This window comes from Phaeodactylibacter sp., from assembly GCF_040219495.1.
Lineage (GTDB): Bacteria > Bacteroidota > Bacteroidia > Chitinophagales > Saprospiraceae > Phaeodactylibacter.
Map to the genome: position 1 here is coordinate 1 of NZ_JAVJSK010000080.1, position 115,343 is coordinate 115,343.

Annotated in this window: 90 protein-coding genes (1 of these 90 running past the window's edge); 51 read left to right on the plus strand and 39 right to left on the minus strand. The window is 52.3% G+C overall.

Going from position 1 to position 115,343, the window contains the following annotated elements:
- Positions 1-349 precede the first annotated feature (349 nt).
- Positions 350-1,255: a hypothetical protein gene (locus tag RIC19_RS12440; protein WP_350178649.1), complete on the plus strand. Its 906-nt coding sequence runs from the start codon at positions 350-352 to the stop codon at positions 1,253-1,255.
- Between the two features lie 255 nt (positions 1,256-1,510).
- On the opposite strand, the gene RIC19_RS12445 is transcribed toward RIC19_RS12440, so the two are convergent.
- A complete protein-coding gene (locus RIC19_RS12445; RefSeq protein WP_350178650.1) occupies positions 1,511-2,701 on the minus strand; it encodes a C1 family peptidase in 1,191 nt (396 codons plus the stop codon).
- A 70-nt stretch (positions 2,702-2,771) separates the two neighbouring features.
- Positions 2,772-3,590, minus strand: coding sequence for a hypothetical protein (locus RIC19_RS12450; RefSeq protein ID WP_350178651.1), 819 nt, complete (start codon positions 3,588-3,590; stop codon positions 2,772-2,774).
- Positions 3,591-3,816: 226 nt separating this feature from the next.
- On the opposite strand from RIC19_RS12450, the gene RIC19_RS12455 reads away from it, so the two are divergent.
- Positions 3,817-5,319 (plus strand): vWA domain-containing protein, encoded by a 1,503-nt coding sequence (locus RIC19_RS12455; RefSeq protein ID WP_350178652.1) that lies wholly within the window; start codon positions 3,817-3,819, stop codon positions 5,317-5,319.
- Here RIC19_RS12455 and RIC19_RS12460 read toward each other — a convergent pair.
- Positions 5,316-7,283 carry a PAS domain S-box protein gene (locus tag RIC19_RS12460; RefSeq protein ID WP_350178653.1) on the minus strand — a complete coding sequence of 656 codons (1,968 nt, stop codon included), beginning with the start codon at positions 7,281-7,283 and terminating at the stop codon, positions 5,316-5,318. The genes RIC19_RS12455 and RIC19_RS12460 overlap by 4 nt on opposite strands.
- Before the next feature lie 216 nt (positions 7,284-7,499).
- Between RIC19_RS12460 and RIC19_RS12465 the strand changes: the two genes are divergently transcribed.
- Both RIC19_RS12465 and RIC19_RS12470 read left to right on the plus strand, forming a co-directional pair.
- Positions 7,500-7,757 carry a thioredoxin family protein gene (locus RIC19_RS12465; RefSeq protein WP_350178654.1) on the plus strand — a complete coding sequence of 86 codons (258 nt, stop codon included), beginning with the start codon at positions 7,500-7,502 and terminating at the stop codon, positions 7,755-7,757.
- Positions 7,758-7,810: 53 nt separating this feature from the next.
- Positions 7,811-8,167: a response regulator gene (locus RIC19_RS12470; protein WP_350178655.1), complete on the plus strand. Its 357-nt coding sequence runs from the start codon at positions 7,811-7,813 to the stop codon at positions 8,165-8,167.
- On the opposite strand, the gene RIC19_RS12475 is transcribed toward RIC19_RS12470, so the two are convergent.
- Positions 8,164-8,634, minus strand: coding sequence for a pyrophosphohydrolase domain-containing protein (locus RIC19_RS12475; RefSeq protein ID WP_350178656.1), 471 nt, complete (start codon positions 8,632-8,634; stop codon positions 8,164-8,166). The genes RIC19_RS12470 and RIC19_RS12475 overlap by 4 nt on opposite strands.
- Before the next feature lie 176 nt (positions 8,635-8,810).
- Here RIC19_RS12475 and RIC19_RS12480 point away from each other — a divergent pair, with 176 nt between their 5' ends.
- Entirely contained in the window at positions 8,811-10,214 is a 1,404-nt protein-coding gene (locus RIC19_RS12480; protein WP_350178657.1) for a type III PLP-dependent enzyme domain-containing protein, read from the plus strand.
- Here the strand turns inward: RIC19_RS12480 and RIC19_RS12485 are convergent.
- From RIC19_RS12485 to uxuA, 8 genes are all read right to left on the minus strand, one after another.
- The gene (locus RIC19_RS12485) at positions 10,211-11,863 is read right to left on the minus strand and encodes a UxaA family hydrolase (RefSeq protein WP_350178658.1); all 1,653 of its coding nucleotides are present in this window, start codon (positions 11,861-11,863) and stop codon (positions 10,211-10,213) included. The two genes, RIC19_RS12480 and RIC19_RS12485, sit on opposite strands and share 4 nt — an antisense overlap.
- A gap of 10 nt (positions 11,864-11,873) precedes the next feature.
- Complete coding sequence (locus RIC19_RS12490; protein WP_350178659.1) at positions 11,874-13,160, minus strand: TRAP transporter large permease; 1,287 nt, start codon at positions 13,158-13,160, stop codon at positions 11,874-11,876.
- 9 nt (positions 13,161-13,169) lie between these two features.
- A complete protein-coding gene (locus tag RIC19_RS12495; RefSeq protein WP_350178660.1) occupies positions 13,170-13,637 on the minus strand; it encodes a TRAP transporter small permease in 468 nt (155 codons plus the stop codon).
- Positions 13,637-14,620: a TRAP transporter substrate-binding protein gene (locus RIC19_RS12500; protein ID WP_350178661.1), complete on the minus strand. Its 984-nt coding sequence runs from the start codon at positions 14,618-14,620 to the stop codon at positions 13,637-13,639. Before RIC19_RS12500 ends, RIC19_RS12495 begins: the two co-directional genes overlap by 1 nt.
- Before the next feature lie 8 nt (positions 14,621-14,628).
- Complete coding sequence (locus RIC19_RS12505) at positions 14,629-15,294, minus strand: bifunctional 4-hydroxy-2-oxoglutarate aldolase/2-dehydro-3-deoxy-phosphogluconate aldolase (RefSeq protein ID WP_350178662.1); 666 nt, start codon at positions 15,292-15,294, stop codon at positions 14,629-14,631.
- 78 nt (positions 15,295-15,372) lie between these two features.
- Positions 15,373-16,410 carry a PfkB family carbohydrate kinase gene (locus RIC19_RS12510; RefSeq protein WP_350178663.1) on the minus strand — a complete coding sequence of 346 codons (1,038 nt, stop codon included), beginning with the start codon at positions 16,408-16,410 and terminating at the stop codon, positions 15,373-15,375.
- Positions 16,411-16,419: 9 nt separating this feature from the next.
- A complete protein-coding gene (gene uxaC, locus RIC19_RS12515; protein ID WP_350178664.1) occupies positions 16,420-17,844 on the minus strand; it encodes a glucuronate isomerase in 1,425 nt (474 codons plus the stop codon).
- 5 nt (positions 17,845-17,849) lie between these two features.
- Positions 17,850-19,028 carry a mannonate dehydratase gene (gene uxuA, locus RIC19_RS12520; RefSeq protein ID WP_350178665.1) on the minus strand — a complete coding sequence of 393 codons (1,179 nt, stop codon included), beginning with the start codon at positions 19,026-19,028 and terminating at the stop codon, positions 17,850-17,852.
- A gap of 531 nt (positions 19,029-19,559) precedes the next feature.
- Here uxuA and RIC19_RS12525 point away from each other — a divergent pair.
- Together RIC19_RS12525 and RIC19_RS12530 are read left to right on the plus strand one after the other, a co-directional pair.
- Entirely contained in the window at positions 19,560-21,236 is a 1,677-nt protein-coding gene (locus tag RIC19_RS12525) for a methyltransferase domain-containing protein (RefSeq protein WP_350178666.1), read from the plus strand.
- Between the two features lie 5 nt (positions 21,237-21,241).
- Positions 21,242-22,189: a hydrogen peroxide-inducible genes activator gene (locus tag RIC19_RS12530; RefSeq protein WP_350178667.1), complete on the plus strand. Its 948-nt coding sequence runs from the start codon at positions 21,242-21,244 to the stop codon at positions 22,187-22,189.
- A 106-nt stretch (positions 22,190-22,295) separates the two neighbouring features.
- Here the strand turns inward: RIC19_RS12530 and RIC19_RS12535 are convergent, their stop codons facing one another.
- Positions 22,296-23,354 carry an NAD(P)/FAD-dependent oxidoreductase gene (locus RIC19_RS12535; protein WP_350178668.1) on the minus strand — a complete coding sequence of 353 codons (1,059 nt, stop codon included), beginning with the start codon at positions 23,352-23,354 and terminating at the stop codon, positions 22,296-22,298.
- 129 nt (positions 23,355-23,483) lie between these two features.
- Here RIC19_RS12535 and RIC19_RS12540 point away from each other — a divergent pair, with 129 nt between their 5' ends.
- The gene (locus RIC19_RS12540) at positions 23,484-25,832 is read left to right on the plus strand and encodes a TonB-dependent receptor (protein WP_350178669.1); all 2,349 of its coding nucleotides are present in this window, start codon (positions 23,484-23,486) and stop codon (positions 25,830-25,832) included.
- A gap of 154 nt (positions 25,833-25,986) precedes the next feature.
- Positions 25,987-26,460: a pantetheine-phosphate adenylyltransferase gene (coaD, locus tag RIC19_RS12545; protein ID WP_350178670.1), complete on the plus strand. Its 474-nt coding sequence runs from the start codon at positions 25,987-25,989 to the stop codon at positions 26,458-26,460.
- An 8-nt stretch (positions 26,461-26,468) separates the two neighbouring features.
- Here coaD and RIC19_RS12550 read toward each other — a convergent pair whose 3' ends face one another.
- Positions 26,469-27,221: a 3'-5' exonuclease gene (locus RIC19_RS12550; protein ID WP_350178671.1), complete on the minus strand. Its 753-nt coding sequence runs from the start codon at positions 27,219-27,221 to the stop codon at positions 26,469-26,471.
- Between the two features lie 260 nt (positions 27,222-27,481).
- Here RIC19_RS12550 and RIC19_RS25765 point away from each other — a divergent pair, with 260 nt between their 5' ends.
- From RIC19_RS25765 to RIC19_RS12560, 3 genes are all read left to right on the plus strand, one after another.
- On the plus strand, positions 27,482-27,955 hold the full coding sequence (locus RIC19_RS25765) for a 3-oxoacyl-ACP synthase III family protein (protein WP_502930836.1): 474 nt from the start codon (positions 27,482-27,484) through the stop codon (positions 27,953-27,955).
- A complete protein-coding gene (locus RIC19_RS25770) occupies positions 27,906-28,550 on the plus strand; it encodes a 3-oxoacyl-ACP synthase III family protein (RefSeq protein WP_502930837.1) in 645 nt (214 codons plus the stop codon). The genes RIC19_RS25765 and RIC19_RS25770 overlap by 50 nt, the downstream gene beginning before the upstream one ends.
- 365 nt (positions 28,551-28,915) lie before the next feature.
- Positions 28,916-29,467 carry a DUF6794 domain-containing protein gene (locus RIC19_RS12560; RefSeq protein ID WP_350178672.1) on the plus strand — a complete coding sequence of 184 codons (552 nt, stop codon included), beginning with the start codon at positions 28,916-28,918 and terminating at the stop codon, positions 29,465-29,467.
- 57 nt (positions 29,468-29,524) lie between these two features.
- Here RIC19_RS12560 and RIC19_RS12565 read toward each other — a convergent pair whose 3' ends face one another.
- Both RIC19_RS12565 and RIC19_RS12570 read right to left on the minus strand, forming a co-directional pair.
- Positions 29,525-30,382, minus strand: a complete 858-nt coding sequence (locus RIC19_RS12565) for an alpha/beta fold hydrolase (protein ID WP_350178673.1) — start codon at positions 30,380-30,382, stop codon at positions 29,525-29,527.
- A 6-nt stretch (positions 30,383-30,388) separates the two neighbouring features.
- Positions 30,389-31,963, minus strand: coding sequence for a sodium/pantothenate symporter (locus tag RIC19_RS12570; RefSeq protein ID WP_350178674.1), 1,575 nt, complete (start codon positions 31,961-31,963; stop codon positions 30,389-30,391).
- A gap of 304 nt (positions 31,964-32,267) precedes the next feature.
- Here RIC19_RS12570 and phbB point away from each other — a divergent pair, with 304 nt between their 5' ends.
- On the plus strand, positions 32,268-33,014 hold the full coding sequence (phbB, locus tag RIC19_RS12575) for an acetoacetyl-CoA reductase (protein ID WP_350178675.1): 747 nt from the start codon (positions 32,268-32,270) through the stop codon (positions 33,012-33,014).
- A gap of 128 nt (positions 33,015-33,142) precedes the next feature.
- Here phbB and RIC19_RS12580 read toward each other — a convergent pair whose 3' ends face one another.
- Positions 33,143-36,268, minus strand: a complete 3,126-nt coding sequence (locus tag RIC19_RS12580) for a ligand-binding sensor domain-containing protein (RefSeq protein ID WP_350178676.1) — start codon at positions 36,266-36,268, stop codon at positions 33,143-33,145.
- 477 nt (positions 36,269-36,745) lie between these two features.
- Positions 36,746-37,387 carry a response regulator gene (locus RIC19_RS12585; protein WP_350178677.1) on the minus strand — a complete coding sequence of 214 codons (642 nt, stop codon included), beginning with the start codon at positions 37,385-37,387 and terminating at the stop codon, positions 36,746-36,748.
- Positions 37,388-37,594: 207 nt separating this feature from the next.
- Between RIC19_RS12585 and RIC19_RS12590 the strand changes: the two genes are divergently transcribed.
- Together RIC19_RS12590 and RIC19_RS12595 are read left to right on the plus strand one after the other, a co-directional pair.
- On the plus strand, positions 37,595-38,323 hold the full coding sequence (locus RIC19_RS12590) for a DUF2490 domain-containing protein (protein ID WP_350178678.1): 729 nt from the start codon (positions 37,595-37,597) through the stop codon (positions 38,321-38,323).
- Positions 38,324-38,406: 83 nt separating this feature from the next.
- Entirely contained in the window at positions 38,407-38,559 is a 153-nt protein-coding gene (locus RIC19_RS12595; RefSeq protein ID WP_350178679.1) for a group II intron maturase-specific domain-containing protein, read from the plus strand.
- A 363-nt stretch (positions 38,560-38,922) separates the two neighbouring features.
- Here the strand turns inward: RIC19_RS12595 and RIC19_RS12600 are convergent, their stop codons facing one another.
- The 4 genes from RIC19_RS12600 to RIC19_RS12615 form a co-directional block, all read right to left on the minus strand.
- Complete coding sequence (locus RIC19_RS12600; protein ID WP_350178680.1) at positions 38,923-39,285, minus strand: hypothetical protein; 363 nt, start codon at positions 39,283-39,285, stop codon at positions 38,923-38,925.
- Positions 39,285-40,028, minus strand: coding sequence for a hypothetical protein (locus RIC19_RS12605; RefSeq protein ID WP_350178681.1), 744 nt, complete (start codon positions 40,026-40,028; stop codon positions 39,285-39,287). The genes RIC19_RS12600 and RIC19_RS12605 overlap by 1 nt, the downstream gene beginning before the upstream one ends.
- Positions 40,029-40,466: 438 nt before the next feature.
- A complete protein-coding gene (locus RIC19_RS12610; protein ID WP_350178682.1) occupies positions 40,467-42,560 on the minus strand; it encodes a ComEA family DNA-binding protein in 2,094 nt (697 codons plus the stop codon).
- A 218-nt stretch (positions 42,561-42,778) separates the two neighbouring features.
- Positions 42,779-44,317 (minus strand): hypothetical protein, encoded by a 1,539-nt coding sequence (locus RIC19_RS12615; RefSeq protein ID WP_350178683.1) that lies wholly within the window; start codon positions 44,315-44,317, stop codon positions 42,779-42,781.
- Positions 44,318-44,528: 211 nt separating this feature from the next.
- Here RIC19_RS12615 and RIC19_RS12620 point away from each other — a divergent pair, with 211 nt between their 5' ends.
- The 23 genes from RIC19_RS12620 to RIC19_RS12730 all read left to right on the plus strand — a co-directional run bounded on the left by RIC19_RS12620 (position 44,529) and on the right by RIC19_RS12730 (position 71,823).
- Entirely contained in the window at positions 44,529-44,867 is a 339-nt protein-coding gene (locus tag RIC19_RS12620) for a P-II family nitrogen regulator (protein WP_350178684.1), read from the plus strand.
- 280 nt (positions 44,868-45,147) lie between these two features.
- The gene (locus RIC19_RS12625; RefSeq protein WP_350178685.1) at positions 45,148-46,401 is read left to right on the plus strand and encodes an ammonium transporter; all 1,254 of its coding nucleotides are present in this window, start codon (positions 45,148-45,150) and stop codon (positions 46,399-46,401) included.
- A 119-nt stretch (positions 46,402-46,520) separates the two neighbouring features.
- Positions 46,521-47,552 carry a glutamine synthetase beta-grasp domain-containing protein gene (locus tag RIC19_RS12630; RefSeq protein WP_350178686.1) on the plus strand — a complete coding sequence of 344 codons (1,032 nt, stop codon included), beginning with the start codon at positions 46,521-46,523 and terminating at the stop codon, positions 47,550-47,552.
- 311 nt (positions 47,553-47,863) lie between these two features.
- Positions 47,864-50,056 (plus strand): glutamine synthetase III family protein, encoded by a 2,193-nt coding sequence (locus RIC19_RS12635; protein ID WP_350178687.1) that lies wholly within the window; start codon positions 47,864-47,866, stop codon positions 50,054-50,056.
- Positions 50,057-50,305: 249 nt separating this feature from the next.
- Positions 50,306-51,121, plus strand: coding sequence for a M48 family metalloprotease (locus RIC19_RS12640; protein WP_350178688.1), 816 nt, complete (start codon positions 50,306-50,308; stop codon positions 51,119-51,121).
- Between the two features lie 479 nt (positions 51,122-51,600).
- A complete protein-coding gene (pepT, locus tag RIC19_RS12645; protein ID WP_350178689.1) occupies positions 51,601-52,848 on the plus strand; it encodes a peptidase T in 1,248 nt (415 codons plus the stop codon).
- A gap of 126 nt (positions 52,849-52,974) precedes the next feature.
- A complete protein-coding gene (locus tag RIC19_RS12650) occupies positions 52,975-54,165 on the plus strand; it encodes a hypothetical protein (RefSeq protein ID WP_350178690.1) in 1,191 nt (396 codons plus the stop codon).
- A gap of 45 nt (positions 54,166-54,210) precedes the next feature.
- The gene (locus tag RIC19_RS12655; RefSeq protein WP_350178691.1) at positions 54,211-54,738 is read left to right on the plus strand and encodes a PH domain-containing protein; all 528 of its coding nucleotides are present in this window, start codon (positions 54,211-54,213) and stop codon (positions 54,736-54,738) included.
- The gene (locus RIC19_RS12660; protein ID WP_350178692.1) at positions 54,725-56,236 is read left to right on the plus strand and encodes a PH domain-containing protein; all 1,512 of its coding nucleotides are present in this window, start codon (positions 54,725-54,727) and stop codon (positions 56,234-56,236) included. The genes RIC19_RS12655 and RIC19_RS12660 overlap by 14 nt, the downstream gene beginning before the upstream one ends.
- A 47-nt stretch (positions 56,237-56,283) precedes the next feature.
- Positions 56,284-56,961, plus strand: coding sequence for a response regulator transcription factor (locus RIC19_RS12665; protein ID WP_350178693.1), 678 nt, complete (start codon positions 56,284-56,286; stop codon positions 56,959-56,961).
- On the plus strand, positions 56,958-58,229 hold the full coding sequence (locus RIC19_RS12670; protein ID WP_350178694.1) for a sensor histidine kinase: 1,272 nt from the start codon (positions 56,958-56,960) through the stop codon (positions 58,227-58,229). The genes RIC19_RS12665 and RIC19_RS12670 overlap by 4 nt, the downstream gene beginning before the upstream one ends.
- Before the next feature lie 79 nt (positions 58,230-58,308).
- Entirely contained in the window at positions 58,309-60,783 is a 2,475-nt protein-coding gene (locus RIC19_RS12675) for a TonB-dependent receptor (RefSeq protein ID WP_350178695.1), read from the plus strand.
- Between the two features lie 247 nt (positions 60,784-61,030).
- Entirely contained in the window at positions 61,031-61,720 is a 690-nt protein-coding gene (locus RIC19_RS12680; RefSeq protein WP_350178696.1) for a TIGR04282 family arsenosugar biosynthesis glycosyltransferase, read from the plus strand.
- Positions 61,721-61,851: 131 nt separating this feature from the next.
- Positions 61,852-64,944 carry a TonB-dependent receptor gene (locus RIC19_RS12685; protein WP_350178697.1) on the plus strand — a complete coding sequence of 1,031 codons (3,093 nt, stop codon included), beginning with the start codon at positions 61,852-61,854 and terminating at the stop codon, positions 64,942-64,944.
- A gap of 145 nt (positions 64,945-65,089) precedes the next feature.
- Entirely contained in the window at positions 65,090-65,743 is a 654-nt protein-coding gene (locus RIC19_RS12690; protein WP_350178698.1) for a hypothetical protein, read from the plus strand.
- Positions 65,740-66,387, plus strand: coding sequence for a hypothetical protein (locus RIC19_RS12695; RefSeq protein WP_350178699.1), 648 nt, complete (start codon positions 65,740-65,742; stop codon positions 66,385-66,387). The genes RIC19_RS12690 and RIC19_RS12695 overlap by 4 nt, the downstream gene beginning before the upstream one ends.
- Before the next feature lie 19 nt (positions 66,388-66,406).
- Complete coding sequence (locus tag RIC19_RS12700; protein WP_350178700.1) at positions 66,407-67,630, plus strand: ABC transporter substrate-binding protein; 1,224 nt, start codon at positions 66,407-66,409, stop codon at positions 67,628-67,630.
- Positions 67,630-68,487, plus strand: a complete 858-nt coding sequence (locus tag RIC19_RS12705) for an ABC transporter permease subunit (protein ID WP_350178701.1) — start codon at positions 67,630-67,632, stop codon at positions 68,485-68,487. Before RIC19_RS12700 ends, RIC19_RS12705 begins: the two co-directional genes overlap by 1 nt.
- Positions 68,484-69,248: an ABC transporter permease gene (locus tag RIC19_RS12710; protein WP_350178702.1), complete on the plus strand. Its 765-nt coding sequence runs from the start codon at positions 68,484-68,486 to the stop codon at positions 69,246-69,248. The genes RIC19_RS12705 and RIC19_RS12710 overlap by 4 nt, the downstream gene beginning before the upstream one ends.
- A gap of 29 nt (positions 69,249-69,277) precedes the next feature.
- Positions 69,278-70,012 carry an ABC transporter ATP-binding protein gene (locus tag RIC19_RS12715; protein WP_350178703.1) on the plus strand — a complete coding sequence of 245 codons (735 nt, stop codon included), beginning with the start codon at positions 69,278-69,280 and terminating at the stop codon, positions 70,010-70,012.
- Positions 70,009-70,962, plus strand: coding sequence for a radical SAM protein (locus tag RIC19_RS12720; RefSeq protein WP_350178704.1), 954 nt, complete (start codon positions 70,009-70,011; stop codon positions 70,960-70,962). The genes RIC19_RS12715 and RIC19_RS12720 overlap by 4 nt, the downstream gene beginning before the upstream one ends.
- 44 nt (positions 70,963-71,006) lie before the next feature.
- Positions 71,007-71,648, plus strand: a complete 642-nt coding sequence (locus RIC19_RS12725; protein ID WP_350178705.1) for an SDR family oxidoreductase — start codon at positions 71,007-71,009, stop codon at positions 71,646-71,648.
- Positions 71,649-71,658: 10 nt separating this feature from the next.
- Positions 71,659-71,823 carry a hypothetical protein gene (locus RIC19_RS12730; protein ID WP_350178706.1) on the plus strand — a complete coding sequence of 55 codons (165 nt, stop codon included), beginning with the start codon at positions 71,659-71,661 and terminating at the stop codon, positions 71,821-71,823.
- Between the two features lie 74 nt (positions 71,824-71,897).
- Here RIC19_RS12730 and RIC19_RS12735 read toward each other — a convergent pair whose 3' ends face one another.
- Genes RIC19_RS12735 through RIC19_RS12745 form a run of 3 tightly spaced genes read right to left on the minus strand, consistent with a single transcriptional unit; the run spans position 71,898 to position 79,175 of the window.
- The gene (locus tag RIC19_RS12735) at positions 71,898-75,509 is read right to left on the minus strand and encodes a T9SS type A sorting domain-containing protein (protein WP_350178707.1); all 3,612 of its coding nucleotides are present in this window, start codon (positions 75,507-75,509) and stop codon (positions 71,898-71,900) included.
- Between the two features lie 4 nt (positions 75,510-75,513).
- Positions 75,514-77,538 carry a DUF1501 domain-containing protein gene (locus tag RIC19_RS12740; protein WP_350178708.1) on the minus strand — a complete coding sequence of 675 codons (2,025 nt, stop codon included), beginning with the start codon at positions 77,536-77,538 and terminating at the stop codon, positions 75,514-75,516.
- Positions 77,539-77,561: 23 nt separating this feature from the next.
- Positions 77,562-79,175, minus strand: a complete 1,614-nt coding sequence (locus tag RIC19_RS12745) for a DUF1800 family protein (RefSeq protein ID WP_350178709.1) — start codon at positions 79,173-79,175, stop codon at positions 77,562-77,564.
- A 302-nt stretch (positions 79,176-79,477) separates the two neighbouring features.
- Between RIC19_RS12745 and RIC19_RS12750 the strand changes: the two genes are divergently transcribed.
- The 3 genes from RIC19_RS12750 (at position 79,478) to RIC19_RS12760 (ending at position 84,180) form a co-directional block, all read left to right on the plus strand.
- Complete coding sequence (locus RIC19_RS12750; RefSeq protein WP_350178710.1) at positions 79,478-81,040, plus strand: tetratricopeptide repeat protein; 1,563 nt, start codon at positions 79,478-79,480, stop codon at positions 81,038-81,040.
- 245 nt (positions 81,041-81,285) lie between these two features.
- Positions 81,286-82,650: a Na+/H+ antiporter NhaA gene (gene nhaA / locus RIC19_RS12755; RefSeq protein ID WP_350178711.1), complete on the plus strand. Its 1,365-nt coding sequence runs from the start codon at positions 81,286-81,288 to the stop codon at positions 82,648-82,650.
- A 144-nt stretch (positions 82,651-82,794) separates the two neighbouring features.
- On the plus strand, positions 82,795-84,180 hold the full coding sequence (locus RIC19_RS12760; protein WP_350178712.1) for a dipeptidase: 1,386 nt from the start codon (positions 82,795-82,797) through the stop codon (positions 84,178-84,180).
- A gap of 58 nt (positions 84,181-84,238) precedes the next feature.
- Here RIC19_RS12760 and RIC19_RS12765 read toward each other — a convergent pair whose 3' ends face one another.
- The gene (locus tag RIC19_RS12765; protein WP_350178713.1) at positions 84,239-85,114 is read right to left on the minus strand and encodes a hypothetical protein; all 876 of its coding nucleotides are present in this window, start codon (positions 85,112-85,114) and stop codon (positions 84,239-84,241) included.
- 289 nt (positions 85,115-85,403) lie between these two features.
- Here RIC19_RS12765 and RIC19_RS12770 point away from each other — a divergent pair, with 289 nt between their 5' ends.
- On the plus strand, positions 85,404-88,166 hold the full coding sequence (locus RIC19_RS12770) for a phosphoenolpyruvate carboxylase (RefSeq protein ID WP_350178714.1): 2,763 nt from the start codon (positions 85,404-85,406) through the stop codon (positions 88,164-88,166).
- A 70-nt stretch (positions 88,167-88,236) separates the two neighbouring features.
- On the opposite strand, the gene porT is transcribed toward RIC19_RS12770, so the two are convergent.
- A complete protein-coding gene (gene porT / locus RIC19_RS12775; protein WP_350178715.1) occupies positions 88,237-88,953 on the minus strand; it encodes a type IX secretion/gliding motility protein PorT/SprT in 717 nt (238 codons plus the stop codon).
- Positions 88,923-89,654, minus strand: coding sequence for a bifunctional demethylmenaquinone methyltransferase/2-methoxy-6-polyprenyl-1,4-benzoquinol methylase UbiE (gene ubiE / locus RIC19_RS12780; RefSeq protein ID WP_350178716.1), 732 nt, complete (start codon positions 89,652-89,654; stop codon positions 88,923-88,925). The genes porT and ubiE overlap by 31 nt, the downstream gene beginning before the upstream one ends.
- Positions 89,655-89,784: 130 nt before the next feature.
- Here ubiE and gyrA point away from each other — a divergent pair, with 130 nt between their 5' ends.
- A complete protein-coding gene (gene gyrA, locus RIC19_RS12785; RefSeq protein ID WP_350178717.1) occupies positions 89,785-92,373 on the plus strand; it encodes a DNA gyrase subunit A in 2,589 nt (862 codons plus the stop codon).
- A gap of 150 nt (positions 92,374-92,523) precedes the next feature.
- Complete coding sequence (locus tag RIC19_RS12790) at positions 92,524-93,861, plus strand: tetratricopeptide repeat protein (RefSeq protein WP_350178718.1); 1,338 nt, start codon at positions 92,524-92,526, stop codon at positions 93,859-93,861.
- Between the two features lie 94 nt (positions 93,862-93,955).
- Here RIC19_RS12790 and RIC19_RS12795 read toward each other — a convergent pair whose 3' ends face one another.
- Positions 93,956-94,522, minus strand: coding sequence for a sugar O-acetyltransferase (locus tag RIC19_RS12795; protein ID WP_350178736.1), 567 nt, complete (start codon positions 94,520-94,522; stop codon positions 93,956-93,958).
- Between the two features lie 112 nt (positions 94,523-94,634).
- Here RIC19_RS12795 and RIC19_RS12800 point away from each other — a divergent pair, with 112 nt between their 5' ends.
- The 3 genes from RIC19_RS12800 to tilS all read left to right on the plus strand — a co-directional run bounded on the left by RIC19_RS12800 (position 94,635) and on the right by tilS (position 98,456).
- The gene (locus tag RIC19_RS12800; protein WP_350178719.1) at positions 94,635-95,948 is read left to right on the plus strand and encodes an aspartate kinase; all 1,314 of its coding nucleotides are present in this window, start codon (positions 94,635-94,637) and stop codon (positions 95,946-95,948) included.
- Positions 95,949-96,102: 154 nt separating this feature from the next.
- On the plus strand, positions 96,103-97,107 hold the full coding sequence (locus tag RIC19_RS12805; RefSeq protein WP_350178720.1) for a carbohydrate kinase family protein: 1,005 nt from the start codon (positions 96,103-96,105) through the stop codon (positions 97,105-97,107).
- Positions 97,104-98,456: a tRNA lysidine(34) synthetase TilS gene (gene tilS / locus RIC19_RS12810; protein ID WP_350178721.1), complete on the plus strand. Its 1,353-nt coding sequence runs from the start codon at positions 97,104-97,106 to the stop codon at positions 98,454-98,456. Before RIC19_RS12805 ends, tilS begins: the two co-directional genes overlap by 4 nt.
- A gap of 74 nt (positions 98,457-98,530) precedes the next feature.
- Here the strand turns inward: tilS and RIC19_RS12815 are convergent, their stop codons facing one another.
- From RIC19_RS12815 to RIC19_RS12855, 9 genes are all read right to left on the minus strand, one after another.
- Positions 98,531-98,923, minus strand: coding sequence for an RNA-binding S4 domain-containing protein (locus RIC19_RS12815; protein ID WP_350178722.1), 393 nt, complete (start codon positions 98,921-98,923; stop codon positions 98,531-98,533).
- 13 nt (positions 98,924-98,936) lie between these two features.
- Entirely contained in the window at positions 98,937-99,674 is a 738-nt protein-coding gene (locus RIC19_RS12820) for a PPK2 family polyphosphate kinase (RefSeq protein ID WP_350178723.1), read from the minus strand.
- Between the two features lie 12 nt (positions 99,675-99,686).
- Entirely contained in the window at positions 99,687-99,878 is a 192-nt protein-coding gene (locus tag RIC19_RS12825) for a PspC domain-containing protein (RefSeq protein WP_350178724.1), read from the minus strand.
- Positions 99,879-99,962: 84 nt separating this feature from the next.
- Positions 99,963-100,274 (minus strand): hypothetical protein, encoded by a 312-nt coding sequence (locus RIC19_RS12830; protein WP_350178725.1) that lies wholly within the window; start codon positions 100,272-100,274, stop codon positions 99,963-99,965.
- 87 nt (positions 100,275-100,361) lie between these two features.
- On the minus strand, positions 100,362-100,874 hold the full coding sequence (locus RIC19_RS12835; RefSeq protein ID WP_350178726.1) for a dihydrofolate reductase: 513 nt from the start codon (positions 100,872-100,874) through the stop codon (positions 100,362-100,364).
- A 171-nt stretch (positions 100,875-101,045) separates the two neighbouring features.
- Positions 101,046-102,641, minus strand: coding sequence for a cadherin repeat domain-containing protein (locus RIC19_RS12840; RefSeq protein ID WP_350178727.1), 1,596 nt, complete (start codon positions 102,639-102,641; stop codon positions 101,046-101,048).
- Between the two features lie 78 nt (positions 102,642-102,719).
- Entirely contained in the window at positions 102,720-104,297 is a 1,578-nt protein-coding gene (locus RIC19_RS12845; protein ID WP_350178728.1) for a RagB/SusD family nutrient uptake outer membrane protein, read from the minus strand.
- 27 nt (positions 104,298-104,324) lie between these two features.
- Positions 104,325-107,336 carry a SusC/RagA family TonB-linked outer membrane protein gene (locus RIC19_RS12850; protein WP_350178729.1) on the minus strand — a complete coding sequence of 1,004 codons (3,012 nt, stop codon included), beginning with the start codon at positions 107,334-107,336 and terminating at the stop codon, positions 104,325-104,327.
- A 724-nt stretch (positions 107,337-108,060) separates the two neighbouring features.
- Positions 108,061-108,675 carry a 3'-5' exonuclease gene (locus RIC19_RS12855; protein WP_350178730.1) on the minus strand — a complete coding sequence of 205 codons (615 nt, stop codon included), beginning with the start codon at positions 108,673-108,675 and terminating at the stop codon, positions 108,061-108,063.
- A 193-nt stretch (positions 108,676-108,868) separates the two neighbouring features.
- Between RIC19_RS12855 and RIC19_RS12860 the strand changes: the two genes are divergently transcribed.
- The 3 genes from RIC19_RS12860 to RIC19_RS12870 all read left to right on the plus strand — a co-directional run bounded on the left by RIC19_RS12860 (position 108,869) and on the right by RIC19_RS12870 (position 112,467).
- On the plus strand, positions 108,869-109,582 hold the full coding sequence (locus tag RIC19_RS12860; protein WP_350178731.1) for a YebC/PmpR family DNA-binding transcriptional regulator: 714 nt from the start codon (positions 108,869-108,871) through the stop codon (positions 109,580-109,582).
- Positions 109,582-109,917 carry a hypothetical protein gene (locus tag RIC19_RS12865; protein WP_350178732.1) on the plus strand — a complete coding sequence of 112 codons (336 nt, stop codon included), beginning with the start codon at positions 109,582-109,584 and terminating at the stop codon, positions 109,915-109,917. The genes RIC19_RS12860 and RIC19_RS12865 overlap by 1 nt, the downstream gene beginning before the upstream one ends.
- Before the next feature lie 264 nt (positions 109,918-110,181).
- On the plus strand, positions 110,182-112,467 hold the full coding sequence (locus tag RIC19_RS12870; protein ID WP_350178733.1) for a DUF5916 domain-containing protein: 2,286 nt from the start codon (positions 110,182-110,184) through the stop codon (positions 112,465-112,467).
- On the opposite strand, the gene RIC19_RS12875 is transcribed toward RIC19_RS12870, so the two are convergent.
- A complete protein-coding gene (locus RIC19_RS12875; protein WP_350178734.1) occupies positions 112,457-113,350 on the minus strand; it encodes a lysophospholipid acyltransferase family protein in 894 nt (297 codons plus the stop codon). The two genes, RIC19_RS12870 and RIC19_RS12875, sit on opposite strands and share 11 nt — an antisense overlap.
- A gap of 135 nt (positions 113,351-113,485) precedes the next feature.
- On the opposite strand from RIC19_RS12875, the gene RIC19_RS12880 reads away from it, so the two are divergent.
- Positions 113,486-115,343: the 5' end (the start) of an OmpA family protein gene (locus tag RIC19_RS12880; RefSeq protein WP_350178735.1), read on the plus strand. It continues 3,089 nt past the right edge of the window; the window shows 1,858 of its 4,947 coding nt (coding positions 1-1,858); it begins with the start codon at positions 113,486-113,488; the stop codon falls past the right edge of the window.

Here is a 115,343-nt window from a genome sequence, read left to right on the forward strand (position 1 = left end):
CTTCGTCCCGAAAATCCTTCCCGCAAACTGCGGGACAGGCTATTTAGCTAAGGCTAAACTCCAGTTTTCGTGCCTCGTCTAACCAAAAAATTGTTAGTTTTCGACTAGAAGACAAAAGTCCCAACACGCTCTAAAAACGAACGGCCCTGCCTGTTTGAAGGCTGGGACAAGTTAGGAATACGATTACGCCCGGTGGAGTCTGCTCTGCCGGGCGTTTTCTTTTGGCGATTGATCTGGAGGATTTCAAAAAAAAATCGAAAAAAATATTCCCGGAATGAGTACAGCGGGAAGAGGTGCTGCCTTATTGGGGTGTAAGACATAAAGAATATATCACCAAACACGAAATCTTATGACATCCCGAATTTTGAAAATCACCACCCTGCTCTTTTTCGCTGCGGCCCTTTTTGTGGCCTGCGACAAAGAAGCCACAACCGACAGCTTCGGCGAAATTGAAACGCAGGAAGCCTTCATGCAGATGGAAGAAGCAGGCGACCTTGGCTGCAACGGCTGTTTCCAGCTGGTCTTCCCCGTCACCCTAGTTTTTGAAGATGGCACCACTGCTGCTGTCGATAGCCGCATCGCCATCCGTCAGGCGATCCGGGCATGGATTCAGGATAATGGCCGGCCCAACCAACGTCCGCAGTTTGAGTACCCCTTTGATGTGACCCTCGAAGATGGTACAGTACAGGCCATCACTTCTGGTGAGGAGTTCCGCGCATTGATACAGGACTGCCGCCCTAATGGCCCGCACGACCGTACCCCTTGCTACGATTTGGTATTCCCGGTTACGCTGGTGTACCCGGATGGCGCGGAGGCAGAAGCCGCAGGCCCGCTGGCACTCCGTCAGCTACTGCACCAATGGAAGCAGGACAACCCGGACAGCGACGAGCGCCCTACCCTTGGCTTCCCGATTCAGGTGACCCTGTCTGCTAACGACTCCCTCGTCACGGTAAACAGTCAGGAAGAACTGATGGCCCTGCGTGAGGACTGTGCAGCTGGCAACTTCGGCCCTTGCTTCACCATCAACTATCCGGTAACGATTGCGCTGCCGGACGGTACAACGGCTGAAGCGGATAGCCCTCAGGCGGCTCGTCAGATTTTCCAGGACTGGCGCGAGAACAACCCTGGCCCACCAACCGCGGGTGAACGCCCCGGCTTCGTCTTCCCAATCGAAGTGACCCTGACCGAAGATGACTCGGTAGTAAGTGTCGAAAGCCCGGAGGAACTGCGCGCGCTTTGGAATGACTGCCACTAAGAGCTTGTTGGGATTTCACCCTTTGGGCTGCTCTTGCCAAATTTCGTCCTGCTCTTCGTTGCTCTTCAGTCACTTAGCTAAGGCTATGCTCCCTCATCACGCCTTGATCAGAACAAAATTTGGCTACGTTCGTTCCAAAAGCAAAATCCCAACAAGCTCTAAGTCTAAAGCATTGGCAACAGCCCTAAAAAAACATAGTCTTAGCTGCGTCGACGAGCTAAGACTATGTTTTCAGTATTTGTATAGGAGGCGTTGCTACAAGCTCATTTTTTTGCGCAGCGCGGCAGGTATTGCCTTCTTGTGGAGCAGGAAGGAAAGCGTCTTATAACGAACATAGTTTTTGCTCACATAAAGGTAACCCTCATAATCGTTGCCGGTACCCCAGGAATTCTTGACCAGGTACCACTCCTTTCCATTCTGGTCTTTGGAAATGCCAACGATCTGCATGCCATGATCATCGGTGGTGGAGTAGTTGTCGTATGCTTCCTGTCGCATTTCAGGGGTGATATCTGCTTCCGGCTTAGGGCCATTGAACATCTGCTCTCGCTCCTCGGTGCTCATATCTGCGTAGTCCTTACCAGGTACAAAAGCAATGCCGTTCCTCCAGGAAAAGTACTTCTCGCTTACATCGGTGGCCCAGGAAATGGAGTACCCATTCTCCAGAGCGTGATCGATAATGGTAATCATATCTTCCATACCTACGTTGTAGGATGTCCCGTTGGTCCAGTTATCAGGTACGAGGATAACGCACTTTTCGTACATCGGGTGGTGTGTCCAGCTCGTGACCTGAATGTAATCTTCAGCTTTGACACCTACGACTTCATCAGCAAAGGACTTTGGGGTGTAGGTTTTGCCCATGTATTCGAAAGAGGCCGGATGCTCACCGAGGTAAACATCAAGGACTTTGTTGTAAGCTTCTTTCCAAATGGGTGAAAGACGCTTGTTTTTATTGGCGATTACAGCATCCAGCATCCCTTTTAGTACGGACTCCATCTCCCCGTGGCGATTGTAATCATAGCCGTAGTTGAGCCCAGCGTATACCGACTGCGGGACGGCGCCGTATTTGCCATACATATCGATTACATCCGGAAGCGCACCGCCCTGTCCAAAGTTCAGGTTGCCATGCATGCGCACGTAGCGGTCGGCTTTTTCTTCATAGGTGTTGCGTACGGTGAACATTTCCGCCAGGTCTACCGGCTCTTTGCCCATACGGATCATTTCGGATTCGAGGAACGAGTTTGAGCTGTAGCTCCAGCAAGTTCCGGACGCCCCCTGATTCTTCACGGAGGTGCGCTCGAGGTCTACCACCGGCGTCCATTGGAAGCCAGCTTTGGCATCTTCGCTTTGATTGTCTTTTACTTTATTGATTAGATCTACCTGTGCGCCCAGCGGCAAAACCAGCAAAAAGGCGAGCAGGACAGTCAGAATAGGATTGAGCTTCTTCATTGTGCTTTTATGATTTTGCCGGAAAATAAGAAAATCTAAACGCTATTAAAAATACTTACCCTGTTGCCACTTACACAGCAGTACCAACTGGTTCAGGCTGGGAATCTGTAGCGGTGCCCAAATCGCTCTCTTCGTGCATGACGATAGTGGCGGCTACTGCTGCAATTAGTGGCGCAATTAAAGGCCCCAGTACGGGCACCCAGAAAAGTACCCGGACGACAGTACCGATTGCAAGGTTGATGCCCAGGTTCTTTTTAGCTTGGTTAAAGCTCTTGGTGATGGTCATACCATATTGTTCCTGGTAGTTGTCTACCACCGTAAAGCCAAGGAAGAAGGCTTCGATCACAAAAAGAAATGCAGATTTCAGGAAGTCCAGGAATTCAAAAATTCCGAAGAAAATCTTGACAGGTATGGCCACCAGCAGTGTCATCAGCCAGGCAAATCCACTGACGATCAGCATACGGATCTGGGCATTCAGAAAATCTCCAAATGCGGCTTTGCTGTCCCTGCCTGCAATAATGCGGAGGGTCTGACGGGAGGCATGGAAAATGATGACTTCCAGTAATACCAGCATCAGGAAACGACTGCCACTGTCCGTTAGAAAGCCGATACTGTTGTCGTAAAGATTTTGGGCAAAAGAGGTCACTCCGGAAAAAGACAGCGCTATGGCATTCTCGTTGAAGCCTTCGAAGAATTCCAGGGCATCGCCAATCATATTGAGCCCTACAAGGATGGCCACAAAAGTAAGGATACGGGAAAACCAGCCATAAGTCCAGAATCCTTCCCACACCCGCTCTTTGAGAATAAACCGCACGGCGGCGGGAAAACTCACTACCGTATACCGGAATTGCTCTGCCTCTTCTTTATAGTCGATGTCTTTCCACTTCATGGTGCCGGGTTTGAAAGAAGCGTAAATTACAGAACAATCGGTCAATAGAAAAAGGTTTTCGCTGAACAGGGCATGCTTTTGGACCAATAACCCAACCCTTTGCGGCCGGATACACGACTATTATCATATACCTGCAATTGGCAGCTTTTCTGTAGTGCCGTAAAGGGGCATTTGCATACTCCGCCTGCAGGGACAATTATCAACAGCAAACTAAACCGAAACCATTATGCATAAGTATCTTGTATTATTTTTGGCTACCGCCCTGCTTTGGGGATGTTCTTTAGACGAAAGCGATGAGCCCGGGCGGTATAGCGACAGTATCCTCACAAACGGTGTTAACGGAGGGGGGCCTTACATCAACTATGATGTTACGGGTGAGCAGTACGCCGAAATCATCGAAAACCCGTTCATCGCCACGGCCGAAGAGCCCACTTCCACCTTTTCCATCGATGCAGACGGCGCTTCCTACAGCAATGCCCGCCGGTTTCTGAACGATGGCATTATGCCGCCCCCGGATGCCCTGCGCACCGAGGAGCTCATCAATTACTTCGACTACGACTACCCTCAGCCTGAGGGCCCGGACCCGATTGGCCTAAACGGAGAAGTCAGCCGTTGCCCCTGGGCGCCGGCCCATAAGCTGATCCGTATTGGCATCAAGGGGCAGACTATTGAGGAAGAAGATATCCCACCTTCCAACCTGGTTTTTCTGATTGACGTTTCGGGCTCTATGGGCAGCGCAAGAAAACTGCCACTTTTGCAGGAAGCTTTCAAGCTGCTGGCACAGGAACTTACTGCCGAAGACCGGGTCGCTATCGTTACCTATGCCGGACAGGCAGGGGTGGCTTTGCCTTCCACGGCAGGGGATCAGACCGAGACGATTATCAACGCCATCGAGGGGCTGACCTCCGGTGGCAGCACTGCGGGCGCTGATGGCATCAATACGGCTTATGAAATTGCCCTCGAAAACTACATTGAAGAAGGCAATAACCGGGTAATACTGGCTACCGATGGCGATTTCAACGTCGGGGCATCGAGTACAGAGGAATTGGTGCAACTCATTGAAGAGAAGCGGGAGCAGGGCGTTTTCCTGACCGTCCTGGGTTTTGGTACCGGCAATTTGAACGATCAGCTCATGGAGCAAATCGCCAACAACGGCAATGGCACTTACGAATACATCGACAATCAGCAACAGGCGGAGAAGGTCCTGGTGGAAGAACTCGGCAAGCTCTACACCGTGGCTAAAGATGTAAAAGTACAGGTCACCTTCAACACGAATTTGGTGGAAGCCTATCGTTTGATCGGCTACGAAAACCGTTTGCTCGATAACGAAGATTTTGAGAACGACGAAGCAGACGGAGGGGAGATCGGTTCCGGGCAGGCCATTACGGCACTTTACGAAATCAAGCCGGCCAGTGGCGGTGGGAGCAGCTTTGGCGTGCCTACATTTACCATCGAATTCCGGTACAAAGACCCCACTTCGGATGTTAGCCAGCTGATCTCTTTAGACATCCCTGATCAAAATGCATCCTTTGACCAGGCATCTGAGCATATGCGGTTTGCGGCTGGGGTAGCCAGTTTTGGGCTGCTCATGCGAGACTCTGAGTACAAAGGGCAAACCAGTTACGATCAGATTCATGATTGGTGTTCAACGGCCTTGAGCTATGACCCCGGTGGTTACCGGCAGGAATTACTGGAGCTGGTACAGAAGGCCGCAGCGCTGAGCGATTAATGGCCTACGGGCACCTCGAATGAAAAAGTGGTGCCTTCTCCTTCTATACTTTTAAAATGAATTTCGCCTTCCAGGAGTTCCAGGTAGCGGTGTACGATATTCAACCCTAGCCCCGTACCTTGTATATTGACGGCATTATCGGCCCGGAAGAAGCGGCTGAAAAGGTGTTTTTGGTCGCTCTCCGGGATACCGATACCCTCGTCCCGGATACTTATCCGGAGTAAGTTTTCCTCAACTGCGGCTTTCAGCCAAACGGTAGATCCTGCATCGGAGTACTTAATCGCATTGGAAAGCAGGTTGAGCATGATGTTCTTGAGAATCTTTTTATCGATCAAGACTTCCTGATCTATATTGGTAAACGTCCGCTCCACTGTTTGATTGGGTTTTAGCAAAACGTGTACGTCATCTATGGACTCTTCCAGCAGGTTTTTCAGGTTTACCGCTTCCGGGACATTACTGATTTTGCCTTCCTCCAGCTTGCTCAGAGACAGGAAGTCTCCCAGGATACCGGTCAGGTTGGTCACGGCAGACTGAATACGGCGCAGGTGTTTTTCGCGCTTAGGCTGCTGCTCTGTACGGGTATAAAGCTTAACCAGCTCAGAGGAAGAGGCGATGGTCGTCAGCGGAGTACGGAACTCATGGGAGGCCATAGAAACAAAGCGTGATTTGAGCTGGCTCAGTTCCTTCTCCCGCTCCAATGCTTTGCGCAGCTCTTCCTCATTGCGTTTCAGAGCCTCTTCGGCCGCTCGTCTTTCCTTGATTTGTTCTTCCAGCTTTAGATTGGACTGTAGGAGTTTATTGACCACTTCAGTGAGCTTTTCGGTCCGCTCTTCTACTTTTTGTTCCAGCTCCCGGTTGAGGTTGATGATTTCTGCTTTGGCTTTGTGTTCTTCGGTAAGGTCGTGTATGACCCCGGTAAACAGCAGGCCAACCTCCGTCTCGATCCGGCTGACCCCAAGCCTGAAAGGGAAAAGCGTCCCGTTTTTGCGCTGTCCCTGTACTTCCCTGCCTACGCCGATAATCTGGCCCTCACCGGTAGCCATATAGTTGCGCAGATAGCTATCGTGGTCACCACGGTGCGGCTGCGGCATCAGCATTTTGATGTTCTGCCCCAGCATTTCTTCATCAGTGTACCCAAAGAGCTTCGTGGTGGCTTCATTGGTCATCTGTATCCTGCCCCGATGGTCAATGATGATAATACCGTCTACAGCGTTGCCGATGATGGCTTCGAGGGTGTTTCGGCTTTCCTTGAGTGCGCGGGCATTGAGGTTTTGCTGCGTTATGTCTTCAAGGAGGATCAAAATGATGTTCTCATTCAGTGCCGGGATCAGGCTTGTGGTCGCTTGCAGGCAGATCGGGTTCTGCCCGGGAGTAGTCAGTTTTATCTGGAAGAAAGACTCCTGTTCATATTCCACCCGGTTAAGCTGTGCTTTGATTTCCAAACTGATGGCGCTATCAGCCCGCAACGCTTGTTTTTCGGTTTCAAGCTGCAGGAAGTCAAGGAGGCGTTGGTTGCAGGTCAGAGGTTGTTGCTGGTCAAGATGATAAACCATGAGCCCGGTAGGTATCCATTCAAACATATCCCGGTAGCGCTCAATACTGTCGGCGAAACTATCCTGCAGGTGAAGGACCAGAAAGTACAGGTCCTGTTTTTCTTCCCGGCCTGCGCGCAGTGAATAAGTAATGGTTTGAGGTTGCTTGTCAGGGGTAATCGTTGCCGTGCCATGCGTTTCTTTTTCCGAAAAAGAAGTCGGCAGGTCAAGTAGGGGTATGAAATCGTGAATACTTTTCCCTTTTGCAGAGTACGCATCGACGCCCAGGATTTTTGCGGCTGAAATATCAATGCTAAGGATGTCCCCACCGTGGTTGAGGGTAAGTATTCCACTGATCTGCTGACTCATAAAACGCTCCGGGCGAAGCGGTGGCAAAGAGGGTGGATTATTATGATCTGGCGTATCGGTCATTATATAGGTTAGCGTTGCGGGTGTAAATATAAACGCCTGTACGAATAATGCCAATATCGTAATGCTTTATATCAAGAATCTTTTGAATCAGGCTGTCCGGAAGTCCGCACCTTGCGAGCATGGCTACTGATATAATTCAAAGCTCCACCTGATAAATATCATAAGTACGGAAGCCTATTTTGGTGCACCTTGTTGTCAGATAAAAAGAAAAGGAGCATGAATAAGATAACAGTACTAGGCTTAGGCAACAGTCGGCACCGGCAGCTTTTCCGGCAGTTGGAGGACGTTGTTCGGGAACTGGACCTGACTGCTCCGGTAGAACAGGTGATGGACGTGGAGACAATCCTGGGTTCAGGCGTCAGTTCTATTCCTGCTATTATCGTAGACGGGAAGGTCTTTTTTGATGGTAAAACCAATCCTACACGGGCAGAACTCCGCCGACTCTTTATGAGTGCTTTAGCCCTCACGGAGTAATCGCCGCAGCACTTTGCTGCCGGTCATTGACCAATTCGTAACAAAGGATTCTAATGAAAAAAGTACTGCTCGTAGAAGACACTCCCTCTATCCGGGAGAATGTTGCAGAGTACCTGGAGTTGAGTGGGCACGATGTGCTGATAGCCGAAAATGGCCAGGAAGGGTGGGAGTTGCTACAGGCCGAAAAGCCTGATCTGGTCATTTGTGATGTCAAAATGCCAAAACTGAGCGGATTCGAAATTAAAGAACGCGCCAATCAGGAAGACGAACTGAAGACAACCCCGTTTATCTTTCTCTCTGCCGCTGCCCAGAAAGCAGACATCGCCAAAGGGCACAGTGTGGGCGCTGTAGCCTATCTCACTAAACCCTTTGACATGAATGAGCTGCTTTCCTGGGTGGAAAAAGTCTAATCTTTGAGGATCACTTCTAAGTTTGCTGGGGAGTAGGCCACAGACTTCAGCGTCTTGTCGTCTTCTTTCCGGTACACTAAAAAACGCCCGTCTTCCTCTATCACATAGCTATCAAACCCCCGCTCGTTTTTGTAGTAAGCCATCGTTTGCTCGGCCTCTTCCCGCGTGCTGCAGGCTTTGCTCATATTGGAGCGCTGCACTTCCTCAAACAAGGCCTTGAACTTGTCGGCCATACCAAACTCTAAAATAGCACCGGATAGTACGTACTGAATATCACACAGCGCATCCGCGATTTCGGTGAGGTCGCGGTCGGCAATAGCCTGCTCGAGTTCTTTTACTTCTTCAGCCAGCAAACTGACCCGCAGCTTGCAGCGGGCCTCATCGGGGATGGTCGGCGCCGGCTCTATAGGGTGCTTAAACGTACGGTGGAAAGCGGCAACCTGCCGCAGTGCGTCTGGATGGTCCATATCATCTCAATTTTGCCCAAAAGTATTATTTTTTGGGCAACTTTGGCTCCAAAGCGGAGTCCTGGACAAAATATGTAGGGTGGCTAGAACATTTATCTTCCTGTTATGCTTCCATATTCGTGCAAGGTGACTAATTTTGCGCTGTTTTTTGTCCAATTACATTTAAACCAAAAGCATTGGCTGCAACCAACCGATACTTTGACCTCATCGACCAGACCTTCTACTTTCCACAGGAAGGGTTTGATTTGGAAGATGGCTACCTCTTATTCAATGGTGTCCCACTCCACTACCTCATTAAAAAGTATGGGACGCCTCTGAAATTAACCTACATACCCAAGATTGGTTCGCAAATCAAGAAAGCCCGGAATATGTTTACCCGGGCTATGAAATCAATGGGGTATCGCGGGAAGTACCACTACTGTTACTGTACGAAGAGCAGCCATTTCAGTCATGTGCTCAATGAAGTGCTGCGGCACGGGGTACAGATTGAGACCTCCTCGGCTTTTGATATCGAACTGATCCGCCGTCTGCACAAACAGGGGCACCTGCACAAGGAAACCATCATCGTTTGCAACGGCTTTAAAACCCAGGGCTACCTGGAACGCATCGCCGCTCTCATGAATGATGGTTTCGAAAATGTCATTCCGGTTTGCGATAACATGGCAGAACTGGACTATTACGAGCAGCAGGTGAAGGGCAAGTGTAAAATTGGCCTGCGTGTAGCAACGGAGGAAGAGCCCAACTTCGAGTTTTATACCTCACGTTTGGGGATCCGGCACGCGGATGTGTTGCGCTTTTTTGAGGAGCGCATCAAAGGCAATGATAAGTTCCAGCTGAAGATGCTTCACTTTTTCGTGGATACAGGCATTAAAGATTCCCTTTACTACTGGGGCGAGTTGAAAAAAGCCATCAAGCTTTACTGTGAGCTCAAGCGCAACAGCGAAGACCTAAGAGCCATCAACATCGGCGGTGGCATGCCCATCCGGAACTCTCTGGGCTTTGAATTTGACTACAAGTATATGGTCAAGGAAATTGTGGGGCTTATCTCGCAGGCCTGCGAAGAAGAGGAAATTCCGGAACCGGATATCTTTACTGAATTTGGTAAATATACTGTGGGGGAAAGCGGGGCTACCATCTTTTCGGTCCTTGGGCAAAAGCTCCAAAACGATTCTGAGATGTGGTACATGATCGACAACTCCCTGATGACCACCCTTCCGGATACCTGGGGCATCAGTGAGCGGTTCATCCTGCTGCCCATCAACAAATGGTACAACGACTACCGGCGGGTCAATATCGGGGGCCTGAGCTGTGACAACTCTGACTACTACAACTCGGAGGTGCATGAAAGTCAGGTATACCTCCCGGCCTACACCGCTAATGATGAAGAGCCGCTTTATCTGGGCTTTTTTCATACGGGTGCCTATCAGGACTCCATCAGCGGGTACGGGGGCATCAAGCATTGCCTGATCCCTTCCCCTAAGCATATTTTGGTGTACAAGGATGCGCAGGGCAACCTGATAGATGAGCTCTATCAGCCGGAGCAAACCCCGGAAGCTATGCTGAAAATACTGGGGTATTAGAGCGATACCCCCCGCTTCCAGGGTATGAAGTCGTCCTGTTGCAACTGCATGGCTTTGGGGTCTTCCGATCCATTCGCCACCTCAATGATAAGCTCCAGGAGTTCTTCGCCCTTAGAGACCAAATCATCTGTTCCGGTGATTATCGTGCCCGCGTCAATATCAATCAGGTCGGGCATACGTTCGGCAAGCACCGTATTGGTGGACATCTTCAGCGTAGGGGTGATCGGGTTACCGGTCGGGGTGCCCAGCCCGGTGGTGAACACGATAACGTTTGCTCCGGAACCGGCCAGCCCGGTAGTGCTTTCCACATCGTTGCCCGGTGTGCAAAGCAGGTTAAGCCCGGGTGTCATGGCCTGCTCGGTATAATCAAGCACAGCAGCCACCGGTGAAGCCCCACCTTTCTTAGCCGCCCCGGCAGATTTGATGGCATCCGTGATGAGGCCATCCCGAATATTGCCAGGGGAGGGGTTCATATCAAAGCCGGAGCCCACTTCTGCTGCCCGTTTGGCATAAGCCTGCATCAGGTTGTAAAATTTTCTGGCTGTCGCTTCATCCTTGCAACGGTTGAGTAATTCCTGTTCCACACCATTGAGTTCGGGGAATTCAGCCAGGATAGCCGTGCCGCCCAGAGCAACCAAAATATCAGAAGCATGCCCCAGCGCAGGGTTAGCGGAAATACCGGAAAACCCGTCTGAGCCCCCGCACTCCAGCCCCAGCGTAAGTTTGCTAAGTGGCGCTTCGGTACGCTCTGTTTTGTTCGCCTCTATCAAGCCCACGAAAGTTTTCTTGACTGCTTCCGCAATAAACTGCCGCTCCGACCGGCTCTGCTGCTGCTCCAAAATGTACAGGGGGCGGTCAAAATTTGGCGCGATTTGTTGCAGGGCATCCTGCAGGAGTGTGACTTGCGCGTGCTGACAGCCCAGGCTCAACACGGTAGCTCCTGCCACATTAGGATGAGCAATATAGCCCGCCAGCAACTGGCACAGTGCCATCGCATCTTCCCGGGTGCCTCCGCAGCCCGCCTGATGGGTGAGGAACTTGATGCCATCAACCTGTGGGAAAACCCGGTCCTGCTTCAAAGCTGCACCTTCAAGGATGATCTCTTCTTCCAGCAAAGCCGCTGCATCAGCTCCCGAGCGGTAAGCCTCAACGAGCCGGCGGGTATTGACCGCAAACTGACGCTCCGTCAGGTAGCCGAGCTCCGCCGTCATCGCTTCCCGGATCACCTGTATATTTCGGTTCTCACAAAAAACCAGGGGTACCACCAGCCAGAAGTTGCGGGTGCCCACTCGTCCGTCTTCCCGGTGAAAACCCCTGAAGGTGCGCCCTTCGAACCGCGACACATCGGGCTTCACCCAATCCGTGGAACGGGAGCCCATGTTGAAATCCCCGGCGGCGTGCACCAGATTGCGGGTCGTGAGGAGCCCACCTGCGGGAACAGGCTGGGTGGTTTTGCCGACTAATACGCCATACATGTAGATGGCTGCCCCCGCCTCCATAGCGTGCAGGGTGAATTTGTGCTTGGCAGGAATAGCCTCCTCCAGATTGACAGCGCCAGCTGGCGTATCCAGTATTTGGCCAGCCGACAGGTCTCGCAGGGCAACCCCGACGTTGTCGTTGTGGTGAATAATCAGGAAAGGAGCGTGCATATCACTTTTTTTAGTAGCCAAATACTTCCGGCAGCCATAGGCTTAGTCCGGGGAAATAAGTGACGATCAATAGTGCAACAATCATGGCAATAAAGAGCGGTAGCAGGGGCTTGATGACCTTTTGGATGCTGGTACCAGCTACGCCCACTCCGACAAATAATACCGATCCGACCGGAGGTGTACACAGGCCGATGGACAGATTGAGGACCATGATGATGCCAAAGTGCACCGGGTCCATCCCCATTTCCTGTACCACTGGCAAAAAGATAGGGGTGAAAATGAGTACGGCCGGCGTCATATCCATAAATACCCCCACAAACAGAAGGATCAGGTTGATGATCAATAGAATCACCACGGGGCTGTCGCTCACCGAAAGGAGTAGTGAGGTAATTTGCTGCGGAATATTCTCAAAAGCCATAATCCAGGACATACTCATAGAGGTACCGATGAGCAGCATCACAATAGCGGTAGTGCTTACCGAATCCAGTAAGACCTGCGGCATATCGCTGAGCTTGAATTCCCGGTACCAGAACCCCAGTAAAAGACAGTATAGTACCGCTACGGCGGAAGCTTCCGTTGCCGTGAAAATACCTACCACGATACCGCCAATTACGATGATGAGGAGCAGTAAGCTGGGCAAAGCATCCAGAAATGTTTTGATGACTTCCTTTAGCTCACTGCGTTTGCCTACGGGATAACCCTTTCGTTTGGCCCAGACCCCCGCCACAATCATCAGGAACAACCCGGTAAGAATGCCCGGCAGGTAGCCTGCCAGGAACAGGGCGGCAATGGAGGCGCCCCCGCTGGCCAGGGAATAAACGATCAGGATATTGCTCGGTGGGATGGTCATGCCGGTGGTCGCCGACGTAATATTAACGGCCGCCCCAAATGCCTTGTCGTAGCCTTCATCTTCCATCCGCTTGCCCATGAAACCGCCAATAGCAGAAGCAGCGGCCACTGCCGAACCGGAAATGGCCCCGAAGAGCATCGCAGCGATGATGTTGACGTGGGCCAGCCCACCGGGCAAAGCACCCACCAGGCTTTTGGCAAAATCAATAAGCCTTCGGGCAATACCGCCCCGGTTCATCAGTTGCCCGGCAAGGATGAAGAACGGGATCGCCAGCAAGGCAAAACTGTCGAGTCCGGTGGCCATCCGCTGCGCTACAGTCGTGAATGCAGGCATAGCCGGAATGCTGACCAGCATAGTGAACAGGCTGGAAATACCAATGCTCCAGGCAATGGGCACCCCAATACTCAGCAAAATCAGAAATGAAAAGACCAGGACGAGGACTTCCATAGGGTTTATTTAGGCCTGAGCCGGTTGTTTTTCGCCGGGCTCAGCAAGTTTGTAAAAAATAATGAGCAGCCCGCTTGCCGGTACGATGCTGTACACGAAGTACAAGGGCACTTGCAATGCCGCCGAATACTGCCCAAGCTTGTAGGTGATGTAGACCAGCCTTGCGCCGCCCGCTACGAGAACGGAGGCCGCAAACCCAACGATCAGCAGCCGGATGGCCCACTGCAACCGCTTTTTAGGTGCACCTTCCAGACGCTCCGGTAAGATATCAATAGCCAGGTGTTGGTTCTGCCCGGCTACGTAGGCCGCACCGAGCAGCCCGATCCAGATCAGCAGAAAACGGGCCAGCTCTTCGGTCCAGGGGCTTTGAGAACCCACAACGTAACGGGTGAAAACGCCCCACAAGACATCAAGGGTCATGACGGCCATCAGGAAAGCCAGGAAAAAGCCCACATATTTATTCAGGATGCTTCGCATTACTTTACGGCTTGGATTTGCTGAATGAGTTCGTAAATTTCCGGTTCGTCTTGATAGCGCTCAAAGATGTCGCTCACCTTGTCCGCAAAAGGCGATTTGTCTGGGTAGTTGATTTCCACACCGGCGGCTTGTACTGCTTGCAGGGCTTCGGTTTCGGCTGCTGCCCAGACTTTGCGCTGGTAAGTTACCGAAGCATCAGCTGCGGCCTGAAGCCAGTCTCGCTCCTGTTCGGTCAGGCGGTCCCAGGTATTGGTGCCGATCAGCATCACATCCGGTACGGTGGCGTGCTCATCAATAGAGTAGTATTTGCAGACCTCATAGTGGTGAGAAGTGTAAAAACTCGGAGCGTTGTTTTCTGCTCCATCTACCACACCTTGCTGCAGCGCTGTGTACAGTTCCCCGAAGGAAATCGGGGTAGGGGCGCCGCCCAGGGCTTTGACCATCTGCATGGCCGTTTGGCTGTTCATGACCCGTATTTTGAGGCCTTTCAGGTCTTCGGGGGTGTTGATAGGGCGGTCCTTAGTATAAAAACTCCGGCTGCCTGCATCGTAGAAACATACCCCACGCAGCCAGTAATTCTGGGCTTCCAAAAGCAGCGCTTTCCCAATCGGCCCGTTCAGGACTTTCCAGGCGTGCTCATCATCCCGGAATATGTAGGGCAAGCCAAGGACTTTCATCCGGGGAGCGAAGTTTTCCAGCACGGCTGCTGATACCTTGGTCATGCCCAGGCTGCCAATTTGCAGTAATTCGAGGCACTGCCGCTCAGAACCCAGCTGCCCGCTGGGGTAGATATCCACCCGCAATTGCCCGTTAGAGCGCTCGGCTACCTGTTCGGCAAAGTGAACCATGCCTTTATGGACAGGGTGGGTGATGTCCAGCCCGTGCGCCAGCTTGATGGCTGTGACGTTGTCTTGAGGGCTGCAGCTACTGAGCAAGAGTAGCGGGAGGACCAGGGGCAATACCAACCGGAAAAAGTATTTCATGCTTTGGTTTACTTTATGGCTTGAATGGTTTCGAGAGTTGTGGCGACATCGGCAGTCAGCTGTTCGAAGTTGCCGGTAGTCAACAGGGACTTGGAGATGAGTTTGGAGCCCATGCCTACGCAGGTTACCCCGGCGTCAAACCAGCTTTTGAGGTTGTCGTGGTCGGGAGAGACCCCACCCGTAGGCATAATGCTCGTCCAGGGGCAAGGCCCTTTGATGGCTTTGACAAAACCAGGGCCGAAGGTGCTGCCCGGAAAGACTTTTACAATCTCTGCGCCCAGTTCTTCTGCCCTTGCAATTTCCGTCAGGCTGCCACAGCCCGGTGACCACAGGACCTTTCGGCGATTGCAGACCAGCGCGATATCTTCCCGCAGTACAGGGGTGACTACAAAATTGGCACCTAGCTGCAGGTAAAGACTGGCGGTGCCGGCATCCGTTAAGGAGCCTACACCCAGGATCATGCCTGGCAGCTCCCTGAGGGCATACTTGTTGAGCGCTTCAAAAACCTCATGGGCGAAGTCGCCCCGGTTGGTAAATTCCAGTATGCGGGCACCACCGTCGTAGCAGGCTTTGAGCACCTGTTTGCACAGGTCGATATCCTTGTGGTAGAACAGCGGTACCAGCCCGGTTTGTGCCATCGTTACCGCTACTTCAATTCTTGAATATTTTGCCATGGAAGATTTGCTTTAGAAAAAGCGTTTGGCTGCGCAGATGGCGCAACCAAACGATCAAAATAGTGTATGAAACAATTCTTAACGGCTTACGCGCCCGGAGGCATCTCCACTCATAAGTTTCTCCACTTCGGCTACCGTAACCAAATTGGCATCTCCGTAAATCGTATGCTTGAGGCAGGAGGCGGCTACTGCAAAGTCCAATGCCTGCTGATCGTTATCAGGAAAGGTGAGCAGGCCGTATACCAGACCGCCCATAAAGCTGTCGCCTCCGCCTACCCGGTCTACGATATCGGTAATCTGATAGGTTGGGGCTTCGTACAGCTGCTGCCCGTTGTAAAGCACCCCCGACCAGGTGTTGTGAGAGGCACTGATGGAGCCCCGCAGGGTGATGATGGCTTTTTTACAGCGCGGGAAGCGTTCCATCAATTGTTGGCAGACCGAAATATAAGCCTGCGCATCAATGGTGTCGCCTTTGGTCACATCCACACCTTCGGGCTCTATGCCGAAGTGTTTTTCTGCATCTTCCTCGTTGCCCAGGATAATATCGCAGCCAGCAACCAGGTCGGGCATGACTTCCGCAGGCTGTTTGCCATACTTCCAGAGGTTCTTCCGGTAGTTGAGGTCAGTGGATACGGTGATGCCCATACGGTTGGCGGTTTGTACTGCTTCCAGGCAGGCATCTGCTGCGCCCTGTGAGATGGCAGGGGTAATGCCCGTCCAGTGGAACCATTGGGCATCCCGGAAGACCTCCTCCCAGTCAATCATACCCTTTTCTATGGTTGCCATACCTGAATGGGCACGGTCGTAGACGACTTTGCTGCCGCGGGCCACGGCACCGATTTCCAGAAAGTAGATTCCCAGGCGTTCGCCCCCGCGCACAACGTGCTGTGTGCCCACACTCCGCTTGCGCATCTCCATAAGGGCACATTCGCCCAGGTCATTGCCGGGCACACGGGTCACAAATTCTGTAGGTAGTCCGTAGTTGGCGAGGGAAACCGCTACGTTGGACTCTCCCCCGCCATAAATGACTTCAAAAGAGTTGGCCTGAGATAAACGCCGGTGGCCGGGAGGTGTCAGGCGCAACATGATTTCACCGAAGGTGACGATCTTTTTCATAGGTAGGCTTTAAAAATTAAAGTAGTTTTTCGCATTATGGTAGCAAATATCTGCCACGATTTTGCCCAGCCATTTGGTGTCGTTGGGCAGTTCGCCATTGTGCACATCTTTGCCGATGAGGTTGCATAGCGTGCGCCGGAAGTACTCGTGCCGGGGGAAGGATAGAAAGCTCCGGCTATCCGTTAGCATGCCAATAAAGCAACTGAGCAGGCCAAGATTAGACAGGGCATTCATTTGTTTTTCCATGCCGTCTTTTTGGTCGAGGAACCACCACCCGGAGCCGTATTGCATCTTGCCCCGGACATTGCCGCCGTTGAAGTTGCCCGCCATCGTGGCTAAGATTTCATTGTCGGCCGGATTGAGGTTGTACAGTATGGTTTTGGGCAGTTGGTCATTACGGTCGAGGGTATCAAAAAGGCGGGAAAGCCCCTGTGCCTGTTTCCAGTCGCCCATACTGTCGAAGCCCGTATCCGGGCCTAGTTGTTTCAGCATACGGGAGCTGTTGTTGCGCAGGGCGCCCAGGTGGAGCTGCCACACCCATCCTTGCTGATGGTAGAGTTTACCGAGCTCTGTCAGGATAGCTGTACGGTATTTGGCGCAAGCCTCAGGCGATAAAGTCTTGCCTGCGCGTTTGTCTTTAAAGGCTTGCCGGGCTTCTGCCAGGGTCCATTCGACAGGGTCCACGCACTCCAGCCCGTGGTCCGCAAGGCGGCAGCCGTTTTCGTGGAAATACTGAATCCGTTTTTCCAGTACTGACATCAGGTTATCGAGGGTATCGATCTTTTCGTCAGCTACCTTTTCCAATGTTTGGATGTAATCGTTGAAGGTGGCTTTCTCAATAAGGATGGCCTTGTCGGGGCGGAAAGCCGGGAGCATGCGCAGGCCAGCTTCAGATTGCGCCATTTGCTGGTGGTAGCGCAGGTCATCTGTGGGGTCGTCAGTGGTACAAACGAGTTCCACATTCTGCTGCTGGAGCAGCCCGCGGGCACTGTGAGCAGGCTGCTGTAGCTGAGCATTGGTTTCATCGTAGATCTCATCAGCACTATCGGGCTTGAGCAGGCGGGTGATGCCGAAGTAGCGCCGGAGTTCGAGGTGGGTCCAATGAAAGAGAGGGTTGCGCATGGTGTAGGGCACTGTTTTTGCCCATGCCCGGAATTTTTCCCGGGCGGGAGCTGCTCCGGTGATCAAGTCTTCATTGATGCCCAGGGTGCGCATGGCTCTCCACTTGTAATGGTCGCCGTCCAGCCATACGTTGGTGATGTTGCCAAACTTTGTGTCCTCCGCGATGTCGTTGGGCGGAAGATGGTTGTGGTAATCAATAATAGGCTGGGATTTGGCAAAATCGTGGTAGAGCTCACAGGCTACAGGCGTTTCCAGTAGGAAATCCTCATCTATGAAAGGTTTGATGTTGGTAGTTGCTAATGTTGAGGACATAGGCGCTAGTCTTTTAGTTGTTGCAGTAATCCATATTCGAGTCCGCGCAGTTCGGCCAAACCTCTGAGCCTGCCGATTGCAGAATAACCAGGGTTAACGGTTTTGGTGAGGTCATCCAGCATTTGATGCCCGTGGTCCGGGCGCATGGGGATGGAGTGGTCTCTGGTTTGCTGTAGTTTGACAATCTTTTTCATGACTGTATACATATTTGTGCTACCGGAAAGGTGGTCATCTTCGTAGAAACTGCCGTCCGGCTCTCTCTGCACATTACGCAGGTGGAAGAAATGAATGCGGCTGCCAAATTGGGTAACCATAGCCGGGAGGTCATTGTCGGCTCTTGCGCCGAAGGAGCCGGTACAAAAGCAGAGCCCGTTATTGGGGTGGTCGACACCGTTCAGGATGGCTTCCATATCGGTTGCTGTACTTACAATACGGGGCAGCCCGAGGATCGAAAAGGGCGGGTCATCAGGATGAATGGCCAGCCGTACATCAGCAGCCTCAGCGGCAGGGACGATGGCCGCCAGGAAGTCCAGCAAATTTTGGCGGTACGCCTCGGGAGTGAGCTTTTGGTAAAGCGCTACTTTCTCCCGCATAGTATTTAGGTCATAGCCTTCATCGGTACCGGGCAGGCCCGCGATCAGCGTCTTGATCAACGCTTCTTTAGCCGGCGCGCCCATTTGTGCAAAATAAGCTCTTGCTCGCTGCAACTGACTGCTGTCGTAATCTTGTACGGCTTTCGGGCGTTCGAGCAGAAAAAGATCGAATGCAGCCAATGCGGTCGCATCGTACCGCAGTGCCAGCGACCCGTCCGCCACCGGGTATCGGAGGTCTGTGCGGGTCCAGTCAAGTACGGGCATGAAGTTATAGGTCACGACCGGTATTCGACAAGCCCCGAGGTTTGACAAGGTTTGCCGGTAATTTTCGGTATAGCGTTCCCAGTCGCCGGTTTTCCTTTTGATCTCGTCGTGAACCGGCACGCTCTCTACGACGGACCAGGTCAGTCCGGCGGCTTCGATTTTGGCCTGATGGGCGCGTATAGATGCTACCGGCCAGACTTCACCGATAGGGATATTATGCAGCGCGCTCACAATACCAGTGGCGCCGGCTTGCCGGATATCTGATAAACTTACCGGGTCCTGGTCCCCAAACCATCGCCAGGTCTGTTCAAGTTGTTTAAGGGGCATACAAAGTTCACTTTAATAAACGCTTTTAAAGACTACGCATTCAGGGGTCGTCCTCTTCCGGGCTGTAACCTTGAGCCAGTGGAAATTTGGATTAGAGTACCATTTCCTATTGCACTTTTCTACCCGGAAGGTGAATCCCAACCAGCTCTCTAAGCGCTAAATTTACGACTTACGCCCCCGGAGCTGAACTTTGAAAGCGATTTCTTATTAAATAGCATATTAGAGTTTATGAGTGTAAGTTTTTGTATAGGCCAGGAATCAAGGTTTTTTGTCAAATCAAGACCTGTCCCGCCAAATAGCGGTAGAGCGCCCGTAACCTAAACTTCAGAAAGGGGCCCTTGAATTCCCCTTCTTCGTGTAGTTACTAATGTGAGGATTTACCTGCGTATCGATACTTCGGTCTCCGGTGGCCAGAGCCCACCGGCAACGAGACACAAACAGGCGTGATATAGAGCTGGCAGAAAAGTGGATTCAGGAGCATGCAAAATTTACGTTCATAAACTCTGTTGTGTCACTATAAAAACAAGCTTCATGTCAGTAGTGCGTTTTAGAGTTGGAGGCGTGCCCGAACATTTTAATTATCCCTGGTACATGGCAGATGAAGGCCACACCTGGTTTGAATGGGAAGCCTACCCGGGTGGCACCGGCGCTATGTGCGAAGCCTTACGGGAGGGGCAATTGGACGTGGCGCTGATGTTAACCGAAGGCGCTGTTGCCGATTTGCACCAAGGCAATCCGAGCCGCATCATTGGCACTTACGTGGAAAGCCCGCTGACCTGGGGCATTCACGTAGCTGCTGACAGCCCGTACCAGTCGGTGGAAGACCTGGAAGGCAGGGTTTTTGGCATCAGCCGCTATACCTCCGGCTCCCACCTGATGGCCTACGTCAATGCCCGGCAGCAGGGCTGGGATACGAGTCAGCTGAAGTTTGAAGTGGTGGGCAATTTCGAAGGTGCCCGGGAAGCTATGCAGGAAGGGCGCATTGATGCCTTCATGTGGGAGAAATATACCACCAAGCCCACGGTAGACCGCGGGGAATGGCGCCGGGCAGGGGTTTGTGTTACGCCCTGGCCTTGCTTTGTACTGGTAGCCCGGGAGGCGGTTATTGATCAGTATCAGCCCGAATTGCTGGAGTTGATGTACGAAATACGGCAGCGTCTGCAACAAACTGATCGGGAGGAAAAGCTAGCGTTTATCAGCGATCAGTTCCGGTTGGAGCCCGAAGATGTGGCCGACTGGTACGAGCAGACCACCTGGAGCTGTGCACCGGCTATTGCTGCTTCTGAGCTGGAAAAAGTGCAGCAGGACCTGCATGCACTCGGTATCATCGGACGCCCGATCGCGCCCCGGGCACTCTGTGCGCCCTTTGTGGTATTTACGGAAGATAACCTCTCCTCAGTAATGTACAACTGGCGCGTGGACAGCGTCTACAAAAAACTGGAGCAGGAAGGGTGGTCCTCTGGCCCGCTGGCCTTGAGCGACTTACTGTCCCTGGGGCATCTGGACCAGTACCATTATCTGGGGGCTGATGCTTGTTATGAAGTGGCAAGTTCGCTGGACCTCAATGCGGAAGACTACGTTTACGATGTAGGTAGTGGGGTAGGAGGTACAGCCCGGGTGCTGGCCGACTGCAGTGGCTGCCGGGTATTGGGCGTAGAATTGCAGTCTGAGCTTTGCCGGTTATCTACGGAGCTGACCCAACGTGCCGGGCTTGCTGAGCAAGTCGCTTTTCGGGCAGGAGATTTACTGAATTACGACTGGGAAGGCACCTTTGACCATTTTATCGCGCTTCTGGTATTTCTGCATGTGCCCGACCGGCAGGGTGTGCTGGCGCATTGCCACAAGGCGCTCAAGGCAGGCGGGCAGTTCTTTATCGAAGATTTTGTGCTTCGCAATCCACTTAAGGCAGAGGAACAACAACTGCTCCGGGAAAGGGTAAGTGCTCAGACTGTAACAAGTTCGGAAGCCTACCTGGAAGCCCTCTCCGAAGCTGGGTTTACGGATTTGTCGGTCGTCGATATGGATCAGCCCTGGCGCGAATGGACCCGGGACCGCTACAGGGCTTTCAAGGCTGATGCTGTGCAAAACCGGGCTTTCTTCGGTGCAGAATTGTTCGAAAGCCGATTGTCGTTTTACGAAACTGTCGCTGATTTATTTGCGGGGGGCAATATTGGGGGCGTCCGCATAACCGGAAGGAAAAAGAGCTAAGCACTATGACACTTACGCAGTTGGAATATGTCATTGCCGTTGACAATGAGAAGTCTTTTGCAAGGGCTGCAAAGTCCTGCCATGTGACCCAGCCTACACTCAGTATGCAGGTGAAAAAGCTGGAAGAAGATCTGGGTGTCTTACTTTTTGACCGCTCCAAAAAACCGATCCTGACCACAGATATTGGGCAGCGGATTGTCAATCAGGCCCGGACCATCATTCGGGAGTCCGGCCGTGTTCATGAGCTGATCCGCGATGAGCAGGAGCTGGTCAAGGGCGAATTACGGGTGGGGATTATCCCTACGTTGGGGCCCTATTTGTTGCCGATGTTCCTGCCACATTTTATGCAGGCTTATCCCGATGTACAACTCAATATTCAGGAGTTACTGTCTCATGAGATTATGAGCCGACTGAAAGCCGATCAGTTGGACGTAGGCCTTTTGGTGACGCCTATCCGTTCGGAAGGGTTTACTGAAATTCCGCTGTTTTATGAGACCTTCGTAGTCTACATGTCTACTTCTCACCCTTTGACCGACAAAGATATGATTGACTTCGAGGACCTCAATCTGGAGGACATGTGGTTGTTGCGGGAAGGGCATTGCTTCCGTTCACAGGCCGTCAATATCTGTAGTGATCAACAGGAGCAAAATACGCAGCGGGGCCTGCGGTTTGAGAGCGGCAGCCTGGAGACTCTCCGGCGGATTGTGGAGCGGCAGTATGGCTATACCCTGTTGCCGGAGCTGGCTACCCTGGAGCTGAGTGAAGAATTGTACAACAAACATGTCCGTACTTTCCGCAACCCACAGCCGGTCCGTGAGGTCAGTATTGTACTGCGCCGAAGCTTCATGAAGCGCCGCCTGGTGGATTTACTTCAGGAGGCTATCCTGGAGGCGGTCCCGGATATCCTCAAAAATAGTAAGCGTGGCAGGAAGGTGGAATGGGAGGGGTATTAGCGGATTGTTCCGGAAGGGGCTAAACGTAAACGTTCAGCAAGTCCAGGGCCTCCAAGCGTGACATACACCGCGCTATTTCAGACTAGTCGCGCTAGTGCGGAGTGGGTTAGTTTTCAAACCGCTTGATATCTACTTCTTGATCGAGCGGGTGCCCTTGGGTAAAGTAGGTGGCGAGGTGGCTGGCCCAGTAAGGCCCCAGGGAAGCGCCTTTTGTGCCTAGCCCATTGAAAATCGCGAGGGCGGGAAGTTGGGGGTGTTGCCCAAGAAACGGGCGGCGGTCCTTAACGGTAGGGCGGATAGCTGACCGGTGTTCGACTACCTCAAAGGGCAGGTTGAGCACATCCCGCAGGCGCTGTTCCAGAAAACTACGGCCTTTCGCCGTGGGTGCAGCATCTTCAAACTGCCAGTCGTAGGTAGAGCCTACCCAGTACAGGTCTCGCCCGGCCAGTGGGACGATAAAGATCCGGTGTTTTAGGATTTTCTCAAAGCCGGCGCCCGGTGCCCGGACAATGAGCACTTCACCCTTGGCTCCACCGAAGGGTAAATAACTGAAATAAGGATTTTGGCTGCCGCGATACCCCTCTGCGAATATCAGTTTTGGCGCAGTAACACGGCCCGCATAAGTCACTTGGTCCGGTTCGACGGCCAGCTGATCATAGTCAGCAGTACCTTCCAGGAGCGCCCCCTTCGCGTTCAGGTAGGCCCGATAGGACCGGGTCAGCAGCGCAAGATCGGTCTGCCCGGACTGTGTTACCTCTCCGTAGTTGTAAGCCAAAACGGTTTTGGTCGCGTAATGGTCCAGCACGGCTTGATTCAACATGTACGGCGTATACGCGGGGTCGCCACTGCGCGCCAGCCAGTCATTCTCTTCGCCCTGATTGAAAAGGGTACGGATGATATTGCGCTCGTGGAAAATGGAAATCTCCAGCTTTGCTTCCAATTGGCGGTAGGTCTCTAATGCGAATGGGATCAGTTCATCAACCCGCCAGGATTTGACGTAGCGCCGGCCCGTAATCGGATTGATGATGCCAGCAGCTACCTGAGAAGCAGCATGAGGGCTGTGCTGATCAATTACAACAACGGATTTACCCTGTTTTTCCAGAAAGTACGCAAGCAGCGTACCCGCGATACCTTGCCCGACAATAATGAAGTCTGCATATTTCATACCTATGCTAACAAAAAAGCGGTAGCGGGGTTGCATGAAAAAGAACCGTGCAGCAGCGGGTACAATGGAGTAAGCTTCCCTAAACTTTTGCCCCGGCCTTAGGTTCCTATCATGGACAAAAAATGAATTATGAGCACTGCCGTGCAATTACGCCACCTACTCGCCTTTCTACTTCTGATCCTCACCTTTGCGCTACAGGCGCAGGAAAAATATGTTCTGAGTGGATACGTAAAAGATGCTGCAACCGGAGAGACGCTCATCGGAGCCGGGGTGGCTGTTGTGGATACGGCAGGGCTGGGCACCGTGACCAACGCCTACGGCTTTTATTCGCTGGAGTTGCCAGCCGGGAAACATACCCTCCGGTATTCTTATGTGGGCTATGCCGGTGAGGAACAAACCTTGGTCCTGAACGCTCCCAAACGCCTCAACATATCCCTGGAGGAAGCCAGTGTCCAACTGCGGGAAGTGGTCGTCAAAGCCCGCCCCGATGACGCTAATGTCAAAAGTACAGAGATGGGCACCGTGGGGCTGCAGATGGCTAAGGTGAAAAAATTGCCGGCGCTCATGGGTGAGGTGGATGTCCTGAAAACTATTCAGCTCTTGCCGGGCGTGCTTTCGGCTGGAGAGGGGAATGCAGGGTTTTATGTGCGCGGTGGCGGCCCCGATCAAAATCTGGTTCTGCTCGATGAAGCCGTGGTGTACAACCCGGGCCACCTGCTGGGGTTTTTCTCGATTTTTAATGCGGATGCCATCAAAAATACGACCCTCATCAAAGGTGGTATGCCAGCGCAGTACGGCGGGCGCCTATCTTCGGTAGTGGATATACAGATGAAGGAAGGCAATGACCGCACCTACGCTATGGAAGGCGGCATCGGGCTCGTTGCCTCCCGGGTCACTTTCGAGGGGCCTATCGTGGAGGAGCGGAGCAGCTTCATCGTCTCTGCCCGCCGGACCTACGCTCTGGATCTGGCTCAGCCCTTCATCGACGGGACTTCCTTTGCGGGGACGAACTACTACTTTTATGACCTCAATGCCAAGGCCAACTACCGTTTTAGCGATGAAGACCGGCTCTATTTCAGTACCTACTTTGGGCGGGATGTGTTGCAGTTTCGGAGCAACGCCCGTGATTTCAACTTTGATATGCCCTACGGTAATGCTACGGCTACTTTGCGCTGGAACCATTTATTCAGTGACAAACTGTTTATGAATGTGTCGGGGGTGTACAATGACTATGACTTTGGCTTCCGGGGTGGGCAGGGCGATTTTCGCATCAGCCTGGATTCCGGGGTGCGCGACTGGAATGGCAAGGTGGATTTTGAGTTTTTCCCCAACCCGAATCACCATCTTCGGTTCGGGGCCAATTATACCTACCATCAACTGACGCCCAGCCTGGCTTCAGCCACCAATGGAGAAGAGGTTTTTGCCAATGAGGCGGAAATCCGCTACGCGCACGAAGCGGCCCTTTACCTGGGGGATGAAATCAAACTCGGGCCCGGTGTCCGCCTTAATGCCGGGCTTAGGGTCTCTGCTTTTACGCAACTGGGCCCCTATACTTCCAAGCTGGACAGTACCGTGTATGGGACGGGCGAACCCGTTAAGACTTACATCGGATGGGAGCCCCGGCTGGCAGCTACGGTCTACCTCAATGCGGTCTCTTCCCTGAAAGCCGGGTTTACGGTTGCCAATCAGTATTTGCACCTGGTCAGTAATTCGACCAGTACGTTGCCGACCGATATCTGGATGCCCAGCTCGGAGATTATCAAGCCGCAGGTGGGGCTACAGTATGCACTGGGCTACTTCCGCAACTTCAAGGACAACGTATACGAAGCGTCCGTGGAGGTCTACTACCGTGATCTGTACAACCAAATTGACTTCCGGGAAAACTACGTGGATAATGTGGCGAATGACCTGGAGGAAGAGTTTGTCTTTGGCAAAGGGCGGGCGTATGGGCTGGAGCTATTCCTGCAGAAGCAAAAAGGGCGGTTCACCGGCTGGATCGGCTATACGCTCTCCCGTACCGAACGCATCTTTCCGGAAATCAATGACGGCAACCCTTATCCTGCCATCTACGACCGGCGGCATGACCTCTCGGTTGTCGCCAATTACAGCCTCAACAAGAAGTGGGAGTTCGGGGGCGCCTTTATTTTTGGTACGGGCAACGCCTACACGCCGGTGCAGCGCCTGTATTTTATCGATCAGTTTCCGGTGCAGGAGTATGGCCCGCGTAACAGCGCCCGCTTGCAGGACTACCACCGCCTGGATTTGTCGGCTACCTACACGCCCAAACCGGATTCTAAAGCGCGCTTCCGGTCCAGCTGGAATTTCTCGGTGTACAATGCCTACAGCCGTCAAAACCCGTTTTTTATCTACTATGACTTCGAGTCTGACCCCAATGCCGGTACGGCTTCCGCCGGGGCCTACCGGGTGTCTTTGTTCCCGGTTATCCCTTCAGTGACCTGGAATTTCTCCTGGAAATAAAAGGCAATTGGGCTGAAGTGGTCAAGAAGCCGCTCAGTCCGGCTGGATAAAGATTTTTGCAAAGCTGCCGGTTTGGGGCCGGGCTGCCCCGGGCTGGTCTGCTTGTTTTTTATATTTTTGTGGCAACCCCTGAAAGTCTTTCAATCACAAGCACATGTCTAATATCGCCATTTTTCCAGGTTCTTTTGATCCCATCACTACCGGGCACGTCGATTTAGTGAAGCGGGCGCTGCCACTGTTTGATAAAATCATCGTGGCGATCGGGGTCAACAGCCAAAAAAAATACCTGTTTTCACTGGAGGAGCGCCTGGAATGGCTACGGCAGGTTTTTGCCGACGAACCCAAGGTGGAAGTCGGTCAGTTCTCGGGGCTCACCGCTCATTATGCCGGGCAGATCGGCGCCCGCTATCTGTTGCGGGGGCTGCGCAATGCCTCTGATTTTGACTACGAGAAGACCATTTCCCAGCTCAATAACATCGTCGGGGAGGGGATAGAAACGATCTTTCTAATCAGTCAGCCGGCCTACTCCCATATCAGTTCTACCATCGTTCGGGAGATCATTATCGGCGGGGGAGATGCAACCCCGTTTGTGCCTGAGGCACTGCGGGAAGGCTTCAAATCCAGGTAAACAGGTGCTCAATCCTGTCCATCAACGTGTACCACCTGCTCTTCTTCCAGCAGGGGCATAAGCTTGTACCGCAGGTAGAGCTGCGTAGTTGCCAAAACATCTTTTTCGCAGTAAAAAGAAATCCGCTTAAGGTCTTTGTCTTCCCAATAGACCCGGCCGACCTGAGAGCCGTCGATATCATCTTTAGGAGAGGGGAAGCCCAGAACAGCCGCTAATAATTTCAATGAGGTGAAATTCTTCCGGTCGCCGAAGGACCACATGTCCATGGTGTCGATGACGTGCTTGGTCTCCCAGGGTTTCTTGCCTGACAAGTCAAAGGGGGCAGGCAGTGGCAGCCGGTTGATGATGAGGCGGCGGCAGATGTAGGGGATATCAAATTCTTTGGCGTTGTGGCCGCAGAATCCGAATTTATTGGAATCGTTGTAGTACTTGAAAATCATTTGGGAAAACCCCTGCAGGAGTTCTGCTTCATTTTCGCTGGCAAAAGATTTCAACCGGATTTTAAGCTGTTTTTCCGCTTTGTCCCGGTGCACAACGCCCACCGAGATACAAACAATCTTGCCAAACTCCGCGAAGATGCCCGCTTTTTCGGTGTAGGCTTCGGCCACCTCCTCCTCGGTGAGGGGCTCCGTCTGTCCACGGGCAAGCTGATTGGCTTTGATGGTCCACAGAGCCTGGAGGTCTTCGTTGAGGCTTTCATAATCCGGTTTGCCGGAGACCGTTTCGATATCGAGAAAGAGAATATTGGCAATATCAGGCATGGGGTGCGGTTTTATGCAAATTTATAAATATTTGGCGCTATGAACGACAGTAAGGCGCATTTCATAGCCGGTGAACCTCCGGAAAAGACCTGACTGGGCAGACAAGGTGGATATCCGTTTGGCGATTTGTAATAAAATTTCGAATTTAACGACCTGTTCTGAATTTAGTGTTTACGTTCAGCAACAAATTGTCTACAAAATTATGAAGTAGGGAAGGCACCGCCCAAGAGTGGGTACCTGACCTTTTAAAACCAAAACTTATGCTTCGTTCAAAAATTGGGGGCATTGGTTCCTACGTGCCCGATAAAGTGGTGACGAATAATGACCTGACTAAAGTCATGGATACCAGTGACGAGTGGATTCAGGAACGCACTGGAATTAAGGAGCGGCGATACGGCACCAAGCACGAGGAAACCACTACCACTATGGCCGCCCGGGCCGCAGCAATCGCTATCGAGCGTGCGGGCATCACCAAAGAAGAGGTGGATTTCATTATTTTTGCCACCCTTAGCCCCGATTATTATTTCCCCGGTTGCGGTGTGCTTCTGCAGCGCGAACTAGGCATCACCAATACCGAAATAGGCGCTCTTGATATCCGGAATCAATGCAGTGGTTTTGTGTACGGCCTTTCCGTAGCCGATCAGTTTGTGCGCACGGGTATGTACAAAAACATTTTGCTGGTGGGTGCAGAGATGCACTCTATGGGGCTGGATTTTACCACTGAAGGCCCGTAATGTCACCGTTATTTTCGGTGATGGTGCCGGGGCGGTTGTACTGCAGCCGGCCGATAAGGAAGGGCAGGGCGTATTGGAAACCTGCATGCACTCCGACGGCACTTACGCGGAGAAACTGGCTTTTATCAATCCGGGATCGCACGGGGGCTACCACCAAAAATATACCGGAGAAGAAGTCGACTATGGGTATTCCGATGCGGAATTCGGGGAGATTTTCCTGAATCAGCACATGCTGGACAACGATCAGATTTACCCCAATATGGAAGGGCAGTTTGTTTTCAAAATGGCCGTACAGAAGTTCCCGCAGGTGATCATAGAAGCGTTGGATAAAGCGGGCCTGAAAAAAGAAGATATCAATATGCTGATACCGCATCAGGCTAATTTGCGGATCAGCCAGTTTGTGCAAAAGCGCCTGGGCCTTAAAGACGAGCAGGTCTGGAATAATATTCAAAAATATGGCAATACTACAGCCGGGTCTGTGCCGATTGCCCTTTGCGAAGCCTGGGAATCAGGCGCAGTGAAGAACGGTGATTTGGTTTGCCTGGCTGCATTTGGCAGTGGATTCACCTGGGCTTCGGCCCTTATCCGCTGGTAAAAGAGTGCAGAGTTATGGGTCTGAAAGGTGCTAAAACGCCCTTAGCGACTGATTTTCAGCTTGAAACTCTGGGGTATGCCTTTCAATTTTTGTAAGTTCGCATACCCTCTTTATCTAAGGAAGTTGTATTAACTTTTTCATAGCACATTAATTTCTGATCCCCGTTGTTCACAGCGGGGATTTTTTTGTGGTGCCTTTTGTACTCCTGGCCCGGAAGGGTTTGGAGGTGGTCGGTGGCGTAAAGGTTGCTCCAGGCACTCTGAAGGAGGGTTGATTTTCTGCATGTAGTGAGCAGGCAAACAATACCAACCGGCTAAAAGTAGTTTTAAACCAGTTCTTTACCACTAAACTGACAAACTAAACACATGAAGGAAAAGGTGTTGATACTCGTCGCTGGCCTTTTTGCAGCCAACCTGTCACTCTTGTCTGCGCAAGAACCGGTGGCGACAGAGTCAGAATACGACAAAGCCTATGAGCGGCGCATTCAGCAGGAGTACCTGTATGGCGTTTATATCCCAAAGGACCTCAGCGATGCCATCGTTCAGCTCAATAAGCTGACCGAGCGGGAATCGCTACAGAAATTCCGCCTGGCAGACGAGGAGGAAGCAGTGCGCAAGCTCCACTTTAGCCTTGGGCGGTGGATCATCCATAATTGGGGGTTCTACGGTGGCTCCCGCTTATCTCTCGCCCTAAAGGGTATGGGGTTGCACCATCCGGACGATATGGCGCGGCTGATCATCCGCTCTCTGCACCGCAGCCTCAACAAGAAGCCGATCGAGGTCAAAGCGCAGATCGAAGCCTTTCAGTCAGTCCGGGAAGCCGAACGCCAGAAACGCCTGGAGTCCGCTGAAGTCATTTACCTTAAGAAGCAGGGGGTGAATGCAGACTCGGTGGAAGCCGGCAAACAGCGGAAATGACCATTGGGTAGCCTTTTTGCTAAAGCCGCGGGCTAGCTTCCGATGAATAGGGAAGGGTTATACAAAAGACCGGATGTGCGTTGCTGCTTCATCCGCACATTCCCACTGCACGAAATGACCGCAGCCTGGCAGGAAATGAAGCCGGGCGTCAGGCAGTTGTGCTGTGCCTTCACGGGCTACCTGCTCCGTGGTAAGGCCGGGGTTGATCATGCTGTTGGGTATGAGGGCATCGTTATTGCCATATAGCACAAGAGTGGGGAGGAGGAGGTCCGGCAGCCGATCGAAAACCGGATAGTCAAGCATCCCCAAGACACATTTGGGGATCATCTTGCAATAGTGAGCGTAGGCAGCCGTATTGGCCCGCAGCGCCATTCTGTCCGCAATCATAAACTGTGCATCTGCAGGGAATTGGTAAAAGTTGGCGTGGAAGTTCCGTTCAATTTGGTGGACGGGGGTGGCACGGATCAGGGCAGGTTTGTAAAAAGCACGGAGCCACTCCCGCGCTGCAGCATTGAAGCGCTCAAACCCCGCCGGAGCTAGCAAGACCAGCTTCGAGAACCGGCTCTGCTCCTGGAGGGCTGCGAATATACTGGCCTGCCCGCCCATAGAGTGGCCGAGCAGTGTGGGCCGATTCAAGCCAGTGGCCTGTATAAACTGCAGGACTGTTTTGGCAAAAAAAGGAATATCAAAAGCGTGATCGCCTTTATCTGATAACCCATAACCGGGCAGGTCGAGCGCGACGCAACGGTAGTGGGGCAACAGTAAGGGCGTTATCTTACCCCAGGCTTTGAGGTTGCTGCCTAAACCATGCACCATAAGCAGGACAGGGCCCTGCCCACGGTCCGTGAAGTGTACCTTGGTGCCATTGGGCAATTCTACAAAGCGGTGCCATTTGGAAGCTTGCGCTGAAGCCATATGCTGTTAAGTTGCCGGTTGATCAGGGGAGGGCGAAGCTACGCTTTGTGGCGGACTTTTGGGAGGTACTGCTTCTGCTTTTCCACTTTGATTGCGGAGCAACAGGTAGACTACCCCACCAACCAGGAGCGAAGCCAGTATCGCAAAAGTCACCGCTACCGCCGGATTGCGGACCTCCGCCTGCATATACCAGCCAATCCGCCCGTAGTAGATCCCAAAGTGCACCAACACGGCAGTCAGGCTGGCGGCAACAGGAGCCATACGCGGGACTTCCTTCAGGAAAATACCCATAAGCACCGGTACGAATGCGGCGGAAAAGTAGGCATAAACGCCGTTCTGTGCGAAAATACCCACGCTGAGGCTGGGGTTGATCAGCTGCTGATAAGAAAGGGCAATGGAGACCATCGCCAGCAGGATGATCACCACCTTGTTGATTGCAATAAGGCGGTGTGCCCTGGCTTCCCCATCCCCTAAAGTGCGGCCCAGTACCGGATCAATAATATCAGATGTAATGGTAGAAGAGAGCGATTGGATGAGCCCTTCGAGTGTAGACAAGCCTGCAGAAATCAGGCCCAAGATGACTACCAGCCCGGCGATGACCGGAAATTCCGTGACCACATAAGTTGGTATAATACCATCCATGGTGATGGGCTCCCCGTCGGCAGTGAGGTCCGGGAAGCGCAGGCGGGCGTAGAGGCCGGTAAGAACCACTGAGAAAAACAGGGTTTCTACCAAGATGCCGGTGATCAGGTAGCGGTTGACGTCCTGATCGTCTTTCAGGAGCAGCGACTTGGTGATGATATGCGGCTGGCACACGATGGCGATCCCTACGATTAACGAACAGAAAACGATCTCAAAATAGTCCCGGAACAGAAAGCTCTCCGGGTTTACCGGAGCGGCCAGCAGGGGGTCTACTGCGGCAAGCTTGTCCAGGAAGCCTTTCACTCCTTCGCTAAAGTGCTCATAACCTGAGCTCAGCAGGACCACCGCAACGATGGTCATCAGTACGGCTTGTATGGTATTGGTGTACACCATGGAGTTGGCCCCGCCAAACATCATATAGCCAAAAACAAAAACCACCAGCCCGATAAGCACATAAAGCTCATCCGCATTCAGCGCCTTAGCCAGTACTTTGGTCAGCCCCACGCAAATCAGCACTATGAAGGTGATGAGCAGCAGGGACAAAAAGCCAAAGAACAGGGCGTATTTTTGGCTACCATACCGCTTGCCAATCCACTGCGCCATGGTCAGCGCCTTGACGGTAGCGCCATGTTTCCGGAAGCTCTTGGTCAGTACCACCAGCGACAGGTAAATGCCCAACGGCATGACCAGGCCAAAAGCAATCAGCCCACTGACCCCGTAAAGTGCGATAAAGCCCGGGTTGATGATAAAGGTCGCTGCACTAGTCATGGAGGCGGCTAAAGAAAGCCCCACTACAATTGGGGAAAACTGAATGGAGCCTACGGCGTAGTCTGCCATGGAAGTCGTGCGCAATGCACCCCTTATAACAAAGAATAGAATAGCTGCGCCGTAAAGGGCGAGCAGACCGATAGTGGCCCATACTAGTTCCTGTGAAGCCATTTCTGTTTACTGATTTTCTTTGATGAAAATAGCAGAAAACCAATCAAAAGCAGGCAAGCGTAGTGTTTAATAGTCAAAAATAGGGGGTTGACTTCTACCGGTTATTGGGGCAGGTTGTACGGGCAAGTGAAGTTTGAGCGGGCAGAGCCTACTCTACGCCAGTTTTTTGGGCCGCAGTTTATACTTTAATCAGGGGTTGACCCAAATAAAGCGGGACCAGAAAAGGAGGGGTAATCTGTTTTAATTGAATGTAGTTATCTATATATTTGTATTTAAATATATATACTAAACAATCTTAGATATCATGACAACAGACAAAAAGAATATTGCACTGGTAACCGGCGCCACGGGCGGACTGGGTACTGATATGGTCAAGCAATTGATGGATAATGGTTACATCGTAGCGGCCAATTACCGTAGCCCGAATAAAGCGGAGGCCTGGAAAGCAGAAATGGCAGGAGCGGGTTACCACCCACACCTATTCCAGGCGGATGTATCGGACTATGCGCAGGTGGGCAACATGGTAGAGCAGATTGAAGCGCAGCTGGGTACTGTCGATATTCTGGTCAATAATGCAGGCATCACTCGGGACGGAGCTTTCAAAAAGATGAGCCCGGAAAACTGGGATGCCGTAATGAAAGCAAACCTCTACAGCGTTTTCAACTGCTGCCGACACGTCATCAATCCGATGATTGAGCAGAACTACGGCCGGATCATCAACATTTCTTCTGTCAACGGGCAGCGAGCGCAATTTGGGCAGTGCAATTATGCTGCAGCCAAGGCCGGCATGCACGGCTTCACCAAAACGCTGGCTATTGAGGTGGCACGCAAAGGCGTGACGGTCAATACGATTTCGCCGGGTTACATCGCTACGGATATGGTTATGGCTGTTGATGAAACCGTTCGGGAAAAGATTGTCAAAGGTATTCCGATTGGCCGTTTGGGCGGTACTTACGAAATCGCGCACCTGGTTTCCTTCCTGGCTTCTAAAGAGGCAGCTTTTATCACGGGAGCTAATTATGCGATTAATGGGGGACAGCACGTTTACTAGGCCGGGTATGGAAAGGGGGCTAAAGGTTGAGCGCCTTTGCGATGGCTTCCTGGCAGCTCCAATACGCTCTTATACCCTGGCAGAGCAATAGCATCCGTTCACCGGCCACCGGTTGTTTCTCCGGCAGGCTAAGCAAATTTTTTGCACCGGACGAGCACCATGAACCCTTTTTCACTTTCGCGTAATTGCAACTGAGCTTGTATACGCTCGGCGCGCATACGGATATTAGACAAGCCCTGTCCGGTTTTAGTAGAGGTAATGCGCTCTTTTAGCAGGGTAGGAGTGGCGCCCTGACGGTCAGCTTTGTCACCGTTGCCCGGAGCGTTGCGCTGCTGACGGATTTCCCTGCCGTTGTCTTCTATATGGAGTATGAAGTCAGACCCCTCGTTGTAAAGGCGGATCTGAACTTCCGTAGCCCAGGAATGCTTGCCAATATTATTGATGGCTTCCTTGAAAATAAAGTAGAGGTTTTGCCGCAGGTCGACTTTGAGTTTGCTATTGGGGTCGAGCTTGCCCACATGGAAACGATAGTCGATATGCTGAGGGGCGAGAATCTCAGTGGCATGCTCTTTCATACGGGTCAAAAGGTCATCAAAACGGTCTCTTCGCGAATCAATAGACCAGATGACATCACTCATTTTGGACATGGCCGTCCGGCTGACCTCGCCAATCCATTTCAGGTCTTTTTTGTTTTCCCCATCCTGGGTTTTAAATTGCAGAATGTCTGTACGCATAGCGATGCTGGCCAGCAAACCGCTCACTTCATCGTGGAGGTCACTGGACAGTTTGGTGCGCATTCGCTCCATTTCCAGCCGGCGGTTGAGCCGGTACTGGAACAAAAAATAGAGCCCGATGATCGTCAGCAGGGTCGCGGAAAGGATGAAAGCATACGTTTTGTACCAGGGCGGTTTGACGTGTAGCGAAATCATCAATGCCTCTTTGCTCCAGTTGCCATTCGCATCGGCCCCTTTGACGTGGAGGCGGTAATCACCTGCCGGGAGGTTGTAAAAGTTGCTGGTATTGTCCCTACCCTGGTAGATATACCCTTTATCAATACCTTCCAGCCAGGTCTTAAACTGATTGCGCCGGGGCGTAGTGAAGTTGGACAGCGTGTACTGGAAAGTAAACTGAGTGTCGTCGGGCCCCAGAACAAAAGTCTGGTCTGTATCCAGGTTGCTGATATCAGTGATGACACTATCCAGGTCATCATTGTAGCGTGAGAAGAAGGTGAGGATAGGGGCCGGTGTGGCAACTTCCCGCAGCAGGTCTTCTGTTCGGAAGATATTCATGCCATTAACGCCTCCGAGGTAGATATTGCCTATGCGGTCAGCGTAGAAAGAATGCCGGTTGAATTCATTGTGGCTCAGGCCATCTTCCCGGTAGAAGTTGCGGAAGGTTTTCTGTTTGGGGTCGAAGTAAGACAAGCCGTTGTAGGTAGGGATCCAGTATTTGCCATCAGGTGCAGGTACAAATCCGCATACGATATTACTGGCCAGGGCGTCCTGCTGATTGTAATGCTGCCATTCCCCCGATTTAGGGTCAAAGATGTTAAACCCATTGGTGGTGCCCAGCCAAAGGCGATTTTGTTCGTCTTCGTATATAGAATAAATGATATTGCTCGCCATTCCGGGGTGGTTGGCGGTTTGGTACGAGCGGGTTTGGCGGGTATTGGGGTCAATAGCATACAAGCCATTTTCGGTGCCTGCCCACAGGGTGCCGTCGCGCGCTTCCAGAATGTAGCGTGGGCTGGCCGTGCTAAGGGGGTTGTTGCCTTCCCAGTCGTAGTACTCCGTAAACTGTTCTGTTTCGGGGTCAAAAGAAACGAGCAGCCCGCTGGGGCTGTCTGGCTCAGCCACGAGCCATATCAGCCCGTTGCTCGCGATGTCGAATGCCGTAAATTTATAACTAAAGAGATAAGTCCGTACCATACAGGTGGCGCGGTCATACCTTAAGAGCCGGCCGTTGCGGCCGTTGATGCAGGAGAGCCCCCATAAATAGCCGTCTGTGCTGATCTGGATATTTCGGCCGCAGGACAAGGTCACCGGTTCTCCGGTCTGCTCATCAATCATTTGGAGGGTGTCGAGCTCGAAAGTCTGAGGGTTGAACCGGTACCAGGCATCAACTTCACGGGCGAAGTACACCTCATCGGTACCATTGCCGGTAATGCCCCGCATGACCGCCCCTCTTTGGTCGAACCCAACCTGGTCTGCGAGTAACTTCTGAATTTTGAATTGTTGGTTCTGGACGATTTTTACGCCCGTATCAATGCCAAGAACGAGGTTTTCGAAGTAGTCGTGGCTACAGGCACTGACGATGTACCGGCTGCAGTTGAGCAGGTGGTCAAATGGGTATTGCTTTCCATCAGGGCGGATGCAGGTCATGCCCTCTATCGGGAAGCCAGTGCTGATATTGTTTGAGCTCGCCAGAAGCAGGTTGCCCTTTTGGTCTTCCCAGAGCCGGGTGTACCGCTTCCACCGTGGCATTTGTTCGGAAAACTCCAGTTGCCGTTCAGTGGGCAGGTAATGGTAAAGACCGCGCTGCCCTTGCAAGGCATACCATACTTTACCGCTAAGATCTTGATGAAAAATGTTAGTGAGGCCGGGGTAAGTGCCCTCCTCCCCGTCGCTTTCCACTTCTTCGGGCTGAATGTGCCGGAGCAAATCTCCGTTGGTGCCAAAATGCCTCAGCCCGTTTTCGCTGTCATTGAGCAGAAAGGTGCCATCGCGTAGAGGGAGCAAGGCAAGGTGGGTAATGCGTTCTTCCTTTTCTACCGGTACACGGAACACCTCTTCAAACTGCTGCCCGCCCTGATAGGCATACACCTGAAAGTGCGTGCTGCTGATCGCTATGGCGTAGATTTGCCCTGCTTCATCTAACACAATACCCCGGGGGGTGCCATGAATGCCGTTATCAGGCAGTAAACGCACTGTTATCCTTTCGTAGGTTGTCGGGTCAAGAAGGTCAAAAAAGCCGTAGCTGCTGTTGAAGGTAATAACGAGACGACCCTGACGGTCGAGGGCTAAATTTCGGATATTGGCATCTGAAATTTTGTAGGGGCTGGAAGGGGTATTGCTAAAGACCACAAAGTCATAGCCATCAAAACGGTTCAGACCGTTGCTGGTGCCGATCCATAGCAGCCCATTTGGTGATTGCACAATGTCTGATATCATCCGGTCGGACAGCCCGTCATTTATGGAGTAGTACTCTTCCGGCAGCGCAGACTGGGCAATAAGCCCGCTGCCTTCGAAGAGCAAGACGCCCCACAAAAAGATTGTGCATAATAGTTTAAACCTGTGTACAAAAAGCATTAAGCAAGTCGTAGTTTATCGATGTACTACTTAAAGTTGATTATGCGGGAATAGTTGATCATTAGGAAAAGAAATGTTTTACCTTTAGTTAGCCATTCCGCATAGTGGCTGTAGTCTACCAAGTCAGAATTCATAAATCTTAGAGCGTGTTGGGACTTTAGTAATCGGTCTGTAAACTGCACTTTTTCGCTTATACTTCGCCCCGAAAATCCTTCCCGCAAACTGCGGGACAGGCTATTTAGCTTAGGCTAAACTCCGGTTTTCGGGTCTCGTCTAACCAAAAAATTGCTAGTTTTCGACTAGAAGACCAAAGTCCCAACACGCTCTTAGGTTGGCAGATTATAAATATAGTCAAAATTATTTAACAGGCACTGAATTAACAGGTTGCTCCGTGGTTTACACAACCTACTCAGGAATAGCCTTCTATATTTCCCCATTCATGCGCTTTCGGATGACTTCGGCCTTGTTGTTCACATGCAGCCGTTTATAGATCTTTTTGATGTGGTCCCGAACAGTCTCCACCGAGATGTCTAAATCTGCGGCTACCATCTTGTAGCTCAGCCCATTGACCAGCCCGTCTACAATCTGTAGCTGCCGCTCCGTCAGCACGGGGTTATCGCTTGCCTCGCGGCGCTGGGGCACAAAATAGTCGACCACTTTCCGGGCAATGGAAGGCGACATGAAGGCACCGCCATTGTAAACAATCTGTACGGCTTCCTTTATGGTTATGAGTGGCTCCCGCTTTATAAGGTAAGAATCGGCACCCGACTGAAGTGCCCGGAATATCTTGTCCGGGTCCTCATAGGAAGACCACATGATGATATCGGGCTTTTTGTACCTTTCTTTTAAGATGTTGATGCCTTCCAGGCCTGACATGCCGCCGGGAAGGTTGATGTCAAGCAGTAGCACGTCAAGTGGCGTGGCAGCCGGGACCAATTCCATAAAACGCTCTACTGAATCCGAGCTGCCTTGTAGCTCAAAGCCAGGAAGGTCAGAGAAAAACTGGGCAATATTTTTTCGGAGGACAGGCTCGTCCTCAATAATCCCCAGGTGAATGTTTTTCATTCCATTTGCTTTTGTTGGTTTTTGGCTCCCGGGACTGTAGGCGCGTCAAAGATACGGAATGTTGCGGTATGATGCCACTAATGAGGTAGAAAGGTGCGCGCAGAACAAGCCCTGGCCACAAATGAGAACGTCTTGTGAAGTCGCGCGCAGAACGTTTGCGCTAAGGTGCCCATCTTGCGCAACACGTTCTAATTAAAAAATACAAAAATGGATTTACGGCGTACAATTTTGCTTTTCATTTTTGCAGGGGCAGGACTGGCAGTCAGTGCCCAGAAAGATATTGCAGTGCAGTACAACACCTGGTACATGTATTTTGGCAACCACCGGCTGACCGACAAGCTGGGGCTGCACACGGAGTATCAGTGGCGGCGGCATGAGTGGGTCGACACCTGGCAGCAGTCCCTCATGCGGGTCGGTCTGGACTATTACCTGACAGACAACAGTACACTGACTGCCGGCTACGGGTGGATCGAGAGCTTCCCCTACGGTGAGCAACCGGTACCTGCTACCTTCACCGAGCATCGCATCTGGCAACAGTGGAGCATCAATCAAAGGGTAGGCAGATTATATGTGAATCACCGCTACCGTTTAGAACAGCGTTTTCTGGAACACCCTGAAAACAGCGGTTATGTTTTCCGTCAGCGGGCTAGATACCGGCTCATGACGATCCTTCCCATCGGCCACCGGGACCTGGCCGATCATGCCTTCTTCCTGTCGGCTTACGCCGAACCATTCATTAGTTTTGGGGAAGGGGTAGGAGCCAATATTCTTGGGCAAAACCGGTTGTACCTGGCTTTGGGCTACCGGTTTAACTCTCGGGTCAATTTTCAATTGGGCTACCTCAACCAGTATATCGTGAAGGCAGATGGGCAGCACCACGAGCGCAATCACGACCTTCAAGCCGGGCTGACGTATAATCTCGATTTCCGGAGGTAGGGCCAACATGCTCTTAGTGTCGCCGAGGCTTTTTAGCCGCCATAGCAAATGATAAAGTCCCAAATCACTTTGACTTAGGTATCATGTATGGCTGGCTGGGCTATTTCCAGCTGGGCAAAATCTGGGGTAAGTTGAGAGCGCTGGATGGCTGGATCAGAAACCGCTTGCGGTACTGCATCTGGAAACAATATGAACGCAGTGGTGCGCAGCAAAAAAGGGCTGGGAGCCCTTTTTAACGAAGAGAACCGCTAGCGGGTGGGCGGGCCACCCAACCGCCGGATGCGTGCCTTTCGCCAACTCGGCGTCGAAGCCGGGATGGCCTGAGCCTACGCATGGTCCCGCTCCCGGATGGGCCATCGCGCAATCGTCCAGCATGGGCGTTACTGTCACCGAAGCAAGGTTAGCCCAACGCGGCTACCAGTCTTTTCTCAAGTATTATGAACGGCTTTTTCATGGTTCACGAACCGCTTAGTACAGCCTGTCCCGCACTTTTTGCGGGAAGGTCCGTACGCTAAGTGGTAACGCAAAGCGTCACAGGTTGTGAGAGGGATAAGGAGTGGCGACCTTGCTGCTCCTTACCCTACTCGATTGGCTGAATTTTATTTTTTATTCAATACATGATGAGTAGCATATTTTTTTTCAATTATTTCATCATTACTTTTACTAAACCTTAGGTCAATTTTCTCCCCTTTTCCATAACTTTTATAAGATGTCCACGACTTTTTCAACTTACTTCTGCGAGAAAAATCATCGATAAATCTGTTGGTTTTTGATAACTTCTTGAGACTTACTTGACACACTTTCTCAAGGTAAGGTACTTTTTTAAATCGCCATAATTCATAGTCAGACTTAGATAAATAACCTAATTTAATCAAGACATCTATTGAAGATATATAACCCTTTTCGTCGATTAAAATAGAGCAGATATCATTTACTGATTTTTCCAGATCTCGTAAATTCATCAGTTCCAATTTTTTTCTTTCCAATCGTCCATAATATTAATTGCTTCAAACTCATCGATTTTACCCGTATTTATTAAAACCTGGCAACTTGATGAAGCAACATATCTTGATTTTGTTGAATCTATAATTCCTTCGATTAGTTCTTCTTCATATTTAGATAAAACGTCATTATTATCGCCAGCGAAATATACTTCTAATCCCTGCAACGCAAAAAATTGAACATCTTCATCATCGACAGTTAGTTTGGAAAAAAAGATGTCCTTAATATCTCTTATTCTATAAATTAACTGAAGGTCATTAACTAATCGTAATCCTTCTTTAATTCTATTTTTATAGCGTTTTGATTTATCAGGTTTACTACTCAGTACTTTTTTACTATATTTCAACAACTCGCTACTAAGTCTAATCATAAGTTCAGCATCGGAATCATAACTATCTTCTAATACCTCAGTTTCGGCAACTGGTTTATCGTATTGATTATGTAATGAATAAGGAAGGCGAACAAGTACCATTCTAGCTAGTTCATTTTCAGCATACCTTGCCTTCGTATTTTTGATAGACCATAATTGATTGTGCGATTGTAAAATATAATGAAGTTCTTCTATTTTCTTTAAATCATAGCGCTGCAATTTAAATATGAGATTGTGCAAATCTCTTCTTATGATTTTATACTCATATTTTGAGTCTTCGCAGATTTCAACAATTTTTTCACAAGTGCTTTTTACATCTATATCCTTAATCATTCAACTCATTCCTTTTGATAAAGCCAAATATACAGACTAATTCTTTTTCTTTTTTTAAGAGCGTGTTGGGAGTTTTGTCTTCTAGTCGAAAACTAACAATTTTTTGGTTAGACGAGGCACGAAAACCAGAGTTTAGCCTTAGTCCCGCAGTTTGCGGGAAGGATTTTTGGGACGAAGTATAAGCAAAAAAGTGTCTCGGTGCACCGGGACAGACCGATTACTAAAATCCCAACACGCTCTTAGTGAGGAAGTCAGAGCTTGCCCCGCCTTTCTGCGGGGTTCATAAAGCGTTGATTTGCAATAGGAACGAGCTCCAAACATGCTCTCAGCGTCATACTCGAAAAACAGACCAATACACTCACTACCGCGGTGATTGATCTTCGGACAGCTAATCGGTTTTGGGCGTGTCAACTGCATACATCAAGAGAACTGTTTGCTCTAAAACTTATACTTGATTTGTGCGCCCATTGAGGTACGGGTCTGTCCGTCAATTTGCTCATTACCGCTGCCAAACGTATCCTGGTTTTTCCAGAAAGTCTGGGCAATCCGCCCTTCAATGGTCAGGTTGCGGATCCCCCGGTAGCGGAGGTTGAAATAAAACCGGCTGCCCCGGTTGTAGTAGGCGGGGATGGCAAAAGTGTACAGCAGGTTGTTTTCGAAGGAGTAGAAACGGGACTGAAACCCATCTGTATCAAAAAGGGCATAGCGGGTGGTGAACGAAAACGGGAAGGAAGTAGGCCGGTAGAGGACATCCTGGTAAATTGCGAACCCTTCCTGCCGGTTGTTGATCTCGTTGTCGGTGTAACCAACGTCGATCCGGCTTCGGAGTTCGAGCTCCTTGGTAACCTTTTTGGCAATGTGCAGCCGGGCCTGGAAAATATGGCGGTCCAGCGTGAAGTCGTTTTTACCCTCTATTTTATTAATATTTTGCGCCTTGTGCTCTTCACGGATTTCCAGGTATACTTCCAGGTCGCGTTTGAGGTAGTAGGTTAGCCGGCCCCGGTATTCGTACCCGGTAGAGGGCGCATCGACGGTGAAGCGGAGCCAGGGGTGGCGCCAGGTATCGAAGTAAGCACTGAGGCGCCAGTTTTTGTGCGGGCGTACTTCCATGCCCAGGTAAACACCAGTCTCATTTTGGGCACCAAAGGTTTCCCCGAAGGCATTGGCATTGAGCGCCTGATAGTTGCGGGGATAGTGCCGGACGAGGAGGGCGAGGTCTACCTTGCGGTCCAGCCCCATGAGCAGGCCGTTTACGGTAGCGATAGCCCCATTGGCCGCACGGGCTGTCTCACCGAAAAAGTTGAAATTTTGTAAAATGAAGCTGTAATCGAGGCTGATGTTATGAAGGCTGTTGCCGGTGAAGTCGAACCGATTGTTGGGCGTGGCGCGAAACTGAGTCAGGTCGGCATCGAGTTCTTCATACAGGGTATTCAGGGCGATATGGCCATAGCGGTTGCTCCACTTCACTTGCCCGCCGATTGTGGTCTGCCCAATGGCTCCTTCATCTGAAATTTCATTAGCGGTGCGGTGCAGTCCGTCGAGATCAAGAGAACTGGCTTGCCGGATTTCATCTTCCAGGTCGGTGGTGTCGGCCTCCAGGAGGTTGGCACTGCGGCGGCGGTAGGAGCCTAGTGCCGTCACTTCAATATGGTCGCCAAAGGCCAGGGTCGCAGCAGCACCCCGCTGGAAGTTAGACTCATTCACGGAAGTGTAAGGACGAAGGGTGCGGGAGGTCCTTTTGATGTTCATCACCAGCGAGCTCTTGCCGTAGCCAAAGCCGCTGTAGAGGATGAGCCCCTGCCCAAAGCTGACCGCATAATCACCGATAGCGATGGCTTTGATGCGTTTACTGTAGTCCTTTAAAAAGAGGTGAGCAGAGTAAAAGTCGAAGCCGTAGGGGTTGCTGCCCTTGAAAAACTCCTCGCCCCGGTCTTTTTCGGCCGTAAAGCCATAGCTCAGCCGGTTGCTGTAGGCATGCTTGTAGCGCATGTAGAATTGGTTGGGGTCGCCGGCGTAGCGGGAGCCGGTTTCGTCTTGCCCCAATGGCGTGTAGCCCCGCTGATCTTCCAGAATACGGAACCAGCGCAGGTAAAGTTCGTTGCGCCCTTCGCGCAGCATCTGGCCGATCGGCGTCTGATAGTCGTCGAGGTCGCCGCCTACCTGCACAAAAGGCAGTAAGCGCCGGATCGTGAGCAGGTCGAGGCTGGGCACGGCCTGCAATTCATAAATAGAGATGAACGCTCCAACATTTCGCCGGTATTTGAGGAGCTCCAGGATTTGAATATCGGACAATAAGTTGAGGTCTTGCAGTTGCCCTTCCGTGATGGTGTTGAGATTGATCGGGTTCTCGCGGTAAAATTCCAGCTCTTCAAAAATCGTATTGAAGTCGAAGGTGCCTTCGCTTTCGGTATTCTGGAGAAAGTCCTCTATCACCTGTTGGTCGGGCTCAGTAGGCTGCATCAGGGAGTCTACCTGAGCACTGAGGGCAAAGCATAGGCCATTAAGCAAAAGTAGCAGTAGGGGTGAACGCATGTTGTGCTTTATTGAGACCTAAAGATAGGGCTTAAACCGGACTGTTAGGTAAAGAGGCGGGCAATAATCCAGGTGGTGGAGAGCGTAGGTGTACTGTTTGTTGCGGTTGCTGCTTATTCGGTGCCTCCGGGAAATTGCAGGCGAGATATGCCTGCAGGGTATCATTGGGAGCGCCAAAGGGCAGGTTGGAAATCCGCCCTTTGAGGTGAGCGGATGCTCTAAGGTGCAGAAATCCGGCTTCCCGGCCGCGGTCTTTTCTCCAGATGGCTCTCCACCCAGGCTGGCACATCAAGGTAGTGCACAGACTTGCGCTCGAAGGGGCTCTGGCGGAGGCCGTGCAGGATCTTATGGTATTTTTGGAACGCTTCCGGATGCTCTGCAGGCGGTTTATTGGTCAGCTCAGCCAGAAAGCGAAGGGTACGATCTAGCATGGGGCTCAGGTCTTTAGCTTTCGTGAAAATCCGTTGTACGGAGCGCAACAGGTAGTCGAGCAGGCGGTAATTGCCGAGCTCGTAGTGGCAAATCAGATGGAGCATACGGGTGTTGTGCAGCAAATCTTCCCGTAGCGAACCTGCCTTGAGATGGATGATCTCGTTGAGGTAATCCAGTGCCACCTCATATTGCTCATCGCAAAAGTGGAGGTAGGCAAACTTATAATAGAAAAGGAGGATCCGGTGGACGTCCGTATTGCCCTCCATCTGCCGGAGTTCCTGTTTGAGGCTTGGGATGAGCTGTATGCCATCCTGATACTCCCGGCTGACAAAAGCATAATTCAACCGGCTAAGGTTGAGGTATATCCGCGCTGTGGAGAGAGAGCTGGCGTCAAGCGTAGCCTGTCTGGCTTTATAAAAGGCTTCAAAATCAGTGAGGCATTGCCCGAGAGATGCCGCGTCATCCAGCATGTAGTGCAACACCATATTATAGTACAGTGCCCGGATATAGAGAGTGGGGTCCTTTTCCTGCATCTGCGGGTCTGCCTGAAATAGCGCTGCCCATTTTTTGGCGTATTGCAAGGCACTGGTAAAATTCAGGAGGATGTACTGATACCACATGTAAGCCTGATACAGGTAAGCCTTCTCAAAAAACGTCAGCTGTTCTGAAAGATAAGCCTGGGGCAGGTTTTGCTCGAGGAATAATTGGACCTGGGCTATTTCCGGCTCAGACTTGACGTGCCCGTGCTCAATATACCAGCCTTGCACTTGTATGTTGAAATTGGAGAACAGGTTGCTGGAGTGCGCGATCCGGCTCCGTTGGCTGGCTTCGTCCAGCAGGCCTTCCATTTTGTTCGCTATCCTCCGGCTCCGGGTAATATGCCGGGCTTCGATCAGCTTCTGAAATTCTATGATTTCCAGGTGCAGGACATCCTGATGGTGCTCTTCGGCTTTGTTTTTGACACTCTCGAGCGTGCGCAGGGCCTGCATGTACATTCCTTTGCTGTAGAGGATGCGGGCAAAGTCAATCTGCTCATGTATAAAAATCTCAAGGTCGCGCTTGATGTACAGCAACCGGAGGCTTTTGAGCAATTGCTGATAAAGGTGGCGCTTATGATTGGCCAGGTTGCGCCTGGAAATGGAGGGCAGGACTTTCAGGACAACCTGATCATCATAATCTTCCATTTGGTTGAGTACATCAAACAGTTGCACAAAGGTGGCATCCCCCTGATAGCGGTTCGTATAGAGCTTGAAGTTACGCTTCTCCGCTTTGGTCAGCGATTGGATGAGATGTAAAAGGTGATCTTTTTTCGCATTAAACGCCACATTAATTTTTTTTTAAAAATTTGGTAATCAATATTTTATGGTGTTTTTTATCTTTTTGGGCATCACACTCAAATGTAAAAGTAGCTATAATGCGGGTATATCATGCCCTAAATTTGTAATTAAGACAACAGTAAAAGCAGTTTGACAGTCATTTAGAGTTGCTGCAAAAAAGCCCAGTCAGAAGTTTCTAAAACTTTTAAACAGGTATGGAATGAAAAAGATAGAAGCAATCATCAGGCTATCCAGATTTGAACAAATCCGGGATGCCCTTGCTGGTATCGGTGTTCGGTTCTTTACATTGACGGAAGTCAAGGGCTTTGGTTTGCAATCCGCTCACAAGATGGTGTACCGGGGCAGTACCTACGATTCAGATTATATTGCCCGCTTGCAACTCGACATCCTCTGCGAAAATGAGAAGGTCGATGATATTGTGAAAACCATAATGGAGGCCGGGCGGACAGGCGAAGTAGGCGATGGGAAAATCATTGTCTATGACGTACAGCAAATTGTACGCATCCGTACTGCAGAAACCAATGCTGAAGCCTTATAAAAGGGTAGTTTAATTGGTGGATAATCAGCTCGCGCTGGACCACAAATATCTTCATACTACTTAGCACAACAATCCTCAACTTCCTATTACACTTAATAATGACGCTACTTGTAGCCGTCAAAAAAGCTGAGGGCCCTACCGTGTAACCAAATTAATCAAAACCTTTTTTTGCTGTCTGAACCGGGCTAGGTAGACCTATTGCCCAGGGTCAGAAGATTTCAGGGATCCATGTGATTGCTGTGTTTGGAACTATTTATAAAAACGCTTTAACGACAAAATAATGAACGAGGCATTATTTACCGCTAATAATGTATGGATGCTGGTTGCTACGGTGCTGGTTTTTGTAATGCACCTTGGGTTTTCTGCCCTTGAAGCCGGATTCGTACAAAAGAAAAATACGGTCAACATTCTGTTCAAGAATGCGATGATTATTTCAATCGGGTTGCTGACCTACTTTATTGTTGGGTTCAATTTGATGTACCCCGGCGTTAATGAAGGTGGGTTCTTTGGTTTCGGTGGTTTTGGGCTGAGCATGCCGGAGGGTGATGCCGGTGCTATTGCTTATGCCAGTGGTGGCTATACTTACTACACGGATTTTATTTTCCAGGGCATGTTTGCGGCAACGGCAGCGACAATCGTTTCCGGGGCGGTAGCAGAACGCATCAAGCTCAACGCTTTTTTGATCTTTGCGACCCTGTTTGTTGCTATTAGCTACCCCATCACGGGGATGTGGAAGTGGGGCGCTGGCTGGTTAGATGCGGCCGGGTTTTATGATTTTGCCGGTTCTACCCTGGTGCATGCTGTAGGGGGCTGGGGCGCTCTGGCAGCGGTGTTGCTTTTGGGCGCACGGCGTGGCAAATACCTGAAGTCCGGCGGCATCAAGCCGATTCCGGGGCACAGTATGCCACTGGCTGCTATCGGGGTCTTCCTCTTATGGTTTGGCTGGTTCGGCTTTAACGGGGGCTCTGTACTCTCTGCTGATCCGGTAGCTGTTTCTCTGGTCTTTGTAACCACTTCTCTGGCGGCATCTGCGGGTGCGGTAGCGGCATTTTTTGTCTCCTACTCCTTGTTTAAATCGCACGACTTGTCCATGGTGCTCAATGGTATTCTGGGCGGCCTGGTCGGTATAACAGCGGGTGCAGACCTCATGAGCCCAATGGAAGCCATCTTTATTGGGGGTATTGCCGGGTTTATTATCCCTATTTCTGTTGTCTTTTTCGACCGCATCAAAATTGATGATCCGGTTGGTGCGACTTCGGTACACCTGATGTGCGGTATCTGGGGCACACTGGCGGTAGGTATTTTCGGTGCAAAGGCTGGGCTGGGGCAATTATGGATACAGCTGTACGGTACCCTTGCAGTCGGTGCTTTTACCTTCGCTTTTGCCTTTTGCCTAATGTACCTCCTGAAGGTGACGATCGGCATCCGGGTAAGTGAAGAAGAAGAAGAACTCGGCTTGGATATCGCAGAGCATGATATGGAAGCTTACGAAGCAGGGACCGTCACAGAGCCTGCCTATCAGCTGATGGATTAAGCGGGTAAAACACGCTCTAAATATTGGAATTAGTATGAAAAAACACATTGGGGCTAACCGGCCCTATTACCCGGCAGGGTACTGACATTCGAACATTGACCACAAAACTTGAATAGATCATGGCAAAATCTAAATTAGAGTATGTTTGGCTTGACGGCTCCGAGCCTACACAGGGCCTGCGGTCCAAAACTAAAATTGTAAAAGACTTCAGTGGCGCCCTTGAGGACTGTCCCATCTGGTCCTTCGATGGCAGCTCCACCAATCAGGCGGAAGGCGGTTCTTCGGATTGCCTCCTTAAGCCAGTCGCTATTTATCCGGACCCGGACCGCCGCGAGGGCTTTCTGGTCATGTGCGAAGTACTCAATGCAGACGGTACACCGCACCCTACCAACGGCCGGGCTACCATCAATGATGATGATGCGGACTTCTGGTTCGGTTTCGAACAGGAATATTTCCTTTGGGACCTGGAGACCAATAAACCATTGGGCTTCCCTGCGAATGGCTATCCACGGCCTCAGGGTCCTTATTATTGCTCTGTAGGAGGCGGGAATGCTTACGGGCGTGATGTCATTGAAGAACACCTGGACCTGTGCATTGACGCGGGCCTTAACATCGAAGGGATCAACGCTGAAGTTGCTGCCGGGCAGTGGGAATTTCAAATTTTTGCCAAAGGCGCCCACGAAGCCGGCGATCAGGTTTGGATTGCACGTTACCTGCTGGAACGCACTGCTGAAAAGTACGGGCTGGGCATCAACTGGCACTGCAAACCCTTGGAGGGCGATTGGAATGGTTCCGGTATGCATGCCAACTTTTCCAACTCATTGCTCCGGGAAGCCGGCAGCCGTGAAGTGTACGATACCGTTTGTGAAGCCTTCGGTGCTTCTCCGAAAGTGATTCAGGATCATATTGAGGTGTACGGTGAAGACAACCATCTGCGCCTGACGGGCTTGCACGAAACACAGTCGATCGATAAGTTCAGCTACGGCATCTCCGACCGGGGAGCATCAATCCGTATTCCGATTGCAACGGTAGAGAATGGTTGGAAAGGATGGTTGGAAGACCGCCGCCCGAACTCCTCAGCTGACCCTTATAAAGTGGCGGCACAAATCATCAAAACCGTGCATTCCGCCAAGGTGATGCAACCGGCTTAAGCCCCGGTCCGGGCTTTCATTCGGTAACACCTGCATAGCCAAACAAACTCTAGTCAACCGAATAGTTCCTGCATAGAAGTATGCAATTTTCTGCCTCCGGCTCGTCCGGAGGCAGTCTTATTGGAATTTTCGGAGTCCGGTCTGGCCGGAGGCACCAAATATTAAAATCCTGGCCCGCTCTTTTCCAATGGCGGTTAAAGTTTGCTACCTTTAGTCGGTAAGACCGCAAACAAGCTCTAATCACCGCGTCAACACAAGATCCGGCACAAAAATTATTTCAGGAACTATAACTTAAATCTAAGCATATTTCTATGAGCCTTTCCAGATTCCAAGCCTTGGATACAATTCTTAATCGCTCCGGGTTTGAGTTGGAGTACGTAGACGTACCCGACCCTAAAATTTCTAACTTCTTTGGTTGCAACGTCTTCAATGACGAATCCATGAAGGAGTACATGACCGAAGAAGCCTTCGGCAATGTGAAAGTGGCGATCGAGTCCGGTGCCAAGCTGTCCCGGGAAGATGCCGATATTGTCGCAGACGCTATGAAGCGCTGGGCAATGGACCATGGCGTTACCCATTACACTCACTGGTTTCAACCATTGACGGGCCGTACTGCCGAAAAGCACGATTCTTTCTTTACGCTCCGCCCTGATGGTGAAGTGGTGGAAGAGTTTACCGGCGATACCCTCGTTCAACAGGAGCCGGATGGGTCGTCATTTCCCGGTGGTGGCCTGCGCTCCACATTTGAAGCCCGCGGCTATACCGCATGGGACCCTTCATCTCCTGCTTTTATCCTAGAAGTAGGGGAGGGGAAGACCTTGTGTATCCCGACCATCTTCGTGACTTATGGTGGCGACTCCCTCGACTACAAACTGCCGTTGCTGAAGTCGCAATCTTACCTTGAAAAAGCTGCGATTCCAGTTTGCCAGCTATTTGACGAGCAGGTGAGTAAAGTCTGGGTGACCCTGGGCTGGGAACAGGAGTACTTCCTGGTTGACGAGGCGTTGTTCAACGCACGCCCCGACCTCTTGCTGACTGGCCGTACCCTTTTGGGCAAGCATTCTCCAAAGGGGCAACAGTTGGATGACCACTACTTTGGTTCTATTCCGGAGCGGGTATACGCTTACATGCGCGACCTGGAAACAGAGTGCCACAAACTGGGCATCCCCGTACGTACCCGCCACAATGAGGTAGGCCCCGGCCAATACGAGCTGGCACCGATGTTTGAGGAAGTCAACCTGGCCGTAGACCACAATCAGTTGCTGATGGACCTGATGGACCGTGTGGCTCGCCGGCACAAGCTGCGGGTACTCCTGCATGAGAAGCCATTTGCGGGTGTGAACGGCTCGGGTAAGCACAACAACTGGTCTATGTCCACCAACACCGGTAGCAATTTGCTGTCTCCGGGTAAAAAGCCAGGCAGCAACCTGCGTTTCCTGACCTTCTTTGTGAATACCATTCAGGCGGTATACAAGCATGCCGACATCCTGCGCGCCAGCGTCGCCTCCGCTTCCAATGACCACCGTCTGGGCGCCAATGAAGCACCGCCCGCCATCGTTTCGGTCTTCATCGGAGAAACGCTGACGAAGGTGTTGGATAGTATTGAAGAAGGTGCTGCTTTTGACGAAGCAGGCGTGAAAGAAGTGATCGACCTGCTCAACAAGATTCCTAACCTGGAGCTGGACAATACGGACCGCAACCGGACCTCGCCCTTCGCTTTCACCGGCAATAAGTTTGAGATCCGCATGGTCGGCTCTACCATGAACTGTGCGGCACCAATGACGGTGATGAATACCATCGTGGGCCGTCAGCTGGAAATTTTCCAAAAGGAGCTCAAGGAACTGATGGACAAAGGGCAGGACCGCAATGCAGCGGTGCTAACCATCCTGCGCCGTTACATTGCCGAGTCTAAGGCGATCCGCTTTGAAGGGGATGGCTACAGCGAAGCCTGGGAGGTAGAAGCGAAAAAGCGTGGGCTGGCGAATACGCCTAACACTCCGGATTCGCTGAACGCTTATCTATCCGACGATGCGGTAAAGCTGTTTACTTCCAGTAATGTGTTCACTGAAAAGGAACTGCATGCCCATTATGAGGTAATGAACGAAAACTACATCATCAAGCTGCAGATCGAGGCGCGGACCATGGGAGAAATGGTGATCAACCATATCTTACCCGCTGCTTTAGCCTATCAGAGTGAGCTGGCCAACAGCGCTTTGAATATCAAGAGCCTGGGGCTGAGTGAGAAGGAGTATAAAACACAGCTCGACCTGGTTAAGCTGATTGCTGAAAACGTCAGCCTCATCAAGCAGAAGGTCAATGAAATGACCAATGTGCGCCGCGATGCCAATGAGTTGGAAGATGCCAACGAAATGGCCAAAGCATACTGCTACAAGATCAAGCCGCTAATGGAAGAGATCCGGACTTATGCCGACCGCCTGGAATACCTGGTGGACGACCGTGAATGGCCACTGATTAAGTACCGGGAACTGATGTTTGTGCGCTAGGATATTCCCTGTCCGACAGGGCGTGAAAAACCGTAGCTCGGGCGAGGCTGAACAGGTCTTGTCCGGGCTATTTTGTTTTTGATGCCTGTAAATTTGCCACTTGTAGCTGGAATGATGGAAATCCAACATGCTCATAATAAAAAATTAGGATTTATAGCGAACTTTGAGCTACCGGCGTATCGTTCGAGTATACGTGACTTACGCTGCAAGTTAGCGTCGAAACAACAAAATTTGAAAATCAAAATAAACATGATGAAGCGCATTCAATGGGCTGTTCTTTCCCTTTTCCTTGCCATTAGTGTAGGGACCTTTTCCAGTTGCGGTGACGATGACCGCGGCGGAGGCATCAACCTCTTTTCTATCGAAGACGATAAAATGCTGGGCCTGCAACTGCGGGATGAAATCCTGGCTAACCCTCAGGAATACCCCATCCTCGATGAGGGGCAGTACCCCGGGGCCTACGCTTACGTTAATGCCATGGTGAATGATATCCTCGCAAGTGGGGAAGTCAAGTACGCACAGGAGTTTGCCTGGGAGGTCTATATCATTGACGATCCCGAAACCTTGAATGCCTTTGCTGCACCGGGTGGGTACATCTTTGTGTATACAGGCCTGATCAAGTTCCTGAATGAAAAGGACGACTTTGTTGGTGTTATGGGCCATGAAATTGCACACGCGGATTTGCGGCACTCCACACAACAGCTCACACAACAATATGGTGTAGCTACGCTTTTGGGCCTGCTGCTTGGGCAGGATCAGGACTTGCTCACCAATGTGCTGGGCAGCCTGCTTGGGCTGAGGTTCAGCCGGGATGATGAGTCGCAGGCAGATCAGTTTTCCGTCATTTATCTTTGTGAAACGGAATATGCCGCTAATGGTGCTGCCAGCTTTTTTCAGAAGCTGATCGATCAGGGCTCTGCTAATCCGCCGCAGTTCCTGAGTACTCACCCGAATCCGGACAACCGTGTGGAGGCCATCAATATGGAGGCCGAAGACCGCATGTGTGACACTGCTTTTGATTCTGATGCTCAGGAGTGGATGGATTTCCAGAATAGCCTTCCGTAAGCCCTCTTCCACGAAAGGCGGTTTAGAGTATGTTTGGAGGTGATTTACCTGTGAAAATCGGTAATTTATGGTTCTGGCTAACGGTTTTGAAGGGCGTTTAGCAGGCTAAGAGATGCTATGTTTAGCATAGCCATATAGCTACGTGACCGAAAAACCGGATGCCATAGCCTGCCCCGCATTTCTGTGGGGGTAATAAAGCGCTGATTTGCAACGTAAAGGTGCTCCTCCAAACATGCTCTAAGTTTAGGGTGTGCTTGAAAGTACGGCCTAACTTCAACATCCGAGCTTGCATTGCCTTTTTTTAGGTTTCACGCAAAGTCCGCAAAATGCTGGGCAAATTTTGGCAGGAGTCTGCCCGGGGGAGTGCTCCTCCTCTGCGTGAACCCCCCTTCCGCCTGCCCCCAACTCCAAAATTCCCAGCTTTTTCACGCATTCTCTGCCTACTCTTTTCTGAATTCCCTAAATTGCCAGCAAAAATTATGAGCCTTAACATCAACCACACCGTGCTCGACCGTTTCCTGCGGTACGTACAAATTGATACACAGTCCGACCCGGCATCTACCACATTCCCCTCTACAGAAAAACAGAAGAACCTCAGCCGCATTTTAGTGGAAGAGCTTAAGGAAATGGGGATTGCCGATGCCCACCTCGATGAGCATGGCTATGTGTACGCCACCCTGCCTGCCAATACCAGCAAAGCCGTACCGACCATTTGCTTTTGTTCGCACGTAGACACCTCGCCTGACTGCAGTGGGGAAGGGGTGAAACCTATTGTCCACAAAAATTACGATGGCGGAGTGCTCACTTTGCCCGATGACCCCACTGTACAACTCAGCCCGGACGACCACCCCGAGTTGAAGCACAAAACCGGGCACGATATCGTCACCGCAAGTGGTACCACCTTGCTCGGAGCCGATAACAAAGCCGGTGTGGCAGAGATCATGGATGCTGTACACTTCTTTACGCAAAACCCGGAGGTGAAACACGGGACCATCCGCATCTTGTTTACTCCTGATGAAGAGATTGGCAGAGGCGTAGACCACGTGGATATTGAAAAGCTCAATGCTGACTTCGGCTACACCGTTGATGGCGAACGCCTGGGTAGCCTGGAAGACGAAACCTTTTCCGCAGATGCCGTGACCATCAATATCACCGGCGTAAGTATTCACCCGGGTTTTGCAAAAGGCAAACTGGAAAGTGCCCTTAAAATTGCTGCCGATCTGGTAGCGGCTCTGCCTAAAGACCGGCTTTCTCCGGAGACTACCGAAGGCAAAGAGGGCTTTGTGCACCCTGTTAGTATCAGTGGCGGAGCGGAGTCTGCGAAAGTGCAGTTCATCATCCGCGATTTTGAAGACGAAAAGCTGGCCGCCCACGAAGCTGAACTGAAAGGCCTTCTCGATCAGGTGTTGCGGCATTACCCCAACGCTAAAGCGGAATTCGTGGTAACGGAGCAGTACCGCAATATGAAGCAAATGATACAGCAGCGGCCGGAAATTGTGGATTACGCCGAAGAAGCGATGCGCCGTGCCGGGATAACCGCCCAAAAGCGGAGTATACGGGGCGGTACGGATGGCTCCCGTTTGTCCTTCATGGGCTTGCCCTGTCCCAATATTTTTGCCGGAGAGTATGCTTTCCACTCTAAGGAAGAGTGGTCCTCTGTGCAGGATATGCAGGCGGCAGTGCGCACCATCATCGAGATTGCCCGCCTGTGGGAAGAACGGTCTTAAGGTTTTTTAAGAGCCGATATTGCCCGCTTAAGACTTTTTAACAGAAGCTCAGTCCGGCTTAACATTCGCATAGGAACATCGGGTGCCGTATAGTAATACCTTGGGCTAAAGCAAAACCCATACACTATGCGTACCCGAAGTTCCTTTCCCCCGATCCTGTTCTTAGTCCTGAGCCTGACGTCCTGCATGTCACCGGAAAAGCTGGTCGAAAAAGGCAACTACGAGGCTGCAATTGAAGTCGCATCACGCCGGCTGGCAGGCAAGAAAAACAAGAAAGCCAAATACGTACTCGCTTTGGAAGAGGCTTTTGCCAAAGCCAATCAGCGCGACCTTTCCAACGCGGACCGCCTCAAGCGGCAGGGGCGGCCCGAAAACTGGGCACGCATTCACGAGCATTACCTGAGCATCCGCAAACGGCAGGAAGCCGTAGCCCCGCTCTTGCCCCTCGTCTCCAAAGAAGGGATCAAAGCCAACTTCCGGTTTGTGAAAGTAGACGAACTGGAAACGGAAAGCCGGGAGAAAGCTGCCGAATTTCACTACGCAGAAGCCATACGCTTGCTGCGCAATGCCCGCCAAACGGGCGACCGCCTTGAAGCGCGGCAGGCTTTCGCAGAGCTGGACCGCATCGGTCAGTACTTCAAGCGCTACCGGGATGTAGAACAATTGCAGGAGGAAGCCCTGTACCTGGGCACCACTTTTGTACTGGTACGGCTCCGGCAGGAAGCACCGGTTACCATGCCCAATGCTTTCGAGCAGGAGCTTACAGCCATTGCTGTGCAGGACCTCAACAGTCAGTGGAAAGTCTACCATACCCGCCCGGTGAAGGGGCAGGAGTATGACTACGAGGTGGTCATGCGCATCAACCGCATTGAAGTCAGCCCCGGATTGGTGCGGGAGCGGGAGTACGAAGAGACCGCCGTAGTAGAAGACGGTTGGGAGTACGTGCTGGATCAAAATGGGAATGTGGCCAAAGATACCCTCGGCAACGATATCAAAGTGCCCCGTGAGGTGCGGGTGCGGGCGTTGGTGCTGGAGAACTACCAGAACAAAACAGTCAGGGTCAACGGCCGCCTGGAGTTCCTTGACCGCGCAACGGAAAATATTATTCATACCGAACCCCTCTTTGCCGAAGCCATCTTTGAAAACTATGCCGCTACCTTCCGCGGCGACAAGCGGGCTCTGAGCAAGCAATCCCGGCAGCGGATTGGCAATCAGCCGGTGCCTTTCCCCTCAGAGGAGGTGTTGTTGCTGCAGGCTGTGGAACAGCTCAAACCTTTCATCAAACGGGAAATAGCAAGGACCCGTCGGATGATCTGATCCGGTAATATTTGAAAATCACCGCAGAGTACCTATTTTGGAATCATGAATCCATTATTCCAAAACACACAACTGTCAATCGAAGCGCTGCCAAGTGTAGCAGAAGTAGACTGGCAGGGGCTCGATAAGGCTTATCTCCGGGTAGACCTTATCGGGCTTTGGTTTTTTAGGTTGGTAGTGTTGGGGTTATTCCTGGCCTACAGCTACTTTGTCACTGACTTTCCGGCGGGTATCCGTTGGAGTATCGCCGGGCTCTGGGTGTTCTTGTTGTTGCTGGCCACCCTGCTGCGCTATCTGGGCTTCCGCATCAAAGGCTATGCAGTACGGCAGCACGATTTGATGTACCGCCGCGGGCTGCTCTTCCGCACGGTAACGGTGGTGCCTTTCACCCGCATTCAGCACAGCGAGGTCGAACAGGGGGTCATTGAGCGGCAATTTGGGCTTTCAAGCTTGTCGGTTTTTACGGCAGGCGGCAGTCAGAGCGACCTGGCGATTCCCGGGCTGAAGCGGGAGGATGCAGAGCGGATCCGAAATTTCTTAGCTCAAAAACTGGCATCCGATGAAGAAGAATGAGGCCAGTTTCCTGGCGCCCCGCCGGCAGGCACAAGCCGCGATAGTCATCTTTATTTACAACTTTGTGGTGCGAATACTGCGTGCGGCCTGGCCGATTTTGCTGGTATTTCTTTTCCGCAGCAATAAAGAGCAAAGCAATACCGAGTTGCTGATGAATGCGGCCGTGCTGATCGGTGGTTTGTTTTCACTCGGCGTTTCAGTCATTGCTTACTATCGCTACTTTTTCCACCTGGAAGAAGACCAACTCGTCATCCAAAAGGGCGTATTCAACCGGAGCCTGACCAAACTGCCCTTTGAGCGCATCCAGAATTTGTACATTGAGCAAAATGTGCTCCACCGTTTGCTTGGTGTGGTGAGCCTGCGGGTGGATTCTGCCGGCAGCAGCGGGCATGAGGTCACGATTGATGCGCTGGAGCGGCAGGATGCTGAGGCGATGCGGGCCTATGTACTGGAGCAAAAGCAGGACGATGCCGGGACAGAAAGCGCTGAGGGTAGAGCGCCCCTCACCCCGGCACCCCTAATGCAGTCTCTGGTCCTGCGCCTGACCTTTGATGACCTGCTGCGTATTGGGGTCACCCAAAACCACCTGGCTACGGCGGGCGTTATTGTGGGCACCGTTTTCGGGTTCCTGTTTACCGTGGCGGGCGCCTTTGAGCAGGATCTGGTCAAGACCCTGATAGAACGCTGGCCTATGCTAAAGCCCGGATTCTGGGGCTTTTTGATACTGGCGGGGATGTTGTTTGTACTCGCTTTCTTTCTCACCCTGATGCGGACGGTCACTCAGCACTACGATCTTCAGTTTTTTGAAAGCCGGGAGGGCTTCCAGCTCAAAGCCGGGTTGTTCAACCGCCGGGAAGCCTCGATGCAAAAGCGTAAAATACAGCTCATCCGCTGGACGGACAACCCCCTGCGCCGCTTGCTGGGGCTGTTCCGGGTCTCTATTCATCAGGCGATATCGGGCTCGGAGCGGGCCGCGGAGCAGATTTCTATCCCCGGCTGCAAAACCAGGCAGGTGGACGATGTCGTGCACTCCAGTTTTGAAGAGAGCGCCAATGCTGAATTTCAGCAGCATACGATTTCCAGGGCTTACTTCACTTGGTATATCCGTTTTTACGCGTTGCTGCCGGCGGTGGTTTTTGGCGCTCTGTGGTATTTCCTGCAGGAGCCCCGGTTTGCGCTGCCTGCTATTGCTTTTCCCGTACTGGGCGCTCTGTACCTTTGGACGTATCAGCGCCGGTTCAGGTTATGGCTTTCGGAAGAGTACCTGAAAACAGAAGAAGGGGTTCTGGGGCGTACCGCCACCCTGCTGCCGATTTATAAAGTACAGTCTGTGCGTATCCGGCAGTCGTTCTTTCAGCGCCGCCGCGATCTGGCTTCGGTACAGCTGTTTACGGCCGGGGGCTCTGTCTATGTGCCATTCCTGCCATTAGGGTTGGCTCAGGCACTGCAGGATTACGTGCTCTACCGGGTGGAAAGCCGGCAGGAAGACTGGATGTAGGAACGGGCTTCAAATTTCCTACAAATTCGCTTTTTACCTTTGGTATTATGAAATTGCTCATTGTAGAAGACCAACAAGAACTGGTTGACAACATACAGGCGTACCTCAGCCGTGGCGATGTAGTCTGCGAGTCGGCCCGCAACTTCGCGGAAGCACAGGACCGGCTACTGTCGTTTACCTATGATATTGTACTATTGGACCTGATGCTGCCCGATGGCAGTGGGCTCAACCTGTTGCGCCTGCTCAAGCGGATGAACCCGGAAACCGGAGTGCTCATCATCTCGGCCAAAAATGCACTGGATGATAAAATCAAGGGCTTAGAGCTCGGGGCAGATGACTACCTGACCAAGCCTTTCCATCTGTCCGAACTCAACGCCCGCCTGAATGCCATCTTCCGCCGCCGCCGCCTGCAGGGCCACACGGTGCTGGAACACGGCTCTATCCGTATTGATACCGATACCCGGGAGGTAACGGTCGCTGATCAGCCCATAACCCTCACCGTCAAAGAGTACGAATTGCTGCTGTTTTTCATCACGAATAAAAACCGGGTGCTAACCAAGCAAGTCATTGCAGAGCACCTTTGGGGCGATGATGTAGACCTTTTAGACTCCTTTGACTTTGTGTACCAGCACATTAAGAATTTACGTAAGAAAATTGCCATAGAAGACAGCGAAGAGCACATCAAGACCATCTACGGGCTGGGCTACAAATTTACCAACCGATGAACCTGATTGCAAAAACCACTTTGTTTTACCTGCTGGTAGCCGTGCTTGTTTTTGGTATCGGGGGCTGGGTGACGTACCACGTCGTGAAAACGGAGGTGACAAAAGAGACCGACTTCCAGCTCTACGATGAAGTACAAGACGTGGCCAACGATGTGCGGGATGGGATTCCAATCGAAATTTTGCGGCGCCGGAAAGTTGGGATTGAGCACTTGGGCGACCACCTGAAGATAGATACCTTTTACCGGTTTTCGGATACCCTGGCGCCTCACCCATACCGGGCGGGAGAGATGGAGCCCTACCGCAAACTCGAAGCGGTGAAGGAAGTGGACGGGAGCTTCTACCACATTTCTATAACGGATGTTTTTATCGAATCCGATGATATCTACGATGTAGTTGTGGAAATTCTGTGGCGCCTTTTCCTCATCCTTGGGGTGGGAATGCTGATCGCCAGTTTTTTGGTGACCCGATGGTTGCTGACGCCATTTCAGCGCATTCTTAGCAGTATACGGGGCTTTAATATTAAGCAGCCGGAACCCCTGGATTTACCCGCCACCAGTACCAAAGAATTCCGGCAGCTGAACGCCTTTGTATCTGCTATGACCGAAAGGGCAAGGCGGGACTTCCGGTCGGTACGGGAGTTTTCTGAGAATGCATCTCACGAAATGCAAACCCCGCTCTCCATTGCCCGGGGCAAGCTGGAGCTGCTGCAGGAAACACAGGACTTGGACCAGGAACAGCTCCGGCTGATTAACGACGCTCAGAATGCGCTCCGGCGATTGTCCAAACTGGGCAGTGCGCTCTTGCTGCTTACTAAAATTGAAAACCATGAGTTCCGCGCTCAGCGGGAGGTTGACATTTCAGCTGTTGTTAATGCCTGCCTGGACAATTTTTCGGAATTAGCGATGCTTCGCGGATTACCGGTGAAGCGGGAAGTGCAGCCTGATGTTGGCTTAGCCATTGACCCAACCCTGGCTGATGTCCTGGTGTCCAACCTCGTGCGCAACGCCATCCGCCACAATCAGGAAGACGGTGCCATTGAAGTAAAACTGGACAAACAGGGCTTCTCCATCCGCAATACCGGCGCCCCGCCGAGTATCCCTACGGCTGATCTCTTTAAGCGTTTTCGCAAAAATCAGCAATCCGAAAAATCCATGGGGCTGGGATTGGCGATCGTCAAAAAGATCTGCGATACCAATCAATTGGAGGTGGGCTACGATTTTCAGGATGGATGGCACGAAATAAAGGTGAAATTTCCGATAAATGTTTAAACTTCAGAATTGCTTCAACATTACTACAGGTGAGCGATAGATTCGACTCTTACATTTGCATAAAAATAAATTTCCACGAATGAAGTCTCACCTGACGATTACACTACTACTACTGAGCATACCCTTTTTACTATTTGCCAACCCTGCGTCTTCCGATCCCGGGGACGATGTAAAAGGACTGGTCAAAGGACAGATTGTGGATGCTTCATCCGGAGGGCCTTTGGAGTACGCTACGGTTTCGATCTACCAACTGCCAGATAGCACGCTCGTCACCGGGGGGATCACGGATGGGGAAGGCATTTTTTCCATTGAGCTGAGTACCGGTACCTACTACCTTGAAGTTGCCTTTATTTCCTATCAAAAGCTGGAATCCAAACCTTTTGAAATAGCACGGGGGCGCATGAGTGCCGACTTAGGCAAGATCGAATTACTGCCCGATGCCACAACCCTTGAACAAGTGGAGGTGCGGGCAGAGAAGAGCCGGATGCAGATGTCACTGGACAAGCGAGTATTTAACGTTGGCAAGGACCTGGCGAACCTCGGTGGATCAGCAACCGATGTGCTGGACAACGTACCCTCGGTTACGGTAGATGTGGAAGGCAATGTGAGCCTTCGGGGCAGCGGCGGCGTACGCATCCTGATCAATGGCCGGCCATCCAGCCTCGTCGGTGTGGGCGATACGGACGGTCTCCGCAATATCCCCGCCAACCTGATTGAACGGGTGGAAGTCATTACCAATCCCAGTGCCCGGTACGAAGCCGAGGGTATGGCGGGTATCATCAATATCATCCTCAAGAAAGAAAAGCGGAACGGCTGGAACGGCTCCGTGGATATCACCGCAGGCTACCCCGAGCAAGCTGGCCTGGCGATCAATACCAACTACCGCGTCAAAAATTGGAATTTCTTTGCCAACTACGGCCTGACTTACCGCGACAGCCCGGGCAGTGGCAGCCGCTACCAGGAAGTGTACGACCGCAATGCATTTGGGCCCGATACGACCTTTATTCAGGACCTGACCCGCGACCGCTCCCGCGGCGGCTGGGACAATAACGTCCGCGTAGGTGCCGACTACAGCTTCAGCGAAACGAGTACGCTGACCGCCAATTTCACCTACAGCGTGGAGGATGGCGATAACATTTCTGAGATTACTTACCGCGATTACATCAACAACCTGGATAATCCCACTGGCATCAGTACCCGTACGGATAATGAGCGGGAAGAGGAAAACGACCTGGAATACGTAATGACGTACCGGAAAGAATTCAAGGAGAAGGGGCATCGTTTTACTACGGATATCCGCTTTCAGGATAGCGAAGAGCTCGAAACCTCCGTCATACGGGAAGCTTATTTTACTCCTGAGTTTGAAGAAACCGGAGCCAGTGAACTGGAGCAGCGCTCTAGCAACCTGGAGCTGCAGCGGCAGCTGATCTGGCAGGCCGACTATGTGCGCCCGTTTGCTGAAGAAGGTAAGTTTGAGCTCGGTCTCCGGGCAGGCATCCGGGACATAGAGACTAACTTTCAGGTAGACGAATTTGGTATGGACGGATGGGAGAACCTTCCTGACTTCACCAATAACTTCCTTTTCGATGAGGATGTCTATGCAGCTTATACCAGCATTGGCAACAAGTACGGCGACTTCTCCTTTCAGGCGGGATTGAGAGCAGAGTATACCGAAATGATCACTGAGTTGGTCGCCACTGAGCAGATCAATCCACGGGAGTATTTCAACCTATTCCCCAGTGTATTCGTGGGCTATGATTTGGGCGAGAGCGGCAACTCTATGCAGGTGAGCTACAGTCGCCGTATCAACCGGCCCAACTTCTGGAGCCTGAACCCGTTCTTTAGCTTTAGCGACGCCCGGAACATCTTCACTGGCAACCCCAACCTGAACCCTGAGTTTACTGACTCCTACGAGATCAATTACCTGAAGTACTGGGACAAGGCCTCCATGACGGCGGGTGTCTTCTACCGTTACACTACCGGCAAAACCGAGCGCATTCAGCGGGTGAATTCAGAAGGCATCACCTTTACGCAGCCCGAAAACCTGGCTACCGAAGATGCTTATGGTTTGGATGTGACCTTTTCAGTTTCCCCAACCAAGTGGTGGGACCTCGACGGTAACGTCAACTTCTTCCGCTCTATCATCTCCGGTGTTTCTGAAGGAGGTGAAGACTTGGGCGCAGACGCCATCACTTCTTTTGGCCGCCTGACTTCACAGATTACCCTCTGGGATGAACTGAATACGCAAATCCGCTTCAACTACCGCGCACCGCGCAACGATCCACAGGGCCGCGACAAGTCGATGTACCACATGGACCTGACGTTGAGCAAAGACATTATGGAAAAAAAAGGTACGCTGACCTTCTCCGTAAGTGACGTCTTCAATACCCGCCGCTGGCGCTACATCAATGAAGGCACCGGCTTCTACAGCGAAGGCGACTTTCAGTGGCGCGCCCGTCAGGCCCGTCTGACTTTCTCTTACCGCATCAATCAGCAGAAGAAGCGGCAGGGCAACTACGGTGGCGGCTACGATGGTGGCGGTGGCGACTTCTAAACTTGGTATTTCATACACTACATACTGAAAATACGCAATAGTTGGCTACGGCTGGCTCGCCTTTGGGGGAGCCAGCCTTTTTGTTGTAAAAATCATTAGATATTTGGTTATCAGCAGCAGTGTTCCTCCAAATATGCTTTAAGAAAACCATTAAACATAAAACCAGCATTAATTCCCATTTCCAAACTTATCCACTGTCCCCGCAGCGACATCCACTCCACCGATATTTTCCCTACTTTAGCGCCCGATGAGCACCGAACAGCAAAGCACTGCCCTTTTACTCTTCCTCCGCAATGAGCAGGACGAAGCGCGCTGCAAGCCCCTCGCGGGTAGCCGAAAGGCGAGTGCTGCGCTATTCCAACGGCTCAACCGCTATACACTAAAGCAGGCGCGGCGCACCGGGCTGCCCTTTTTTATCATTCAGGGCGATCAGCAAGTCGGTGCTACCTTTGGAGAACGCTTCGCCAATGCCTATCAGTCGGTCTTTGACTTGGGGTATGAGCGGGTGATTGCGATTGGTAACGACTGCCCCGAGCTGAATACCGGTCTGCTGCTTCAGGCGGTACATCAGCTTGAGCGGCGCACTATGGTCCTGGGCCCAACCCGGGATGGGGGCGCTTATTTGATTGGATTGCAGCGGACTGCTTTCGACCGGGCTGCTTTCGCCAACCTGCCCTGGCAAACAGATACGGTTTATGTAGCGCTTCAGGCGCTGGCCGATCATCCAATAGCCGTACTGAGCACCTCTTTTGATATTGATAAGACCCAAACTTTGCGCCGGCAGTTTTGGCGGGTGCCTGCTGCACTGCGCAGGGTGTTGAGCCGCCTGATGGGGCAGGAGATTGCTGCTGTATTTCAGTTGCATTGGACGGCTTTCCGATCTGCTTTTCTACGTTCCATTGGCCTGCGGGCACCTCCGTCACGGGCTTTCCTGTAGTAGTTCTATATCACATGCTGAACAGTGGGCAAACGCCCAATTGATGAAGAACAGCCTTCGGTTTTGATCTGAACCGTTGGGCGATTCCGTACATCATTTCAAAATCTCACGATCTCAAATACTCACGATCTATGAAAATCAAATTGACGCTCCTCCTGAGCTTCATCACTACTGTTGGTTTGCTGGCACAAGCCGATCTTAATGTCCATCTCATCAATTACCTGACCGATGCGCCTGTGCCCGGTATGGAAGTCCGCCTGCTCAACGAAAGCCGGGGCCTGCAGCGTTCGGCAGTCACTAACGATCAGGGCGTGGCGACTTTCAAAGGGCTGCCCGAAGTAACGGGCTATAAAGTACTGACGGATGAAACTGAGGATTTCCTATCCGGAGAATCTGACCTGTTCAGTATCCGCTCTAATCAGAACCCGACGATCACCCTCTCTTTATTCGAAAACCGGCAGATCGCCCTTGATGCGGTGGAAGTCTCTGCGGCGTCAACGACCCAAATTAACAGCACCGATGCGGAAGTTTCCTTTGAGTTAAAACAACGGGAAATTGAAGAATTGCCCATCGAAGGGCGCGACATCACCCGGGTGCTCTTCCGCCTGCCCAACGTCTCTCAGGCCACCGGCTTCTACCCGGAAGCGCCGAATGTGGCCATCAACGGGGCGAACCCGCTCTTCACGAGCTACCTGATTGATGGCATGGACAATAATGAGCGCTTCCTCGGGGGGCAAAAGTTTGCTATGCCGGTGGGCTTTGCCCGCAATATCACTGTGCTGACCAACAACTACAGCGCGGAGTACGGCCTTACGGCAAATGGTATCGTCAACATCACCACCCGTAGCGGCAGCAACGAGTTTGGCGGCGAGGCTTTCTTCATTACCCGCCCGGGGCCGGTCATCGACGGGCAGTCGGACTTTGCGCAGCGCGACCTCTCCGGCAACGCGGTCAGGGACGGCTTCCAGCGCTATCAGGCGGGTGTGGGCTTTGGCGGAGCGATCGTCAAGGATCGGACGTTTTACTACCTCAATGTGGAGCATACCACCGACCTCAAGGACAATCTCCTGAATACCGACGCACTGGGCGTCAACGAAACCGTACGGGGCGAAAACAACTTTACTTACATCTCCGGGAAGCTCGACCACAACTGGAGCCCGCGCTTCACCTCCAGCCTGCGGGCAAATGTCGGCCTGGTGAATATTGAGAATCAGGGGGGTGGGCTCGATGGGGGCGTCACCTTCCCTTCCGCAGGCAGCGTGCAGGACCGCAACTCGGTTTTGGTGGCCCTGAAAAATAATTACATCGGCGATAATTTCAGCGCACAGACTAATGTACAGTACAGCCGCTTTCGCTGGAACTACGGGCGGGCGCTGAATGGCCCCGGCCCGCAAGTGACCTTGCTCAACCCCAACGACATCACAGTTGGCGTGTTGGGGCATCCCGGCTTCATCTTTGACGAAACCGAAAACACCCTTCAATTCCAGCAAAAGTTCAACTATTACGCAGGAAACCACACCCTAAAGGCCGGGCTGTCGGTCATCTCCGCTGACCATCAGCTCTTCGGTGGGGGGAATGTCAATGGCAACTATACCGTGCGCCTCACCCAAGGTCAACTCGATCAGGTGCGAGGCCTCGGCCGGGGCAGTGCTCTGAATGTGAATGATATCCCTAGCGATGTGCAGGTGCTTGGCTATGCCGTAGAGTTGCGCCCCACTTCCTTTGGTGCCCGTCAGACCATCTACTCGGCTTACCTGGAAGACGAATGGCGGGCTACTTCCCGTCTGACCGCAACCCTGGGCTTGCGCTATGACTACGACGACCTCTCCGCAGGAGGGGCGAGCGAAGGCGATCTCAATAATATCGCCCCACGCCTCAATCTCAATTACAAACTCAGTAGCCGCAGCAGCCTGCGCGGTGGGTACGGTATCTTTTACGAAAAAATCCCCTACGCTATCTACAGCGATGCTCTGCAGCAAAATACCACAAGCGCCGACTACCGCAAGCAAATCCAATACTTTGTTGATCAGGGTGTCTTGCCAGCCAGTACGGACGTGGATGCGGTCACCTTTGCGGGCAACCTCAGCGGCTTTGCTTCTAATGTCGGTTATCTGGAAGGGCCTTCAGCGGAGAGCCTGCAGGAGCAGCGTGAGGGCGTCTTTAGCAACGAACGCCGCATCCTCAACCCCAACGGCTACGACAACCCCTACACCCACCAAATGGCGCTGGGCTATCAGCTGCAGATGAACAGCAACAGCCTGTTCTTTGTAGACCTGGTGCACAACCGCTCCTTCAATCTGCTGCGCCTGCGCAACCTTAATGCCGCTGCGCCTTACAAGATCGACCCGGATGACCCGCAGGTCCGCACTATCGCCGAAGCCGATGCTTCCCGCGCCCTACCTATTGTCAATGGCAATAGCGCCATCATCAATGGGGAAACCCTGACTGGCGTAGCCCGCAATGTGGTGATGAGCGAAACGGCCGGCGAGTCACGCTACTACGCGGCAAGCTTTAATTTCCAAAAGGCGAGGGGAGAGGACGACTATAGTTTCCGCCTCAATTACACCCTGTCTTATCTGGAAAACAACACAGAAGACATCAACTTCCGCGCCATGGATGCCAATGACTTCGAAGCCGATTGGGGCCCGAGCATCAACGACCGCCGCCACATCATTAATACCATTTTCACCTACTATCCGGTGGAGAACCTGTCCCTGACCGTCGCTGGCCTGATTCAGAGCGGGCAGCCGATCAACCGCACCCCTCTGCCGGTCAGTTACGTAGTAGTGGATGAGAATGGCAACCCTGTGCAGCAGCAGCTCACCGGCCCGGGCGGTACTCCCGCCTTCGACCAAAACGGCGACCCTATCCTGGTAGATGTCACCGCTTCCACTACCGACCTGAACGGTGATGGCGCATCTTTTGGTGATGCCTATGTAGGCAACAGTGACCGTTTCCCCGGCGAGAGCCGCAACAGCGACCGTCTGCCCTGGTCCAATACCTTTGATGTGGGCTTGCAGTACGATTTTCAGATTGGCGATAGTGAATTGCAGCTGCGGGCGGATGTATTCAATGTCTTCAATACCCAAAACCTGAGCGGCTACAGCAACAACGCCACGCAGTCTAATCAGATTCAGCCCGGTTCGGCAGCGAGCGGATTGCTGGTGCGCCGCAACGCGAGTGCACCACGGCAGTTTCAGTTCACGCTGCGGTACGCGTTTTAGTATTATGCAGCTCTACCTGGCTTCGCCGGGTAGACAGGTTTTACGCAGTCGTGGTGAAAATGAGAACTTCGTTAGAAGTCCCACGTTGCTACCCCCCGGCTAACATCAAGGAAACTGACCTCGTAGAGGTCGCATATAAGTAGTTATGAAGCAATTTGAAAATAATACCACCACCATGATCAAAGCAGCCGTCATCGACAACGGCATCGTCGGGCTCCGCGAGAGCTACCTCGATCAGCCGCACGTGCAGTACGATTTCCTGCCTACCCATCAGGCCACCGCGCCGGACTTCAGTCCATATGACTTGCTCGTGGTGCCCAACGGTACCGATCAGGTAGCGATGTACCGCTGGCGGAAAGCTGTACAATCCTTTCTGAATCAGGGCAAAACGCTATTTTGCTTCGACGGCTGGTTCACCAACTGGCTGCCTGGCAGTCAGTGGCTGGCCGACAACAGCAAAAAGACCATCGACATCCGCTACACCCTGAAAGCCGACCGCTACGGGCTGTTTGAAGGCGTAGACCTCGACCACTTTATCTTCTCCAACGGCATCAGCGGCTGGTGGGCCTGCGGCTACATTCGGCCTGCTCCCCAAGCGGAAGTAGTGGTCGCCGATACCTGGGGGCGCTGCATCATGCTGCTCGATGAGCAGACCACCCCGGGCACGATCTTCGCCACCGCCAGCGGGCCGCTTGGCGATTACGCCTACGGCACTACCGACGATGCGGGCTCTATGGAAGGCCTGACCAGGCTGTACCACAATTTACTCACCAAACTCATCAAAACACCGGTATCATGATAGGATTGTTTTTCAACGGCGTCTGGTCGCAGTACGCTTTCGCGAAAGCGGGAAAATATAAGGAGCTGTACCGCCTGCTGTACATTCACGAACTCACTGAAGATTCCCTGCAAGGGCTGAAGGCTATCGCCCTGCCTTTTCAGTCTAATCAGGCAGCCATCCGGGAGCGCAAAGACCTGATTTATGGCTTCCTGGAGCAAGGCGGTAAAGTCTTCGTCGCCGGCGACAGTACCGCCGATTGGCTCGATGCGCAGTGGGAGGACCGCCCGGTCAATAATTTCTGGTGGGTAAAAGACCCCACTAACCCACCCGTTTCCAAAACCGACTACAGCCACCCGGTTTACGATGGGTTGAGTGCCCGCCACGCCTGCTGGCACACCCACGGCGTGTACACCCGCATACCGGAGCACGCCCGGGTGGTGCAGACCAACGGCAGGGGAGAGGTCATCTCCTGGGAGACGAACCACTACGGGGGTACCCTATTCGCCACCACGTTGGACCCGATTGTCGAGCACGGCATTCAACAAATCACCCACCTCGATCATTACGTCGATAAGCTGACCGAATGGCTCTGCGGGGTGAAGCCGGAAGGGCGGTTTGAAATGCAGGCGGCAGATTATGGCGTGGCCTGGGAAAACCATTAGTAAGAAACGAAGCAAAACCATGACAAGACCTACTTTTTTCAGCCTTGTGCTGGCGCTTTTATTGTCGGCCTGCGGGGATGGTACCGCACCGGAAACCGCGCAGGAAGCCCTTTCCCAAATGAGCTGGCCTGAAATCGAAGCCGAAGCCCGGGGCGCCACCCTTACCCACATGATGTGGACCGGCGACCCGCTCATCAACGACTACATGCAAAGCTACGTGAAGCCGGAAGTGAAGCAGCGCTACGGCATCGAGCTCAATATCGTAAGCGGCCAGGGCTCGACCATCGTACAGACGATGATGGCGGAACTGCAGGCCGGCAAAACCGACAGCGAAGTCGACATGATGTGGATCAACGGGGAGACCTTCTACCAGTTGCGGCAGATCAAAGGGCTGCACGGGCCCTGGACGGAGCAGCTGCCCAATGCGCAGTTTATTGATTTAGACAACCCCTTCATAGGCGTCGACTTTCAGCAGCCGGTAGACGGGTACGAATGCCCCTGGGGTAATGTGCAGATGGCCATCATCTACGATACCCTGCGCACGCCCAATCCACCGCAGAACCGGGCAGAGCTGCTGGCTTACGCCAAAGCCCACCCCGGCACGTTTACCATAGACACCCGCTTCACCGGACTAACCTTCCTAAAAGCTCTGCTGATTGATATTGCCGGGGGACAGAAGGCGCTGGCCGGCGGCTTCGACGAAGCCAAATACGGGCAGTACGCCCCTCAGTTGTGGGACTACCTGCGCGAGCTCAAGCCCTACCTCTGGAAAGAAGGTCAATCCTTCCCGGAAGGCGTAGCGCCCATGCATCAGATGTTTGCCAATGGGGAATTGCATTTCACCATGAGCAACAATGATTGTGAGGTAGACAACAAGATTATGCAGGGCGTTTTCCCGGAAACTGCCCGTGGTTACGTATGGGAGCTGGGGACCATTCAGAATTCCCATTACCTGGGCATCGCCAAACACTCGGCTCACAAAGCGGCAGCTATGGTGGTCGCCAATTTTATGATCTCCCCGGAGGCACAGTACCGCAAAATGGACCCGGCGGTCTGGGGCGACGGCACTGTGCTCAGCCTGGATAAACTGCCCGAAGACTGGGCTGGGAAGTTCCGCAACCTGCCCAACCGGCAGTACGCGCCCAACCGGGAGGCCATTCAGGACAAAGCGCTGATGGAGCTGGCCCCGGAGTATATGATCCGTTTGGCGGAGGACTTTCGTAAAGAAATCATTGAGGGCTGATGCAGGAACGTTGGGCGGCATACAGCAGCAGGAGCCTTTTTGTATGGTTAGCAGCAGTGCCGATTGTAGCCGGTGTGAGCTATGCCTTACTCTACAGCCTGGGACTGATCGGCATAATGGCGGAAGGCCTCACCCTGGTGCACTGGCAGGAAGTGCTGACTGATACTGCCTTTTGGCGCACCTTGGGCTTCAGCCTGTTTGTGGCGGCAGTGAGTATTCTGCTTTCACTGCTGCTGGCGCTGGCGCTGGTACTGCGGGCCCCACAGGCGTTCACCCGGGGCACGCTGTCGTTCTTCATCTATTTGCCCCTGAGCATACCGGCTATTGTGATGGCTTTTTTCATCTTCCAATTACTGGGCAAAGGCGGCTGGCTGTCGCGGCTATCGTATCAGCTGGGTCTCATCAGCGCGCTGGAGCAGTTTCCGGACTGGGTGAATGACAACTATGGCATCGGCATCATCGTGGCGCATGTGATCATGGCGACGCCCTTTTTTACCATCTTCTTTGCCAACCTTTACCAAAACGAACGCCTGGGCGAGTACCTGCAACTGGCGGCTACGCTTGGCGCGAAAAAACGGCAGCGTATCTTCCGGGTAGCGGTACCGGTGCTACTACGCAGAGGACTGGCCACCGTATTTCTGTACTTCATGTTTGTCATGGGCAGTTACGAAATCCCTCTGCTCGTGGGCAGTCAATCGGTGCAGATGGTTTCTGTCCGGACCATACAGCGGCTACAGCGGTACAATTTGGGCGATATCCCTGAAGCTTACGCTATCAGTGTAGCCTACACGGTCATGGTCGTGATTTTACTGGGCGGCCTGCTGTGGTACAATCGAAAACAAATGGGCCGCGCATGAGCAGACTCACCAAAATAGTGCTGATCGGGCTGATCCTGTTCCCCTTCGCCTTCCTGCTGATGCTGTCGCTGGGAAGGCAGTGGCCCTACCCGGTGTTGTTACCGGAGCAGTGGTCGCTGAGCAACTGGCAAGTGGTTTTGGGCGGCAGCGAAGGCTTAGGCAACAGTGTGCTGCTTTCGGTGTTATTATCGCTAAGTGTGGCTACGCTGTCCACGGGGCTGAGTTTCTGGGTGAGCCGGCATATCGCCTACCACCCGAAGCGGGAAGCCTGGCTGAGCCTGGCGTACTTTCCGTACGTCTTTGCGCCGGTCATCCTGGCGGCCTGCCTGCAGTTCTTTTTCATCGTGGGCGGGCTGTACGGGACCTTTGGGGGCGTATTGCTGGCGCAGTTGTTCATCACCTTCCCCTACGGTGTGATTTTCTTCAGCAGCTTCTGGAATGAGCGGCTGCGTAGTATGGAAGAATTGGTAAAAACCCTTGGCGGCAGTACCCGTCAGGCTTACGCCAAAGTATTGGTGCCGGTGGCAAAGGGCGCGCTGATGACCTGCTTTTTTCAGCTGTTCCTTATCTCCTGGTTCGAGTACGGGCTCACCAACCTGATCGGGGTGGGGAAGGTGCCGACGCTGACGCTGCGGGTCTTTCAGTATGTGAACGAAGCCAATGTTTTTTTGGCGGCCCTGGCGAGTTGCCTGTTGATTATGCCCCCGGTAATCTTGTTGTGGCTGAACCGGCAAGTCGTATTTCAGGAACGGAACATTTGATCGTATGACAACAACGAAGAAAGCAGCAGATGCTGGAAATTAAACAGATCAGTAAGCAATTCAGAGGAGAAGCAGTCCTGCGGGACCTGAGCTTTACGCTGCAACAGCACGAAATGCTGAGCATCCTCGGGCGCTCTGGCAGCGGCAAGACCACGCTGTTGAAAGTGCTGGCCGGACTGGAAGCCGCCGATAGTGGTACGGTGCTCCTGGAAGGAAAAGATCTATCTCAAAAGCCCGCAAATCAGCGTGGTATCGTTTACCTCTATCAGGAGGCCCTGTTGTTCCCGCATTTGAACGTATTTGAGAACATCGCTTTTGGTTTACGGCTGCGAAAAGTGCCGGAGATGGAAGTGCGCAGGAAGGTGGGCCACCTGCTGGAACGGCTGCAACTACCGGAACAGTCCACGAAAATGCCAGAGCAATTGTCCGGTGGGCAGCGGCAGCGCGTAGCTTTCGGGCGGGCACTTGTCATCGAACCACAGGTGCTGCTGCTGGACGAGCCCTTCGGGGCCCTCGATACCGAGACCCGCCGCAGCATGCAGCAACTGCTCAAGCGGGTGGCTAAAGACCTCGGGCTGACCGCCATCTTTGTGACCCACGACCTCAAGGAAGCCATGCTCATGGGCGACCGCCTCGGCATGATGGACGGTGGGCAATTAAAAATATACGGAAACCGCGCCGAATTTATTGCGGATGAACAAACCGGTGCCCTGGAGGAAGCCCGGTTTTGGACAGACCTTCAAAGCATAAAACTGACAAAATGAAAGTAGACTTCAATCACTGCGAATCTTTATACTGGGTTTTTACCCAATTGTGCAACGACGAGTGCGACCACTGCTACAATGATTCCGGTCCCTACGGTGCCCGCATCAGCGAGGAAGAGTGCATGATGATCATTGATAACTTGCCGGAGCGCATCGACCGCATCATCCTTTCCGGGGGAGAGCCTATCGCGGACCGCAAAAAGCTGTACAATATCCTGGATGCCTTGCGGGAACGCTATACTGATCAGGGCACTCAAATCATGCTGCAAACCAACGGCGACCTGCTGACCGAAGAAATCCTGGACACCCTCATCGAAAAGGGCGTGACCCGCTTCGACATCGCGAGCATTGACCGTTTCCACAAAAAAGCAGGTGCCCGCCTGATGGAGCTGGCCGAGCTGTTCGATTCCCGTGGCGTTAACGGAGAGGACAAGGACCCGCTGGTGGACAAGCAAAACTACCTGCATGGCCATCCGCTGAGTTGGGGTGCCTGGGGCGCTACCGATGACATGTGGCTGGGGGGCAACTGGGCCCGTGGCCGTGCCATAGAAAAAGACATCTGGAAGCGCGACCCCGAGCACAACTTCTGTACCATCCTCTCCGGTGCCCGCAACTTCCTGGGCGGCTACGAGGACATCCCGCAGGAAATTAGCATTCAGCTTTGGCGGATTAACCCCTGCTGCCCGGGCACGAAATTCCCCATGGGCGATGCCCGGAAGGAAAAAGTAGCCGATGTGCTGGCGCGCATGGCTGAGCACCCCGTTTTCAAAAAGCTGAACGAAGGCGACCCCTGGCGCATGGGCGAGCACCTGGGCGTATCGGAGGCCGAAGCCAAAGCCCGTACCCGGGAGCTGGAAAACATCTGTCTGTACTGCGATGCCTTCTTCAATGACCACCTGCAGGATATGAACCCGGATACCTTCGTGGAGTTGCCGGTAGTGAATGCGTAAACGAACATCTGCTGCCCGCCTGCCTTTCACCAGTAAAAGCAATTATGAAAGTACTGATTATTGGAGCGAACGGGCAAATCGGCACACAGCTGGTAGATAAACTTAAAGACAGCCAACACGAGCCGGTGCCCATGGTGCGGAAGGAAGAAGACGTGAATACCTTTAAGGAAAAGGGAACTAATCCGGTACTGGCCGATCTGGAAGAAGACATTGGCCATGCCTTTCAGGGTATAGATGCCGTAGTGTTTACCGCAGGCTCCGGTGCCGATACCGGGGAGGAAAAAACTGAACTGGTAGACAAGAAGGGCGCTGTCAAAGCCATTAACGAAGCCAAGTCCAAAGGCATCGACCGGTTCGTTATGGTCAGTGCCTTCGGTGCCGACTTTGAGCCGAAAGAATGGCCCGACTCCATGAAGCACTACTACGAAGCCAAGGCTGCCGCCGACAACCACCTCATTTCCTCCGGGCTGAACTACACCATCCTCAAGCCGGGCCGCCTGACCAACGACAGTGGACAGGGTAAGGTAGACATCGCTGAGCGTACGCAGGAGCGTATGGGCGAAATCCCTCGCGAAGACGTGGCCACGACCATACGGGAAATCCTGGACCGCCCGAATACCTACCAGGGCTCTTATGAGATGCTGCAGGGATATCAGCCGATTGAGCAGGCGGTGGAGCGGATTTAATAACTGCCAATTGGCTTACTATTGCCAAAGCCTCTGCCTCACCACCGGGCTGTACCTCGTCTTTTGCCCCAACAATATTGCCTACCCGGACATTGTGCGCGAGGGGGAGGAAGACTTTGACGGCACAACCATTCAGGCTTACATTATCCCCTACGATGAGGAACGCTGGGATTGATTTTTAATAAAAAACGGACCGCATATTTCTATACGGTCCGGGGGTTCAGTCGATAATAAGGGGGAATATTCTATTTACTGACCGTTAACCTTTACCAGTCTTATCGTTCGGTCCCGTCCGGCATCATTCAGTCGGAGGAAGTAGTAGCCGTTGGGCAGGTGGCTGAGGTCAAGTGTTTCCTGTAATACTGAACTGTTGGTCATGGACCGGATACGCGTTAACCGGACTTTGCCATTCATATCTACTACGGTCAGGGTGCACGGAGCGCCGCTGTTAACGTTTGCATTTACCGTAACCGCATCATAAACCGGGTTCGGGAAAGCCTGGAATTGGACCTCGGAAACTACAGGCGGTTCCTGCGTTGGACTAACCGCTGCAATCTGGCTCGCTGGCTCCGGCGTATCAGGTGTAGTCAGGGCCAGGTTCGGAATCGTAGCATTGGTGTTATTGAAAGCAATAAAAGCAATGGCTTCGTCCATATGCCAGCGCTCGCTATCCGAAATTTGGTCTTCATCTACAGACAATTCGAACGTTTGATTGCTGAAAGGCGCCGCACCATAGAGGACAGGCCAGTGCCCGTCGCCTCCTTTAATGCCCGCTACGCTGAGAACAGCACCATTGGGGGCGGGGACGACTGTATTGTAGGTATCATTCGCGTTTTGCCCGCCAATGATATCCGGCCCAACTCCAGCTTCAAGCATAACGCCGCTAAGGTTGTACTGCCCGGCTTCCATAAGGATATAGCCGATAGTCTCCACTGCCCGGTCCGTGATGGTATCGGCAGCAATGTGCTTGCCCATAGCATAGCTGTCAGGCTTGGCGGGGTTGCCGGAATGGTTGCCTTCGGATGCCCAGAATACGGACCAGCGGGTATCGTTTTCACTCATGACCTGCCCCAGCAGCACTGGTTGTGTGTAGGATTGTTCCATTTCGCGTTTTTCGCGGGCAGACCACCAAGAGCTGGTATTCGCCGTTTCAAGGGCGCTCACGAATCCGGCTTCCATGGTAATACCATCGTATTCTGCCCGGTATTGACCTGCTTCCACGGCTATAAAGTGGACGTTGTAGAGGCTGTCCGTTGATCCACCCGGGTTCTGGACTTTTAATTCAAAGGTGTTTCCAACTGCATTTCTTACCCGTGGGACGACAGGTGCATAATCATAACTGGGTAGTTGTACAGTGGCCACTACGACCATTTCCTCAAAACTCCGGTTGAGGGCCACCGTTTGCCAGGTATCCGTCACCCCGTCAATCAGGCCGCTCTCGATGGGCATGGTGGTGGCATCTCCCACATTCGGGTCGCAGGCATCGGGAATCCCATCGTTATCGGTATCTATATTGTCATCCCCATTCTCACAGATATCTTCCCAGTTGCATACGCCATCGCCATCAGTGTCCATGGGGATACCCGCGCAACCGCAGTCCGCGGTATAAACATCCAGAATAGTACAATCAATGCCATCATCACAGGGTCGGCCAATCAGGTTGTCATTGCAGTCATCACAAGCATCAGGTATGCCGTCTTCATCCACATCAGCCCGGTCGTTAAAGCCCGGGCAGGCATCTTCGGCATCACAAACGCCATCAAGGTCGGCATCATAGCGGCAGAGCTGGCTTTCGAATGCCAGATAGGCAACCTGTTCGTTGGTGTGGGCACGCTCGTCGTCGTGAATCTGATCTTCATCTACGACCAGTCGGATTAGGCCGGGCTCAATGGGGTAGGTGCCGAAAAGGACGGGCCAGTAGCCATTACCGCCATCCATACCTGCTGCGCTAAGCACCGCACCCCGTGCAACATCATGCTGAAGCTCATACGTAAAGCCCGTGTTGTTGGGGCCTTTTATAATATCGGTGCCCAGTCCTGCTTCCAGCTTGCTGCCCCGCACTTCGTATTCGCCTGCTTCTACTATGATTAACCCGATAGATTCTGTGCCCCGCTCGGTATCATAGTCTTCTCCTTTGTGTTTGCCTGCCGCCAGGCTGCCCATCTCCGGAGGGTGTGCGGAGTGGTTACCCCGGGAAGCCCAGAAAACAGACCAGGCTTCGTCTTCGGTCGTCATGACTTGTCCGAGCACCACCGGCTGCTCATAGTACTGCCGGAAGGTACGCTGCTCCCGGTTAGCCCACCAATTGGAGGCATCTGCGGTTTTGAGGGCAGGCTCCAGGCGGGCTTCCATTTTTATGCCATCGTATGCTGTGGTGTAGGTACCGCCCTCTGCAACCAGGTAGTACACGGCGTAGGCGTCGGTGGTGCTACCCCCGGGGTTTTGAATCTTCAGTTCAAAGCTGTTGCCCTGCGCATTGCGGATACGCGTGACTACGGGCAGGGCATCTTTGTGGGGCAGGTGAGGAGTAGCAATGACGACCATAGAGTCATAAGACTCGCTTAGGGTGATGGTCTGCCAGTCTGTTGTTACCGCACGAGCCATTCCTGTTTCCAGGGGGAGGTCAGCAGCGGACCCGACGTGGGGGTCACAAATATCAGAAATCTGGTCTCCGTCTTCATCAATAATACGCCCGCCGCAATTGCAGTCCCGGTCCAGTACGTCCTCAACGGTACAGGGGTCGCCATCGTCACAGGGCGTACCGCCCTCAGGGCAGCCATCACAAATAGAAACCTCCACGCGGTCCAGGTTGGGGCCCCAGCCGCTGACCGGGCGCAGGGTGATGGTATGCTCCCCGGGCGTGAAGTTGTGGCTGAGGGTGATCTCCTGCCAGTCTTCCCAATCTGCCGTTTCCGGAAAAGTGACTTCTTCAACAGCGGTCCCCCCGTCAATAAGCAGCTTGAGATAGCGGTCGCGATTGCCGGAGGTATAGCGGATTTTAAGCTCGTGTTCCCCGGGCAGGGTCGTGTTTACCGGCAGGGTGATAAACTCGGTGGTGTCATTATTGAAATCGACGTAGCCATAGCCGAAAAACTGCGGGATGTTGTTGCGAAGCATCACGCCACCGTGCAAAAAGCCTTCTGCTTCATAAGCGATATTCTGACAAGGGTCTACACCATCGGGCAAGCCATCTCCATCAGAGTCCAGTGCTTTGCCCGCACAGTTGCAGTTGTTGTCATATTGGTCATTAACGGTATAGACATTCTGATCGTCACAAACCGCGCCGGCACCAGGGCAATCACAAGCCAGAGTACCTGCCCCGGATAGCGCCGGCCAGTTGCTGACGGTCAAAGGAGCATTGCCATCGTTGGGCGTTTGCCGGTTGAAAGCGGTATGGGCGGCAGCAAAGGCGATGATGGGGTCACCGCCCTGCTGACGTACGTCAAAGCAAATGGTCCCAAGGGTAACCGTAGCTGCTTCGTCCATCTCGAGGCAGGGGGGCATGTCATCATTGAGCAGGAGGGTGAGGCTAAATTGCCCGGGATGGGAATAGGCGTCAAACTCATGTGCAGACCATGGGCTCATTGCCCCATCTACGCAGTCTTGTCCGCCGTTATAAGCTAGGGGCTCGTAGTTATGGAACACCAAGGCCTCCGCATTGTAAGTGAGCAGTAGGGAAGAGGTACCCATGCTGATGGGATCTCCACTATCGGACTCCAGTACGATATCGGTGCAATACCGGTACAAGTTACAATCTTTGGAAGCTTGAAGCTGCAAGGCAACGCTTTGAGCCAGGAGCGGTCCACTGCTGAAAAGAGCGTACACCAATAAGTTCAGAAGTATTGTGGTCCTTTTCATCATTCGGTTATTTTAGTTGGCCCATTTTGCTCCGGTTGCCGCGCCAGAGTTGAAAATCATTGGCATCTACCTGTCCATCGGCATTCAGGTCAGAGCTATCGTAGGTGGCAGCCTGTCCCTGTTGGGCTTTCCAGAGGTTGTAGTCCTGATTATTGACGATGTGGTTGTGGTCGGCATCGCCGGAGCGCATCGCCCAAATCTGCCCGGACAGCTTGAGCTGAGTATCGCCCATCGCCCGTGCTTCGTCTGCGCTAAAGTCATACTGGAAGCTCGGGTTATTGGTTGGGATAGGCTCAGCAGAAACGACCGCGAGGTGGTTTCGGTGGAATACAGCCAGGTGGTAAGTGCCATCGGCAACTTCATCGAATGAAATACCGGGGGTGCCATTAGTGTCCATCAATTGCCCGTCGGCCCGGAGCAGCACGGCACTACGCGCAACGACGTTGGATAAATCGTTGGCGGCCCGCAGCTCTACCAGCAGCCAGTCGACGGTATCCGCCGGCCAGGTTACAACGCTTTCTGTGCCGTTGTAGGCAAAAGGAATGGCCGCATAGGGCTGTTGGTCTGGCAGGGCATTCTGTTCCAGCAACTGCGTATGCATCCGCTGCGATTGCGGATTGTAGAAACCTTCCAGGAAAAGCCGGACCCGGATGCAGGCGCAGGCTACCGGGGGCTGTGGCGTGTAGTAGCAAGATGCGGGCACCAGATTGTTGGGGTTGATGAAGCTGGGCCGGTTGTTGATATACGCACTGTTGATGAAGGTGCTCTGCAAAGCGTTGTCATTGGCACCCAGCCAGTCTTGCAGCACAGTAGAGAACACCTGCCGGTAGTCGTACTGTATTTGTGCCGGATTCGGTGCCCCGGGGTTATCCTGATCGCTCAGGTTGACGTTGTTGCCTACAACACCGCCCTCAACGCCTTTTCCAACCAGGAACATAGAGCTCAGCGTGCCGTGGTCGGTGCCCTGACTGCCATTCTGAATGATCTTACGGCCAAATTCAGAGAAGATCACGGTGAGCACGTTGTTGTCCAGGCCCAAACTCTGCAGGTCTTCCTGGAAAGCGTTGACAGAGGTGCTCAGATCGCCCAGCAGATTGGCGTGGGTGCCCTCGGTGGTATTGCCCGACTGATTGATATAGTTGTGGTTGTCCCAGCCGCCTTTGCTGGCCATAAACATTTTGGTGCGGCTGCCCCCGCTCAGCATACGGGCAATGGTTTTGAGCTGATTGCCCAGGGAGCTATCAGGGTAGTCTGCGGTATTCGTACCGGCATTGAAAACATCCGATATCCGTGAGGCATACACGTTCACACTGTTGCTAATGGTCTGAATGTGGCTGAGGATGCTGCCGTGCTCCGTATCCGGAATTTGTGGGATAGGCGCGCCGCCCAGAGACGAGATCAGGGTGTAAAAGCCGGCGGGGTCCTGCCCGGAGAGGTTGATCTCCAGGCGGTGTTCAGCTGCTGAGTGGAACCCGGTGGAAATGGTGTTGCCAAATAGCAAGGCCAGGGGGTCGGGCTCTCCGTCAAACGGTGTGCCGTTGTAGCCGGGGTAGCGGTCTTGCAGGAATCGGGCCATCCAGCCGTCTTTTTGATCCTGAATGGCGCCGCCGCTGCCGGTCAGCCAGTTTTCGGTAGACTTGAAGTGAGACCGGTTGGGCTGATCGTAGCCTACGCCTTGTACCAGGGATAGGAGGCCGTCATCGTACAGGTTTTTAAATTCCGCCAGGCGGGGGTGAAGCCCGAGTGCCTGCTCATCGCTCAAATTGCCATCCAGGGTGAGGAGGCTTTGTTCGGGCAGGTGTATGGTAGGGCGGAATTGGGTGTACGCAGAAAACTGAGACAGTGGAACGGCCGTATTGAAAATATCATTCGCACCATTCAGGAATATAATGACGACGCTGCGGTCGGTCACCTCACAGGGGTTCGGTAGAAATGGCGTGGTGGAAGCCAGTCCCCTCAGCGGCAATGCGCCGCCCAAAAGCGGGTACAAGCCGAGCGCTGCCGATTTTTGCAGAAAGTTTCTTCGATTCATATTAGTGGATTGTGCTCGGGTTTTTAGAAAGTTTGGAATTCGGGAGAGCCGACCACGGCTTCGAACAGATCGGTCAGGGCTACCTTTACGGACTCGTCGTTGCCGGTCTGCAGGTAGCCTTGCCATTCAAACATCCAGTTGATGGGGCTGAGGTCGCCCAGCAACTTTTGGAGGAAGTAGTCAAAGCGTTCCCCCTGCGGCATTTCGGGCAGGGCAAGCTCCAGGAATTGCCGTACCAGTTCGTCTGCATACTCCTGATGGGTAAAGCGGTTTTGGAAAAATGGCACAAGGTCAATCTGAAATGGGATATCCCGGTTGTTACGTACCGTCTTGCCTTCCAGTAAAGAATAAGGCAGCCGGAAGCGGTGGGCAATGGTCGACTGATCGAACCAGAATTTGCTGTAGTTTGGGCCCTTGAAAAAGCCGGGGTAGCCTTCTACCGATAAGGGGTAAAAGGTAAAGCCCAGATGCTCGAGGTGTTCGTAGAGGAAGCGCTGCGCGGTAGTATCATAATACTCAGGGTTTTCATTCAGCACGCCCATTTGATTGGCATCAAAGAGGTTGATGGCGCCCAGCACATAGTCGAGCGGGCTCTTGAGCTTACCACCAATAATCTCGTCTTTGCTGTTGCTGTCCGCTTCGTCGAAGAAATGACGGCTGCAAAGGAGGGTGCGCAGGGTGTTTTCGATCTGGTAGTCATCATTGTAAAGCTGCTCGCTCAGGGGCATGATCACCGCTTGCTCCACAGCTTCGCTGATGTGGTCGCTCACGAAGAAGCGGTAAAGCCGCCGGACGTAAGCGCGGGCGGTTTCCTGCTGTTCAAAAATCATATCTACAAACTCCTGCAGCTCCCGGTACATATCGGCTTCATCGGTAGCGCCCAAAATGGTCCGGTTGCCAAAGGCGGTGGTGAAGGTTTTGTTGCCGCGGTGGTGGCGGTTATAAATAGCCCGGCCGGTTGCCAGCCCTGTTTCGGGGTCTTTATGCTCAAAGAAGTGGTCGTCAAAGCCAGTCAGTACGCGGGCGGCTTGTACGATGTCTTCCTCGGTATAGTTGGTATAATCACCAGTACCCTGTACGGGCCCTTTCAAAATAGTGAAGAGCTCAAGGAACTCCCGGGCGTAGTTCTCGTTGGGGCTGTCCTTGCGGTTGTTGTTGTTATTGAGGTACCGCAACATCTTATTGTCGAGGGTAACCTTGTAGGCCAGGGTCTTGATGTTGCCCGTGGCGTATATCTGGAATAGCCGGAAGAGGTCAAATTCCGACCAGTCCCGGTCCTGTTCGGTTACGAAGATACTGTGCCAGAAGAGGGCCATTTTGTGCCGTACTGAAGGGTCGTGCAGCATTTCGTTGGCCACCCACATCCAAACCGCCCGCCGTTTACGCCCCATGAAGGTATTCGGGCCGTTATCGTAAGGGCCGGTGGTGAGCCAGGCGGTACCGTTGTCCATCCAGTTTACTGGCCCCTCAGGGTGGGTGAGGGGAGGGATTATGAGCAGGGTTTCCACCGCTTCGGTAGCCGTTTTGCCGGCAAATTCATCGATCCGGTCTGCAGGGACATAAAAGGAAGCCCGCCGTAGCAAATGTGCGGCTAGTCTTTTGCCAAGCAGTCCGGGCCGGGGACTTAGGTGCGACATAGGTTTTTAGGTTGATAAGCAGATTAATGAATGTCGATTTCGGCCCAACCACTTGGGGGAGCTGTGCTTTTGCGCACAACACGCAAAAAGCAGCCGTGTAGCGGCCCGGTAAAAGTATTGTAGTAGGATTGCGAAGTGTTTGCTTAACGGTTATCGTTGAGCTTTAGCAGGAAAAATGGAAAAGGATATAGAGGAACCCCTCTTGAATTTCATTCAATATTAATAATATTTGAGTTTTTGATCAAGTATACCCGGATGTTTTTCTAAATAAATTAATGCTTAGCTTTGTAAAAAAAGATCAAATGGCCAAAATATACATTTTTATACTGCCCGTTTTGATGGTCCTAACGAGCTGTCAATCAGACCATAATACAAGTACTACTTCAGCTGCGCACCAACTCGGAGCGGTTAACCTGAAAGTGAGCGGTGCACCGGAGGCCCTGCCAGATTTTGAGAAAGGGCTGCTACTGCTCCACAGCTTTGAGTATGAGGACGCCCGGGCGGCTTTCCAGAAAGCACAGGAAGTGGATGCAGACTTTGCCATGGCTTACTGGGGCGAGGCCATGACCTACAATCAGCCGATCTGGCACCGTCAGCAACAAGCCAAGGCGCGCGCCACCATGCAGCGGCTGGGGGGGACACTGGATAAACAGCTTAGCAAAGCCGGTACGGCGCTCGAAAAAGATTTTATCAAATCACTTGATGTCCTCTACGGTGAAGGCGAAAAAGAAGACCGTGACCTTGCTTATGCCGATTTCATGAGCAGCCTTTACGAAAAGTACCCCGACAATCAGGAGGTGGCGGCTTTCTATGCCCTGTCCCTGCTGGGGAGTGTGCAGGCGGGCAGAGACGTGGCGGTGTTTGAGAAGGGTGCAGGTATTGCGCAAAGCATCATACGCGAAAACCCGGAACACCCCGGGGCATTACATTACCTGATCCACTCTTATGATGATCCGAATCATGCCCGCCTGGCAATCGATGCTGCCAACCGTTATGCCAAAGTAGCTCCGGATGCCACCCACGCCCTACACATGCCCTCACATATTTACGTGGCTATGGGCATGTGGGAAGAAGTGGTGAATTCCAATATCGCTTCCTATGAGGCTAGTATCAAACGGATGAAAGCCAAAGACCTGGACAATGACGCCAGGAGTTACCATGCGTTCCACTGGCTTCAGTATGGCTATTTGCAAAAGGGATCCGTTGAGGAGGCCGAAGACATCCTCAGTCAAATGGTGGGCTATACGCAGGAATTACCCTCTGTGACTGCCCGTTCTTACCTGGTGCGTATGCTGGGCAATTTTTTGGTGGAAACCGGCAATTGGGACCATCCGCTGGCCGCAACTGAAGTAGACCTGAACGATTTGAATATCAGCCATCAGGCGGTAGGGTACTTCCTGAAAGGCTATCAGGCTTACCGGCAGGAGGACGAAGCAGGTCTGGCGGCCCTCATTGATACGCTGGCGGACAAGCGGCAGCAAGCGTCCATGATTATGGCTACGGGCGGTGCGCCCATGTGCAGTACGAGCAGCGCCTGGGGCAGTGCCAATAAAGTAGAGGTTAAGCAGGCAGAAGTGATGGAAATTGAGCTTAAAGCCTTGTTATGGCGCCTAAGAGGGGATGAGAAAAAAGCCGAGAAGTTTATGGTCCGTGCAGTCAATACCCAACACAGAATCGACTACAGCTACGGCCCTCCCGAAGTGGTTTATCCGGCCTATGAATTCTACGCTGATTTCCTGATGGAGAAAAAGTCTTACACTGAAGCCCTGAAAATGTACGAAATGGCACAGGAACGTGGCCCCGGCCGGACCCTGGCAGTCAACGGCGAGCTTAAAGCAAAAGAACAGTTGAGCTCCGTACAGTAAAAAGAAACAGCCGCCCACATCACGAATGATGCAGACGGCCGGTTGGGGGGAATCAAATCTTTTTTCTGCCTATATGACCCCTTGAAATCAGGAAGCGTTGCCTGATTCATAAATTCTAATGGATTGGAGTGCTGAAGTTGGGGAGCTCTTTAGCCACTGTTAGAACATGGGCTTTGTTTTGCATGTTCAGTAGGTGACCGTTCGATATCATTGATAATCAATTGATTAATTCGCTAAATCGCCACATGCAGCCTAAAACACTACTCGAATCTATTACCAATCCTTTTCGTCAGTTCATCCGAAATGAATCTTCAAGCGGGGTCCTGCTCATTATTGCTACGGTTATTGCACTAGTCTGGGCCAATTCTCCGCTAGCCCCAGCTTATTTTAGTCTATGGGATACTCCCGTGAGTATATCTATTGGTGAAAACAGCTTCTCCAAACCCCTGTTGCTGTGGGTTAACGATGGTTTAATGGCGATTTTCTTTTTTACCATCGGTCTGGAAATCAAAAAAGAAGTTCTGGATGGAGAGTTGTCAACTCCCCGGAAAGCAGCTCTGCCACTCCTGGCTGCGGTAGGGGGGATGATCATGCCGGTGGGTTTATTCTTCCTTCTGCAAGAGCCTGGTGCGGGCATGAAAGGGTGGGGGATACCTATGGCAACGGATATCGCCTTTTCCATTGGTATCCTTTCTTTGCTGGGCAGCCGGGTACCCTTGGGCATGAAAGTCTTTCTGACTGCTTTTGCAATAGTAGACGACATCGGGGCTATCCTGGTGATTACGATTTTCTATTCTCACGAAGTGCATTGGCACGCATTAGCCATTTCAGGAGGGATTCTCGCTTTTCTGTTCCTTTGCAATTATGTTTTAAGTATCAAGCGAAACTGGGTTTACTTACTGGGCGGGCTGGGCGTATGGTACTACATGTTCATGTCTGGGATTCACCCTACTATAGCCGGTGTATTGGTCGCTATGGCGGTGCCTGCTACGAACAAGCTCCGTGCCCGTCGTTTCGCCCACCGGATAGAAGACTTTCTGGATGAGTTCCGCATGGACAAAGCTGATGCGGGCGGGCCTTTTATCCCGGATGTTGAGTTGAATCAGCTACAGGATTTAAGGAGTCGTGCCCGCTCCGTGCTACCTCCTTTGCAACGCCTGGAGTATCAGCTCAATGACTTTGTCGCCTTCTTTGTTATGCCGCTGTTTGCCCTGGCCAATGCCGGCATTAAATTCAGTGGGGGGGGAGAGGTCTTCGGCCAGCCGCTTTTCCTTAATATTGCCGTATCCCTGGTGTTGGGTAAAGTGCTGGGCATTGTCCTGTTTTCCTGGCTGGCTGTCAAGTTACGTTTTGCAGATTTGCCCCTGCAAACCAATTGGGTGCACATGATCGGCCTGGGGCTGATGGGTGGGATTGGATTTACCATGGCGCTTTTTATTTCCAATCTGGCTTTGGATGCCTCTGAGCTACTGGCACAAGCCAAGTTAGGTATCCTGGCAGGGTCTTTTGTCGCCGCTGTAGGCGGATATTTCCTGTTGCGCCAATCCTTGGATAAGGAATCAAAGCAGCCCGAGGATGTCCCTGCGGCCGGCGAACAGCAGCCGGCCTGATCCGTTCAGGTTTTTTCCTTACATTTGGCGCGTAAAAGCGTGTTGAGGCTTTGGTCTTTTAGTCGAAAAATTGCCCCGTTCCAATAAGCACTAATTACTAAAGTTCCAACAAGCTCTAAACCAAACCCGCCAAATCATAAGCCTATGCAAGCTGTACAAGACTATATTCAGCAACACCGCGACCGTTTTCTGGAAGAACTACTGGACCTGTTGCGCCTCCCCTCCGTTAGTGCTGACCCTGCTTACAAAGCGGATGTGCTAAAAACCGCTGACTTCGTAGCGGAGAGCCTGCGCAAAGCAGGGGCAGACAGCGTGGAAGTGTGCCCCACTGCGGGCAACCCGATTGTCTATGCCGAAAAAATCGTGGACCCGGCACAGCCCACCGTGCTGGTCTACGGGCATTATGATGTACAGCCGGCTGATCCGGTGGAGCTTTGGACCTCCCCGCCCTTTGAGCCGGTAATCAAAAAGACAGAAGCGCATCCGGAAGGAGCTATTTATGCCCGGGGTGCCTGCGATGACAAAGGCCAATTTTTCATGCACGTGAAGGCATTCGAAGCCATGATGGCACAAGGCGCCCTGCCTTGCAACATCAAATTCATGATTGAGGGAGAAGAAGAGGTCGGCTCAGCCAACCTTGGCATCTTCTGCCGGGAAAATCAGGAAAAACTCAAGTGCGACACCATCCTCATTTCAGACACGTCCATTATTGCCAATGATGTGCCTTCCATTACCGTTGGGCTGCGTGGACTGAGCTACCTGGAGGTCGAAGTGGTAGGCCCTAACCGCGACCTGCACTCCGGTGTTTACGGTGGGGGCGTGGCTAACCCTATCAATGTACTGTGCGATATGATCAGCTCCCTTATGGATGAGAACAAGCACATTACCATTCCTGGCTTTTACGATGAGGTGGTCGCGCTGACAGCGGCAGAGCGCAAAAAGCTGAATGAGGCTCCGTTCAATCTGGAAAAATACAAGAAAGACCTGGATATCGGTGATGTGCAGGGCGAGGCGGGCTATACTCCCCTTGAGCGCGTCTCTATTCGGCCTACATTGGATGTCAATGGCATTTGGGGCGGCTATATTGGCGAAGGAGCTAAGACCGTTCTGCCTTCCAAAGCCAATGCCAAAATCAGCATGCGCCTTGTGCCCAATCAGGACCCTGAAGAAATCACCCAACTATTTAAGGAGCACTTCGAGCGCATCGCCCCGTCTTCCGTAAAGGTGACAGTGACGCCCCACCACGGTGGCGAACCTGCGGTAACACCTACGGACACTCCTGAATATCTGGCGGCCGCTAAAGCAATGGAGCAGGCTTTTGGCAAAACGCCAATCCCCACCCGGGAAGGCGGAAGTATTCCAATCGTTGCACTGTTTGAGCAGGTGCTGAACGCAAAAAGCGTACTCATGGGCTTTGGCCTGAACAGCGATGCCATCCACTCGCCCAACGAACACTACGGCTTGTTCAACTTTTACAAAGGAATTGAAACGATCCCTTACTTCTTCCAACATTATGCGGGGATGAAGTAAGGAGGGCTAAATCAAGTCCCGGGCTCACCCGGGACTTGATTTTACTGCACCCCACTTTTTACTTTAAGCCCTTAAATTTGATACCCAGGTCCATTTTTAGGTCCGGGTTTTTGAGGTCTTCCTGCGGGATTTCAATCACCACAGTTTGGTTGTCGACCCGGGTAGCGTATTGGGAATTCAGGCGCTTTTTGACCTTACCCGGGAAGTGGATCGTCAGGCGGTAAGGCTCATCACCGAGCATACCTTCCATCATCTCCATTTGCTGCCGGTCTTCTTCACTCATATCGCCTGCATCCTCTCCGCGGCGGGAGACGTTCAGCGTTTTGCCGTTCAGGGAGAACAAGGTCTGAGCACCGAGAGCATCCCCTAGCATATCGGTCTGCGGGCCGGCAGCTTCTGCGCCCCGCATTTCCATCAGGGTACTCATCAGGTCGCCCCCGCGTTCAAAATTGGTGATATCATCAAAACGGGTGATGGTCGTAATTTTGAACATAGCCGCTGATCGGTCAACCTGCATGCGAAGCTGCATCCCCATTAGGTTGTTGATCATATCGATATTCGTTTGTTTTTCTGCCTCTGTAATGCCTGCTTCTTCTGGGTTGACCGATTGGAGGCTGTCCAGGAGCATCTTCAGGGTACGGCCCTCTTGCTTCATTTCTCTCTCGACCAGGGTTGTAAAGTTGATCAGGGTGTCTGCCGATTCAGATTGCAGCAGGCCCTCCATCATTTGGGTGAAAGGGTCTTTTTCTTCTCCTTCTTCCTCCGATTCACTATTGAGCCCCATAAGCAGGAAAGGATAGACGCCGCTGAGGTCCATTGTCGATTCGTACCGGCCGCTGCCGTCCGCCTCTATCCAAAGTTCTTCTTCATTGCTGGAGCAAGAGGTGAGAAAGACGACTACCGAGAGCGCAATAAAGTACAACAATTGTTTCATCAGGTTTTAAATTTTCGGGATGAAAAGATGTGTAAAGATAGGGATTATTCTTACCCTTGAGCGCTTACCTGTTGTAAAAAACGGATAGCTTACCTATCTATATTAGTAGGAATTCTTTGATGTCATAGGTAGAATGAAGATATTTGGGGAACAACAAAAAACAATCCTTCTTTAGCAAGTTTCGGAAAAAGAAGCGTGGCGGCAGGCATACGAAAACGAAAAGCAATGCCTCTAAAGCGTTCAGGAGTATGGATAACGGAATTTGGTAAAGGATCAAAACACGAATCGTATGGAAGCGCTTTTGGCCAAAGCCCAACAGCATTTTAAAAAGACGTATCAGGACTTGCAGCACCTATTGCAGTTGCTGCAGGAAATCCTTAAAGAAAGTGGAGAAGCGAAATTAGCCGAGCAGATCCCGTGGATTGGGCAGGGCGGTGTACCTGAGGAACTGACGCCCCGTCACCTACAGCTGTACTCTCTGGTTTTCCAATTAATGAGCATGGCAGAGATCAACACGGCAGTGCAGCACCGCCGGCGGGCTGAAGATGAGCCCGGCGATCCGGAGCCCGGGCTATGGGTGGCAGCCTTTAAGCACCTTCAGGAAGCCGGTATTACCAAAGAGGAAGCGCTGCGGGCACTGCGGCAGATTTCGGTGGAGCCGGTCCTGACTGCCCACCCTACGGAAGCCAAACGGACCACTGTGCTGGAGCACCATCGGGAGTTGTACTTACTGCTGGTGCAGCGGGAAAACCTGATGTACAATGCCCGTGAGCGCGAAGAACTGAACCTGGAAATCAAGCAAAGCCTCTACCGGCTTTGGAAAACCGGTGAAATTTATTTGGAAAAGCCGGATGTCCCTTCCGAACTGCGCAACGTCATGCACTATCTTCTGGAGGTTTTTCCGGAACTGGTGGAGATTTTGGACCGCCGCCTGGAGAAAGCTGCTGAGCATTTTGGCATGGCGCCCGGCACTCTGGCCAGAGCACACGCTTACCCGAAGATTTCCTTTGGCGACTGGGTTGGTGGCGACCGGGACGGGCACCCGTTTGTGACCGCAGAGGTGACGCAGCACACCCTGCTGAAATTACGCCTGAATGCTTTTGTCGCTATCCGGCGGAAGCTATCGCGCCTGGTCCGCCACCTGAGTTTTGCCTGTCAGATTGAAGAGCTCATACCGGAAGCCCAGGCACGCATACGCGAAATGGTAGACGAGCTGGGGCCAAAGCTGGGACAGGAAGCCCTGGACCGCAACAAAGGGGAAGCGTTCCGGCAATTTTCCAACCTGATGCAGGTGAAGCTGCCAGTAGATACACAGCGGGGGCATGCCGTACAGCTGTCTGAGCGGGAGGGCTGTTATTTTCACAGTGAAGACCTGATCAGCGACCTGACCCTGATGCAACGTGCGCTGGACGCCTACGGTGCCACTACCGTAGCCTACCGGGAAGTGGTTGTCGTGAAAAGGGTCGTGGAGACCCTGGGCTTTCATCTAGCCGCTTTGGATATCCGCCAGAACAGTGCCTTTCATGATCAGGCGGTTACGCAGCTGCTAAAGGCTGCACTCGTACCGGTGACTGATTTCGGGGCCTGGTCAGAAGAGAAACGCATGGAATTGCTCAACCGGGAGTTGGAGTCTGCCCGCCCCTTTACCCATCCGAATGCCATACTGGAACCTAATGCCCGGGCGGTGGTGGACTGCTACCGCACGCTAAAGGCACATACCGACAAATACGGGATCAATTGCCTGGGGTCCTTTATTGTTAGTATGACCCGGTCGGTGTCTGACTTGCTGGTGGTTTACCTTCTGGCCCGGGAGGCTGGCCTGACGGAAATGACCGATGAGGGCCTGGTTTGTACGGTGCCTGTGGTCCCGCTGCTGGAAACGGTAGATGACCTGGAGCGCGGCCCGGAAATTTTGCGTGCCTTCCTGCAACACCCGTTCACCCAACGGTCTATGCGCTATCTGATGCGCACCCGGCATTGGGATCAGCCCCGCCAACAGGTCATGGTGGGCTATAGCGACAGCAATAAAGACGGGGGCATCATGGCGAGTCAGTGGTACCTCTATAAAGCACAGCAGCGCTTGTCCCGCGCCGGGCAGGAACTGGGCGTGGATATTTTATTCTTCCACGGCAAGGGCGGTTCCATCAGCCGGGGATCGGGCCCAACGTCTTCCTTTTTGAATGCATTGCCTTGCGGCACGCTCAACAGCCGTATCCGGTTGACGGAGCAGGGGGAGACCATCGCGCAAAAGTATGCCTACAAGCTCAATGCAGCTTACAACCTGGAGCTATTGCTGGCCGGTACCTTTGCCCGTACTGTCCTCGACCGGCAGTCGCCCTGTGAAGGACATCCGCTGGAGGCCATCCTGGAACGCCTGGCGCAGGAAAGCCGGGAGCATTATTCGGCTCTGCTGCACACCGATGGGTTCATTCCGTTTTTCCGGCAGGCTACACCTATTGATGCGATTGAGTCGAGCAAAATCGGCTCCCGTCCGGCTAAGCGGACTGGGGCGAGCAGCCTGGCAGACCTGCGGGCGATACCCTGGGTGTTTGCCTGGAGTCAGGCTCGTTTTCATATGACAAGCTGGTACGGGCTGGGCACCGCTCTGCAGTCTTTGGAGCAGGAAAAGTCAGATGCATACGAGACCTTGGGGCGGCTGTGCACCACGGAACCTTTCCTGATGTACGTTTTGCAAAATGTAGACAATAGCGCAGGCGAAGTGGACGAAGATATGATTACAGCTTACGCTGAGCTGGTGGAAGATGAAACTATCCGGCAACGGTTCCTGGATATGTTCCGGGCTGAGCTGCAGTTGGTCCGCAAGCAGCTCGGGCAGCTTATGGGCGGTGACTATGAGTCCCGTCACCCGCGCCGTGCCCGGTCGAATGAGATGCGGGCGGTGGTCCTGCAACCGCTGCACCGGCATCAGATCGCGTTGCTGCAGCGCTGGCGGGCGCAGAAAGCTAGTGGTACCAAACAGGCAGCCCTTACCCAAACGGAGCTGATGTTAACCATTAATGCCATTGCTGGTGCAATTGGGACGACAGGGTAGGGTGGTCCCGGAAAGGTGATACGCTCGAAGCCCCGGGTGCCTGAAAGCGCCCGGGGCTTCCCAGCATCTGTTACCCCTCAAAGTGGAAGGAGATGGTAAAGGTACGCGAGAGCAGCTTTTCCAAAACGGTCGACTCCTCGATATTGTCGTTGTAGATCAGCGTATTGCCGATACCGTGTGACATCTTGATCTCCGGGGAGAAAATAAAGAAGGGGAAGAAAAACTGCACCCCTGCGCCATACTCCAGGGCAAATTCATTGGGGGCAATGCGCACCAGAGTCTCTGCCTGCCGGGTCTGGGAGTCGCTGGCTACATCGAAGGCATATTTTACACCTGCAATGACGAAGAGCCGCATGTCTTTATAGGGGGCTGATTTGTAACGGAGGTGGAAGGGCATTTCCACGAGTACGGATTCCACACGGCGTTCTGATAAGTTGGACCTCCTGCCAAAACGGGAGTAGGTAATGGTACGCTCTGCGAACGACAGGGTAGGAAGAAAGCGAAAATCGAAATTATCGCCCATTTTTAGGTTGGTCACGATGCCCAGGTTAAAGCCCGGGCCTGAAGCGGACTCTACCACTCGTATGGAGTCGCTTTGCAGGAACTGGTCGGAATTGAACGGCTTGAACCGGGAAGAGTTGTACCCCAGCGTGATACCAAAGTAGTAAGGCTTCTGCTGGAACTCGAAGAAGTTGTAGTTGCCGGGAGCCTGGGCTTCCGCCTGCTGTACCGGTAGTAAAAAGAGGAAAGCTAAAGCTAAGCTTTGCCACCGGAATAGATGGCGCAAACGCCAAGTGTTAGTGGTATGCATTGATTTGATTTAAAGCCAATTTTGCTAAGAATATCGGTGAATTGTTCCCGGTCAGGGAATGCCTGCACGGATTCATAAAGGTAACTGTAGGCTCTGGGGTCTTTGGAGGTGATCCGGCCAATACCTGGCAGGATGTTCCGAAAATAAAAATTGTACAGCTGTTTGAACGGGAAAATCCGGGGCCTGGAAAACTCCAAAACGACCAGTTTGCCGCCTGGTTTGAGGACCCGGTGCATTTCCTGCAGGCCTTTTTCCAGGTGTTCAAAATTACGTACACCAAAAGCAACGGTGATGGCGTCGAACGTATTGTCTGAAAACGGTAAATTCTCTGAGTCGCCTTGCTGCAATTCAATGATGGTGCTCAGCCCCCTTTTATCGATTTTGGTGCGGCCGATTTCGAGCATCTCATTGGCGATGTCAATGCCGATAATCTTGTCAGGCTGTAGCTGCCGTGCCGTTTCCAGGGCTACATCTGCGGTGCCGGTAGCCACATCAAGAACCATCTTTGGGGCGTCATCTTTCAGCAGGCGGATAGCCCGCTTGCGCCAGTACACATCAATGCCCAGGGAAAGCAGGCGGTTCAGAAAATCGTAATATGGCGCAATGCCATCAAACATTTTGGAAACCTGCTCTTTCTTGCTGCCCGACTGATCGTACGGCTTCACTTCCTCTGCCATAGGTTTAAATTTTTGCAAAGATATATTTTGGCAAGGGAGTAGCCGTCATACTAAAGCAAAATCCTGTTTTTTTCTTATCTTTGCCTGTCTTTGAAAAAAGGGCAAGAAAATACAAGAATAAACCGCTTACATGTCTTTGAAACAGCGAATTATCCCCGTTAACATCGAGGACCAAATGAAGTCGGCCTACATTGATTACTCCATGTCGGTAATCGTATCCCGGGCCCTTCCTGATGTGCGCGATGGCCTCAAGCCCGTGCACCGCCGTGTCCTCTTTGGTATGTCTGATCTAGGACTCACCTATAACAAAAGCTATAAAAAGTCGGCACGTATCGTAGGAGAGGTGCTGGGTAAATACCACCCGCACGGCGACTCCTCCGTATACGATACCATGGTCCGTATGGCTCAGTATTGGTCTTTGCGCTACCCACTGGTCGATGGCCAGGGCAACTTTGGCTCTATGGACGGCGACAGCCCGGCCGCCATGCGTTATACAGAGGCGCGCCTTCAGCGTATCTCGGATGACATGCTGGCTGATATCAACAAAGAAACGGTCAACTTTGCCTTCAACTTTGATGATACCCTGAAAGAGCCTACAGTACTGCCTGCCCGCATTCCCAACCTGCTGGTCAATGGTGCTTCTGGTATCGCCGTAGGTATGGCTACTAATATGCTGCCGCACAACCTCTCCGAAGTGGTAGACGGCATCGTGGCACAAATTGCCAATCCGGAGATCACCATTGAGGAGCTGATGGAGTACATTAAGGCTCCGGACTTCCCAACCGGTGGTATCATCTACGGCACAAGCGGCGTGCGGGAAGCTTTTGAGACTGGCCGGGGCCGGGTAGTGGTGCGGGGCCGTGCTGAGATACAGATGGCGGATAACGGCCGCGAGACAATTGTCGTTACCGAGATCCCCTATCAGGTCAATAAAGCGAACCTGGTGGCCAAGATCGCCGAACTGGTGAATGACAAAAAGATCATCGGCATCAGCGATATCCGGGATGAATCCGACCGCGACGGTTTGCGGATTGTGGTGGATGTGAAGCGGGATGCAATGGCCAGCGTGGTGCTGAGCATGCTCTACAAATACACCGCCCTGCAGACTTCCTACGGTGTCAATAATGTGGCACTGGTCAACGGCCGCCCGGAACTGCTCAACCTTAAAGACATCATTACGGAGTTTATCAAGTTCCGTATTGAGGTCATTATCCGGAGAACGAAATTCGACCTGCGCAAAGCGATTGCCCGGGCGCACATCCTGGTGGGCCTGCTGATCGCGCTGGATTATATAGATAAGGTGATCGACCTGATCCGCGCCTCTGCCACACCGGAAGAAGCTCGTAACGGACTGATGGAAGGCGCGTTTATTGAGGATAAAGAAAAATTCTGGGCGCAATTTGGCCCGCTCATCGAGCAGGCGGATACGGATGAATACCCCCGGGAAGGCGATAATGCCTTGTCAGAAGGTCAGGCAAGGGCGATCCTGGACATGCGCCTCCAAAAGCTGACCGGACTGGAGCGCGACAAAGTTCAGGAGGAATACGATGAGCTGCAAAAACGCATCGCTTTTCTGATGTCCATTCTGGAAAGTGAGGAACTGCAGCGTGAAATTGCCAGTGATGAACTCCTCGAAGTAAAAGAAAAGTACGGAGACGAGCGCCGTACCGATATTACCGCTGCTGACGGAGAGATCAGCATTGAAGACCTCATTGCCAACGAAGAGGTGGTGGTTACAATCTCGAACCTGGGCTACATCAAGCGGACGCCGGTATCGGAATACCGAAAGCAAAGCCGTGGTGGCCGGGGCTCCCGTGGCAGTAAGACCCGGGATGCCGACTTTGTGGAGCACCTGTTCATCGCGAGTACGCACAATTACTTGCTGTTGTTTACGGAGTCGGGCCGCTGTCACTGGCTGCGGGTCTACGAAATTCCGGAGGCCAGTAAGAATTCCGGTGGCCGGGTGATTCAGAATATCCTGGCGCTCCCAAAGGAAGACCGCGTCAAAGCGTACATTAACATTCAGGACCTTACAGACGAGGAGTTTATCAACAACAACTACATCGTCTTCTGTACGCGCAAAGGCCTGATCAAAAAGACCATGGTAGAAGCTTACTCCCGCCCACGTGCGGGCGGCATCAACGCGATCACCATCAATGAGGGGGATCAGTTGATTGAAGCGAAGCTGACCAATGGCAATCAGGAAGTCTTTATTGCAAGCCGTTCGGGCCGGGCTATCCGGTTTGAGGAATCTAAAGTACGTTCTATGGGGCGTACAGCAGCCGGCGTGAGAGGTATCAGCCTGAATGAAGATGGCAAAGATATCGCCGTAGGTATGGTGATTATCGATCCGGCGGAAGCCGAAACGGCGATCATGGTGCTTTCTGAAAAAGGGATGGGCAAGCGGACGATCTACAGCGATTACCGGTTGACCAACCGCGGGGGCAAAGGGGTGAAGAATATGCAAGTCACCGATAAGACCGGTGGTGTATTCTCCATTAAAGCGGTAAGCGAAGACAGCGACCTGATGATTACAACCCGGGATGGTATCGTAATCCGAATGGCCGTCAGTGATATCCGTGTGATGGGCCGTGCCACGCAGGGCGTGCGTTTGATCCGACTGGACAAAAGTGACGAAATGGCGGACATCGCGGTGATTCACAAATCAGATGATGAAGATGAGACTACGGTTTCACCAATAACAGACGAGGAAGAATAGGTTTAGAATTTAACATTTCGTAAATACCGATTCTTTCCGCAAATTCGTCTAAAAGAGTATAAAAAGCCGGAAAATGGGGGTGTGTATTAATCTTACAAGCCCGTTATCTGGTTATTTTAGTACAAACCAAAAATGAAAATTGCATACAACATGAAGAAACTGATCTTAGCACTGGCTGCAGTATTTATGGTATTTGCAGTACAGGCACAGGACGGTAAGAAGGCAGTCCGAAAAGCTTCCAGTGCACTGGGCGCTTTCAATTTGGACCCTACCACCAACAAGAGCAAGCTGACCGAAGCTATTGACCTGATCGAGGAAGGGGTTGCCGATGCCGAATCGTCTAAAGAGTCTAAGACTTTCCTGACCAAAGGCGAGATTTATAACGAAATTTCCAATCAGTACCTGATTGCGAATCAGCTCGGAGACACTGCAGCAATTAAGAGCCTTCCTAAGGTTGATGATCCGGCGATCATTGCTGCTGAGGCCTTCCTGAAAGCCTATGAGCTTTCCGAGAAGAAGTGGGAAAAGCGTGATGCGACCAAAGGTATGGCGCAGGCACAAGGCCACCTCTCCAACAGTGGAGTGGTTGCTTTTCAGGATGAGCAGAATTATGAGAAAGCCTACCAGGATTTCAATATGGTGCTCGACCTCCACAAAGTACTGGAAGACGAGGGCGAAGACAGCAGCCTGAAGTCGGAAGACGACTACCTCAACCAGCTGTACATTACAGGCCTGGCTGCAATCAATGCCAATAAAATGGAAGAGGCAAAGGCTTTCTTTGACCAGTTGTACGAAAAGAAGTACGACAAGGCGGTGATTTACGAATCGCTTTATAAGATCGTATCCAGCGACGAGTCAAAAATGGAGGAAGCCTACACTTATCTCGAAGAAGGCCGTAAATTATTCCCCGATGATGTTTCTCTGCTGTTTGCCGAAATCAACCACTTCCTGCGTATTGGTAAGCTGGATGTGCTGATCACGAAGCTGCAGACCGCGATTGAGAAGGAGCCGGACAACGTTTCCCTGTACTCTACGCTGGGCAACGTGTACGACAACCTCTACCAGAAAGCCCTGAAGGCGAACGACGAGGCTGCTGCAACTGAAAACTTCGACAGCGCCATGAAGTACTATCAGCAAGCCGTTGAGAAGGAGCCAGACTATGTGGATGCCATCTACAGTATTGGCGCGTTGTACTACAACAAGGCAGCGGTTATGACACAGGACCTCAACAAGTACGCTGATGACTACTCTAAGGAGGGCTTGAAGAAATACGAAACGCTGAAGAAGCAAATCTTCACGGAGTTTGATAATGCACTACCTTTCTTCCAAAAGGCAGAGTCCATCAACCCAAGCGACCTGAATACGCTGATCGCCCTGAAGGAAATCTACGCACGTAAGGACAACCTGGAAAAATCCAATGCCTTCAAAGAGCGCATTGACCGTGTACAGGCGGGCGAAAAGATAGAAGATGCTTACTTTGATAAGTAATCTTTGATGACAGATTATAAAAATGCCCGGGTAGCAATAGTTGCCCGGGCATTTTTTTTGCCGGCCTAATGGTGTTGGGAAATGCTAAGGAGTGCTAAGACGTTTTGCCAATATGCTTAATCACCCGGCAGGGGTTACCCGCTGCAAAGCTATCCGCCGGAATATCCCGTGTCACCACACTCCCCGCCCCAATGACCGCCCGGTCACCAATCGTGACGCCCGGGCATACAATAGCCCCGCCCCCCAGCCAGACATCGTCGCCAATCCGGATGGGCTTGGCGTACTCTTTGCCACTACTGCGGGCTTCCGCATCCAAGGGGTGAGTAGCCGTATAAAGCTGCACATTTGGTGCGCACATGACCCGGCTGCCGATGTATACCGGTGCCACATCGAGGACCACACAATTGAAATTGAAAAACACCCGCTCGCCGGCATATATGTTGTAGCCGTAGTCGCAGTAAAACGGCGGTTCAATCCAAATATCAGGCTGACTGTTAGGCAGCAGCTTTCCCAGGATTTCCTGACGCCTGTCTTTTTCGTCATCCCTGGTCTCATTAAGGGCTTTAAACAGCAGGCGGGCGGTACGCCGCTCCGCAGTAAGCTCAGGATCAAGCGGGACGTACATCTCTCCGGCGATCATCTTTTCCTTTTCTGTACGCATCATGTAAAAAATGTGGAAGTGAAAGAAATTGGCAGACGCTATTGCCTGATATTTTTTACCTTGCGCAATTTCTGAAAAATTTGATTGTAATCACTAACACAGTTCGATAATCATGAAGCGTCCAGTTCGGGTTTTTAAATTTGGAGGATCCTCACTTAAAGATGCAGCGGCTATTCAAAATGTGGTTAACATCCTTCGCGATTTTAAAGACGAACGCCTGGTGGTGGTAGTTTCCGCTATGGGCAAAACGACCAATGCCATGGAAACCGTGGTCGAAGCTCATGCCGCTAAAAATGGTAAAGCCTTTGACCTGCTCAACGAAATAAAGGCCTGGCATTACCGGATCATGGATGAGCTTTTCCCTTCCCAAAATCAAGAGGTTTACGCTGCTGTCAATGATGTATTCGTGGAGGTGGAATGGGTCCTCGAAGAGGAGCCCCACGACAATTACGACTACATGTACGATCAGATCGTCTCCGTTGGCGAGCTAGCATCTTCCAAAATCCTGAGTGCATTCCTCAATCAGCTGGAATTTAAAACCAGTTGGGTGGATGCCCGTGATGTCATCCTTACTGATGATATTTTCAGAGAAGGCTGGGTGCAGTGGGTGGAAACCGAAAGCCGGACTGAAAAAATAGTGGCGCCGTTGCTTGAAGTGCCGGGCTTTGTGCTGACCCAGGGGTTTATCGGAAGCACGACGGAGAACTTCACCACCACACTGGGCCGGGAGGGTTCTGACTATACTGCCGCCATATTCAGCTTTTGCCTGAATGCTCAGGATATGACCATCTGGAAGGACGTCCCCGGGGTCTTAACCGCCGACCCCCGAAAATTCGAAAATGTCACTCTGCTCGATCGCCTTTCCTACAAAGAAGCGATAGAGATGACCTACTACGGTGCCAAGGTCATCCACCCCAAGACGATCAAGCCCCTGCAGAACAAAAGCATCCCGCTGATGGTAAAGTCCTACATCAATCCTGCCGGAGCGGGCACCTATATTTCAGACGAAGTAGAGGACAATTATCCACCTATGGTGGCCATAGAGGGGAATCAGGTACTGCTGCAAATCAGTACCCGTGACTTCTCTTTCGTGGCCGAACATCATATCCGGGAGCTCTTCAACCTCATTGCTGACCTGCGCATTCAGGTCAATATGATGCAAAATTCAGCCATTAGCTTCAGCCTTTGCGTCAATGATGTAGATGATAAGGCAGACCGGTTTGCGCAACGGATCGAAAAAGACTTTAAAGTGATGATGGACCGGGGGCTGGAACTGATTACCGTTCGCCACCATCAACCGGCAATTATGGAGGAGCTGCGCAAAGGCAAAATAGTGTTGCTGGAAGAACGCATTAAAGATACCACGATTCAGATGGTCGTCAAGGATGTACCGGTGATGCGGCGTAAGGAGACTCCTACAGCATAGATCCGCGCAGGAGACGCCGTCATGGGCCGATTGTAGCCGGGTGTGGGATCGTTCAGCTCAACTGCTTTATCATAATTGCTAGTTGGCAGGTGGTTTTACTGGGCGTTTTCGGAAGAAATGGTATATTCGTTTTGAAACAGGACGGAAGTATCATATGGATAAACATTTTAAGGTAGCTATACTTGGGCCCATTCCCTTTGACCACATTACGACCAGTAAAAATCAGGTAATAGAAAAGTACGGTTGTGCCACACACACCGCCATCGGGGCTGCCGCATTGCTGGGTGATTCCGGTACCGTTGTGCCTGTGACTCATGTCCGGAAAAAGGACGAACCTCATGTGCGCGCATTGCTGGATCTTTATCCCAATATCAATACAGAAGGGCTGTACGCTCACCTGGATCAGGGAGATGTCATTCAGCTGCGTTTTGTAGATCAAAACAACCGCCTGGAGAAGCAGACCGCCTTTATGCCGCCTATCCGGCCAGAGGATGTGGAGCCCTTTATGGACAGCGACATCTTTGTGGGCGTACCGATTTCTGACTACGAGGTGCCACTGGAAACACTGCGCTTCATCAAAGAAAACCGCGGCTCTGATGCCCTTACTATTTTTGATGCGCACGGGCCGACTACCGCGGTAACGACTCAGGGCGACCGGGTGCGCCGGTTCTGGATTGAGCGCGACTTGTGGCTGCCTTACATTGATGTCCTGAAGATGAATATCGAGGAAGCCGGCTGTAGCTGGTTCAGCAAAGAGTACAAAGAAGAAGACCTGGAGCAGCCCTATCAGGACCTTTCCGAAAAAGACATGGCAGACTTCGCACAGCACAGCCTGGAGCGGGGCGTTAAAGCGGTCATTATCACACTAGATGCCCGGGGCTGTATGGTGTACTCTATGCCCGGCGGGCAGTTCAGGGCGGAGTTCGTCCCCTCCATTCCGGTAAAGGAGGTCATTGACACCACAGGGTGTGGCGATTCTTTTGCCGGCGGACTGGCTTACGGATTGCTGCGCGACCGGGAAGATTATGTGCGGGCAGCGCAGTTTGCCAACGCTCTGGGTGCTATGCGCACACAGGGGACGACCTTTGAGGTTTTTAAGCCGCTATCAGATACAGAAGCCTTGCTGCGCAAGCATTATGAAGCTAAAGCCCGCCTATGAGTTTGGCTCAGGGGATGCTGGATGATCTGATCACGGCTTGCGGCGTAGACCACCCTAAGCAGCAGCACTTTCTTTTGGCGGTTAGCGGAGGGAAAGATTCGGTAGTCATGGCGCACCTGTTTGCACAAACCGAGTTGTCCTTCGGGATAGCGCACTGCAACTTCCAGCTGAGAGGAGCGGCAGCGGAGGAAGACGCCCAATTCGTGCGGGCCTTGGCTGCCCAGTTTGACTGCCCCTTTCACCTCGCTGTTTTTGATACGCTGCAAGTTGCAGAAGCAGCGTCTGTTTCGGTTCAAATGGCCGCCCGAACCCTACGCTACGACTGGCTGGAGTCTCTTCGCAAAGCAGAGGGTTACGACTATACGGTGACGGCTCATCATCTGACGGATGCTATAGAAACCCAACTGCACCACTTGGTCCGTGGTACTGGCCTGAAGGGCTTATTGGGCATTCCTCCCCGCAATGGCTATGTGATCCGACCTTTACTCTTTGCCAACCGGGCAGCAATCGAAGCGTACCAAGAAGCCCAAAAGCTTGCTTTTCGGGAAGACGAAAGCAATGCAGAAACAAAGTATACCCGGAATTATATCCGCCATCAGATTCTTCCGGTACTCCGGACCCTCAACCCCAGTCTGGAGGGCACGCTGGGCGGAAATATGCAGCGCCTGAAGGAATCGGCCTACCTGATGGACCAAATGGTGCAACAGATCGAAGAAGAGGCATGTGTAGTGCAGGAAGGCCGCGTATGGTATCAGCTTGAAGTATTGAGGAGCTACGCGCCGGCATTATCAACCCTGCTTTTTGAGTTGCTTTCACCTCTTGGCCTGAATACCACGCAGGCTAACGACCTTGCGCAGGTCATCCTCGAAGGGCATAGCGGGCGCCGCTTTCTTACCCCTACCCATGAAATCACCACGGCAGCTGAGGTGCTTGAAGTTTTACCGCTATCAGGCCCGGAGGCGGACCATCTGATCATTGAATCCGGGGAGGAGCAGATTTCCTTTCCGGGCGGGCAGTTATCCTTGCGGTTGCTGAAGGAGCCCCCAGTGACCTTTGCCGCTGACCCGGCTCTGGCTTACTTTGATACTGCTGCCCTGACCTTCCCATTAGAACTCCGGAAATGGCAGGCAGGTGATCAGTTTCAGCCTTTTGGGATGGGGGGCAGCCACCAAAAGCTGCAAGATTACTTCAGTAACAACAAACTCACACGGGCTGAAAAAGTCGGTACCTGGATTTTGACCGATGCGCAGGGGCGAATCGCGTGGGTAGTCGGGCACCGCAGCAGTCATCTGCACCGGGTGCAATCTGCCACAAAGCAGTGCTGGGAGGCTAAAGTGCAGTTGGGATAGCGCGCTTTGCTCGCTTTCGCGGCATTAGCGCACCTCGGACAGGCTGCCAGGCAAGCTTACTTGCGCGGGCAGCGCTACAATTTGTCCTTGAGTTGTTCGATTTTGCGGCGGTCCCGTTTGGTAGGGCGGCCCGCGCCTTTGTCCCGGAACTCAGTCCTGCCTTTGCCCACAAACCATTCGTTGTATTTGTTGAGTTCCTCTTCAGGCGTGAGGTCTTCGTAGCAGGTTTGAGCGATTGGGGCGCCCACACGCTTTTGAATCAGGTCTGTGACCTTATATTGAAACTGGAAACCATTCTTTTTAACTTTCAGATTGTCTTCCCGCTGAATGAGTTGAGAAGGTTTGGCTACCGAGTCATTTACATGCACTTTACCTGACTTGCAAGCGTCTGTCGCTTGTGTGCGCGATTTGAAAATCCGGACGCTCCACAGCCATTTGTCTACTCGTACTTTCTCAATATCTGCCATAAATTATCCTGAATTATATTGGGAGAGGCGGGTATTGCATGTTTAAACTCTCCAGTTTCTCCACTAACGTTTTGACCACAATATAGTTCCGGTACCAGCGCTTGTCCACGGGAACGATGGTCCACGGGATGTGGCTTTCGTTGATCGCATATTCGTAGTATTTGCGGTAGGTGTCCCAATGCTCTCGCTCTTTCCAGTCATTGGGGTTATGTTTCCAGTGCTTCTCCGGCTCGTCAATACGCTCCTGCAGCTCTTCCCGTTGTTGTTCATAGGAAAGATGGAGATAGAACTTGAAAATATGAGTATTACTGTCAAATTCGAGGAGTTCTTCAAAGGCATTGATCGCCGTCATGCGCCGGTAGGCACGCTCGTCGTCAATCCAGCCGTGCACGCGTTGTATGAGAATGTCCTCGTAGTGAGAACGGTTGAAAACCTGAATCATACCTTTGGCAGGCACTCGTTGGTGCACCCGCCACAGGAAGTCATGGGAAAGCTCTTCTTCGGTAGGTTTCTTGAAGCTGTGAACACTAATGCCGTGCGGGTGGCAATCTTTGAAAGTATGCTTCACCGCGCCATCTTTTCCACTGGCATCCATACCCTGGAAGATGACGAGCACGGCGTGTTCCTGTTCGGCGTAGAGTAACTTTTGCAGGTCGCCTAGCCGCTCCTGCAATTTTTCGGTCTTTTTCTCGATTTCATCCCGATCAAGGTCTTCGGGAGGCGTAGTTGGAATTTCACTGAGTTTGATCATTCACCTTAGAGTTTATCGTTCCGGCATAAAAAGCCAGAGTAAAAGGTATACCAGCAGCCCCGGAAAGGCAGCACTCAGAACCGAGAGCAGGATGTAAAATAACCGGACATTAGTTGGGTCCCAGTTGAAGTACTCAGCTAGGCCGGCGCAAACACCGCCAAAGACAGCCTGATCTTTCCGCTTTCTTAATTTTCGGTTTAGCATACTGGAATTTGGATTAGACGGGTAAGATAGGGAGAACTGATAAAAAAGAAAAGCCCTGAGAAAACAAGGCTTTATAACGGGAGCTTAACTTTCCTGTGCTTCTTTAAGCTGGGCTTTAGCATCGCGCCTGAGTACCCTCTGCACGGCGTAGAACTCGCGGTGAGAAGGAATGTACCCCCCGCGTTTCCAGTGTTCAATCATACGCTGAGCATCTTCGGGGGAGAGTTTCTTAAGGGGGGCTTCTTCGAGAATTTCCATATTGTAATTGGTCGTGTTCTGAGTGTCGAGGGCAGGGTGGGGAGCTCTTCTTTTTTCCTGTTTTTGCTGCTGCTGATGGGTGAATCCATAAATAACTGCCACCACTAAGCCTGCAATTGCGGCTACGAAGTATTCCATTAAAGTACGTTGTTTATATCCTTGATTTGCTAAGAAAACGTTTTCAAACGCTTAGATGTTTTATTTATCTTTTTGATTTTGAGTAAATTAGGTGTTTGAGCGTCTTTGGTACCAATTGAAAGTGCAGGGAAAAGGGTTCTTCTCGTCTGCTTCGTGGGAGGCCTGTTGGGTAAGGGCCCAGTGCTCGGGGTCGATCTGTGGGAAGAAGGCATCTCCGTTCTCTACGTACGTATGTATGTCTGTGATGATCAGCTGATCAGCGTAGGGCATAGCCTGCCGGTAAATTTCACCGCCGCCAAGAACACAAAGCCGCGGAGCCTGCTGCGCTCTCGCCAATTCGATACCGGCTTCCACACTATGCGCAATATGCCCGCCGGGCCCGGCCTCGTAATCTTCCTGTCGGGTGATGATGACAAATTGCTTATTCCTGAATATAGTGTTGCCCTGATTTGACTCATAAGACTTCCGGCCGGAGAGCAGGAAGCAGCCTTCGATCTCATTCAAAAAGACAGCTTCATCAGCGGGCATATGCCAGGGGAGGCCCCCGTTTTTCCCAATTACGCCGTTTTCTGAGCGGGCAGCGATCATTACGATTTCCATAGGTACTATTGCTTTCGGTCCATCCAAATGTACAGCCCATGCCGTAAAATCCCAACACGCTATAAAAAAAGGCAGGCGCTTTTGGCACCTGCCTGTTGTGTTGTGGGCTATCGCCACACTATTTCAATTAAAGCGTGTTGGGGCTTTGCTATTCGCAAACGCCTTAAGTGTTTAATCAAAGGAGTATTCTCCCGTCAGTACATTCAGGCGTACGTTGTAGGTCCCTGCAGTAACTGGGATATCTGGCCCATCTTGTGTACCGACGCCACTTGGGAAGTCGGACCCTCCCCAGTTGACCGGCCAGTCGTTATTTAACCGAAACTTCGCAAAACCATCTGTTAGTTCGATGTTAACGGTTTGTACGGAGGGCTCTTCAGGATCGGGAGTCATATCGGTATCTGCATCCCAGCCATCAGGCGTGGAATCACCAATAATACCAACAGAGGCTTCCTCAAAAGTATATTCGCCAGTCTCTGGTGTGAAAGTGACCTGGTAGAGCCCGAAAGTAACCGGAATATCCGGTCCATCCTGTACACCTACACCGGTCGGGAAGTCGGATCCTCCCCAGTTAACGGGCCAGTCATTATCTGCCCTGAACTTAACGAACCCATCGAGCAGCCCAACCAGGATGGAATAGGTGCCGTCTCCATTATCCGTAAGGTCCGTATCCACATCCCAACCACCAGGGGTCGCATCACCAATGATGCCGATGGACTCAAATCCACCACCGCCGCCGGTGCCCAGGAATTCCATAGTGTACTCCAGTGTAGCGTCATTGAAGGTGATTTTGTAAATGCCGGGGTCGCCCATGAACATGGCGTTGTTGCCAAACTCTTCGGCTACACCATCACCGTCGGCATCACCGAAGTTTTTGCCCATGAAGTTGGGCATTTCGGCAAATTTGAACGCATCGCCTTCTGCCAGTTCTACTTCCGCCAACTCCCAGGTGTTGTCAGATACCAGTTGGAAACGGTACTCATCACCATCAAAGTTGTTGAAGGTGCCGAGCAGGTAAAGGCCAGAAAGGTTGGTTGCGAATTCAACAGCCGGTCGTACGGTGTACTCCAGCGTCTCGTCGTTGAAGGAAACGGTTACCTCACCGGAGTAGCCACAGGCCGTATTGCCATTGCCACCGGACAGGCTGCTTTCCATAAATCCATTGCAGTCAGTATCGCCCCAGTCTTCATCGCACCAGTCCAGGCAGTTTTTGATCTTCCACTCGTCGCCGAGCAGGTCAACACCGGAGACTTCCCAGGTGTGGTCGGCCACGAGCGTCATCTCGTCCCCACCCCAGCCATTGAAAGCACCGGCGATCCACATGATATCGTGGTTGGCTGCGAAAGGCAGTAGAGATATTTCAAAAGTTGTGCTGCGGTTAGCCGTTTGACCCTTAGCGTCAGTAACGGTAATGTTGATATTGTAAACCCCTGCACCGAGCTGATCGGCAGGCACTAAAAAGTCAGCACCAGGCACGACAATACTATCGCGGGTGCCGGACAGGCTCTGTGTAGCCTCTACTAAGGTATTGCCAAACTCATCAGTCAGCTGAACCGAAACTTCAGACAGGGGCGAAGACTCGCCGTCTGCCACAATAACCTTCAGGTCGAAGTTGCCAACCACAATTTTGCTGTTATTGGCTGGCGAAATGGACACGATGCCCGGCGCGAAGTCCGTCAGCGCTTTCACATCAATTTCATCCTTAGTACAGCTGAAGGCCACGAGCCCCGCCAAAACCAGGATGGAGAATATTTTAAGGAAATTTTTCATGTCTTAATCTGATTGAAAATTTGATAAATTTTCGAATAGGCGGCTGCGCTATTTGGAGCACCGCCGCCCATAAAAGATTTAATAGCCCTGGTTTTGCTCCAGATTGTCGTTCGCCAGCAGCTCCTCGGCCGGGATGGGGTAGAGGCGCAGGTGGGGAGAAGTCGTTGTTCCTTCCCGGATATTGCCTTTCCATGCCCAGGTGCCATTTTCCGTAAACTGCCCGAAACGGATCAGGTCAGTACGGCGCACGCCTTCCCAGTAGAGCTCACGGCTGCGTTCATCGAGGATAAAATCCAGGTTGAGGTCACCTTCTGCAATATTGCCGGCATCATTGTTGTAGGCCCGCTGCCGCAACGCATTGATGTAAGCTACTGCCGTACCCAAATCGCCATTGGTGGCGCCGCGCAGGACGGCCTCAGCGTAAATCAGGTGCACTTCACCGAAGCGGAACATCGGGTAGTCGGTATCTGCGAAAGTAGGGTCACTGCCCGGTACACCCTCAGAGGTGATATTCTGATATTTGGGTACGGTGTAACCATTGGTGAACTCGTTAATGGCTTCTACAGCTTTGGTTTGCCCTTCGGTAAAGAAAATAGCCCGCTCGTCGATGTTGCCGGTTTCATCTGGAAAACGGTCGACTAGTGAGGGCAGCGTCCGCAGGCCGCCCCAACCGTTGTTGACACCGTAGTTCTCTGCATTCATCGCACCACCGATGGCAGCGTGTACCAGGTAAGTGGTCCCGCCAAAGGTTTGCGTGGCATCTCCGTCGAAATTAACCGACATGATGGTTTCTGTGGAGCGGTCGTTGTCAGCCAGGAAGTTGTGGTGGTACTCATCCATGAGGGTATAAGCGCCAGACTCAATGATTTTGTTACAAGCATCCACCGCTTCATTCCAGTACGTTTCTCCGTCGGTGTACACTTCTCCATTGAGGTAAAGCTTAGCCTGCAGCATCCACAGCGCGCCTTTATCGGCACGACCGTAAGGGGCGGTGCCGGCTTCCAGCATGTCGCCTTCGATTTCATTCAATTCATTGACGACGAAGTTAAAGACTTCGCGGCGGCTGAACTGAGTAGGGGCAGTAGAACCAATAACCTGGTCTTCGGTATAGAATGGAATATCACCGAAGAAGTCGATACCATGCCAGTAGCTCAGGGCACGCATAAAGCGGGCTTCTGCGCGGTAAGTCGACATTTGATCAGCGACTTCCTTGCTGACCCCACGGCTATCGAGCTTTTCAGGCGTAGACTCACGCAGGAATTCATTGGCCAGGGAAACCTGGAAGAACACCCGGTAGTACATCGCACGTACGAATTGGTTAGTACTGCTCCAGCCCTGTGTAACCAGGTCAGGCAGTCCATCGTCATTCCAGGCAATGACCGCTTCATCAGTTGGCAGCTCCTGCAATTGCCAGTACTGCCGCAGGTAGCTGGAGAACCCTTCATCCAGTGATTTGATATCCGCATTACCTGCAGGTCCCTGCTGACCGGTAACGGCCAGGCCCGCATAAATACGTGTCAGAAAACGCTCATATGCTGCGTCATCAGTAAAGAAAACATCAGGGGTTAGATCGTTCTTGGGCTGCACATCGAGGTCTGTACAGGCAGACATCATGGCGAGCACCGCGATTAACCCAATATTTATGATTTTTTTCATGGCTTAATTTTTCTTGTGTTCAACAAATTAAAGACCCAGGCTTGCACCAAAAATGAAGCCCATCGGGCGTGGGTACGGGGCATTGTCTATACCATTTACGCCCACTTCCGGGTCCAGGCCGCTGTATTTCGTGAAGACGAGCAGGTTCTGACCGGTTACGTAAAGGCGCAAGCTGGAAATACCGCGCTTCGGCAGGAAGGTATAGCCTAAAGTCACGTTGTCCAGGCGCATAAACGAAGCATCCTCCACGTAGTAATCAGAGAAGTACTGAGGCGCTACAAACTGCGTTTCCAGTACCGACTCGTGTACGTTGTTGAGGAAAAAACGGTCATCACCAATATTAACGCCCTGCACCCGCTGGAAGTACCCGCGGTTAGAAGCATTATTATTGTAAACATAGTTACCAATGGCACCACGGATTGTCATAGCAAGGTCAAAGCTTTTGAATCGGAAGTTTGACGTCAAACCATAAAAAATATCTGGTGCAGGATTTTGGAAAATCCGGCGGTCCAGTTCATTGATTTGGCCATCTTCGTTCTGATCAACATACATCATCAGATCATCTTCATCCGAAACAGGTGTGCCGTCATCATTTAGAATATGCTCGTATACGTAAAAGGCATCGACGGCCTGGCCTACACGGAGGATTTGGACGTTGTTGCCCACACCACCGGCGATACCGCCGCGGAGAATACCTGCGTCTCCTGCAATATTAGACAAGCCGAGTACTTCATTGCGGTTGTAAGCTACGTTACCGGTCAGGTCCCAGCTCATATCCGGAGTATTAAGGATATTGGCGTTTAGGGTAAGTTCTACCCCCTGATTCTCCAGCTCACCGATGTTGGTCAGTACGCGGTCAGACAAGTTTGTACCTGCAGGCACGTTGACTTCAAACAAAAGCTGGCTGGTGGTTTGTGTATAATATTCCAGCGCACCATTGAAACGGCCATTGGCAAACCCAAATTCAAGGCCTACGTTCAGAGAGGCCGTTTCCTCCCACTGCAGGCCCGGATCATAGGCGTTCGGACGGGCGGTATTGACGAAAATCGGATTGCCATCGGCATCCGTACCAATTTGGTAGCGTGCCCGCTGATCGCTAAAAGCATACTGAGGCAGGTAGCGGTAGTCCCCAATATCCTGGTTACCCGTTATCCCGTAGCTGACTCTGAATTTCAGGTCAGAGAAAACATTATTCAGGCCTTCAGCCCAGTCTTCCTGAAGTACACGCCAGGCAACGGCTGCTGATGGGAACAAGCCCCAGCGGCTTTCCGGTCCAAAACGGGTAGAGCCGTCGCGGCGCAGAGTAGCGGTAAGGATATAGCGCTCGTCGAAGTTATAAATCGCACGGCCCCAAAAAGAGATCAGGCGGTTTTCGAATACCGAATTTGAAGGGAATACATCTTCTGCTTGTGCCGGCCCGTTGATGCCAAACTGGTCGGTTGATAAGTTCTGACCTTCAAAAAGTGGGTATTGCTCATAGAAGTCCTGGTAGGAGTAGCCCGCCGTCAGCTTCAGGTTGTTGCGCTCGTTGAGTGCCTTATCGTAGTTCAGATAAGCATCAAAGAGGTAGTTGGTCCGCGTGAAGTTCTCGATTTTCACCAAACCATTGAAGTTAGCCACCTGCGTATTGGTGTAGGTGGTCGGCTCAAAGGTGTTGCGGTCGCCCTGATTGATGTCAAAACCAACGTTGGTCTTGACGCTAAGGCCTTCCAGTAAGTCATCGAGGGCGTACTCAATCTCCATATTACCAATGGTACGGAAGGACTGCCCTTGATCTACACGCTGTTCCGCTGCGGAAACCGGGTTGCGCGGTGCAAGGGAGTTGCCGTAGGAGAAAAAGCCTCCGAATGCGTCGTTGTCAGCATCAAATACGGGTTGTGTAGGGTCCAGGTCCCACGCTGCCCCTATGCCCGGATCGAAGATATCGCGGGTACGTGCACCACGCAGGTTGGTGCTGACCTTTAGCTTGTCGTCAAAGAATTTATGGTTGTAGTTCAGGCCAAAGCTTGTCCGCTCGGTCTCAGAACCTCGTATAATACCCTCGAGCTGCTGATAACCAGCGGAAATACGGTAGCCAAAGTCCTGGCCACCGCCGGATACACTCAGGGAGTGGTTTTGGCCTTGCGCCTGACGTAGCATTTCGTCAAACCAGTTGGTGTTGTTGTCACCCAGTGCGTTCAGTCGGCTTGGTGCGAAGAAAGTCACCACATCACGGAAATTACCTGCATCGAGCATGCCGGGTTCTCCGCGGATTTCATTAACGGTGTAATAGCCGTCATAATTGACGCGCGGGCGACCGCCTTCCTGCCCCTTCTTGGTGGTAATGATGATAACCCCGTTCGCGCCCCGTGAGCCGTAAATTGCGGTAGCAGAGGCGTCTTTTAGTACGGTGAAGGACTCGATATCACTTGGGTTGAGGAAGTTCAATGGGTTCCGGCTACCCGCTACGCCCTCGTTGTCGATAGGCATCCCGTCAATCACAAACAACGGCTCATTGCTGGCATTGATGGAAGTACCGCCCCGGATACGAATGGCAGAACCGCCACCGGGCGAACCATCGCCGGGTGCGATTTGTACACCCGCTACCTTACCTGAGATAAGCTGCTCCGGTGAGACAATCGCCCCACGGTTGAAGTTTTTATCTTCAATTTTCGCAACTACCCCGGTCGCATCTTCCTTGCGCACCGAGCCATAACCGATGACCACCACTTCCTCCAGCACTTCAGCGTCTTCGCCCAGTTGGAAGTCAAGGGTAACGGTTTCTCCGTCTCTTACGGTAATGGTTTTGGTAAAGTCTCCGTATCCCGTATAGGAAGCCCGGAGTTGCTGTTCGCCAGCCGGCACATTTTCGAGGACGTAGTTACCGTCAAAGTCGGTAGCCGTTCCCCGGCTGCTGCCCACCAGCAGAATGGTGGCCCCGATCAGGGCCTCGCCATTTTCGTCGGTCGCTGTGCCTTTCACAGTACCCTGAGCATACCCCTGTTGGACCAGGAGCAGCGCAGCTGCAAAAGCTACGACCAATCGCAGAATGTTTTTCATAAGAGCTACAATTTAGTTTAGTTTGTATGGTAAGTTCAGATTACCCGTGTCAATACATTAGTAATGGTTTTGTACTAATAGAGTCGTTTGAATAATTGGCGTAAACGACTGATCATCTGTTTTTTTGTCAACAATAGTCAACGTTTTTCAATAAAGGCTAATGTCGTGGGAGTGCCCAAACTACAGTGCAAATGTATTTCTTGCTGCGAAATTACCCTACCTGATTTTGAAATATCTTTAATCTGGAGTGGGCTTTTGAGCATCATTCGCCAGGTTATTGCATTTAATATTTCTTTTTTGTTTGGATATCCACAAAGGAAAGCATCTCAGCACAGTGGTAAGGTGATCTTTGTCAGCGCTTTTGTTTTTTAGGGCTTTATTTTTATCATTTGATAAGAGCTTGTTGGGATTTTGCTTTTGGAGCGAACGCAGCCAAATTTTGTTCTGATTAAGGCGTGATACATTCAAGAATGGGATTAAAGGGGCCCATTCTTGAATCACATAGCCTTAGCTACGTAACCGAAGAACAACGAAGAGCAGGGCAAAATTTGGCAAGAGCAGCCCGAAGTGTAAAATCCCAATAAGCTCTAAGGCCAGGAGATTGGCTTGCAGCACTATAGAACAGATGAGAGAAGGCTGCTTTTTCTTCCGGGCAGCGCAAAGAAGGCAAACCTATATACGGAAGTTTACCTTTCCAGTCATTGAGTTTATGTTTGACAAAGCTCTAAGGCCGTTCCACTCTGAGCCTGCTGATCATCTTATTCAGCTCAATAAAGCTACGGCCGGTCAGGACAGCATCCTCAAGGGCATTATGCTCTTCGGTCTCCCGCTCCAGCCCAAAGTAGGCGGCAATAGCCGTCAGGCTTTGGCGTTCCGGAACGGCCTCTCCGGCCGCTTTGAAGATGGGAAAGAGGGTATGAGTGAGCGACTGCATATCCAGCATGTGGTAGCTAAAGGGCCAGCGGCGGTTAATGATACCGTAGGCGGCGCGCAGGAAAGCGAAGTCATTGACGATGCCCAGGCCCGAAATCATGGTGTGCCGCAGCGCCCGGCTGTTGTCAAAGGGGTCCGGCTTGAGCTTGCGCAGGCCTACCATCCAGGCCTCAAATTCCGGCAGCACATCATCCAGCATGGGAGCATCCTTGAGTTGTTCCAGGCTAATGCCATGCACTTCTTCGGAAGGCTTGGAAAAAGCCTCTTCGTTTTCTGGGTACACATAAGATTGATAGCGCCCCAGTTCTGTCCAGTTGTCGGTGTACAAAACAGCACCGATTTCTATGACATCGTGGTAACTCGGGTCGTCGCCCGACATCTCCAGATCAATTACCAAATATTCCATAATGAGATTTGTGGGCTTAAAAATAATGGATTTTTAGGGCTTTGGAAGAAACTCTCTGGTTATTACGTGAAAAAAATAATAAGTAAGTATGGCAGGCTGATTTGTAAACGCTAATTTTGTCATCAATTTGAAACAGCGCTTTTGCTAAAGCGCCTTACAATAGGGTACTTTGACTTAAATCTAAATTGCAGATATGGGACGCGCATTTGAATACCGCAAAGAGCGGAAAATGAAACGCTGGGCCAATATGGCCAAGACGTTCACGCGCATCGGCCGGGAGATAGCTATAGCGATTCGGGAAGGCGGGGCAGACCCCGAGTACAACCCGCGCTTACGCCTGGCCATTCAGAATGCCAAGGCTGCGAATATGCCTAAGGCAAACGTGGAAAATGCCATCAAAAAGGCAACGTCCAAAGATGCTGAGAACTACGAGGAACTGGTTTACGAGGGGTATGCCCCCCACGGAGTTGCCCTCATTGTGGAAACGGCCACGGATAACCCCACCCGTACGGTGGCCAGTGTCCGTCATATCTTCTCGAAGTACGGCGGCAACCTGAGTACCTCCGGCTCAGTCGATTACATGTTTTCCCGTAAAGCCCACTTCAAGGTGGAGGCGGAAGGGCAGGACCCCGAAGAACTGGAGCTCGGGCTGATCGACTTCGGCCTGGAAGAGCTGAAGCGTGAAGAAGATAAACTGGTGCTGGTCTGTGCCTTCGAGGACTATGGCAACCTCCAAAAGGGGATCGAGGAGTTTGGGCTGGAAGTAGCAGAATCTGAACTGATCCGTATTCCCAGCCACTACAAAGAACTTGGCGACAGTGAAGTCGAGGATGTTATCAAACTTATTGAAATCATGGAAGATGACGATGATGTTAACGCTGTTTTCCACAACATGAAAGAAGAATAATGGACTTTTATCATATCAACCGCACCGCAGTTGTCGTCATGCCGAAACCGGCACTTTATGAATGGGCCAATGCCGTCTTTCCGGAAAACCCTCTGGATTTCAGCGACAAGGATCAGCACGATGAAGGGGATGTTTTTCTGCTCCCCGATTTCGAGACCACCGAAGAAGTACTGGAGCATTTGAAGGCTAATGTAGCCGACCTGCTCAGCGTACTGCTGGAAGGGTGGAGCCTGGACGAGAGCGACTGGCCGGAAACACTGGACTGGGCGCTCTTCGAGCGGTTCTACAATTACCATGTAGAGACGATGGTAACGGATACGATCGAAGAGGATTAGTTGGAAATAAGTCCCAACACGCTCCAAGAGCGTTTTGGGACTTTAGTAATCGGTCTGCAAACTACACTTTTTTGCTTATACTTCGTCCCGAAAATCCTCATTTAGCTCAGGCTAAACTCCGGTTTTCGTGCCTCGTCTAACCAAAAAATTGTTAGTTTTCGACTAGAAGACAAAAGTCCCAAAACGCTCTAAGCCTGCATAGTCAGGTTACTGCATACTTTAGGAACACAAAAGCTCCGCCGGAGCAGGCAACTATTTAGGTGAATGACGGGAAAAGAAAGGGTTAAGGCCAGCCTGAAGGGGCTGGTGGTATGGGTATGGGTATTGGTGTTTAGTGGTATGAGTGCTTTCGCACAAGAGACAGATGCGTTGCTCATACAGCCTGCGGAAGGTGCGATGCGGTTGGATGGGGTGCTGGACGAGCCCGCCTGGGAAGCCGCCGGCATCGCTACCGGTTTTTATCAGAACTTCCCTTTTGACACTTCCTACGCCGCACTGGACACTGAGGTGCGCGTCACCTTTGACGAAGCGGCATTGTATATTGGTGCCATTATCTATCAACCTCAGGAGGACTACATCGTGACTTCCCTGCGCCGGGATTTCGAGTTGGGGCCTTCCGATGAATTCGCCGTCAATATTGACCCTTTTCAGGACAAGATCAATGGTTTCCACTTTGCAGTTACGCCGCTCAATGTGCGAAGGGAGGGCCTGATCGACAACGGGAACGCCATCTCTACCGACTGGGACAACAAATGGTACGCCGAGGTGTCCAATCATCCGGAATACTGGGTGGTTGAAATGGCGATCCCCTTCAAAACCCTGCGGTACAAACGCTCATCGGGCGATAATCAGTGGCGCATCAACTTCAGCCGGATCTCAGTCAGGCAGAACGAACGCTCAAGCTGGAACCCGGTGCCCCGTCAGTTTGGGATCAACAACCTGGCTTTTACACGGCCGCTGCGCTGGGGCAGCCCACCGCCCAGCCCGGGCCTGAACGTGTCTCTTATTCCCTACACTATCGCTGGTGTGGAGCGCGATGAAGAATTCCGGCTGCCCGCCGAACGTAACCTGAATGCCGGAGGCGACGCCAAAATTGCCATTACGCCTGCGCTGAACCTCGACCTGACGTTCAACCCCGATTTCAGCCAGGTGGAAGTGGACCGGCAACTGACCAACCTGAGCCGGTTTGAGCTGTTTTTTCCGGAGCGCCGCCAATTTTTCCTGGAAAATGAAGACCTCTTTGGCAAGTTTGGCTTTCCAAGCAGCCGACCCTTTTTCAGCCGCAGGATCGGGCTGGCACAGGGTACCCTGCGGCGCACCACTACCGATGGGGACGAGATAGAGGTGCAGCGCAGCTTTAATGTGCCTATCCTCGCCGGGGCCCGCCTAAGTGGCAAGCTCGACAACAACTGGCGCGTGGGCCTGCTCAATATGCAGACCGGTTCGGTAGCAGATGCTGGTTTAGCCCCTGCCAACTACTCGGTGGGGGTGTTGCAGCGCAAAGTCTTTGACCGCTCCTTTGTAGGCGCCATCTTTACCAATAAAATCAATTACCGCCAGGATGGGAACGGAGGGTACGAAGTAGACCCGGAGGCGTTCAACCGGGTAGCAGGCCTGGAGTACAACCTGTTCTCCAAAGACAACAAATGGGAAGCTGAAGCCTTTTACCACCGCTCTTTTACCAACGACAACAACGTTGATGCACAGGCGGCGGCGCTCTTCGTCGGGCATTACCTGCGCAACTGGCGATTCTTTTTCCCTACCCACTACATCGGGCGCAACCACGAAGCGGAAATGGGCTTCGTGCCCCGTCCGGGCTTTTTATCCACCTCGCCCGGTATTACTCACCTGATTTTCCCCAAGAAAAAATGGTGGGCAGAACGGGTCATCGCCTTTGGGCTTGATGCCCGGACCGAATTTATTTTCAATCAGCCGGATTACCAACTGACCGACCGGGAGCTGAGCGCCGGTGCGTTTATGGATTTCCCGGGGCAGAGCCAGCTCCGCCTGGGCTATACCCAAAACTATACTTACCTGTTTTTCCCCTTTGATCCGACCAATACCGGTGGCGTGGAATTGCCCGAGGGCACCGACTACACCTATCCGACGCTCGACCTCAGCTACAACTCTGATGTCCGCAAGGATTTTTACTATGGGGTGGAGGGCAGCTACGGGCAGTACTTCAATGGTGATTTTTCACGCCTGCGTTTCCAGCTCAATTACCGCTGGCAGCCCATTGGGATTCTGGCGCTCGATGCCACTTACACGGACATCGCGCTGCCCGCACCTTACAACGATGCCGGCATCTGGCTCGTAGGGCCACGGGCAGAGCTTTCGTTTTCGCGCAGCCTGTTCTTCAGTGTGTTCCTGCAGTACAATACGCAAGCGGATAACGTCAACATCAATACCCGTTTGCAGTGGCGCTTCAAGCCCGTATCGGATATCTTCCTGGTTTATACGGATAACTATTTCTCAGATCAGTTTCTGGTCAACCCGAGGGGCAAGAACCGGGCAGTGGTGCTGAAAGCAACTTACTGGCTCAATTTGTAGACGGCTTGGTCTGCAGTTCCCAATTGGCTGGCCGGGTATGTTTCCAGCGGCGGTGGCTCCAAAGCCAGAATTCGGGCTTCTGGCGGATTTCCGCTTCCAGCAGGCGGGTGTGGGCCTCTGTGATAGCTCCTTCGGGCATGCTGCCAGGGTCGTCAGTGACTACCGTGAACCGGATTTCGTAATGGCCGCGTTTAACCTTATCGATGTACCCGAAAATGACCGGGTAGTTGTATTTACGGGCGTAGGCTTCCGTACCGTAGAGTACCCCGGTGTCCTGATGCAGGAACTCCGTCCAGTACGCCCGGTTGGGGTTGGAAGGGGCCTGATCGGTCGCAAAAAGGATGATGCTCACGCCATGGTCTGCCTGAAAAAAGTCCCGGGTTTTCCGGATGGACACCATGTCCATACCGAAGCGGCTCCGTGATTCGGTGATTTTTTGGTTCAAAAAGGAGTCTTTCAGCGGCTTGTAGAGGCCCACCACCCGGTGCCGGATGTACATAGGCATAGCGGTAGCGGTCATTTCCCAGTTGTTATAATGTCCGGCACAAAGGATAACCGGCTGCTGCTTTTCAAAGAAAGGCTCCAGGATTTCCGGGTTCTTGATTACACCCCGGCGTTTGATTTCGGCTTCGGGGATACTGAAGCAGCGTACGGCTTCGACAACGAGATCACACAAGTGCCGGTAGTATTCGCGGGCAATGCGGTCGATTTCCCGGGCTGGTTTTTCCGGAAAGGACCGTTGGAGGTTGCCCAGGATGACTTTTTTGCGAAAGCCCAATACCCGAAACAGGAGCCAGGACAGCAGGTCAGAAAACCGGTGCATAACGGGCAGCGGCACATAGGAAAGGGGCTTCAGGAGCAGGTAAAACAGTACAGCATTCATATCATTCAAACATTCGTTAATGTGGACCGGGCAGCGTACCCGCTTCCGGCGGCGCCACAAAGGTAATATTAAACGGTATACTGCGTTTTGCTTCAGGTTGCCTAACTTTGCGCCGGAAATTCAGAAAACCATACCATGAGCAGAAGCTACCTACTATCGCTTGCTTTGATTTTGCTGGCCCTTGCCGGGAAAGCACAGGACGAAAACCTGGAAGTCATCCGGAGCACCGCCCTGCCCTGGGGCAGTCCGGTCCGGAATATTTTTGTGGATACCGATAACACCAAGTGGGTGGCCAACACCCAGAATATTAAAAAAGTCATTGGTGCGCGTTCTTCTGACCCCATCACTCTGCAGCCGGGTGAAATGGGGCTCTTCCAGTTCCCGGGCGGCAATGCCGATATCCGCTGGCAAAAGCAGGCCCTCCTGGATGCTATCGGTGATATTATTGATGAAGACAACTACATCACGGCCGCCTTTTACGATGAGATCAATCAGGATATTTGGCTGGGTACCAGCCTCACTGGCGCCTACCGCCTCAAGCAGGAGAACGGCACCCTCGCTTTTAAGGAGCAGTTGTCTATGGACAATACCAAGCTCCGGTCCAATTTCGTGCACGATATCGCAAAGGATGGCCCGGGCCGTATCTGGATTGGCACCAACGATGGCGCTCTGGTGGGCAAAGCTGGCAAGTGGGACCTTTTGGAAAAAGGGCTGATCATTGAAGCCATCGCCATCGCTAATGGGGAAGTCTGGCTGATGGGCGATGGCCTGGTTGGCAAAGTTGACCGCCGCGACCGCTGGGAGCTTACCGACTTGCCTTCGGATGACATCGAGGGCACCATCACGGATATTGCACTAGATGGCAAAGGGCAGTTGTGGATTGCCTCCCGTATCATCACCCGTTATGACCCGGCAACGGGGGAGACCAAGGTCTTCGGGGGAGCGGAGGAATACACCAGCGAATTTGCCAACCACCTGGCCGTTGACCTGGACGGTGCCGTTTGGATTGGCACTGAGGACAAAGGCGTGTACGTCATTCAAAAAGGCTCGTCCCTGGTAGCTACCGTAGAGCTGGTGAGCCCGGTGACTTGCGATGGCAATGGGGCCGATGGGGCCCTGCGGGTGAAAGTGAGCGGAGGGACGCCACCCTACAGTTTCAATTGGACCGGTAATGCAGAAGGGAACAGCCCGGAACGCCTGTCACCGGGTACTTACCGCCTTACGATTACCGATACGAAAGGGAATAGCCGCCTGGCGGATATCAGTGTACCGGACCGGCGGATAAGCCTGCGGGCGGAAGCCAAAAGCAAAGTGAGCGCCGCTGGTGCAGCCGACGGGCAGGCAGAGGCACGTGTACAGGGCGGTATGCCTCCTTATAAATATACCTGGGATAACGGAGAAGCGACACCCGTGGCGATGAAGCTGGTGGAAGGGGCGCATACCGTTTCCGTGACGGACCGCCTGGGCTGCGAAGCGACTGCGGTCGTCAATGTTTCCCGAACGCTGGAGTCCTTAGCTGTACAAATCGAGCAGATCAAGCCCATCAAGTGCCAGGGGAATAAGAGCGCCGTCCTCAAGGCTGTCGCTGAAGGGGGCGCCAAACCTTACACCTATCAATGGAGTGTGGCGGATGCACCGACCCCGCAGCTTACCGGGCTCCTTGCCGGTGACTATGCGGTTACCATCACTGATGCCAATGGCACAGTAGCCTCCGCTGCTTTTACGGTAGAAGAACCAGCAGGCTTTGATGTACAGGCGCAGGTGGCTCGGCCGGCTTCTGCCAATGGCAGTGATGGCGCAGCTGTTGTTGAGGCTTCAGGAGGCGTTCCGCCTTACCAGTACCAGTGGAGTACCGGAGCAGCCGAAGCCACCCTGAGTGGCTTGTCAGCCGGTAAGTATACCGTCACTGTAACGGATGCCAACGGATGCGAAACGACCGCTGAGGTGGTCATAGGCGAAGATATCCTGCCGCTGTCGCTGACGATTGCGCAAG

Coding starts and splice junctions, on each gene's coding strand:
- RIC19_RS12855 (WP_350178730.1), bottom strand. CDS start 108,675: ATGGAATATTTGGTAATTGATCTGGAGATGTCGGGCGACGACCCGAGT.
- uxaC (WP_350178664.1), bottom strand. CDS start 17,844: ATGTCCTCAACATTAGCAACTACCAACATCAAACCTTTCATAGATGAG.
- RIC19_RS12620 (WP_350178684.1), top strand. CDS start 44,529: ATGAAAAAGATAGAAGCAATCATCAGGCTATCCAGATTTGAACAAATC.
- RIC19_RS12585 (WP_350178677.1), bottom strand. CDS start 37,387: ATGAAAAACATTCACCTGGGGATTATTGAGGACGAGCCTGTCCTCCGA.
- RIC19_RS12470 (WP_350178655.1), top strand. CDS start 7,811: ATGAAAAAAGTACTGCTCGTAGAAGACACTCCCTCTATCCGGGAGAAT.
- RIC19_RS12850 (WP_350178729.1), bottom strand. CDS start 107,336: ATGAAAAACATTCTGCGATTGGTCGTAGCTTTTGCAGCTGCGCTGCTC.
- RIC19_RS12740 (WP_350178708.1), bottom strand. CDS start 77,538: ATGAATCGAAGAAACTTTCTGCAAAAATCGGCAGCGCTCGGCTTGTAC.
- RIC19_RS12750 (WP_350178710.1), top strand. CDS start 79,478: ATGGCCAAAATATACATTTTTATACTGCCCGTTTTGATGGTCCTAACG.
- RIC19_RS12875 (WP_350178734.1), bottom strand. CDS start 113,350: ATGAATGCTGTACTGTTTTACCTGCTCCTGAAGCCCCTTTCCTATGTG.
- RIC19_RS12865 (WP_350178732.1), top strand. CDS start 109,582: ATGGACTTTTATCATATCAACCGCACCGCAGTTGTCGTCATGCCGAAA.
- RIC19_RS12635 (WP_350178687.1), top strand. CDS start 47,864: ATGAGCCTTTCCAGATTCCAAGCCTTGGATACAATTCTTAATCGCTCC.
- RIC19_RS12455 (WP_350178652.1), top strand. CDS start 3,817: ATGCATAAGTATCTTGTATTATTTTTGGCTACCGCCCTGCTTTGGGGA.
- RIC19_RS12450 (WP_350178651.1), bottom strand. CDS start 3,590: ATGAAGTGGAAAGACATCGACTATAAAGAAGAGGCAGAGCAATTCCGG.
- RIC19_RS12445 (WP_350178650.1), bottom strand. CDS start 2,701: ATGAAGAAGCTCAATCCTATTCTGACTGTCCTGCTCGCCTTTTTGCTG.
- RIC19_RS12705 (WP_350178701.1), top strand. CDS start 67,630: ATGCAGGAACGTTGGGCGGCATACAGCAGCAGGAGCCTTTTTGTATGG.
- RIC19_RS12560 (WP_350178672.1), top strand. CDS start 28,916: ATGAAGGAAAAGGTGTTGATACTCGTCGCTGGCCTTTTTGCAGCCAAC.
- RIC19_RS12695 (WP_350178699.1), top strand. CDS start 65,740: ATGATAGGATTGTTTTTCAACGGCGTCTGGTCGCAGTACGCTTTCGCG.
- RIC19_RS12660 (WP_350178692.1), top strand. CDS start 54,725: ATGAAGAAGAATGAGGCCAGTTTCCTGGCGCCCCGCCGGCAGGCACAA.
- RIC19_RS12790 (WP_350178718.1), top strand. CDS start 92,524: ATGAAGAAACTGATCTTAGCACTGGCTGCAGTATTTATGGTATTTGCA.
- RIC19_RS12570 (WP_350178674.1), bottom strand. CDS start 31,963: ATGGCTTCACAGGAACTAGTATGGGCCACTATCGGTCTGCTCGCCCTT.
- RIC19_RS12625 (WP_350178685.1), top strand. CDS start 45,148: ATGAACGAGGCATTATTTACCGCTAATAATGTATGGATGCTGGTTGCT.
- ubiE (WP_350178716.1), bottom strand. CDS start 89,654: ATGGCAGAGGAAGTGAAGCCGTACGATCAGTCGGGCAGCAAGAAAGAG.
- RIC19_RS12530 (WP_350178667.1), top strand. CDS start 21,242: ATGACACTTACGCAGTTGGAATATGTCATTGCCGTTGACAATGAGAAG.
- RIC19_RS12860 (WP_350178731.1), top strand. CDS start 108,869: ATGGGACGCGCATTTGAATACCGCAAAGAGCGGAAAATGAAACGCTGG.
- RIC19_RS12565 (WP_350178673.1), bottom strand. CDS start 30,382: ATGGCTTCAGCGCAAGCTTCCAAATGGCACCGCTTTGTAGAATTGCCC.
- RIC19_RS12505 (WP_350178662.1), bottom strand. CDS start 15,294: ATGGCAAAATATTCAAGAATTGAAGTAGCGGTAACGATGGCACAAACC.
- RIC19_RS12735 (WP_350178707.1), bottom strand. CDS start 75,509: ATGATGAAAAGGACCACAATACTTCTGAACTTATTGGTGTACGCTCTT.
- RIC19_RS12700 (WP_350178700.1), top strand. CDS start 66,407: ATGACAAGACCTACTTTTTTCAGCCTTGTGCTGGCGCTTTTATTGTCG.
- pepT (WP_350178689.1), top strand. CDS start 51,601: ATGAGCCTTAACATCAACCACACCGTGCTCGACCGTTTCCTGCGGTAC.
- RIC19_RS12805 (WP_350178720.1), top strand. CDS start 96,103: ATGGATAAACATTTTAAGGTAGCTATACTTGGGCCCATTCCCTTTGAC.
- RIC19_RS12835 (WP_350178726.1), bottom strand. CDS start 100,874: ATGGAAATCGTAATGATCGCTGCCCGCTCAGAAAACGGCGTAATTGGG.
- RIC19_RS12595 (WP_350178679.1), top strand. CDS start 38,407: ATGTATGGCTGGCTGGGCTATTTCCAGCTGGGCAAAATCTGGGGTAAG.
- RIC19_RS12655 (WP_350178691.1), top strand. CDS start 54,211: ATGAATCCATTATTCCAAAACACACAACTGTCAATCGAAGCGCTGCCA.
- RIC19_RS12690 (WP_350178698.1), top strand. CDS start 65,090: ATGAAGCAATTTGAAAATAATACCACCACCATGATCAAAGCAGCCGTC.
- RIC19_RS12510 (WP_350178663.1), bottom strand. CDS start 16,410: ATGAAAAAGATCGTCACCTTCGGTGAAATCATGTTGCGCCTGACACCT.
- RIC19_RS12745 (WP_350178709.1), bottom strand. CDS start 79,175: ATGTCGCACCTAAGTCCCCGGCCCGGACTGCTTGGCAAAAGACTAGCC.
- RIC19_RS12795 (WP_350178736.1), bottom strand. CDS start 94,522: ATGCGTACAGAAAAGGAAAAGATGATCGCCGGAGAGATGTACGTCCCG.
- RIC19_RS12630 (WP_350178686.1), top strand. CDS start 46,521: ATGGCAAAATCTAAATTAGAGTATGTTTGGCTTGACGGCTCCGAGCCT.
- RIC19_RS12675 (WP_350178695.1), top strand. CDS start 58,309: ATGAAGTCTCACCTGACGATTACACTACTACTACTGAGCATACCCTTT.
- RIC19_RS12605 (WP_350178681.1), bottom strand. CDS start 40,028: ATGATTAAGGATATAGATGTAAAAAGCACTTGTGAAAAAATTGTTGAA.
- RIC19_RS12490 (WP_350178659.1), bottom strand. CDS start 13,160: ATGGAAGTCCTCGTCCTGGTCTTTTCATTTCTGATTTTGCTGAGTATT.
- coaD (WP_350178670.1), top strand. CDS start 25,987: ATGTCTAATATCGCCATTTTTCCAGGTTCTTTTGATCCCATCACTACC.
- RIC19_RS12650 (WP_350178690.1), top strand. CDS start 52,975: ATGCGTACCCGAAGTTCCTTTCCCCCGATCCTGTTCTTAGTCCTGAGC.
- RIC19_RS12870 (WP_350178733.1), top strand. CDS start 110,182: ATGACGGGAAAAGAAAGGGTTAAGGCCAGCCTGAAGGGGCTGGTGGTA.
- RIC19_RS12535 (WP_350178668.1), bottom strand. CDS start 23,354: ATGAAATATGCAGACTTCATTATTGTCGGGCAAGGTATCGCGGGTACG.
- gyrA (WP_350178717.1), top strand. CDS start 89,785: ATGTCTTTGAAACAGCGAATTATCCCCGTTAACATCGAGGACCAAATG.
- RIC19_RS12440 (WP_350178649.1), top strand. CDS start 350: ATGACATCCCGAATTTTGAAAATCACCACCCTGCTCTTTTTCGCTGCG.
- RIC19_RS12770 (WP_350178714.1), top strand. CDS start 85,404: ATGGAAGCGCTTTTGGCCAAAGCCCAACAGCATTTTAAAAAGACGTAT.
- uxuA (WP_350178665.1), bottom strand. CDS start 19,028: ATGCCCCTTAAACAACTTGAACAGACCTGGCGATGGTTTGGGGACCAG.
- RIC19_RS12685 (WP_350178697.1), top strand. CDS start 61,852: ATGAAAATCAAATTGACGCTCCTCCTGAGCTTCATCACTACTGTTGGT.
- RIC19_RS12465 (WP_350178654.1), top strand. CDS start 7,500: ATGAATAAGATAACAGTACTAGGCTTAGGCAACAGTCGGCACCGGCAG.
- RIC19_RS12815 (WP_350178722.1), bottom strand. CDS start 98,923: ATGGCAGATATTGAGAAAGTACGAGTAGACAAATGGCTGTGGAGCGTC.
- RIC19_RS12830 (WP_350178725.1), bottom strand. CDS start 100,274: ATGGAATACTTCGTAGCCGCAATTGCAGGCTTAGTGGTGGCAGTTATT.
- RIC19_RS12640 (WP_350178688.1), top strand. CDS start 50,306: ATGATGAAGCGCATTCAATGGGCTGTTCTTTCCCTTTTCCTTGCCATT.
- tilS (WP_350178721.1), top strand. CDS start 97,104: ATGAGTTTGGCTCAGGGGATGCTGGATGATCTGATCACGGCTTGCGGC.
- RIC19_RS12725 (WP_350178705.1), top strand. CDS start 71,007: ATGAAAGTACTGATTATTGGAGCGAACGGGCAAATCGGCACACAGCTG.
- RIC19_RS12845 (WP_350178728.1), bottom strand. CDS start 104,297: ATGAAAAAAATCATAAATATTGGGTTAATCGCGGTGCTCGCCATGATG.
- RIC19_RS12460 (WP_350178653.1), bottom strand. CDS start 7,283: ATGACCGATACGCCAGATCATAATAATCCACCCTCTTTGCCACCGCTT.
- phbB (WP_350178675.1), top strand. CDS start 32,268: ATGACAACAGACAAAAAGAATATTGCACTGGTAACCGGCGCCACGGGC.
- RIC19_RS12610 (WP_350178682.1), bottom strand. CDS start 42,560: ATGCGTTCACCCCTACTGCTACTTTTGCTTAATGGCCTATGCTTTGCC.
- RIC19_RS12825 (WP_350178724.1), bottom strand. CDS start 99,878: ATGCTAAACCGAAAATTAAGAAAGCGGAAAGATCAGGCTGTCTTTGGC.
- RIC19_RS12475 (WP_350178656.1), bottom strand. CDS start 8,634: ATGGACCATCCAGACGCACTGCGGCAGGTTGCCGCTTTCCACCGTACG.
- RIC19_RS12710 (WP_350178702.1), top strand. CDS start 68,484: ATGAGCAGACTCACCAAAATAGTGCTGATCGGGCTGATCCTGTTCCCC.
- RIC19_RS25765 (WP_502930836.1), top strand. CDS start 27,482: ATGCTTCGTTCAAAAATTGGGGGCATTGGTTCCTACGTGCCCGATAAA.
- RIC19_RS12715 (WP_350178703.1), top strand. CDS start 69,278: ATGCTGGAAATTAAACAGATCAGTAAGCAATTCAGAGGAGAAGCAGTC.
- RIC19_RS12720 (WP_350178704.1), top strand. CDS start 70,009: ATGAAAGTAGACTTCAATCACTGCGAATCTTTATACTGGGTTTTTACC.
- RIC19_RS12500 (WP_350178661.1), bottom strand. CDS start 14,620: ATGAAATACTTTTTCCGGTTGGTATTGCCCCTGGTCCTCCCGCTACTC.
- RIC19_RS12680 (WP_350178696.1), top strand. CDS start 61,031: ATGAGCACCGAACAGCAAAGCACTGCCCTTTTACTCTTCCTCCGCAAT.
- RIC19_RS12800 (WP_350178719.1), top strand. CDS start 94,635: ATGAAGCGTCCAGTTCGGGTTTTTAAATTTGGAGGATCCTCACTTAAA.
- RIC19_RS12550 (WP_350178671.1), bottom strand. CDS start 27,221: ATGCCTGATATTGCCAATATTCTCTTTCTCGATATCGAAACGGTCTCC.
- RIC19_RS12525 (WP_350178666.1), top strand. CDS start 19,560: ATGTCAGTAGTGCGTTTTAGAGTTGGAGGCGTGCCCGAACATTTTAAT.
- RIC19_RS12665 (WP_350178693.1), top strand. CDS start 56,284: ATGAAATTGCTCATTGTAGAAGACCAACAAGAACTGGTTGACAACATA.
- RIC19_RS12590 (WP_350178678.1), top strand. CDS start 37,595: ATGGATTTACGGCGTACAATTTTGCTTTTCATTTTTGCAGGGGCAGGA.
- RIC19_RS12670 (WP_350178694.1), top strand. CDS start 56,958: ATGAACCTGATTGCAAAAACCACTTTGTTTTACCTGCTGGTAGCCGTG.
- RIC19_RS12820 (WP_350178723.1), bottom strand. CDS start 99,674: ATGATCAAACTCAGTGAAATTCCAACTACGCCTCCCGAAGACCTTGAT.
- nhaA (WP_350178711.1), top strand. CDS start 81,286: ATGCAGCCTAAAACACTACTCGAATCTATTACCAATCCTTTTCGTCAG.
- RIC19_RS12495 (WP_350178660.1), bottom strand. CDS start 13,637: ATGCGAAGCATCCTGAATAAATATGTGGGCTTTTTCCTGGCTTTCCTG.
- RIC19_RS12540 (WP_350178669.1), top strand. CDS start 23,484: ATGAGCACTGCCGTGCAATTACGCCACCTACTCGCCTTTCTACTTCTG.
- RIC19_RS12840 (WP_350178727.1), bottom strand. CDS start 102,641: ATGAAAAATTTCCTTAAAATATTCTCCATCCTGGTTTTGGCGGGGCTC.
- RIC19_RS12600 (WP_350178680.1), bottom strand. CDS start 39,285: ATGAATTTACGAGATCTGGAAAAATCAGTAAATGATATCTGCTCTATT.
- RIC19_RS12760 (WP_350178712.1), top strand. CDS start 82,795: ATGCAAGCTGTACAAGACTATATTCAGCAACACCGCGACCGTTTTCTG.
- RIC19_RS12765 (WP_350178713.1), bottom strand. CDS start 85,114: ATGAAACAATTGTTGTACTTTATTGCGCTCTCGGTAGTCGTCTTTCTC.
- RIC19_RS12485 (WP_350178658.1), bottom strand. CDS start 11,863: ATGCACGCTCCTTTCCTGATTATTCACCACAACGACAACGTCGGGGTT.